The organism is Agrobacterium sp. GW821-FHT14E08, from assembly GCF_058803865.1.
Genome location: NZ_JBXAPJ010000002.1, coordinates 732,225 through 832,624, shown reverse-complemented (window position 1 = coordinate 832,624; position 100,400 = coordinate 732,225). Strand labels below are relative to the sequence as shown.

Below are 100,400 nucleotides of genomic sequence, written 5' to 3'. Positions count from 1 at the left end.
GCGGGGTGGAGCAGCCCGGTAGCTCGTCAGGCTCATAACCTGAAGGCCGCAGGTTCAAATCCTGCCCCCGCAACCAAATCATTCATAACTCCCGTAGCAATCGCTCCGGGAGTTTTTCGTTTTAAGCTCCGCGTGCTCCGTCCCGCCAACAAAGGATGAGGGTGATGGCCCAATCCCAATCGTGTTTCTGCGTCAATTCCGTCTTTCGACATTGCGATGAAACCGGATTTGGCCATGATGCGCGAGCCGCCGCCAAACTCGGAAGAAATCGTCGTGACCGCAGATCCCTTGCAGATTCTCAAGACCATTTATGGCTACGATACGTTCCGTGGACGGCAGGCGGAGATCATCCGGCATGTGATGGCCGGCAATAATGCTTTCGTCTTGATGCCGACAGGCGGCGGAAAGTCGCTGTGTTATCAAATCCCGGCGCTCGCCCGTGAGGGGATGGGGTTGATCGTATCGCCGTTGATCGCGCTGATGGTTGATCAGGTGGCGGCATTGCGCCAGGCCGGTGTGCGGGCGAAGGCCCTTAATTCCGATCTTTCCCCGGAAGAGCGCCGGGCGCTCTGGCAGGCCATGCGGGCCGGTGAGGTAGATATTCTTTATGCCGCACCGGAAACCCTTCTCAAGCCCGATGTTCTCGACGCGCTCCAATCCATTGATCTGTCGCTGATCGCGGTCGATGAGGCTCATTGCCTGTCGCAATGGGGACATGACTTCCGCCCGCCCTATCGCCAGCTCGACATGCTGATCGAGCGTTTCCCGAATACCCCACGAATGGCGCTGACGGCGACGGCCGACGAGCCTACCCGCACCGAGATTCTTGGCCATCTGGGCATCGATGAAAAGGACGCTTTCATTGCCGGGTTCGATCGCCCGAACATCCGCTATGCGATTATGGAGAAGGATAATCCCCGCGCACAGCTGAAGCGTTTTCTTGAGGGCCGTGAAGGCGAAAGCGGTATCGTTTATTGCCTCTCCAAACGCAAGGTCGATGAAACGGCGGCTTGGCTTCGGGAAGAGGGACGTGACGCGCTGCCCTATCATGCCGGCATGGACAAATCTGCCCGCGAGGCGAACCAGACCAGTTTCCAGCACGGTGAGGCGGTCATCATCGTCGCAACGGTGGCTTTCGGTATGGGCATCGACAAGCCGGATGTCCGCTTCGTGGTTCATATTGATCTGCCCGGCAGCATTGAGGCCTATTATCAGGAAACCGGGCGTGCCGGCCGTGATGGTCTGCCGTCCGAAGTGTTGATGCTTTATGGTTATGAAGATATCGCTTTGCGTAACCGATTTATCGAAGAGTCGGACGCAGCGGACCAGCGCAAATATATGGAGCGCCAGAAGCTTGATGCGCTGCTCGGCCTGGCGGAAACCGCCGGTTGCCGGCGGCAGGTACTACTGTCCTATTTCGGCGACCGATGCGAACCCTGCGGCAATTGCGACACCTGTGCGCAACCGCCTGCCCTGTTTGACGGAGCCATCGCCGCACAGAAGTTGCTCTCCTGCATTTATCGCACCGGCGAGCGTTTCGGCCAAGCCTATGTCATCCGTGTATTGCTTGGAATGGTGGATGAGCGAATTTCCAGTTTCGGACACGATCAAATCACGACTTACGGCATTGGCAAAGAGCATGACAATCGCGCCTGGCGAGCCATCCTGCGCCAGCTGGTTGCGCTGCGCCTGATTGAGGTTGATCTGTCGGGGCATGGCGGCTTGTCAATTTCTGAGGAGGGAAGGCGCTTCCTGCGCGAAAAGCCTTCCCTGATGTTGAGGATACCGTCGGCTCCCCGTTCGACGCGGCAACAGACGCCCCGCACTCCGGCTGCCACGGCCTTGCCGGAGGCTGATCGCAGTCTCTTTGAAGCACTGCGTGCAAAGCGTATGGAGATCGCCCGCGCGCAGAACGTTCCGCCCTATGTGATTTTCCACGATAAGACGCTCATTGAACTTGCAGCAGTAAAACCAGCCTCGGCAAAGGAAATGGCACAAATCCCCGGCGTTGGAGAGACCAAGCTGGAACGCTACGGTCCCGCCTTTCTGGAGGCGATCACGGAACATTCTGCCAGCGAGTGATCGCTTGAATCCGGCAAAGAACCTCAAGCAAATATGGAGGAAGCCGGAAGCCTCAGCCTGTCGTGTCCTTGAACAGGACGTTCTGATCGATGAGGTAACGGGAAAACAGGGGCAGGCTTGCTCCCCCTATGGCCCGGGCCTGGCTGCCGACCGCACCTTCGATGATCTCCGGCATTGTGACACCCTGAAGATCATGATGCTTGAGGGCAAGCCGGGTGGCGAAGACTATTCTCGCCCTGACCCAGTCGGGAAAACCGCCATCGATGATGACACTGGAAAAATCGATGATGGAGGCTGCCGCGATAACGGCTTGCGCGAGCGCCGCAGCGGTTTTGTTGATCCAGCTTTCCAGTGGCTCGCCAAAATCGACCCACTCGTCCGGCGAAAACCACAGTGGGCGCGGATCGATGCCCCGCTCACGCAGCATGTTTTCCAGAACGAAGATGGAGGCGATTTTCAGAAGCTGCACCGTATTGCCATCCTGCCCCTGCACGGGCAGGGGGCCGATGGCGCCAGCGGTGCCTGTCTTGCCGGAAAACAGCGCCGAATTCAAAACGACGCCGCCGCCGATGAAGGATCCGATGAAGATATAGAGAAAATCGGCATAGTTCTGGCCGGCTCCGAAAACCAGTTCGGCGCCGCAGGCACTGGTCGCATCGTTCTGCAGAAAAACCGGATAGCTGATGCTTCCCGCAATTTCCGAACGAATATCAACATCCCGCCACCGCTCCATTTCGATCTGCGGTGCGCCCACCTCCTGCGCCCAGTTCCACAATTCGAACGGAGCGGCGATGCCAACGCCCGCGATTTTTTGTCGCTCGGCCGGAGACAGTTTTGCCTCGAGTTCGGCGATGCCCTCCACCACGAAAGGCAATATCCATTCCGGCAGCGGATAGGGATAGGTTCTGCGAAGCTTGAGCCTGATGCGGCCGACAAAATCCATCAGCACAAGATCGACGCTGCGCCGGCCGATCTTCACGCCGAAAGAAAAGACCGCGTCGGGGTTGAGGCGCATCGGTGTTGATGGCTGTCCCACCTTGCCGCGCAGTCTTTCACCCCGAATGAGAAGCCCGTCTTTTTCAAGCGAGCGCATGATGACGGAGACGGTTTGTGCCGAGAGACCGCACAGCCTGGAGATTTCCGCTTTCGACAATCCGCCATGCCGGCGAACGAGCGACAGGACGAGCCGCTCATTATAGGCGCGCACTCCGATCTGGTTGGCGCCGCCACTCATATCCATGATTGTGGGCGGCGCAGGCAGCGCCGTCTCGACAGATTGTCTCATAATACCATCCTCCCGCCCGCCCTATCCGTCGCGACCGATACAGCAGGCTTTATGGCAATCTTGCTATCGCAACGTTAAACGACGCGGCGATATTCCTCCCTGCCGCCTATTAGAATGCCATATGGAATTAATAATTCAATCGGATTTATTTATTGACAGCCGTTTCCTTTGGTGGTTCCATCTGTGCCAACGGTCGCTGTTCTCGGAGGAGACGAGATCGTCGAGTAACCGTCACGGTGCTTAAATATCCATTGGGAGGATTAAATGAAGACCACTGTTTCCGCTCTTCTGGGCGCGCTCGCGCTTGGCGTTTCTTTCGCTTCCGTTGCGTCTGCGGCCGATACATCGGTGTGCCTCATCACCAAGACCGATACCAATCCCTTTTTCGTCAAGATGAAAGAAGGCGCGACCGCCAAGGCTAAAGAACTTGGCGTGACGCTGAAATCCTACGCCGGCAAGATCGACGGCGATTCTGAAAGCCAGGTAGCCGCCATCGAGACCTGCATTGCCGATGGCGCCAAGGGTATTCTGATTACTGCCTCCGACACGAAGGGCATCGTTCCGGCCGTTCAGAAGGCGCGTGATGCCGGTCTTCTGGTCATCGCCCTCGACACGCCGCTGGAACCCGTCGATGCCGCCGATTCCACCTTCGCCACCGACAACCTCCTGGCCGGCGAACTGATCGGCAAATGGGCTGCCGGCACCCTTGGCGACAAGGCCAAGGATGCGAAAATCGCCTTCCTCAACCTCACCCCCTCCCAGCCGACGGTGGATGTGCTGCGCAACCAGGGCTTCATGAAGGGCTTTGGCATCGACGTGAAGGACATCAACAAGATCGGCGATGAAAACGATCCGCGCATCGTTGGCCATGATGTCACCAATGGTAACGAAGAAGGCGGCCGCGCGGCGATGGAAAATCTGCTGCAGAAGGACCCGACCATCAATGTCGTCCACACCATCAACGAGCCTGCGGCAGCCGGCGCTTATGAGGCGCTGAAGGCGGTCGGCCGTGAAAAGGATGTTCTGATCGTTTCCGTCGATGGCGGTTGCCCAGGTGTCAAGAACGTGGCGGAAGGCGTGATCGGCGCGACCTCGCAGCAATATCCGCTGCTGATGGCGGCTCTCGGCGTGGAAGCCGTCAAGAAGTTTGCCGACACCGGTGAAAAGCCGAAGCCGACCGAAGGCAAGAACTTCGTCGATACCGGCGTGACGCTGGTAACCGACAAGCCGGTCAAGGGCCTCGACTCGATCGATACGAAGGAAGGTCTCAACAAGTGCTGGGGCTGATGCCTCACCGTTGAAACCCGCGGGGGCATTCGTGCCCCCGCCCTTGGACGAGAATGATTGAGGCACGATCCGGGGGATCGGACAAAGGAACAAACGAGCGCGTCACGCGTCCTGCGGGGATGGCATAGGCCGCTTCACAACACTTTGAAATCTACGCATCATTCTCTTTTGAGATAGACCCCGGTGTCAGGGCTGGTGCGATAGAGCGATCGGGAGGAAAATCCATGAGCGATCAGCCGGTGCGGGCTCAGCCGCATAATGAATTTGAAAAAGTGCTTTCGGGAAGTTCGACGCAGGTCGCCGCTTTCGATACGCACGACAAGAGCGTGCTGGAAAAACTGCAGCACTTTCTCCACTCCAGCCCGGCGGCCGTTCCGCTTATCGTTCTGGTGCTGTCGCTGATTGTTTTCGGCCTGCTTCTCGGCGGCAAGTTTTTCTCGGCCTTCACGCTGACCCTTATTCTGCAGCAGGTCGCCATCGTCGGTATTGTCGGCGCGGCGCAGTCGCTGGTCATCCTGACGGCGGGCATCGATCTGTCGGTTGGCGCGATCATGGTCCTGTCCTCCGTCATCATGGGACAGTTTACCTTCCGTTACGGTCTGCCGGCGGAACTCTCCATTCTCTGTGGCCTCGCCGTCGGCGCATTTTGCGGCTTCATCAACGGTATTCTGGTCTCGCGCATGCGCCTGCCGCCCTTCATCGTCACGCTCGGCATGTGGCAGATCGTATTGGCGACCAACTTCCTTTATTCCGCAAACGAGACGATTCGCGCCCAGGATATCGCCCAGCAGGCGCCGATCCTGCAATTTTTCGGCGCCAATATCCGTGTCGGCAGCGCGGTCTTCACCTATGGCGTCATCGCCATGGTCCTGCTCGTCGCCCTGCTCTGGTATGTGCTGAACCGCACCGCATGGGGCCGCCATCTTTATGCTGTCGGTGACGATCCGGATGCCGCAGAACTTGCCGGTGTCAACGTCAAGCGCATGCTGACGACCGTTTACACACTGTCCGGCCTCATCTGCGCCTTCGCTGGCTGGGCCCTGATCGGCCGTATCGGCTCGGTTTCGCCGACCGCCGGTCAATTCGCCAATATCGAATCCATTACCGCAGTGGTTATCGGCGGCCTGTCGCTGTTCGGTGGACGCGGCTCCATCATGGGCATGATTTTCGGCGCCCTGATCGTCGGTGTCTTTTCGCTCGGCCTCAGGCTTATCGGAACAGACCCGCAATGGACCTATCTGTTGATCGGCGTCCTCATCATCATGGCTGTCGCAATCGACCAGTGGATCAGAAAGGTAGCAGGCTGATGGCAAAAGAACCCATTCTCACAGCACGCAATCTCGTCAAGCGCTATGGTCGTGTGACCGCCCTCGATCATGCTGATTTCGATCTCTATCCGGGTGAAATCCTGGCGGTGATCGGGGATAACGGCGCTGGCAAGTCCTCTCTCATCAAGGCGATTTCCGGTGCGGTGACACCCGATGAAGGGGAAATCCGGCTGGAAGGCCAGCCGGTCCAGTTCCGCTCGCCGATCGAGGCGCGCAAGGCTGGCATCGAGACGGTTTATCAGAACCTCGCCCTGTCACCGGCGCTCTCCATAGCCGACAATATGTTTCTCGGCCGGGAAATCCGTAAACCCGGCATTCAGGGCAGCCTGTTCCGGGCGCTGGACCGCCCGGCCATGGAAAAATTCGCCCGCGAGAAACTGTCGGAACTCGGCCTGATGACGATCCAGAACATCAATCAGGCAGTGGAAACCCTCTCCGGCGGCCAGCGTCAGGGTGTGGCCGTGGCGCGTGCAGCGGCCTTCGGCTCCAAGGTCGTCATTCTTGACGAGCCAACGGCGGCGCTTGGCGTCAAGGAAAGCCGGCGTGTTCTGGAGCTTATTCTGGATGTGCGCTCGCGCGGCCTGCCGATCGTCCTCATCTCGCATAACATGCCGCATGTCTTCGAGGTCGCGGATCGCATCCATATCCACCGGCTCGGCAAGCGCCTGTGCGTCATCAATCCGAAGGACTATTCCATGTCGGATGCTGTCGCCTTCATGACGGGCGCCAAGGAAGCGCCGAAGGAAACGCTTGCCGCATGACGCTGAAGCTTGAAACGATCGCCGAAGACGTTCTTCGGCGGGCAGAAGGTAAATCCCGTTTTATTGTCGCCATTGCCGGTCCCCCTGGGGCCGGCAAATCCACGCTGGCGGATGCCCTTTGTGATACTTTGCTCGCACGGGGCGAAACGGCCGCCGTCCTGCCCATGGATGGCTTCCATATGGACAATGGCATCCTTGAAGAGCGGGGGCTGCTGCCGCGAAAAGGCGCGCCGGAAACATTCGACGTGCGCGGTTTTCTCGATATCGTCTCCGCCGTCCGCAAAGGCGGGCAGGAGGTGCTTGTTCCGGTTTTCGACCGCTCCTGTGAAATCGCCATAGCGTCTGCCCGGGCGATTGCGCCGGAAACACGCTTTATCCTCGCTGAAGGCAATTATCTGCTGCTGGACGAGGCGCCATGGACAACTCTTTCCAAAAGCTTCGACCTCACCATTTTTGTAGGGCCGTCCGTCGATGTGCTGGAGGAGAGGCTGCGGAAAAGGTGGCAGGGCTATGGTCTCGACGAGGCTGAGATCCACGCCAAACTTTTCGAAAACGATCTTCCGAACGGAAAAAGGGTGATCGAAAACGCCCGTCCCGCCGATATCCGCATCGATATCTGGGAATAGATTAACGCTTTTCTCTGTTTGGACGGCGGCACGCATGTGCCGTTAAGCCTTTGTTGACCATGTGTTGAATCTTTTTGATCCACAGGGTGGGGCTTTTGTGTGTCTATTTATTGACGCGAAAATTTCCTCATATACTATATGTGGTGTTCGAGGTTCTTCCGATTCGCAAGGATTGGGAGCTAAGACGGGAATTCGGTGCGTAACGCCATTATGGCGGAGCAAGGCCGAAACTGCCCCCGCAACTGTAAGCGGTGAGCATCGTTCCGATTTGGGTCACTGGGGTCAAAAGCTCCGGGAAGGCCGGAATAGATGTTGTGACCCGCAAGTCAGGAGACCTGCCTTGAGCGCAAACGTCCACGGGCGGGGTGTCCGGAGGAAGGTGTATGACGCAAATGATTTGCGTGCGCCCTTTTCTGCCCCCTCCAGAACTAGCTTCGGGGTGAAGTCATGCCAGTGCATTTGTTTGAGTTGCTGCGCTCGTCGGCGTAGAGAGTGATTTTACGCGGCTAAAAGCCGCGCGCGCCCACCCTAATGACAGATCCATCGCCGCCCGATTGCGATTGCAATCGGCAATGTTGAGCCGTGTCCGAAACCGGTTTCGAGAGAGGAAATTATGACCGTCACCGTTTACAGCAAGCCCGCCTGCGTCCAATGCACCGCAACCTATCGCGCCCTCGACCGCATCGGCGTCCCTTACGAGATCATCGATATCTCCGAAGATACGGATGCGCTCGATCACGTCCGCGGTCTCGGTTACATGCAGGTTCCCGTGGTCGTCGCCGGTGAGCGCCATTGGGCGGGTTTCCGGCCGGATATGATCGGCTCGATCAGCTGAGGCGGCGGGCGATGGGCCTGATCGTCTATTATTCCAGCCGCTCTGAAAACACCCATCGTTTCCTTCTGAAACTGGGACGGCGTCTGTTTCGCCTGCCGCTCGGCGCGGAGGAAGATGTTCCCCATGTGTCCGAGCCCTATGTGCTGGTCACCCCCACCTATGGGGGCGGCGGCACCAAAGGGGCCGTGCCAAAGCCGGTCATCCGGTTTTTGAACGAGCCCTCCAACCGAAATCTCATTCGCGGCGTCATCGCGGCGGGAAACACGAATTTTGGCGCAGCTTTCGCATCCGCCGGAGATATCGTCTCGCGCAAATGCGCGGTGCCGTTTCTCTATCGCTTCGAGCTTCTCGGCACGGAGGAAGATGTCGCCAACGTCAAACATGGATTGGAACGATTTTGGACACGCTGACCTCGAGCGCCATGCGCAAGGACGCCAAACAGCCGGTAGCTGCAAGCCAGAAACCGGTTGATACGGGACTGGACTACCACGCGCTGAACGCGATGCTGAACCTTTACGATGAGAACGGAAAGATCCAGCTCGACAAGGATCGGCTGGCCGCCCGGCAATATTTCCTCCAGCACGTCAACCAGAACACGGTGTTTTTCCATAACCTCAGGGAAAAGCTCGATTATCTGGTGACGGAGGGATATTACGAACAGGAGGTACTGGACCAGTATTCCTTCAATTTCGTCCGTGACCTCTATGACGAGGCCTATGCCCGGAAGTTCCGCTTCCCCACCTTTCTCGGCGCTTTCAAATATTACACCTCCTACACGCTGAAGACATTCGACGGAAAACGTTATCTGGAGCGTTACGAGGATCGCGTCTGCATGGTGGCGCTGGCCCTTGCGCGTGGCGATGAACAGCTTGCCCGCGATCTGGTCGATGAAATCATTTCAGGCCGCTTCCAGCCGGCAACGCCGACATTCCTCAACGCCGGCAAGAAGAGCCGCGGTGAACTGGTCTCGTGTTTTCTGCTGCGTGTGGAAGACAATATGGAGAGCATCGGCCGCTCCATCAATTCGGCCCTGCAGCTTTCCAAGCGCGGTGGTGGTGTGGCGCTGTCCCTGACCAATATTCGCGAATTCGGAGCGCCGATCAAACAGATCGAAAACCAGTCTTCCGGCGTCATTCCTGTCATGAAGCTATTGGAAGACAGCTTTTCCTATGCCAACCAGCTCGGCGCGCGCCAGGGTGCCGGCGCGGTCTATCTGCATGCCCACCACCCGGATATCATGCGCTTCCTCGATACCAAGCGCGAAAATGCCGACGAGAAAATCCGCATCAAGACCCTGTCGCTCGGCGTGGTGATCCCCGATATCACCTTCGAACTCGCCCGCAACAATGAGGATATGTACCTGTTCTCGCCCTATGATGTGGAGCGTGTCTATGGCGTGCCGTTGACCGAGATTTCGGTCAGCGAAAAATATCATGAAATGGTCGCCGATAGCCGCATCCGCAAGAAGAAGATCAAGGCGCGCGAATTCTTCCAGGTGATCGCCGAAATCCAGTTCGAGAGCGGTTACCCCTACATCATGTTCGAGGATACGGTGAACCGCGCCAATCCGGTCGCGGGCCGTATCAGCATGAGCAATCTCTGCTCGGAAATCCTGCAGGTCAGCGAAGCGAGCGAGTTCAACGCCGATCTGTCCTATAGCCATATGGGTAAGGATATTTCCTGCAATCTCGGCTCACTTAACATCGCCTCGGCGATGGACTCCGCCGATTTCGGCAAGACCATCGAGACATCCATCCGGGCGCTGACGGCCGTGTCGGACATGAGCCACATTTCCTCCGTTCCTTCGGTGGAAAAGGGCAATGATGCCAGCCACGCCATCGGGCTTGGCCAGATGAACCTTCACGGTTATCTGGCGCGTGAGCGCATCTTCTACGGTTCCGAAGAAGGCGTCGATTTCACCAATATCTATTTCTACACCGTCACCTACCACGCCATCCGCGCCAGCAACCGGCTGGCCGTGGAAAGGGGTCAGAGCTTCAGGGGCTTTGAGAACTCCAAATATGCCTCGGGCGACTATTTCGACAAATATACCGACCGGGAATGGTCGCCCGCGACGGAAAAGGTCCGTGAGCTGTTCGAAAAAGCCGGCATTGCCATTCCAACGCAGGAAGACTGGACAGCGTTGAAGCAGGACGTGATGGCATCGGGTCTCTATAACCAGAACCTTCAGGCTGTGCCGCCCACCGGCTCGATCTCCTATATCAACCACTCCACCTCCTCCATTCATCCGATCGTCTCGAAGATCGAAATCCGCAAAGAGGGCAAGATCGGCCGCGTTTATTATCCGGCTTCCTATCTCTCTAATGACAATCTCGAATATTATCAGGATGCCTATGAAATCGGCCCTGAAAAGATCATCGACACCTATGCGGCCGCGACCCAGCATGTCGATCAGGGCCTGTCGCTGACGCTGTTTTTCCGCGATACGGCGACGACGCGTGATATCAACCGGGCGCAGATCTACGCCTGGAAGAAGGGCATCAAGACCATCTATTACATCCGTTTGCGCCAGATGGCGCTGGAAGGCACGCAGGTTCAGGGCTGCGTTTCCTGCACGCTCTGAATTGAGGGACAAGACAATGAACATCGCCGTAAAACCCGCGTCCCGCATCCGCGCGGTCAACTGGAACCGTATCGAGGACGACAAGGATCTCGAAGTCTGGAACCGCCTGACCTCGAATTTCTGGCTGCCGGAAAAAGTGCCGCTCTCCAACGACATCCCCTCCTGGGGAACGCTGAAGCCGGAAGAACAGAAACTGACAATCCGTGTCTTCACCGGCCTGACATTGCTCGACACCATCCAGAACGGTGTCGGCGCCGTGCGCCTGATGGCGGATTCGGCAACGCCGCATGAGGAGGCGGTTCTCTCCAACATCTCCTTCATGGAGGCCGTGCACGCCCGCTCCTATTCGTCGATCTTCTCGACGCTGTGCCTCACCCCTGACGTGGACGACGCCTATCGCTGGTCGGAGGAAAACGAATTCCTGCAGCGTAAATCCGCGCTCATCATGCGGGAATATGACAGCGGCGATCCGCTGAAGAAAAAAATCGCCAGCGTGTTTCTGGAAAGTTTCCTGTTCTATTCCGGCTTTTACCTGCCGATGTTCTGGTCAAGCCGCGCCAAGCTCACCAATACGGCGGACCTGATCCGCCTCATCATCCGTGATGAGGCCGTGCATGGTTATTACATCGGCTACAAATTCCAGCGGGCGGTGGAGCGTCTCAGCGAAACGCAGAGACAGGAGATCAAGGATTTCGCCTTCGATCTCCTGCTCGAACTTTACGACAACGAGGCAAAATATACCGAAGACCTCTATGACGGCGTCGGCCTGACGGAGGACGTCAAACAGTTCCTGCATTACAACGCCAACAAGGCCCTGATGAATCTGGGTTATGAAGCGCTGTTTCCGGCCGAGGCCTGCCGGGTCAATCCTGCAATTCTCTCGGCGCTCTCGCCCAATGCCGACGAGAACCACGACTTCTTTTCCGGTTCCGGCTCGTCCTATGTCATCGGCAAGGCGGTTGCGACCGAAGACGAAGACTGGGATTTCTGAAACCGGTTTGTCGGCAGGACCCGCAAAAGCTATTGCGGGTTCACCACCTGGCTCGCAAGGCGGAAGGGGCTGGCGACAGTGGCGCCGATCGCATCGAAAACAAAGGCTCCGGCGCTGTTGATATCACCTCCGCGCCTGCTTGCCTCAAGTTGCGGCACCATGGAAGCAAGCGCCGCATAGCGGTCGTGGTTGAGCGGGTCCGACGCCTTCAGATTGGAGATGTCGACGAATTGCACGCCCTCCTTGAGGGCGGCTTCCTGCACCTGCGGATCGGTGACGTCAAGCGCGCCGATACGTGTAACGTCGGCACCAAGGATGGAAGAGGCTTGAAGCGCACGGTCGTCCTTGGAAACGAGAACGGTAAGCGGCGGGTTGAGCCGGCCGACAACCTCGATCTGCTTGCGGAAGACATCAGCATCGATATCGGGCGCAGCCAGCACCACCTGCAGCTTGGCGATGACATCGTTTCTGCCCTGGAAGCGCAATTGCCGAAGCGCCTCCATGACCAGCCAGCCGCCCATGCTGTGCCCGAACACGACGACGCTCTTCTTCGGGGTCTGCCGCGTAAGATCGATCAACATTGCAGCGAGCGCATCGCGTGAAAAGGTCGCGGACTCCTTGTCGGCCACATAGCCGGCGACCGAGGCTTGCGAGGGCCAGGAAAAGACCAGCGGTACGCCGTTCATATTGGCATCCGCAGCCATCTGCGCCGCGCGAAACAGGGCTTCCTGATAGCTGTAATTATAGCCGTGTACAAAAAGTGCGATCTGCTTGCCGGAGCGGGCTATGTCGCCAAGATCGGCATTAAAGCGCGTCTTCGTCAGCATATCGGCCCTGGTAACGACGAAATCCTTTTTCGGGTCGGGCTTGCCGCTGGCCCATTCGATTTTTCCGCTTTTATGGGTGGGCGGAATGGAAATATCGAAACTGGCGTAGTTTGGCTCCATTGCCCGCGCTGTGCCGAAGCCCTTTTTTGAGTCCGTGTTTTTCTCCCGCGTGCTCGCCACAAAGGCGGTGACGATTTTCGTGTCGTGGGTCCTGGTGTTGACGGCCTCGAGCACATCCGCCCCCGGTCGGCCTGCGCAGGAGGAGAGAAGACCGAGAGTGAGAAAGAGAGAAAAGATCAGGCGCATGAATGGGCTACCGATGATGAGGACCGGCTCATAAATAACCGGCGACTAAAAAAGTTGCTACTGAAGAATGAATTGCACTCTAGCGGCTGTCTTCGGTGCGGACGGACGTTCCCCACCTTGCTATCCGTCCATCTTCGTTTTAGGCCGTACACATGACGAACAAGGTGTCGCTTTTACGGCTGAAACTCACGGACTTCCGCAATTATGCGGCGGCTGCGCTCACGCTCGATGAACGCCATGTGGTGCTGACGGGCGACAACGGTTCAGGCAAGACCAATCTGCTGGAGGCCGTCTCCTTTCTCTCACCCGGAAGGGGTCTGCGCCGCGCCACCCTGTCTGATGTCACGAGGGTAGGGGCCGAAGCCACCGGTTTCTCGATCTTCGCCGATGTCGAGGGTATGGATGGCGAAGTCGCCATCGGTACGGGAATTGAAGGCGATGGCGAGGTAGTGTCGCGTCGCCTGAGACTGAACGGGACGTCGGTGAAATCCGTCGATGAATTGACCGACCATCTGCGGGTATTGTGGCTGACGCCCGCCATGGATGGCCTTTTTACGGGTTCATCATCTGACCGCCGGCGTTTCCTCGACCGGCTGGTGCTGTCGCTCGATCCCGCTCACGGAAGGCGGGCAAGCGATTTCGAAAAGGCCATGCGCGGCCGCAACCGCCTGCTTTCGGAAGGCCGCTTCGATCCGGTCTGGCTGGACGGTATCGAAAAGCAGATGGCGGAACTCGGCATCTCCATGGCCGTTGCGCGTTATGAAATGCTTGGCCTTTTAAAGAACCTCATCGAAGGCAGAGCCGGCGACGCGGCCTTCCCCTCGGCGGCACTTTCGCTTTCCGGTTTCATGGACGACATGCTGAACCGGCCGGCCGTCGATCTCGAAGACGAGTATGGCCTGATGTTGCGCGAGGGCCGCTATCGTGACGCCGCAGCGGGCCGCACGCTCGATGGCCCGCACCGCGTCGATCTCTTCGTGCGCCATGCGGAAAAGAACATGGAAGCCGAACGCTGCTCGACGGGGGAGCAGAAGGCGCTGTTGGTTGGTCTGGTGCTTGCACATGCGCAGCTCACAGCCAATATGACTGGCCACGCGCCGGTTCTGCTGCTGGACGAAATCGCCGCCCATCTGGACGAAGGAAGGCGCGCCGCCCTGTTTGATCTCATTCACGCGCTCGGCGGCCAGAGTTTCATGACGGGAACGGATGCGGCCATGTTCTCAGCCCTTGGCGAGCGGGCGCAATTCTTCAATGTTTCTCACGGGAGCATCATGGCATGACGGCAGAGGCAGTATGGAGTGCGACATGGACCCGCTGAGCCCTGAAGAAATCGAACGCTACAAGCGCCACATTCTTCTGCCGGAAATCGGCGGTGCCGGCCAGCAGCGGCTGAAGGCGGCGCGCGTGCTGGTGATCGGGGCCGGCGGACTTGGCGCGCCCGTCCTTCATTATCTCGCCGCCGCCGGTGTCGGCACGCTCGGCATGATCGATGACGATGTGGTTTCCCTCTCCAATCTCCAGCGGCAGGTGATCCACGATACCGGCACGATCGGGGAGTTGAAGACGGAAAGCGCCCGCAAAGCAATTGCCCGGCTCAACCCGCATGTCCGTACTCTTGTTTATGAAGAGCGCTTTTCTGAGGTCTGGGCGCATGATCATCTGGCATCCTTCGATCTCCTTATCGACGGTTCGGATAATTTCGATACGCGTTATGCCGCAGCCGATGCCGCAGAAGCTGCAAAAAGGCCGCTGGTGACGGGCGCGGTCGGTCGCTTCGATGGTTCTGTAACGGTGTTGAAACCCTATGAGGCAAATGCCGATGGCAGTCTTTTGCCGGGTTACCGCGATCTGTTTCCTGAGCCGCCGCCGCAGGGTCTTATTCCGAATTGCGCCGAAACGGGCATTGTCGGGGCGCTGACCGGGGTGATCGGCACAATCATGGCCATGGAGGCGATCAAGGTAATCACCGGTGCCGGTGAGCCGTTGATCGGCCGTCTGCTCCTCTACGACGCCCTCTCAGCCCGTTTCGAAACCGTCCGTTACAGGCGGCGGTCAACTGGAAAGAAACCATGATCGAGATCGCCAAGATCGGGGAAGAATTCAATCGCTGGCAGGAATTGCTGACGCTCATCATGTCCTCCTTCGCCTATATGGATGGCGTCATCGACCCGCCATCCTCAGCCAATCGCCTGACGCTTGAAAATCTGGCGGAGAAGGCGAGGGTGGAGATCGCTTTCGTTGCGCTTGATGGCGATGAGATTGTGGGCTGCCTGTTTTGCCGGCCGGAGCCGCCGGCCTGTCTTTATGTCGGCAAACTCTGTGTTTCCCCGAAAGTCCAGGGAAAGGGCATCGGCAGGATGCTTCTGGAACAGGCCGAAGCGCTGGCGCGCGAATTGGCGTTACCGGCGCTGCGGCTGGAAACTCGTATCGAGCTTATCGCCAATCATGCCAAATTCGCCGTCTGGGGTTTCGTGAAGACCGCCGAAAATGCCCATGCCGGTTATGACCGCACGACTTCGATCGAAATGACCAAATTTCTCGGCTGAGGTCGCCGAATTCCGCCCTGCAATCCGGTCGGGGACGGTCGAAAAAGACAGTCCATGGACGCATGACACGTCTATTGCAAAAGCCCGGACTTAAGCATTTGGGAAAGAAAGACAGAAGAGACGCGGTCAAGTCCCGTCTGTGGTTGAACTTCGGTCGATCCGACCTGCCAGACGCCTTTATCCGGACCTCTGACGAGCTGAATTTCCGTCGTAACCTTGTGGGTGAGCGGAGCCGACTTCGTGGCCTCGACCATCTGCTTCATGAGTTTTGCGGAAGGCATGCGGGTTTTATCGCCAATATCGTCTGCATTTGCGGCTGCCTTCAGCCGCTGGAATACAGGCCCGACATCCGGCAGGGAACAATTCATCTTTACCCGCGCCACAGACAGACCGGTGGGCGATTGGGAGCCGATACGCGCAGGCTCTGCCTGGCAGCGCACTCGTTCCGTGCTGGCGACCCAGAGCCGTGCGAACTGGTCGGACTGCTCGTTCGTGGTTCCCTTGGGAGCGTGCATGCCCTTGTATTTGCGCTGCCATGCGACTGGGTTGGCAACCAGATCCATGTCGGTGTAGCGCTGCCCGCTACCCGACGATCCCCATTCCTTGCTAAGGCGAACCATGCTGGCGCGATCAAAATTCAGCCAGGCGCGATAATAGAGTTCCGCGGTCTCCTCGGGTGAGGGCGGGGCAGCACGGGCCGGGCCGCTGACCATAACGAGCAGGACGGATATGAGCAGCAGAAACTTCGCCTGGATTCCCATTGAGTGCTCCCTCCATGTGACGATCAGACAGGCCTTGTCTGAGCCGGTTCAGTTCCGCCCCGGCAGCACCCGGTTCGGCGGGCGGTGACCGTCGAACAGCGTGCGGATGTTGATGATGACCTTGTCCCCCATCTCGATCCGGCCCTCGATCGTTGCCGAGCCCATGTGGGGAAGCAGCACGACCTTGCCTTCCTTGGCGAGTTTGATGAGTTTGGGGTTCACCGCAGGCTCGTTCTCGTAGACATCGAGACCGGCGCCGGCGATCTTGCCTTCACGCAGGCACTGGATCATCGCCGCTTCATCGATGATATCACCGCGCGCCGTGTTGACGATGTAGCTGGTCGGCTGCATCAGCGCCAGCCGCCGCGCCGAGATCAGGTGATAGGTCGCGGGCGTCGAGGGGCAATTGACGGAGACGATATCCACCCGCGCCAGCATCTGGTCGAGGCTGTCCCAATAGGTCGCCTCAAGCTCCGTCTCGGTGGCCGGATTGACGCGTTTGCGGTTGTGATAATGAATGGAAAGCCCGAAGGCCTTGGCGCGCCGCGCCACCGCCGTTCCGATGCGGCCCATGCCGACAATGCCGATGCGCTTGCCGGAAATGCGCCGCCCGAGCATCCAGGTCGGCGACCAGCCCAACCATTCGTCCGCACCATTGGCGAGCACGCGTGTGCCTTCGATCATGCGGCGCGGCACGGCCAGCGCCAGCGCCATGGTAATGTCGGCGGTATCTTCGGTCAGCACGTTGGGGGTGTTGGTGACTGTAATGCCCTTCCGGGCGGCAGCGTCCACATCCACATGGTCGATGCCGTTGGAAAAGCTCGCAATCAGCTTCAGCTGCGGTCCGGCCTTCTCGATCATGGCGGCTGTGATGCGGTCGGTGACGGTGGGCACCAGAACGTCGACCCGCTGCATGGCAGCCACAAGCTCGTCTTCGCTTCGCTGCGTATCATCGATGTTCAGTTCGGCATCGAAGAGTTCGCGCATTCTGGTTTCGACGACGTCAGGCAATTTGCGGGTGATATAGACTGTCGGTCTCTTCTTGTGGGTCATCGTTTGCCGCTGCCTTGTTCAGAAGTCATTAACCAGAAAGAGCGATAATTTCTTTCAATCAGGGCGTTTCTACCAGACCCACCGGCGAAGACAAACAAATCTCGCTGAAGCTTGAGGCATGTGGAAACGAGCCTCCTCGAATATCATCCGGTTTGCAGAAGGCGGGAAACGGAAATGGGCATGCGCAGTGTGGTTTCTATCGTTTGCATTGCATTGTCTTTGGGCCTCCTTGGCGCGGCGACCGAAGCCATGGCGCAGGGGGCTGCCAAGGGCGCAAGCGGCCTTCCCCTGCCGCGTTTTGTCAGCCTGAAATCCAAGCGTGTCAACATGCGTATCGGCCCCAGCACGGACTATGCCGTATCCTGGATGTATATGAAATCGGGCATGCCGGTCGAAATCATCCAGGAATATGAAAACTGGCGGCGTATCCGCGATGCCGATGGCACGGAAGGCTGGGTCAACCAGGCGCTTCTCTCCGGTGAGCGCACGGCCGTTGCCGCCCCCTGGATGCGCGGCAAGGGCAAGGATGTCTATGTGAACATGCGCCGTGACGCGCAGTCAGGCGCTGCCGTCATCGCGCGGCTGGAGCCGGGCGTCGTCTTCAGGATTGGCGAATGTAATGGTGACTGGTGCCGCGCCGAGGCCGGTCAGGCCTCGGGCTGGGTGTCGCAGGGTGAAATCTGGGGCGCTTACCCGGGCGAGGCCTTTAAATAAGGCCGTGTTTTGCGCCCAGAACCTTCAGGGATGACATGGGGCGTGGCCCGACCTGTTGAATAACGGCGGCGGCTGCCAGGCAGCCCAGCTTGCCGCAATCTTCCAGAGACCGGTCCTGCGTGTAGCCGAACAGGAAGCCGGCGGCGAAAAGATCGCCCGCACCCGTCGTATCGACGACGTCATGCACCGGATAGGCATCCACTTTCACGCGTTCCGTACCGCGCAGGATAACGGCGCCTTCTTCGCTCATCGTCACGGCCGCGATCTTGCAATCGGCTGCGATTTTCGTCAGCGCCAGCTCGAAATCCTCGGTTTCGTAGAGCGAAAGCGCTTCCTGCTTGTTGGCGAAAACAATGTCCACCGTGCCGGAGCGCATCAGGTCGAGAAATTCTTCACGGTAGCGGCCGACGCAGAAACTATCTGACAGTGTCATCGAGACTTCGCGACCGTTCTCATGTGCAATGCGGGCGCATTCGCGAATAGCGTCCTTGGCGCGCGGCGGATCCCAGAGATAACCTTCGAAATAGGTGACCTTCGTATCCGCTACGACGTCTTCTTCCACGTCTTCAGGGCCGAGATCGACGCAGGCACCGAGATAGGTGTTCATCGAACGCTCGCCGTCTTCGGTCACGAAGATCATCGAACGGGCGGTCGGCGGAAACGTGCCTTCCGGTTTCGTTTCGAAATAAACGCCCTGCGCGCGGATGTCGTGCTGGAAGATTTCTCCGAGCTGGTCTTCGGCCACCTTGCCGAAATAAGCGGCCTTGCCGCCGAAATTCGCCACGCCCGCTGCCGTGTTGCCCGCACTTCCGCCGGAGGCTTCAAGCGCTGGTCCCATCAGCGAATACAGCAACTCGGCCCGTTCAGCATCGATGAGGTTCATCGCGCCCTTGGTAATGGCATTGTCATTCAGAAACTGATCATCGCAGCGGGAAATGATGTCGACAATGGCATTGCCGACAGTCAGTACGTCGAATTTCGTCATAGGCCTATCCGGTTGGCGGTGGGTATTTCCAAATGGTCTTAAACATTTCTGGCTTCAAGAAAAGCCCATGGGGGAAATATGCCGTTCTCCACGAGAGAAGGCGACGCGTCATTTGCCTGTAATATGGTTAAGCTATCACTCCGGTCAGAGCAAAAGGTGTGTGAATGCGTACCTGAATGGCAGACATGAGGTCTTCTGGCTCCACCGTTATCTCCGCCACGGATGTACTGGCGGCATATAACGGATATGACAAAAGGCGGGGGAAACCCCGCTTTTTCTTTTGGTCCATTGCTTAGGGACTAGAAAATCATACGAGGTAGCGGAGAGGCGCTTTAAGCAAAAAGCGCCCTACAATTTATGCTTCGATAGCATGAAGGTTCTGCCGCATTGCATGAAAACAAGGCGGCGTAGCGTTTTCGCGATTTCATTCCCGAGAAAAACGCTCTAAAGCGGAGTATCTCCCGCAAAGCCGCGAAAGCTTTCCCTCCATGTCTGCCGTTGCCGCGAACGTCGCTCCCATTTTCATTCTCATCCTGATCGGCTGGCTGACCGTCAAGGCCGGTCTGTTCAGGGCTGATGCCGGCGAGATTCTCAGCGATTTCGTGTTCAAGATTGCCGTGCCGACTTTGATCTTCCGCACGCTCGCGGAAGCGAATTTTCACGGCGCATCGCCTTTTCGCCTATGGCTCACATATTTTGCGGGTGTCGCCGTAACCTGGACGGTCGGCCATATCGTCACGCGTTATGTCTTCAAGCAGGATGTCCGCATCGCCGTCATAGCCGGCATCTCCTCGGCCTTTGCCAATAATATCTTCATCGGCCTGCCGCTCGTCGGGCGCTCCGTGGGGGATGAGGGGCTGGTCGCTCTGTCCATTCTGCTGGCCATTCACCTGCCGGTCATGATGATCGCCGGCACGATCCTGATGGAGAACGCCACACACAAGGCGGTTGGCGGCGAAAAGCGCAGCACCGCTGCGGTCTTCAAGCAGGTGGGCCGAAACCTCGTCACCAATCCGCTGGTGATCGGCCTTTTCATCGGGCTTTCAACCAATGTTTCCGGTGTGACGCTGACGCCAATCCTCAAGACCGTGGTTGATCAGATCGCCTCCATGGCAGGACCGGCGGCACTCATTTCGCTCGGCATGGCGCTGACGAAATACACCATTCGCGGCAATCTCGGGATCGCCGTTACCATGACGGTTTTCAAGCTGCTGCTTCTGCCCGCCTGTGTGTGGGCCATGGGCCATGGGCTCGGTCTAAGCCGGGAATGGACGGCCGCACTGGTGCTCACCTCTTCCGTGCCGACGGGGGTGAATGCATGGCTGATCGCCAACCGCTTTGGTATCGGCCACAGCGTTGCGGCCTCTACCATCAGCATTTCCACGGCGACCGGCGTTCTTTCCGTGTCGCTGTGGGCATGGCTGTTGAGCTGATTATTCCGCCGAACTGATTATTTCTGCGCGCTCAGGATCTTGAAGCGTGCGTTGCGGCATACCTCGCCGCTGGTGCGGAACTCTGCCGCGAGCACCGGCTCATAGGGCATGCCGCGATTGGCAACCATCAGCAGCTTTCCACCGCTGCGAAGCGCGCCCGCCGCAGCCTTGATGAAGGCCTGACCAAGGGCGGGTTCCGCCGCCTGTCCCGCCGCGTGGAAAGGCGGGTTCATGATGATCAGGTCGTATTTTTCCTTCGGCGGTTCGTTTGCCAGATCCTGCCAGAAGAAGCGTGCCGTCAGCCGCGGATTATTCTCGAGAAGATTGGTCTTGGCGAATTCGAGCGCGTTCCAGTCGGCTTCGAAAAGATCGATGCGGGCCGTGCGCGGCGATTTTTCTGCCAGCATGACCGAGAGATAACCCCAGCCTGCACCGAAGTCGGCAGCATTGCCGTCAAAGTCGGTCGGCAGGCGCGATGCGAGAAGCTCCGAACCATCATCCACCCGGTCATGTGAGAACATGCCGGGCAGGGCGGTGAAACGGCCCGCTACCGTGGCGGCATGCTGGGCAAGCTTTGACACGGCGGATGACACATCGTCCGGCCGTCTGAACCAGACGGCGACGCCGTGATATTTCGGCGTCGATTCCGCTTCGATGCCAAGCTTTGCAAGCGTCTTGCGCAGCGTCAGAATACCGTCTTCCTTCGATCCGGCAGCGACGATAAGGCCGCCGGCCTTCACGCGCGAAAGCGCTTCGGCGACGCGGTTTTCGTTCTCACCGCGATGTTTGCCGCACAGCAAAAGCGCTGCATCGTAGTCCTCGCCCGAAACATCCGGGGTGACCTCTGCGCCCTGAGCCTGCAAGGCCCGATAGAGCGGCCTCAGATGCTGGACCGCGACGATCTCCGCATCAAAACCCTCCAGCCGTGGGCCGGCTTCTGCTCCCAGAAACAGAACGCGTTCGCCCTCTTTCGGCATGTCGAGCATTTCTGCGGCAAAGGGATGGAAAAGGGTTTTAACGGCGTCACGGCTCATTGGAGCGTCCTTAAGATCGAGCATTTCCAGTAAAATTGCGTCGCGGTTTTACGCCCGGAAAATGCGTAAAAACAAATAAGTAGAGCGCTTTCGCGTTTCGGAGAAAGGCGGAAACGCTCTAATAGAAAAAAGGCGCGGGCAAAACCCGCGCCTCGAGAGAATCTGGCGGCGCGGCCTTATTCGGCAGCGGCTTCGCCGTCTTCCTTCTTCTTGTCGGCGGCGATTTCCTGGCCGGTTGCCTGGTCGACAACCTTCATGGACAGGCGAACCTTGCCACGCTCGTCGAAGCCCATCAGCTTCACCCAGACCTTGTCGCCTTCCTTGACGACATCGGAGGTCTTGGCGACACGCTCGGAAGCGAGCTGCGAGATATGAACGAGGCCGTCGCGGGCGCCGAAGAAGTTGACGAAAGCGCCGAAGTCAGCGGTCTTGACGACCGTGCCTTCGTAGATCTGGCCGACTTCCGGTTCTGCAACGATCGAGTGGATCCACTTGCGGGCCGCTTCGATTTCCTTGCCGGAAGAGGAAGCGATCTTGACGGTGCCGTCATCCTCGATGTTGATCTTGGCGCCGGTCTTTTCGACGATTTCGCGAATGACCTTGCCGCCCGAACCGATGACTTCACGGATCTTGTCGACCGGAATGTTCATCACTTCGATGCGCGGTGCGAATTCGCCGAGCTGGCCACGGCTCTCGGTGATGGCGTTGGCCATTTCGCCGAGGATGTGCTTGCGGCCACCCTGTGCCTGCTCGAGAGCAATCTTCATGATCTCTTCGGTGATGCCGGCGATCTTGATGTCCATCTGCAGCGAGGTGATGCCGTCGGCAGTACCGGCGACCTTGAAGTCCATGTCGCCGAGGTGATCTTCGTCACCGAGGATATCGGAGAGAACCGCAAAGCGCTCGCCTTCAAGGATAAGGCCCATGGCGATACCGGCAACCGGCTTTGCCAGCGGAACGCCGGCGTCCATCAGAGCAAGCGAGGTGCCGCAAACCGTTGCCATCGACGAGGAGCCGTTGGACTCGGTGATTTCGGAAACGACGCGCAGCGTGTAGGGGAACTGTTCCGCAGTCGGCAGCATCGGGCGGATAGCGCGCCATGCGAGCTTGCCGTGACCGATTTCGCGACGACCCGGGGAACCCATGCGGCCTGTTTCACCGACCGAGTAGGGCGGGAAGTTGTAATGCAGCAGGAAGCGTTCCTTGTACATGCCGGTGAGGCTGTCGACATACTGCTCATCTTCGCCGGTGCCGAGGGTCGCAACAACGATCGCCTGGGTTTCGCCGCGGGTAAAGAGTGCCGAACCGTGGGTGCGCGGCAGAAGGCCGACTTCCGAGATGATCGGACGAACGGTCGACAGGTCGCGGCCGTCGATGCGGCTCTTGGTGTCGAGAACGTTCCAGCGAACGATCTTGGCCTGAAGGTGCTTGAAGACGGCGCCGATTTCTTCCGGGCTGTACTTTGCTTCGCCTTCTTCCGGCAGGAAGTGCGCCTTTACCTTTGCCTTGACCGCGTCGACGGCGGCGTAGCGGGCAGCCTTCTCGGTGATCTTGTAGGCATCGCGCAGTTCGGCTTCGGCGAGCGCCAGCATTTCGTTTTCGAGCGCGGAGAAGTCTTCCGGTTCGAATTCGCGGGGTTCCTTGGCGGCAACTTCGGCGAGCTTGATGATCGCGTCGATGACCGGCTGGAAGCCCTTGTGGCCGAACATGACGGCGCCGAGCATGATGTCTTCGTTGAGTTCCTTGGCTTCCGATTCAACCATCAGAACAGCGTCGGAGGTACCGGCGACAACCAGATCGAGCGTGGATTCTTCCATCTCGTCGAGATGCGGGTTCAGAACATATTCGCCGTTGATGTAGCCAACGCGCGCGCCGCCGATCGGACCCATGAACGGGATACCGGAAAGGGTCAGCGCAGCCGAAGTGGCGACCATCGACAGAATGTCCGGGTTGTTTTCCAGATCGTGCTGGATGACGGTGACGACAACCTGCGTGTCGTTCTTGTAGCCCTCAGGGAAAAGCGGGCGGATCGGGCGGTCGATCAGGCGCGAAACCAGCGTTTCGTTTTCGCTCGGACGGCCTTCGCGCTTGAAATAACCACCGGGGATCTTGCCGGCTGCGTAGGTCTTTTCCTGATAGTTGACGGTCAGCGGAAAGAAGTCCTGGCCGGGCTTCGGAGACTTTGCGGAAACCACGGTCGCGAGAACCATCGTCTCGCCGTAGGTTGCGATGACGGCGCCGTCAGCCTGACGGGCAACCTTGCCGGTCTCGAGCTTCAGCGGGCGGCCTGCCCATTCGATTTCCACGGAGTGTTGATTGAACATATCTTGTCCTTGTTTGTACTTGCCCGCCTTGTGGGGGCAAAGAACGACGCAATCACGGGCAAGACAGCCGGAGGCTTTCAACGTGCAAGCATCCGGCAATCCTGCCCCATGACAGGTCTGCGGTTGAAAAGGTCGCTCCGGCCCATCCGGGGCTGCCTTATCGTCCGGGGGCCATAGCTGTGGCAAACGCCCGGAAATTACGATGACCTTGAAAAGGTCAGATATAAAAACCGGCGGGTATCTTTGCGAAACCCGCCGGATAAGGTTTTAGCGGCGAATGCCGAGAGCACCGATCAGCTTGCTGTAACGGGCTTCGTCCTTCTTCTTCAGATAGTCGAGAAGCGAACGACGGCTCGAAACCAGCGTCAGAAGGCCACGACGGGAGTGGTTGTCCTTCTTGTGGTCCTTGAAGTGACCGGTGAGGTTGTTGATCCGCTCGGTCAGGATAGCGACCTGAACTTCCGGAGAACCGGTGTCGCCTTCCTTCGTTGCATATTCCTTGATGAGGGCGGCTTTGCGCTCTGCAGTAATCGACATCGGACGATCCTTTCTATTTTAAGGAAAATGGGACGCCTGGAGCCGGGATGTCGTCCAGCTCAGGCCATTCGGCAGCAAAGGCAAAGCCCAAGCTGGCGCTGCCTATAAACTATTCCGGGTACAATTGAAAGAGGCGATTGACTGCGCCTCCCAGAGCGTTTCCCGCAAAAGTGTGAAGCGGATTTCCGTCCGGAAACGCGTAAAACAAATAGATAGAGCCCGTTTCAGCCGAAAACCCGCTTCGGCCGGAACTCGCCTTCACCGATCTCGCCGATGGCGACCAGTTTGCCATGTGCGGTCGCATAGGCTTCCGGGTGATTGGCCGGCGCATCACGTCCGCGCAGCAGAATGGGGTTGCCCATCTTCAGCCGGTGGGCCTGATCGTCATTGATGATGAGGCGGGGAAGGGCGGAAAGCGCCTCGGCCGTGTCGATCAGGAAGGCATCCAGCGCTTCCAGTCGCTCGTCGCGATCCTCCACGGCTTCAAGCGCCTTCAGGGTTTCGAGAGGCACCATCATGTCTTCGCCGAAGGGGGCGACCATGGTGCGACGCAATTGCGAAATATGGCCGTAGCAACCGAGATCATGGCCCATGTCGCGCGCCAGCGCCCGCACATAGGTGCCTTTGCCGCATTCCACTTCGAAATGCGCGGTATTGGCGTCCGGGCAGGCAAGCAGCGTCAGACGGTGGATTTCCACCTCGCGCGCCGGAATTTCCACCGTCTCGCCGTCACGCGCCAGATCATAGGCGCGCTCGCCGGCGATCTTGATGGCGGAGAATTGCGGCGGTGTCTGCTGGATCACGCCGGTATAATTGGGCAGAAGATCGCGGATCGCCTGTTCATCCGGGCGTTGATCGGAAGAGTTGACCACCTCGCCTTCAAGATCGTCGGTCGAGCGCTGCTCGCCCCAGGTGACGGTAAACTCGTAGATTTTCCGGCCGTCCATCACGTAAGGCACGGTCTTGGTCGCATCGCCAAGCGCGATCGGCAGCATGCCGGATGCCAGCGGATCGAGCGTGCCGGCATGCCCCGCCTTCTGGGCGTTGAACAGCCATTTGATCTTGGAAACGGCCTCGGTGGAGCCGAAATCCAGCGGCTTGTCGAGAATGAGCCAGCCGGAAATCGGGCGGCCCTTGGGTTTGCGGTTCTGCTGTTTGCGTGGTTTGGACATGCTTCAGTTCTGTTCGTCGTCTTTTTCGTTTGAAGGTCCAAGATCGCGCTGCACCTCCGGTGACCGCAGGAGTGCGTCGATCTTCTGGTAATTGTCGAAACTCGTATCGTCGCGGAAACGCAGTTCCGGCATGTATTTCATCTGCCGAAGCTGCGGACCAAGGCGGCCGCGCATGAACTTGGCATGACGATTGAGTGCATCGATGATGCCGGTGTGATCGGCAACGCCAAGCGGCGTTACGTAGGCCGTCGCGATCTTCAAATCGGGCGACATACGCACTTCCGAGATCGAAATGACGGTCTTTTCAATAAGATCGTCGCGAACTTCGCCGCGTTGCAGGATTTGCGTCACGGCCGCGCGAACCTGTTCGCCGACGCGCAGCATACGCTGCGAGGGAGCCGATGATGTTGCTTTTGCCATTTCTTTTGCCCCTGCACATCTCCCCCCGATCTTTTTCGGTCGAGGAGGGTGTGTGCAAATCTAGCGCATAGGTCCGAAAATCGAAATCGATTTCGATGCGAACGATGCGCAGTTTCAAAGTGTTAGAGCGTCCTGACTGCGTCTGAGACGACCAGTGGCGCTCTGGTGTTACGGCGACCTTGCACGCTTCGAGTGATTGAGGGCGCTATAAACAATCGAGCGCCGGCTTGCCGGCGCCCAATTGCGATTTTTATGTATGTTTCAACCGGACGCTTAGAGCGTTCTGGTGATGTGCTCGACGCGGAAGCACTCGATGATATCGCCTGCGCGGATATCTTCGTAGTTCTCGAACGCCATACCGCATTCCTGACCGACCGGCACTTCTGCCACTTCGTCCTTGAAGCGCTTGAGCGTCTTGAGCTTGCCTTCGTGAATGACGACGTTGTCGCGAATGAGACGGACGCCTGCACCACGTTCCACCTTGCCTTCGGTGACGCGGCAACCCGCGACCTTGCCGACCTTGGTGATGTTGAACACTTCGAGGATTTCCGCGTTGCCGAGGAAGGTCTCGCGACGCTCCGGCGACAGCAGGCCCGACATCGCTGCCTTCACGTCATCCACCAGATCGTAGATGATGTTGTAGTAGCGGATCTCGATGCCGGCGCGTTCGGAAGCCGTACGTGCCTGTGCGTTGGCGCGAACGTTGAAGCCGATGATCGCGGCGTTGGATGCTTCGGCAAGCGAGATATCCGATTCCGTGATGGCGCCAGCGCCCGAGTGAACGATACGAGCGCGGACTTCGTCGGTGCCGAGCTTGTCGAGCGAAGCGATAATGGCTTCGACCGAACCCTGCACGTCTGCCTTGATGACCAGCGGGAATTCCTTCATTCCCGAAGTCTGCAGCTGGCTCATCATCTGTTCCAGCGAACCGCGCTGGCCCGTCTGACGTGCGACAGCCTTGTCGCGTGCCAGACGCTGGCGGTATTCGGAAATCTCGCGGGCACGGCTTTCGTTTTCGACAACCGCGAAACGGTCACCGGCAGACGGCGTACCGGAAAGACCGAGAACCTCGACAGGCATGGCCGGACCGGCTTCCTTGACGTGTTCACCCTTGTCGTTGACGAGGGCGCGAACGCGGCCCCACTGGTCGCCAGCCACGATGATCTGGCCAGGCTTCAGCGTACCCTTCTGCACGAGAACGGTGGCAACGGCACCACGGCCGCGGTCGAGTTCCGCTTCGATGACGGTACCTTCTGCGGTACGGTTCGGATCCGCCTTAAGGTCGAGAATTTCAGCCTGCAGCAGGATCGCTTCAAGCAGTTTGTCGAGACCGAGCTGTTTCTTGGCGGAGACTTCCACGTCAAGCACTTCACCGCCCATGGATTCCACGAACACTTCGTGCTGCAGAAGCTGCTGGCGAACCTTTTCAGGGTTTGCTTCGTGCTTGTCGATCTTGTTGATCGCCACGATGATCGGCACGTTGGCCGCCTTGGCGTGATTGATCGATTCAATCGTCTGCGGCATCACGCTGTCGTCAGCGGCAACCACCAGAATGGCAATATCCGTCGCCTGCGCGCCACGGGCGCGCATTGCCGTAAAGGCGGCGTGGCCGGGGGTGTCGATGAAGGTGATCTTCTGGCCGTTCTTTTCGACCTGATAGGCACCGATATGCTGGGTGATGCCACCGGCTTCGCCAGCAACAACATTTGCCTGACGGATGGCGTCGAGCAGCGAGGTCTTGCCGTGGTCGACGTGACCCATGATGGTGACCACCGGCGGACGGGAAACCATCTCACCTGCGTCGTCAGCCTGGTTGAAGATACCTTCTTCGACGTCGGACTCGGACACGCGCTTGACGGTGTGGCCGAACTCGACGGCGATCAGTTCCGCCAGATCGGCGTCGATCACGTCGCCCGGCTTCATCATCTGACCTTCCTTCATCAGGAACTTGATGACGTCGACGGCGCGCTCGGACATGCGCTGCGACAGTTCCTGAATGGTGATGGTTTCCGGCAGGATCACTTCACGCATGACCTTTTCGCGGGTTTCCTGCATCTGGCTGCGGCGGAATTTCTCCTGACGGCGGCGCATGGATGCCATGGAACGGCCACGCGGCGTGCCGTCTTCATCCAGATTGGACGAGGTGACGGTGAGTTTGCCACGACGGCGTTCTTCTTCCGTCTTCAGGCGGGCAGCGGGCTTGGCCGGAACCGGAGCCGCAACCTTGCCGCGGGCCGGAAGGCTGCTGCCGCGACGCGCACCACGATCGTCCTCGTCGTCACCACCGGTACGCCGCCCGCGCGGAGCGACGGTTTCAGGCGTGCCAGGAGCGGAACGGGGAGCGGCGGCGGCAGGCTGAGGACGGGCATCGGCGCGTGGCGCCGGTGCTGCGGCCTGTGCCGGCTTTTCATCGGCCGGTTCGGATTTTGCTTCAGCGGCCGGCTGGCTTGCCGCCACCTTTGCGGCTGCAGCTTCCTCGATGGCGCGGCGTGCTGCTTCTTCCTTTTCGGCGGCGATGCGCTGTTCTTCCTCGACCTTGCGGCGTGCTTCATCTTCAGCGCGCTGCTTGGCTTCCACGACATCGCGGGCCTGCGCTTCCATCAGCGCGCGTCGGCGGGCTTCCATCTCGCCTGCGGACAGGTCGTGCAGAACGTTGCCACGCGGGCGGTCAGGCTGACGCTGCTGAGGTGCTGACGAGCCGGGACGCTGCTGCGACTGGGACGAGCCCGGACGCTGCTGCTGGCCGCCTGGCTGGTGAATACGTGGCTGGGGAGCCTGCGGACGCGGTGCCGAAGGCGCCGGAGCTGCTGCTACCGGCTTCGGTGCTGCCACGACAGGCTGAACCGGCTTCTCGTCTTCAGGACGTAAGGGGCGGCGCTTGCGTGTTTCCACGACAACCGCGTTTGTGCGACCTCGACCCATATCCTGCCGCACGGTGCCCTGATTCATCCCGCCCGGCTTGAGGGTGAGAGTCTTCTTGGCCGGCGCGTTAAGTGTCTTGTCGTCGTTGTTGTCGGTCATTCGTTCCCGTTCCTTCGGACGAGAACCGGATGACGTCCATCAGGTCTCGTCGTTCAATTGCTGCATCGGAACGCGGCGACCGTTCATGTCGGTTAACCGCGTCATTGTTCTGTCCGGGCAGCGTCGCGTTCCGCCTGAGATCGACCGCCAAGGCGGTACTGCTCAAGCATCGTTGCGCGCTTCACTACACCCTCACCCGCCTGCCCCGCAAGCGCGCAAGCATGGATAAAAGCATTCTGGCCCATCAACTCGTCCATTTCGGCACTACTGAAGAGCCGGAAGGACGGAATTTCATTGCCGGCATCGCTGCCGAACGCCCAGGCCCTGCGGGCCTGGTCCAGTTTTCTCACGCCGTCCGCCGCAGCATCGGTCGCGTGGAACACGGCAATCGCGTTCCCGGACCGGACGGCGGCATCGACCTTCGTCGCGCCGCTGATGAACTGGCCCGCCTTGCGCGCCATGTTCATCATACCGGCAAGCTGCTGCGCCATCAGCCGGTCGAGGAGGATAAGTAGCTCCGGTCCGGCCTTGACGTCGCGTTTGAGTGCCCGTGCGAAGAGCTTCTTCGCGATGGCTTTCTCGATCAGGGCGCGCTCGGGTGTCACCCAGCAGCCGCGCCCCGGCAATTGGCGTTTCAGATCCGGCACGACGCTGCCATCCGGCCCTGCGACGAAGCGGATCAACTCATCGGGTGATCCGCTTTGCCGTGTCACAATGCACATACGTCCATTGACGTTGCCTGCAAGCCGCCCGTCCTCATCGGTTTCGGGCAGCTCGTCCGGCTCATGCGCCTGCGATGTCATTCCTGCTCGGCGGTATCCGCCTCCTCGGCAGCTTCAGCATCGGCTTCCTCTTCGGAAGCGAGATCTTCGGCCGTGATCCAGCCAGCCAGAAGACGGGCCTGCACCACCATGTTCTCGGCCTCGACGCGCGAGACATCGAGCTTGGAGAAGATGCCTTCGAACTTCTTGGTCTCGCCGTCCTTGCGTTCGCTCCAGCCGACCAGATCGTCCGCGGCACAGCCGGCAAAGTCTTCAATCGTCTTGATGCCGTCTTCACCGAGCGCAACCATCATCTGCGAGGTCAGGCCGTCGATCTGGCGCAGCTCGTCGGCAACGCCGAGTTCCTTGCGCTTGGCGTCCATTTCGGCTTCCAGGCGTTCCAGATATTCACGGGCACGGGTCTGGATTTCGTCTGCGGTGTCCTCATCGAAACCGTCGATGGAGGAAATTTCGCCGAGATCGACATAGGCGAGTTCTTCGACCTGCGCGAAGCCTTCGGAGGCCAGAACCTGACCAACCATCTCGTCAACGTCGAGGGCGTCCATGAAGAGGGCCGTGCGCTCGTTGAATTCCTTCTGGCGGCGCTCGGATTCTTCCTGCTCGGTCATGATGTCGATATCCCAGCCGGTCAGCTGTGATGCCAGACGTACGTTCTGGCCGCGGCGGCCGATGGCGAGCGAAAGCTGCTCGTCCGGAACCACCACTTCGATGCGCTCGGATTCTTCATCGAGAACGACCTTGGCCACTTCAGCGGGTTGCAGGGCGTTGACGATGAAGGAAGCCGGCTCCTGGCTCCACGGAATGATATCGATCTTTTCGCCCTGCAATTCGCCGACGACGGCCTGAACGCGCGAACCGCGCATACCGACGCAGGCGCCGACTGGATCGATCGAGCTATCGTTCGAGATGACGGCGATCTTGGCGCGCGAACCGGGGTCACGGGCAACCGACTTGATCTGGATGATGCCGTCGTAGATCTCAGGAACTTCCATGGTGAACAGCTTCACCATGAACTGCGGATGGGTACGCGACAGGAAAATCTGCGGGCCGCGCTGCTCGCGGCGAACGTCGTAGACGTAAGCGCGTACACGGTCGCCGTAACGCATGTTTTCACGCGGGATCATCTCGTCACGACGGATGATACCTTCGCCACGGCCGAGATCGACGATGACATTGCCGTATTCGACGCGCTTGACGGTGCCGTTGACGATTTCGCCGATGCGATCCTTGAACTCGTCATACTGACGGTCGCGTTCGGCTTCGCGAACCTTCTGAACGATCACCTGCTTGGCGGACTGTGCGGCGATGCGGCCGAAATCCATCGGCGGCAGCGGATCGGCGATGAAGTCGCCGAGCTTGGCGTCCGGGTTGCGGTCGCGGGCAAGTGCGAGCGGAATCTGGGTCGAATAATCTTCGGCCGCCTCGACAACTTCCAGAAGACGCTGCAGGCGGATTTCGCCGGTCTTGGAGTTGATGTCGGCGCGAATGTTGGTTTCCGAACCATAGCGCGAGCGGGCGGCTTTCTGGATAGCGTCGGCCATTGCGGCAAGCACGATTTCGCGGTCGATGACCTTTTCGCGCGCCACAGCATCGGCGATCTGCAGAAGCTCAAGCCGGTTAGCACTCACTGCCATTTTTCTGTCTCCGTAAGTCGCATAATTGCGTTGGTCGCCCGTTTTCGGGCTTTACGTTGGAATTAGTCTTCGTCTGCTTCGTTTTCGTCGTTCTGGTTTGCGGCGGCGGCCTTAGCCGCCTTGTCTGCCCGCAGCGCATCACGAATAAGGTCATCCGTCAGAATGAGCTTCGCATCGGAAAGCGCGCTGAACGGAATGATGACTGTCGGCTCCTCGCCATAGGCGATCTGGTCGCGTTCCAGCTTGAAGCCGTCCGCATTGACCTCGACGATCTTGCCGCGAAACCGCTTGCGGTTCTCGACCAGAATGGAGGTTTCGACCTTCACCAGATGACCCTGCCAGCGGGTGAAATCCGATTTGCGAACCATCGGCCGGTCGATGCCGGGCGAGGAAACTTCGAGATGATACGCTTTATCGACGGGATCTTCCACATCAAGAACCGGTGAAATCGCCATGGAGATGGCTTCGCAGTCCTGAACGGTCATGGTGCCGTCTTCGCGCTCGGCCATCACTTGCAGCGTCATGCCGTTCTGGTTGGAGAGCCGCACGCGCACCAGAAGATATCCCATGCCCGTCAAAACGGGCTCGATGATCTCGGCGATACGCTGGTCGATGCCCGTTTCGGTTATCAGTCGCGGTTCATATGCGGTGTCTGCCATCTGGCCTTCCGGTCTTTGATTTTCACCGGGCGCTGAAGCCCGTGGTTTCCGGTTCGCCTAACGAAAAAGAGCGGAGCCTTGCGGCCCCACTCTTCATCAAGCGATCAAGAATTTCAGTGGTCATATAGACCCATCGGGGCAGGATTGCAAGGTTTTCGCAGGCAGCCCCGCCTCAGGAATGCCCGCGGCCATATTTTCACCCTTACCGTGTCGGAAAGGCTGGCATGATTGTCGGCACTGTCTATAGTTGCCGTTTGATAAATCGCAGTTGCATTAAGTGGACTGATCGTGCCTGACCGTAAATCGCCACTCGCGCCTTTAAGGCATTTGACTTACAGACGAATCTGGATCGCCAGCCTTGCCTCGAATTTCGGTGGACTGATCCAGGCGGTGGGCGCCGCTTGGATGATGACGTCGCTGTCGAGTTCCGAAAACATGATCGCTCTGGTGCAGGCATCCACCTCGCTCCCGATCATGATGTTCTCGCTGATTTCAGGCGCGCTGGCCGATAGTTTTGATCGTCGCCGCATCATGATTTCCGCCCAGCTGCTCATGCTGACGGCTTCGATCCTTCTTACGGTTTTTGCATGGTCCGGGTGGCTCACGCCCTGGCTTCTGCTCTTCTTCACCTTCATGATCGGCTGCGGTACCGCGCTCAACAATCCTTCATGGCAGGCTTCCGTTGGCGAAATGGTGCCGCGAGAGGATTTGCCCGCCGCCGTGACGCTGAACAGCGTCGGCTTTAACATCACCCGCAGCGTCGGCCCGGCCATCGGCGGTATCATCGTTGCGGCCGCAGGCGCCGCCGCTGCATTTTTCGTGAATGCGCTCAGTTATTTCACCCTGATCTACGCGCTGTTTCGCTGGCAGCCGCCAAAATATGCCTCCACATTGCCGCGCGAACAGCTTCTCGCCGCCATTTCGGCTGGCATGCGTTACGTGGCCATGTCGCCCAACATCGGCAAGGTGCTGGTACGCGGCTTTCTCTTCGGTCTTTCCGCCAGCGCCATCCTCGCTTTGATGCCGATCGTCGCCCGCGATCTGGTCGAAGGCGGCCCGTTGACCTACGGCGTCATGCTGGGCGCATTCGGTGTTGGCGCCATCGGCGGTGCGCTCATCAGCGCCCGGCTGAGGGAAGTCATGTCCAGCGAATGGATCGTGCGCGTCGCCTTTTTAGGCTTCGCCTTCAGCTCCGGCGTGACGGCAATCAGTACGAGCGCCATCATCACGTCCCTTGTCCTGACGGTTGCCGGTGCCTGCTGGGTTCTGGCGCTTTCGCTGTTCAACACCATCGTCCAGCTCTCCACCCCGCGCTGGGTGGTGGGACGTGCGCTCTCACTTTACCAGACGCTGACCTTTGGCGGCATTGCGGTGGGCAGCTGGCTGTGGGGTGAACTCGCGGAAGATTACGGTATTTCCTACTCGCTTCTCTGTTCCTGCGCGCTGATGCTGCTTGGCGTGGTCGTCGGCTTCAAGCTCGCCATGCCCGCCTTTGCCTCGCTCAATCTCGATCCGCTCAACCGCTTCGTGGAGCCGCCGCTGAGGCTGGATATCAAGCCGCGCAGCGGACCCATCGCCATTCTGATCGACTATGAAATCCACGACGAGGATCTCGGCGAGTTCCTGCCGCTGATGGCCGAGCGCCGCCGTATCCGCATCCGGGATGGTGCCCGCAACTGGAACCTGATGCGCGATCTGGAAAACCCCGATATCTGGACCGAAAGCTACCATGTGCCGACCTGGGTGGAATATGTCCGCCATAACCATCGCCGCACCCAGGCGGATGCGGAGGCCTGGGACAGGCTGCTTGAGCTTCATCGCGGCAAGACACGGCCACGTGTGCACCGGATGATCGAGCGGCAGACCATTCCGCCGACCGACGATATCTTCCACAAGCCCCATACCGACCAGCATTGAGAGGCTGGGAGAGGCAGGAAAGGGCCAGGTAAAAAGGCTATTGGCTCCTTGCCATAACCCTCGACGTCATCCTCGGGCTCGTCCCGAGGATCCAACCACGTATCGTTAAATCAATCGGTTGCAGATGCTCGGGACAAGCCCGAGCATGACGACGGAGAGGTTTTCCGACGTCGCCGGTAACGTGCTATTTCAGCTTAGCCTTCAGGCTTGCATCTGGAAAACACGTCGGTGAAAGCCCGTTCTTGGCCTGCCAGTCGCCGAGCGAACGGCGCGTCTTGAAGCCGGCCAAACCGTCAGCCTTGCCGACGTCGTAACCCTTGGCAACCAGTGCCTTCTGCATGGCCAGAACATCCGAGCGCAGCATCGATCCGACATTGCCCCATTCACCCTTGAACGGGCCTGCCCCATGGGTGATGCGGTCGGCGAGATTGCCGATGAACAGCGCATAGAGGTCGGAATTATTATATTCCTTGATGACGTAGAAATTTGGCGTCACCACGAATTCCGGCCCGTGCCGTCCGGCCGGCACCAGCATCATGCCATCGGCGGATAGGTCGTTGGCCGGAAAGGCTTTTCCGGAAATGCGGGTAATGCCCATCTTCGCCCAGTCGGCCACCGGCCGGGCAAGATCAGGTCCTTCCTGCGCGCAGGAGACATTGGCGGGGATCGAGACTTCGAAACCCCAGTCGCGATTGCGCTGCCAGCCGCGTTGGGAAAGATAGTTCGCTATGGATGCCAGCGCATCCGGCACGGAATTCCAGATATCGCGATGGCCGTCGCCATCGAAATCCACGGCATATTTGAGATAGCTCGACGGCATGAATTGCGGCTGGCCGAGCGCGCCGGCCCAGGAACCCATCATGCGCGAGGCTGCGATATCGCCGTTTTCGACGATCTTCAGCGCATCGATCAGCTCGGTGCGGAACATCTCCTTGCGGGTCGACATATAGGCTTTCGTGGCCAGAACATCGACCACGGAATGCGGCAGTTTCGCCCGGCCAAAACCGGATTCGCGTCCCCAGATCGCAACGATGATATCGCCGGGCACGCCGTATTTCGCCTCGATCCTGCGCAGCGTCGCGGCGTGGGTGGCGGCAAGCGAGCGGCCGGTGCCGGCCAATCCCTGCAGCCGTTTTTCGGAGAAATAGGCGCCCGGCGAGGAGAATTCCGCCTGACTCTGGCTCTGTTCCTTCGGGGGCTTCTGGCCGGGAATGACGAGATCAGGCAGGTTCCAGCTGATGGAAAGACCGCTGAGCGTGGCCTCAAGCGTTTTCTGCGATATGCCGGCTTTACGGGCTTCCGGCCAGATTTCCTTTTTCAGCCAGACGTTAAATTCGGCGTCGTAGCGGGCTGCGGCTGCACCTGTCGGTACCGACTGCGCAAAAGCCGTCGTCGCTGAAAAAACGGAAAGAAGTGCAGCCAGTGCCTTCGTGGCAAAATGGTTTCGCATTCGGTCTCCTCTTTGAATGACGGGGAGGGAGGCTTCAGATCGTCGTGCGGGCCCTGAGTGCCGCCGTTAACGTGCCCTCGTCGAGATAATCGAGCTCACCGCCCACTGGCACGCCATGCGCAAGCCGGGTGATCTTGATACCGAGATCGGAGAGGCGGTCGGTAATGTAATGGGCGGTCGCCTGTCCTTCCACCGTCGCATTGACGGCGATGATGAGCTCGCGGATGCCGCCGACGCTGACGCGGTCGATCAGGCCCTTGATGTTCAAATCCTCCGGACCGACGCCGTCGAGCGGCGACAGCGTGCCGCCCAGCACGTGATAGGCGGTGTTCATCGCGCCCGCCCGCTCCAGCGCCCAGAGATCCGACACGTCTTCCACCACGATGATGACCGACTGGTCGCGCCGCTCGTCGGTACAGACAGTGCAGGGGTCGATTGTATCGACATTGCCGCAACAGGAGCAGATCTTCACCTTGTCATAGGCCTCGCCCATCGCATGGCCGAGAGGCCCAAGAAGCTGTTCCTTTTTCTTGATGAGATGCAACGCCGCCCGCCGCGCCGAGCGGGGGCCAAGCCCCGGCACTTTTGCCAGAAGCTGGATCAGTTTTTCGATTTCGGGACCGGTGACTCGTTTTGCCATGAGCGTTTTCTACTGCATAAATCGGGAAACGGGAATCATGAAGCGCAAAGGGCAGTCCATGAAAATACGGGCGGTGTGCCGGGGCGAGGCAAAAAGCCTGCCGGGAAAGACGATGAAGACGGGTATCTTCAAGCATCCCGTCCACGGCCCGGTCATGGTTGACGCGGAAGGCATCGTCAGCGACGCCGTCTGCAATCGCAAACATCATGGCGGGCCGGATCAGGCGATTTACGTCATGGGGTCAGTCGATCTCGATTTCTGGTCGCACTCTCTGCGCTTTGTCGTCGAAGCCGGGTTTTTCGGCGAAAACCTTGTTCTTGATGGCGTCGACAGCGCAAAACTCCATGTCGGCGACAGGTTCTTGGCCCACGAAGTCGTGCTGGAGGTAACCGCCGCCCGCATTCCCTGCGCCACTTTGTCGGCCCGCATCGGCGATCCCGATTTCGCACCGCGTTTCCGGCAGGCGGGCCAGCCGGGTTTTTATTGCCGGGTGCTGAAAGGCGGAATGCTTGCCGCCGGGGAGGATATCGCCTTCGAACCCTATCAGGGAACGAAACTGCCTATACCGACCATTCTCCAGCGCTTCCGTCCCATGCAGCTCACCATGGCTGAACGCGCGGCCTATCTCGAAACGCCGCTTGCAAGCCGGTTCCGCGCGATGCTGGAAGCCTAAAACCTGTCTTGACGCGAGGACGGCGTGCGTCACGCCATCCTCTTCGGTCGGATTATATCAGAACGGGAACTTCATGCCGGGCGGCAGCGGCAGACCCGCGGTCAGGCCGGCCATCTTTTCCTGCGCTTGTGCTTCGCCCTTTTCCTTGGCGTCCTTGTGGGCAGCCACGATCAGGTCTTCGAGGATTTCCACCTCGTCTTCCTTGAACAGCGAAGGATCGATTTTCAGGCCGCGCATTTCGCCCTTGCCATTGAGAATGACGGTCACCAGGCCGCCGCCAGCCCTGCCTTCGACTTCAAGGGCGGCGATTTCTTCCTGCACCTTCTCCATCTTGGACTGCATTTCCTTGACCTTGCCCATCATGCCCATGATGTCACGCATGTGCCAAACTCCTGTTCTTTTTGTTTAAAACTCGATGTCGTCGCCGGGAAGGATGTCGCCTTCGCTCGATTCGGCAACCGATGGCGGCGCGATCTCTTCCGCCTCATCCTGTGCGGCGGCGCGGATGCGCACGTCAGTAATTTTTGCGCCGGGAAACTGCGCCAGAATGGCGGCAACGTCAGGATCCTGACGCGCATCGACGAGGCGGGCATCCCGGGCATTGCTTTCGGCTTCAACAAGGGTCGGCTCGCCCTGTTCCTTGCTGAGGCTGACGATCCAGTGGATACCGGTCCATTCCTTGAGCTTCACGCCAAGTTCACCCGGCAGAGAGCCCGGCGCGCCTTCGCCGAGGCGCATATCAAGCCGGCCGGGCTCCAGCCGCACCAGACGCACGAAGCCGCGCACCTTGGCCCGCATGACGGGATCGCGGTTCTTCTGGCAGAGATCGGCAATATCCTGCACCGAAGTGACGGGAACCTTCGGCTCCGGCCGCTCTTCGGTTTTCGGTGCCGCGACCTGCATCTCCTGCGGGCGGCTGTCTGGAACCGCGCGCAGCACGGCGGAGGTTTGCGGTGTCGTCTGGCGCTGGGCGGGAAGATCGAGAGGTCTTCCCGCAGCCACCGCCTGTCCTGACGAATAGGCGCGCGCACCGCCGCCATTGCCGCCGCCCGAAGGTCCGCCATTGGCGTAACCGCCATCACCGTTCGAAAGCTCCAGCAGGCGCCGGGCGGCGTCTTCCGGAGCCGGCAGATTGGCGGCGTGCGAAAGCCGGATCAGCACCATTTCGGCCGCACCCGCCGGGCGCGAGGCATTTTCCGTTTCCGGAATGCCTTTCAGCAGCATCTGCCAGATGCGCGAGAGTGCGGTTACCGCAATCGTCTCGGCAAATTCCGCGCCGCGCACGCGCTCGATCTCGGAAAGCGAGGGGTCTTCCGCCGCGTCCGGCACATATTTCATGCGGGTGACGAGATGGGTGAAATCGGCAAGGTCGTTGAGCACAACGACAGGGTTTGCACCCGCCTCATATTGCCCGTTGAATTCCGAAAGGGCGGCCGCGACATCGCCTTTGACGACATGCTGAAAGAGATCGACGATACGTGCACGGTCGGCAAGGCCGAGCATGCCGCGCACCGCTTCCGCCTCCACGCGCCCGCCGCCGTGGGCAATCGCCTGATCGAGCAGGGAAAGACCGTCACGCGCAGAACCTTCGGCAGCGCGGGCAATCATCGACAGCGCCTGCGGATCGGCTTCGAAACCTTCCTTGCCGGCAATGGCGGTGAACAGGCCGACCAGATCGGCGGCGCTGATGCGGCGCAGGTCAAAGCGCTGGCAGCGCGACAGAACGGTGATCGGAACCTTGCGGATTTCGGTAGTTGCAAAGATGAATTTCACATGTTCCGGCGGCTCTTCAAGGGTCTTCAGAAGACCGTTGAAAGCCTGCGTCGAGAGCATGTGCACTTCGTCGATGATATAGACCTTGTAGCGCGCCGAAACCGGGCGGTAACGTACCTGTTCGATGATCTCGCGAATATCGTCGATGCCGGTATGGGAGGCGGCGTCCATCTCGATCACGTCGACATGCCGGCCTTCCATGATCGCCTGGCAATGTTCACCGGGAATGCGCAGGTCGATGGTCGGCTTGTCGATGGTGTCGGTCTTGTAATTCAGCGCACGGGCGAGAATGCGGGCCGTGGTCGTCTTGCCCACGCCGCGAACGCCGGTCAGCATATAGGCCTGCGCGATACGCCCGGTCTCAAACGCGTTGGTCAGCGTGCGGACCATCGGCTCCTGGCCGACCATCAGATCGGAAAAATCCTTGGGGCGATATTTGCGCGCCAGTACCCGGTAGCCGGTCCCGACCTGGGATTCGCTTGATGTGGTGGGTACGGTGTCGCTCATTGCCTCGCCAGTTTGTTTTGCCAGTTGTCTTGGGGCGCTGAACTGGCCCGGCGAAAGCTGAGCACGTCTTTTAAAAAGGGTGGGAGGCTGGCACGGCGACCCGTGCCGGGCTCGTTAGGGCTGCTTCCTTCCGGACCTGACCCGGTTGGCGAGTGGCTCGTCCACCACCAACCTCCCGGGGCCACATATCGGCAATATCGAAAGCAAATGCAAGCCAAGCCTTCAAAAAACTGCTATCACAATGAAAACAAACATGGAGGACACCTTGGAGACATTCCGGCTGGACGACAGACTGGCGCGCGACAGCGTGCTTGTGACGCGTTTGGGACTATGCGAACTGCGTTTGCAAAACGACAACCGCTGGCCCTGGCTGGTGCTGGTGCCGCAGCGAGACGGCGTCAGTGAACTATTCGATCTCACCCCGCTTGATCAGGCCGTGCTGACATTCGAGACCAATCTCGTCGCGTCTGCCTTGAAAGAAATCACCGGAGCCACCAAGATTAATGTCGGTGCTTTGGGCAATATCGTCCGGCAGCTTCATGTCCATATAATCGCTCGCAATGAAGGCGACACCTGCTGGCCGGGTCCCATCTGGGGCCACGGAACGCCTGTGCCCTATGCCGTGGGCGAAAAGGAAAGTTTGATGAAAAAAATCTCCGGCGCGCTCTGATGATTTCCATGAAAATTTTTGAAACCACTGCCCCCCATCCCGAAGCAAGCCTGCTGACAGCCTTTTCCAAGAACGCCCTCGACCGTTTTGCCGAAAAACGGTCGGAAGAGTGCGTTGCCGATGCGCTGAAGGTCGATGGCACCCATATTTTCGCTTTCTCGGGCAACCGGCTTGTCCTGAAGCATGACGAACAGGTCATCGACCCCCTGTTTTCCGCCTATGAGCTGGCTGAACTGCAGCCGGATTTCGACAACGCTGTCCTGCTCGGATATCGCGAAACCGGCGAGCCGAGAATTGCGGTGCCGGTTGCCGTTGCCGAGGATCAGCTCGCGAGCCACTACAAGCTCGCCGACGCCCGCACGCTTTATCGCGACCATCTTCTCGATGAGGAATTGCTGAGCGAGGTTGCCCAAGCCGTCAGCCTTACCCACTGGAACGCCGACAATCGGTTTTGTGGAAAGTGCGGCGGCACCATGGAACTGCGCATCGGTGGCTACAAGCGTATCTGTGCCGCCTGCAACCACACGATTTTTCCCCGCACCGATCCCGTCGTCATCATGATGACGATCGATATAGAGCGTGATCTTTGCCTGCTTGGCCGCGGTGCGCATTTTGCGCCGGGCATGTATTCGTGCCTTGCCGGTTTTGTGGAGCCGGGCGAAACCATCGAGCAGGCCGTCCGTCGCGAAACGCATGAAGAATCCGGTGTCGAAATCGGCCGCGTGCGTTATCACGCGTCGCAGCCTTGGCCGATGCCGCATACGCTGATGATCGGCTGTTATGCCGAGGCACTGTCTTTCGATATTGCCCGCGATGAGATCGAACTGGAGGATTGCCGCTGGTTCACACGGGCGGAAGTCGCCAAGATGCTGGAGACGGCGACGGGCGAGGGCTTTTCCGCGCCTCCGGGCGGCGCCATCGCGCACCGTCTGATGCGCGACTGGGTGGAATGGACGAAATAATCGCGTTCGGCAGGCTCAACCCTGGTTGAGCTTGCCGCGCATCGCATGGCCCTTGTAGACGCCGAGAATGCGGACTTTTTCGGAGAAGAAGCGCAACTCGTCCAGCGCATGACGCACCGGCTCGTCATCGGGATGGCCTTCAATATCGGCATAAAACTGCGTCGCCACGAATTTGCCGCCGAGTTGGTAGCTTTCCAGCTTCGTCATGTTGATGCCGTTTGTCGCAAAGCCACCCATGGCCTTGTAGAGCGCAGCCGGAATATTGCGGACATTGAAGACGAAAGTCGTGACGATGATTTCGTCAGGGGATTGACGCTTGGCCCAATTCTCATCGCGGGAAAGCACGACGAAACGGGTGACGTTGTTTTCCGAATCCTCGACATTTTCAGCCAGAATATCGAGGCCGTAAAGATCGGCGGCAAGACGGGGCGCCAAGGCTGCCATGCTGCGGTCGCCCTTTTCGGAAACCTGCTTGGCAGCGCCCGCTGTATCGCCGGCAATAACCGGCTTCCAGCCGTTGGAGCGGATGATCTTGCGGCACTGGCCAAGCGCGTGGATGTGGCTGTGGACGGTGCGGATCTCGTCTTTTTTCACGCCCGGCATCACCATCAACTGGAAGCGGATCGGCATGAAATATTCACCGATGATGTGAAGGCGCGATTCCGGCAGCAGGTGATGAATATCCGCAACGCGGCCGGCCAGCGTGTTCTCGATCGGGATCATGCCAAGATCGGCTTCGCCGTTTTCAATGGCGTTGAAGGCGTCCTCGAAGGTCGGGCACGGCAAAGGCTCCATGTCCGGGAACATGTCGCGGCAGGCCATGTCGGAATTCGCGCCGAATTCGCCCTGAAAGGCAATGCGTTTTGTGCTCAAGGTCATGGGACTGTCCGTTAGAGGGGTCTGCTTGCAAGAATGGTACGGGCTTTTTCCAGATCGTGCGGCGTATCGACGCCAAGCGGCACGGAGCGGACGATTTCAGCATCGATGCGCATGCCGGCTTCCAGTGCGCGCAGCTGTTCCAGCCGCTCGCGTTTCTCCAGCGGCGATGGCGGAAGGCTCACGAATGTCTCGAGTGCCGCGCGGCGATAGGTGTAAAGCCCGATATGGTGATAAAGCGGCCCGTCACCGTAAGGCGCGGTCGCACGGGTAAAATAAAGCGCGCGCAATCGCGTCTCGGAAAGCGGGCTGCCGACGACTTTCACGACGTTCGGATTGGTTTTTTCTTCCTCGTCGGTGATTTCGACCGTCAGCGTCGCAATGTCGACGGCAGGATTTTCCAGCGGGCGCAGCGAAGCGCGGATTGTTTCCGCCTCAATCGTCGGAAGGTCGCCCTGAACATTGATGACATATTCGGCCTTGCCATAAGGGTCGGCCTTCTGCAAAGCCTCGAAAATGCGGTCAGAACCGGACTGGTGGTCGTCGCGCGTCATCATCACATCGAAACCGGCATTTTTCACGGCCGAAAAAACCTGTTCGTCATCCACCGCGACGACGATTCGCTCGGCCCCTGCTTCACGTGCCCTCAGCGCAACCTGCACGATCATCGGCTTGCCGCCAATGTCCGCGAGCGGCTTGCCGGGCAGGCGTGTGGATGCCATCCGCGCCGGTATGAGGACGACAGCTTTCTCGAAATCCCGATTCTTCATCCGACACCCTTCAAATCCCGCCCGAAAAGTGTCAAAACGTCACGGTGTGGGGAGCATTATTCAAGTTGCGCAGGCTGTGCAAAAGCCATAGCTTTCGAGCAATTTCAAGATGCCCGTTATATATAGAGCGGATGCGAGGGAGCGCGTTTAGATGAATTCTTATGTAAATATGGGCGTTGGGGCGCTTTTGGGCACGGTTTTCGTCCTGATGTCGGTGTCAATTGCGTCTGAGGGCATTTTCCATGCGCCCGCGCCCGAAAAGGAAGGTTACGCCATTGCTGCGGCAGAGGGTGGCGGCGAAGCAGGTGGCGGAGAAACCGCTGCCGCGGCGACGCCGATCGCACAATTGCTTGCGAACGCCGATGCCGCCAAGGGCGAGACGGTCTTCAAGAAGTGTACGAGCTGTCATACCGGAGAGAGTGGTGGTGCAAACAAGGTCGGCCCCAATCTCTTCGATATCGTCAACCGGCCGATCGCCAGCCATGAAGGTTTCAGCTACTCCGCAGGGATGAAGGACTTCTCCAAGGGCGGTTCCGTGCATTGGGATTACGATCATCTCAGCTTCTTCCTCGAAGCTCCCAAGAAACACGTTCCCGGCACGGCCATGGGCTTTGCGGGTGTGAAGAAGGAAACGGAACGCGCCGATCTCATCGCTTATCTGCGGACGCTGTCGGCAAACCCGGCGCCACTGCCGGATCCGGCTGCCGCTCCCGCGCCGACGAACTGACGAATTCATGTTTCATGAAAAAGCCCGGCAGCGATGCCGGGCTTTTTTGCTTCTGGCGTGCATCCGGCGTTTGAAAGGTCAGAAACCTTTGCCGCCACGCAATTCGGAAATGACGGTCCCGACCATGATCTTGATATCCAGCCAGACCGAAAAATTCTCGACGTAATAAAGATCGGAAACGATCCGGGCGCGCGCCTTGTCGCTGCGGTCGGTCGGGCCACGTAATCCCCGCATCTGGGCAAGACCGGTAATGCCTGGCCGCACCCGGTGCCGCATATGGTAGTGGGGAACAAGGTCCTCATAAAGACGGCCAGCCGCCAGCATGCCGATGGCATGGCAGCGTGGGCCGACCAAAGACATGTCGCCTTTCAGCACGTTGATAAGCTGCGGCAGCTCATCAATATTTGTACGGCGGAGAACGGCGCCGATACGTGTTATCCGTGGATCGTTCTTCACCGTTTGTGCCACGCCGGTGGCGTCGCCCAGTTCGGTTCTCATCGAGCGAAATTTATAGACGCGGATTTTGCGGCCGTTCATGCCCCAGCGAACCTGCGAGAACAGGACCGGCCCCTTGCTGTCGAATTTGACCAGAACCGCAACGGTCAGCAGGACCGGGGCGAGTGCAACAAGGGCGATGGACGCCCCTGCAATGTCGATTGTTCTTTTGAGTGCGAACTGTCCGCGCTGGAACGCCGAGATATTACTTTCCAAAACGGAAGGTTGCGTTTCCGAAGCTTCAAAAGTGGCTGCCGTGGAATAGGGAGCGCCGTAAAAAACGGCATGCGATGAGCCTTTAGTACCCAGCATAATATAGAGCCCTGAAAAGTTATTCTGAAACAAGAAAATTAATTTATATGAACGATTAATAATTCATTTACCGTAAAAAGTCATCCGAAATGTAACCGTCTTTGCGCAAATGGCAATCTACGGTTAATGCGTCTGCACGCATATGTTGCGAGCCGAGCGCCATCGCCGCCCGTGGCTGCGGATCGGGCGTCATCAAGCCTTTGGAAAGGGTGAATGGCCAGCCGGCAGTGAGATCGCCAATACCGCTCGCCGTCCCGGGAAATCGGTCTGCCGGTGACCTGAAAAGTGGTCAGTTCCCCATCAATATATCAAGCAGGGTCGTCTGCTTCGGCCCGGATGTGGCGGGCGCCTGACCGCCGATATCGGCTGGCGGCACGGGTCCGTTTCCGGCTGAGTAGCCGGGTTCCATGTCGCGTGAGGGAATGTTTGTCGGCGGCATGGGCGCACCCGGCTGACCGGCGTTTGGCGAAACGGGTGCCTCGGGATAGGCGCGGCTATTTGTGGAGCCTCCGCCAAGCGCATTGGAAATGATGTCGCCGATGGAGGAGGGTGCATTTTCAGGTGCCGGCTGCTGCATTTCCTCAAGGGATGGTACATTGCCAGCGCCAAGCCCGAAGAGGGGCGACGGCGAGAGCCCGGAATGGGCGGCGGTCATGAAATCCTTCCAGGCCTTTGCCGGCAGCCCGCCGCCGGTGACCTTTTTCATCGACGTGCCATCGTCATTGCCGAACCAGACGCCCGTGGTCAGGTTGCTTGTGTAACCGACAAAAAGTGCGTCGCGGAAAGACTGTGTCGTGCCGGATTTTCCGGCCGCCTGCCAGCCTTGCAGGCGCGCGGCCTTTCCGGTGCCTTCGGTGATGACGCGCGACAACATGCCATTCATGGTCGCGGCAATTTCTTCACTCAGCACGCGCGGCGGATTGTCGTATTTGTTTTCATAGAGCACCTTGCCGTCTGCATCGGTGATGCGCTTGACGATATGGGGTGTCGCCTTGTAGCCGCCGTTCATAAAGGGGGCGTAGGAGGCGGTCAGCTCCATCAGCGATACTTCCGAAGTGCCGAGCGCGATGGAAGCATTGTTCTGCAGCTCGGATTCGATACCCATGCGATGCGCCACCTGGGTCACACGATCCGGACCCACTTCCATCACCAGCTGCGCGGCAATGGTGTTCAGCGAATTGGCGAGCGCCGTGGCAAGCGTGACTTCGCCACGATATTTCTTCTCGTAGTTTTCCGGTGTCCAGTTTCCGATGCGGACCGGGCCGTCATTACGAATGGTGTAAGGCGTAAGCCCCGATTCGAGCGCGGCGACGTAAACGAAAGGCTTGAATGCCGAGCCGGGTTGCCGTTTCGCCTTGGCGGCGCGGTTGAACTGGCTTTCGGCATAATCCGCCCCGCCCACCACGGCCCGGATCGCGCCCGTACCATCGATGGAAACGAGAGCCGCCTGCGAGGCGCCCTGCTTCTTGCCGTCTCCCTGCAGAACATGGCTCAGCGCTTTTTCCGCATCGCGTTCAAGATTGGGGTCGATGGTCGTGTCGACGACGATGTCCTGCTTGACGTCGCCAATCAGGCCGCGAACTTCCTCCAGCACCATATCGGCGGCATAATGCTCGGCGCCGGACCAGAAACGTTTGGCCTTGGTCGGCGGCTGCGACATGGCGGTCTTGATCTCGTCATCGGTGATGAAGCCGACATCGCGCATGGATTGCAGCACGACCTGCGCCCGCTGTTCAGCCGCCTGCGGGTCGCGCGCCGGTGAAAGGCGCGAGGGCGCTTTGAGAAGCCCGGCAAGTGTTGCGGCTTCACCAAGATTAACGTCGCGTGCGGATTTGTTGAAGTAGCGCCGGGAGGCGGCTTCAACGCCATAGGCGTTGGACCCGAAATAGACGCGATTGAGATACATCGCGAGGATCTGGTCCTTGGTGTATTTATGCTCCAGCCAGAAGGACAACAGCACTTCCTGAACCTTGCGCTCAAGCGTCCGGTCCGGCGAAAGGAAGAGGTTTTTCGCCAGCTGCTGCGTCAGCGTCGAGCCGCCCTGCACGGTCCGCCCCGTCAGCACATTGGTGACGATGGCGCGCCCAAGACCAAGGGGATCAACCCCGAAATGCGAATAAAACCGCCGGTCCTCGATCGCCATCACCGCTTGCGGAATGTACGGCGACATGTCTTCGAGCGCGAGGGCCTCGCCACCCGTGGTGCCGCGATTGGCAAGCACGCTGCCGTTCACTGACACGATCTTCACATTTGGCGGGCGTTCGGGAATGGACCAGCTGCTGGCGCTCGGCATGCGCGCGCCATAATAAAAGACCAGACCGGCAATGCCGATCCCACCCCAGATGCCAAGCACGATGCACCAGTAAATCAGGGAACGGATCATGCCCGTCGTGCCACGGCCGGAGCTGCGGCTGCGCTTTTCCCTTTTTTGCGATTTGGCGCGACCGCTGGCCGGCTTTGATTTCTTGGCAGGCTGTTTCGCTGTTCCGCTGATACGCTCGCTGGCATCGAGGCGCAGGTCATCGCCGGACTCGTGGAAATCCCCGAAGGAAGGTTCTACCCGTTCGCGTGATTTGCCCTTGCCTGCCATTCAGCCGAAGTCGCTCCTTATTCGCGAAACCGCGCGCATCCCACCATGGATTTGAGGCTTCTATGCCTGCGCGATCCTTAATCCACGATGAAGAGTTTAAATGCGGCAATTTAAGGCGGGGTTAAGTCCTGAAAGGATCAAATCGGCGTCATTGGCAGACGTCGACCCATTCCGCCCGCGTCAGTCGCGCCATCATGTCGGGTGAAATCCGCACCGCCGCATTGGTGGCGCCGGCTGCCGGAACCACCTCGGTGTAGTTTTTGAGAGAGATGTCGCAAAACACCGGAAGCGGCGAGGGCAGCCCGAAAGGGCAGACGCCACCAACGGGATGGCTGGTTACCGCAACCACCTCTTCAGGTCCGAGCATGCGCGGTTTGGCACCGAAATGATCGCGGAATTTGCGGTTGTCCAGCCGTTTCGTGCCGGCGGCGACGACGAGAAGAATGGTGTCACCCGCCTTCAGGCAGATCGTTTTGGCGATCTGGTCTGGATCGACGCCGTGTGCTTCGGCAGCCAGCGCAACCGTCGCCGAACTCGCTTCGGTTTCGATTACGGCCACTTCAGGTGACTTCTCGGTGAAAAAGGCTCTGACGGATTCGATGGTCATGCGTATTTATTAGGCGGTAAGTGGAGAGGCTTCAAGATGCCGTCAGATAGCTATGCATTTTGCGCAATGCTGCGCTGCAATGAATCGTCTGTTTTTTGAGCGGGTATCCTGTAAATTCAAATCATCGAAGCGACGCACTCCTCCTCCCAGCGTCGCCCGATTGGACTGACAATACTCCTCCTCCCAATTGTCAGTCAGTTTCAAGAACCCGGCGCACCTCCTCCCGCGCCGGGTTTTTGCTGTTTAAGGGCTTGTTTCCCGCGCCTTTCATTTTCCGTTGGTTCACAAAGCTCGCCCCGGTTTTCAAAGAAACTTGACTTTTCGCCCCTGCCAACCTAGGTGTTCGCCCATCGATATTTGTTTGACGACCAGAGCTTCGGCACCTTTTTGAGGTGCGCACGACGATCTTTCCTTCAAATTCGACCTAAGACCGCACTGCGTGCAGTGCAAATACAATTTGCCAACGGAAGGAAATCGTTATGGCGACTGGTACAGTAAAGTGGTTCAACGCAACCAAGGGCTACGGCTTCATTCAGCCTGACGACGGTTCGCAGGACGTCTTCGTTCACATCTCCGCAGTTGAGCGCGCTGGTCTGACCGCCCTCAACGACGGTCAGAAGCTCTCCTACGAGCTGATGCAGGATCGTCGCTCGGGCAAGATGTCCGCAGGCAACCTCGTTGCTGCCTGATTAAGCGCTCTGGCCCTGAGGGGCCATTGACATCAAATGAAAGGCCGGATTTTTCCGGCCTTTTTCTTTTGCGGAGACCACCTGCAACCGACCGGTCTTGAAAAAGGCAGGTCGCATACCAATATAGGGTTCAACGGTGTTCCGGACAGGAACCGTCAGGCTGGCATGTCTAAAAGTGCCGCTGTTGTCGCGTTAACCAAAGATTAACCGAAACAGCTGATCCTGATGGTGAAAGCAGCGTCGACACGATCGACGCGCTCAGGAACATCAGACCGTTTGAACGCTTTGACCACGGATGTACTGGCACTGACGAAAAAACGGATGGAAAGGTCGGGCTTGCCCGGCCTTTTTGTTTTTGGCGTCCAAAAACAAAATGAGGAGGCGTCGGATAGCCGGCGCCCCCTCTCTATTTGATTACTTCGCTGCGAGCGCGTCGAGAATGCGCACCCAAGAGCGGATGCCCTTGTGGAAAGACTGCAGGTCGTATTTTTCATTCGGCGAATGAATGCGGTCATCGGTGAGGCCAAAACCGACGAGCAGCGAATCCATGCCCAGCATCTTCTGGAAATCGCCGACGATCGGGATCGAGCCCCCCATGCCGATCACGACGGCGGGTTTGGGCCACTCTTCCGAAAGCGCATTCTTGGCCTTCGTCAGGACGGGTGAATCATAGGAAAGCTGGATGGCCGGCGATGCGCCGTGCTCATGAAACTCTACCGAGCAATCCGCCGGGATTTTCGAGCGTACATAGGCCCGGAAGCTCTCACGGATGGCTGCCGGGTTCTGTTCTCCAACAAGGCGGAAGGAAACCTTGGCGGAGGCCTTGGCGGCGATCACGGTCTTGAAGCCGTCGCCGGTATAGCCGCCGATAATGCCGTTTACCTCCGCCGTCGGACGCGCCCAGGTCTGCTCCAGCACGGAGCGACCCTTTTCGCCGGAAGGTACTGAAAGGCCGACCTCACCGAGGAAGGCCTCTGCACTGCGGCCCAGCGTTTCCCAGGAGGCCTTGATATTGGCAGGGGTTTCCTCCACGCCATCGTAGAAGCCGGCAAGTGTCACCCGGCCGGTCTCGTCATGCAGGCCGGCGAGAATATCGGTCAGGATGTGGATGGGATTTGCGGCAGCGCCACCGAAAAGGCCGGAATGCAGATCGCGGTCGGCTGCGGTGATGACGATCTCCTCGCCGACCAGGCCACGAAGGGCAGCGGCAATGGCGGGCGTATCGCGGTCCCACATGCCGGTATCGCATACCAGCGCGTAGTCGGCCTTCAACTCATCGGCATTGGCTTCAAGAAATGGCTTCAGGGACGGTGAGCCGGATTCTTCCTCGCCTTCGAAAAGAATGGTGACGCGCACCGGCAGGCCGCCATTGACCGCCTTATAGGCGCGGCAGGCTTCCACAAATGTCATGAGCTGGCCCTTGTCGTCAGCCGTCCCGCGCCCGGTGATCACCTGCAGGCCAGCGCCGATATCCTTCACGGCAGGCTCGAACGGATCATTTTCCCAGAGATTGAGCGGATCGACCGGCTGCACATCGTAATGGCCGTAGAAAAGCACATGTGGTGCGTCTTTCGTGGCTGCGTCGTGATGCGCCACCACCATCGGATGGCCGGCCGTATCGCGAACGGAGGCTTCAAAACCCAATGAGGAAAGGCTTCTCACCAGCCATTCCGCCGCCTTGCGGCATTCCGCCTTGTAAGCAGGGTCCGTGGAAATCGACGGAATGCGTACGAGTTCGAACAGCCGCTCGAGGCTGGAGGTAAGGTTGTCGTCGGCCGTGGAAAGAATGGGGGAAACGTCTGTCATCGCTGATCCTGTCATGTCTGTCGTGACCCGGCGATAAGACGAAACATCCGGGCATCGCGCATCGCGGGAAACAAGGGGCAGGCGTGCCGTGAATCGGCAAACGCGCAGCCGCCGGAACGATAGAGCAGTTCGAGAAAACTGCGAAGCGGTTTTCCGCCCGGAACCCGGCTATCTCGGCGACGGAAGGCTCGGCAGCAGGGAGGCGAATTTGGGGCGCTATTTCGCTTTCTTGGCGCTGTCGATCGCCCGGCGCATATATTCCAGCAGAAGCTGTTTTTCAAAACGCCTGAAATCCTTGAGCAGTGCGTCCTCTGTCGCCTCGGAGGCAGCGATGGCGTTCGCCTCCAGATCCCGGCCGCGCTGCGTCAATTCGATGATCTGGGCACGGCGGTCGCTTGGATGGGATTTGCGCAGGATCAGCCCGTCACGCTCCATGCGCGCAAGCGTATTGGCGAGTGTTGCCTGTTCGATGTCGATTCTATCCAGCAATTGCCGCTGCGTCAGGCCTTCCTCATGCCAAAGCTCGATGAGAATCGGGAATTGCCCGGGAGAGAAACCCAATGCGGCAGCTCGCTTCTGGAGCGCCATGGTGAATTCCCTTGCCATTCTCGCAGCGAGATAGATCGCCGATTCGTCCCGGGAAAAACCCATTCATCTGTCCGTAAACTTTGTAGCCAGCGCATTCCGCGCGATTTCGATAGTGCGGTATATATCGCATGATATGTTTAGGCCAGTCCGAAACACGGCACAAAATAAAACCGCCATGGCCGGGAGGGGTCGGCCATGGCGGTCATATTGGAGGACAAAGGCCCGGAGAGGGGGAAAGGCCTTTGTCCGGTCTGATGCGGCGGGGGACGAGCCTACAATCAGACTACGGCGTGATCAGGCGCCGTCCCCTAAGAAATGTGTCTGCAAATGCGGCTTTTCAAGGGAAAATCCATTACAAATCGGTAACGTTCGGGTGAATTTCACGGGCTTTTCCAGGCGCTTCGCTTCATACGCTTTGCGGTGCGTTATGCGAAGTTTCTATGGACGTCAAAACAGCCCCGCGTTATCCATATCGCCATGAAAAAAGGCGATCATCTCTTCCTCGTTGACGGTTCCGGTTTTATTTTCCGGGCGTTCCATGCCATTCCGCCGCTGAACCGCAAGTCGGACGGGCTGCCGGTCAACGCCGTTTCCGGCTTCTGCAACATGTTGTGGAAGCTCCTGAAGGATGCGCGCAATACCGATGTCGGTGTCACCCCCACACATTTCGCGGTCATATTCGATTATTCGTCGAAGACATTCCGCAATGAGCTTTATGATCTCTACAAGGCCAACCGCAGCGCGCCACCGGAAGACCTTGTTCCGCAATTCGGCCTGATCCGCGAAGCGACGCGCGCCTTCAACCTTCCCTGCATCGAGACGGAAGGCTTCGAGGCGGACGACATCATCGCCACCTATGCCCGCCAGGCCGAGGCGATCGGCGCCGATGTCACCATCATCTCGTCCGACAAGGATCTGATGCAGCTCGTCACGGCCAATGTGCACATGTACGACGCCATGAAGGACAAGCAGATCGGCATTCCCGATGTCATCGAAAAATGGGGCGTAGGTCCCGAAAAGATGATCGACCTTCAGGCGATGACCGGCGATTCCACCGATAATGTCCCCGGCATTCCCGGCATCGGCCCGAAGACGGCGGCGCAATTGCTGGAAGAATACGGCGATCTCGATACTCTTCTGGCGCGTGCGGATGAAATCAAGCAGCAGAAACGTCGGGAAAATATCATCGCCAATGCCGAGCTTGCCCGCCTTTCCAGACAGCTTGTGGCGCTCAGGACCGATGTGCCGCTGGAACAGTCTCTTGAGGCCTTGGTGCTCGAACCGCAGAACGGCCCGAAACTCATTGCCTTCCTGAAGGCGATGGAGTTCACGACGCTGACGCGCCGGGTTGCCGAAGCGACCGAAACCGATGCCTCGGCCATCGACCCCGCCAATGTGCCGGTGCAATGGGGTGCCGATGCGCATGGTCCCGATCTCGATGCGCCTGCCCCTGCCGTCTCTGCCGGTGAAGCGGTCGCTGATGCGAAAAATGCGCCGGCTTCCTCGGTAGCGACAGCAAGAAAGGCGACCGGGGAGGGCAGTGCGCCCGCCGATCTCGCCACGGCACGGCAAACGGTGTTCGCTGCCGCCAGGATCGACACGACCGCCTACACGACGATCAGGGATCTGGCGGCGCTGGACCGCTGGGTTGCGGCGGCCCGCGAAACCGGTGTCGTCGCCTTCGATACGGAAACGACCTCGCTCGACCCCATGCAGGCCGAACTCGTCGGATTTTCGCTGGCGATTGCCGATAATGGCAAGGATGCCTCGGGCGCGGATATCCGTGCTGCCTATGTTCCCTTGACACACAAGACCGGCTCCGGCGGCGATCTTTTCAGCGATGGCATCAAGCTCGCCGAAGGGCAGGTGCCCTTTAAGGAGGCGATGGAGCGTCTGAAGAGCCTGCTTGAGGACCCGGCCGTTCTGAAAATCGCTCAGAACCTCAAATATGATTACCTGCTGATGAAACGCCATGGCGTCGTCATGCAGAGTTTCGACGACACAATGCTGATTTCCTATGTTCTGGAGGCCGGCAAGGGCACACATGGCATGGATTCGCTGTCCGAACGCTGGCTCGGTCACAAGCCGATCGCCTACAAGGACGTGACGGGGTCGGGCAGGTCGAGCGTCACCTTCGATTTCGTCGATATCGACAAGGCGACGGCCTACGCGGCGGAAGATGCGGATGTCACATTGCGCCTCTGGATGGCGCTGAAGCCCCGGCTTGCCGCCGAGCGCCTGACCAAGGTCTATGAGCGGCTGGAGCGCCCTCTCGTGCCGGTTCTGGCGCATATGGAGGAGCGTGGCATCACCGTGGACCGGCAAATCCTGTCGCGTCTCTCCGGCGAACTGGCCCAGAAGGCGGCTGCCTTCGAAGAGGAAGTTTATCAGCTGGCGGGCGAGCGTTTCAATATCGGATCGCCCAAGCAGCTTGGTGATATCCTGTTCGGCCGGATGGGCCTGCCGGGCGGCTCGAAAACCAAGACCGGCCAGTGGTCGACATCGGCGCAGGTGCTGGAAGATCTGGCCGCGGAAGGTGCCGAACTGCCGCGCAAGATCGTCGACTGGCGTCAGCTGACCAAGCTGAAATCGACCTATACGGATGCGCTGCCCGGCTATATTCATCCAGAGACGAAGCGGGTGCATACGTCTTACGCGCTTGCCTCCACCACGACGGGGCGTCTGTCGTCTTCGGAGCCCAACCTCCAGAACATCCCGGTGCGCACCGCCGAAGGCCGCAAGATCCGCACGGCCTTCATCTCCACGCCCGGTCACAAGCTGCTGTCGGCCGATTACAGTCAGATCGAATTGCGCGTGCTTGCCCACGTTGCGGATATTCCGCAGCTTCGCAACGCGTTTGAAAACGGCATCGACATTCATGCGATGACCGCATCGGAAATGTTCGGTGTGCCGGTGGAAGGTATGCCGTCGGAAGTGCGCCGCCGCGCCAAGGCCATCAACTTCGGCATCATCTACGGTATTTCCGCTTTCGGGCTGGCCAATCAGCTCAGCATCGCCCGCTCTGAAGCGGGCGAATATATCAAGAAATATTTCGAGCGGTTCCCCGGCATTCGCGACTACATGGAAGCGACCAAGGCTTTCGCCCGCGAAAACGGCTATGTCGAAACGATTTTCGGCCGCCGCGCCCATTATCCGGAGATCCGCTCCTCCAACCCTTCCGTAAAAGCCTTCAACGAGCGTGCGGCCATCAACGCGCCGATCCAGGGTTCCGCGGCCGATATCATCCGCCGTGCGATGGTCCGTATCGAGCCGGCGCTTGAGGCGGAAAAACTTTCCGCCCGGATGCTGCTGCAGGTGCATGACGAACTCATCTTCGAAGTTGAGGAAGCGGAAATCGAAAAGACCCTGCCTGTCGTCGTCTCCGTAATGGAAAATGCGGCGATGCCGGCGATATCCATGAAGGTGCCGTTGCAGGTGGATGCCCGCGCGGCCAACAACTGGGATGAGGCGCACTGAAAGGTCGCAGGACCTGCGAAATCCACCGGTCGATGTCATTGATCTGTTGCGTATCGGGACTAGGGGAAACGTCTCAAAAGGAGTTTCCCCATGCACGCCCCGCTCGTCTCGAAAGATCTCGAGTATATTTCCGCTGCCAACCACGATCAGCCGCCGCGCCATCTCGGCAGCCGCTTTAACGCCGAGCGCGAATTCCTGCCCGAGCCGGGTAACACGGTCGTCTGCCACCTCGTTGAAGGCTCGCAAACCGAGAGCGCGATCATCACGACACGCCAGCGTTTTCTGGACATGCCCGAGGCATCGCTGCTTGCCTTCACGCCGGTTTCCAGCCTGCATATGACGGTGTTTCAGGGCATCATCGAGTTCCGGCGCATGGCTCCCTATTGGCCCGAGGAGATGCCGCTCGATACGCCGATCGACACGATGACCGAATATTATCGTGACCGTCTTTCGGCCTTTCCGGTTCTGCCGGGCTTCAACATGCAGGTGACGGGTCTTAAACCGACAGGACTGGTGATGAAGGGGGCGACCGCTGAAGACGACCGGATCGTCGCTCTGTGGCGCGATGCATTTGCCGAAGCCTTCGGTTACCGCCATTCTGATCACGAAAGCTATGAGTTTCATATCACGCTGTCTTACATCACGCGCTGGTTTGCGCCGGAAAGCCTGCCCCGGTGGCAGGCAATGCTGGACGAAGAGCTGGAAAAACTGCGCGCTGCAGCCCCTGTCATCGAGATGCGGCCGCCTGCTTTCTGTGAATTCATGGACATGAACCACTTCAAGGAACTCATCGTTTTTGATAGAAGTGAGGCCTGATTTGCGTGCACCTCCAGCCTGCTCGTCGTCCCTGTTCCGCTGAATCGGAAAAAATGCGCGTCAGGGCTGGTCAAAGCCCGTTAGGGCATGTATAAGCGCGCCAAATTTCCGATATCGAGACACCCGACATTCGGCCTTTGGTTCTGGCCGGTTCCGTTGTTTCGCCGCTAAAGTGGAGTAACAAAAATGGCTGTACCAAAAAGAAAAACAAGCCCGTCCAAGCGCGGTATGCGCCGCTCGGCTGACGGTCTCAAGTCTGCAACCTATGTTGAAGACAAGAACTCCGGCGAACTGCGCCGTCCGCACCATATCGATCTGAAGACCGGTATGTATCGCGGCCGCCAGGTTCTGACGCCGAAGGAAAGCGCATAAGCTTTTCCGACATCGTAATTACAAAAAACCGGCCCTCGTGGCCGGTTTTTTGTTTTCAGGACCGTTTGGCTGTCTTTTCCACTCACTTGGAAAATTCGGCCACTCCTCCTACACTCTGCTCGGGAGAGCAGTTTGGTGCGCGTTAGGGGGAGTTTCGGTGAAATATCGCTGGATTTTGTTGATGCTTCTCAGCCTCGGTCTCGGCTACGGCGCCGTGACGAAGGGTGGCGGCATCATCGCGGAAAGCTATTTCGGCGAAGTATCCGATCAGGGCCGCACCACCCTCAGGCTGGCCGTCTCTGCCCTCGGTGGGCTTTTGAGCCGTTACGAACCGCTGCCGGCTCTGATCGCCGATCACGACGACATTGAAGAACTGGTCGCGCATCCGAAGGATGAGGCGCTGCGTCAGCGCGCCAATGTCTATCTCAAATCCATCAACACCCTCTTGGAATCCTCCGATATCTACATCATTACGCTGGATGGAGAGACGATCGCCGCCAGCAATTACGATGGACCCACGAGCTTCGTCGGCGAGAATTTCAGCTACCGGCCCTATTTCCAGGATGCCGCCAGGGGCTTCAAGTCGCGTTTCTTCGCGCTTGGCACCACCTCTCACAAACGTGGCTATTATTTCTCCGCCCCCATCCTCTTCAACGAGGAGATCAAGGGCGTCATCGTCTTCAAGGTCGATATTGAAGGCATAGAGGCATCCTTCGGCGATGGCGAGAACCGCATCCTCGTATCGGATCCGGAAGGCATCATCTTCATGACGGGAACGCCGCAATGGCTTTATTCCGGCCTGATGCCGCTGACACCCGAAAGGCTTGCACGCACGGAGGCATCCCGCCGTTACGCGAACGCCACCCTGAAGGAACTGCCGCTGAAAAATGGCAGTTTCGGCTCCCATCAATTGATGACGATCACCCAGGATGACGGTGAGAGGGAATATCTCGTCCTGTCGCAGCCGATGCCGGATGCGGGCTGGACCGTCAGCGTGCTGATGGATACGGGCTCACTCAGAACGCAGGTCAAGACGGCAATGATCGCCATCATTCTCTGCCTGTGTCTTGCCGCTGCCGTTATCGCGGCCATGCTGCAAAGACGCCGGCGTCTGCGTGAACGTCTGACCCACCAGGCGGAAGCGCAGGCGGAACTGGAACGCCGGGTGGAGGAACGCACTGCCGATCTGGCGCGCGTGAACCAGGAGATCGAACACGAAATCGCCGAACGTCGCCAGACGGAAAAACAGCTGCGCAGGATGCAGAACGATCTGGTGCAGGCGGGCAAGCTTGCGGCACTCGGGCAGATGTCGGCGGCCCTGTCGCATGAGTTCAATCAGCCGCTTGCCGCCGCCAAGAATTATGCCGAAAACGCCTCGCTTCTGGTGGAGCGGGGGCGGCTGGAAGAGGTGACGGAGAACCTCAGGCGTATTTCAGGCCTCATCGACCGCATGGCGTCCATCAGCAAGCACCTCAGGAATTTCGCCCGCAAGCCCAACGAAAAAATGGCTGCGGTCAGTCTGGATACCGTGCTTCGTGACACGCTCGAAATCGTCGGCGCGCGGCTGAAAGCCGCCGATGCGGTTCTGGATGTCGATCTCGGTTCGGTGCCGCTTGCGGTGAAAGCCGGGCCGGTGCGGCTTCAGCAGGTGCTGGTCAACATCATCTCCAATGCCGCCGATGCGGTGGAAGGGCGCGAAGACCGCCGCATCGCTCTGAAGGCCGTGCTGAACGGTCAGACGGTGTCGATTTTCATCCGCGACCGTGGCCCCGGCGTACCTCCGGCAATTTCGGAGCGCATCTTCGATCCCTTCTTCACCACAAAAGGCGTGGGGCGTGGCCTTGGTCTCGGCCTTTCCATCACCTATAACATCATCAAGGATTTTGGCGGCCAGCTGCGTGTCAGAAACCATGAAGACGGCGGGGCGGAATTCGAGATCGAACTGCCGGCAGCCGCCTATCGTATGGAGGCGGCGGCGGAATGACCATGTCGCGCGTTCTGTTGATCGATGACGAGGAGGAACTGCGCTTCTCCACCGCGCAGGCGCTGGAGCTTTCCGGTTTTGCCGTCACCATGCTGGCGAGTGCGGAACATGCGCTCGAACTCATCGGCTATAGCTTCGATGGCGTCGTGGTCAGCGATATCAGGATGCCCGGCATGGATGGCATGACGCTGTTGCAGAAGGTAAGGGAGCTTGACCCGGAAATACCTGTCATCCTGATGACGGGTCATGGCGATGTGCAGCTGGCTGTCAACGCCATGCGCAACGGTGCCTATGACTTCATCGAAAAGCCCTTCACACCGCAATATCTCGCCGGCATCATCAAAAGGGCCAATGACCGGCGGGCGCTGGTGCTGGAAAACCGCCGCCTGAAGGCGGTGGCGGGCAAGCATGACGATCTAGAGACGCGTCTGCCCGGCCGAACCCAGATCATGGTCGATCTGCGTTACCGCATCCGCGCCATCGGTGCGACGGATGCCGATACGCTCATCGTCGGCGATACCGGCGCGGGCAAGGAGGTGGTGGCACGGGCGCTTCACGATATCAGCGCCAGAGCCAACCGGCCCTTCGTGGCGATCAATTGCGCCGCCCTGCCGCAAACGCTGATCGAAAGCGAGCTGTTCGGCCACGAGGCGGGCGCCTTTCCGGGTGCGCTGCGCCCACGCTACGGCAAGTTCGAGCATGCCCGTGGCGGCACCATCCTGCTGGACGAAATCGGCTCCATGCCATTTGAATTGCAGGGCCGGTTCCTGCGCGTGTTGCAGGAAAGGGTTATTACCCGCCTTGGCTCCAATGAGACAGTGGAACTCGATGTCCGCTTCATCGCCACCAGCAAGGTGGATCTGGAGCAGGAGGTTGCGGCCGGCCGGTTCCGCGCAGATCTTCTCTACCGCCTGAATGTGGCGACGCTTCTTGTCCCCTCCCTGTCGCAGCGTAGTGCCGACATTCCCTTGCTTTTCCTGCATCTGGTGCGGGAGGCCGCTGCCCGTTACGGGCGGGAAGACATGGAGGTTCCTCAGCAACTGCTCTCCGCGATCTCCCTCCGTGAATGGCCGGGCAATGTGCGCGAATTGCGCAATGCGGCGGACCGCTTCGTGCTCGGTCTGGAAAGCGATGTTGCCGAACCATCGTTGCCGTTCCCGGACGATGGCAGGGCAGCACTTGCCGCGAAGGTCGCCGCTTATGAAAAGAGCCTGATTGCGCGCGCGATAGCCGTCCATGGCGGAAATCTGAAATCCGTTTATGAGGCGCTCGGTATCTCGCGCAAAACGCTTTACGAAAAAATGCAGAAATACGAACTGCACCGGCATATGACAGAGGTGTAATGGGTGGATTTCCACCCATGGACGAGGCCTCATGGGTGGAAATCCACCCATTGCCATCAGTGATAGCGATAAAACCGCACCTCATTTGCAAGACCGCCATTGCTGAACGCTGATCCCGGATCGCAAATAGCTCACCCCGGCCGCCATAGAGGAGTATGCGCGGCTGAAGTGGCGAACATTTTCATCCGGGAGGAATCGATGAAAATACTGAAGACAGTTACCGGCCTTGCTGCCGCCGCTGCCGTTTCCCTTTTTGCGCTGTCCGCATCCGCTCAGAACTATCCAGAGCGCAACATCACCATGGTCGTGCCTTTTGCCGCCGGTGGCCCGACGGATACGGTTGCGCGTCTTGTCGCTGAATCCATGTCCAAGGATCTCGGTCAGCAGATCATCGTTGAAAATGTCGGCGGTGCGGGTGGCACACTGGGTGCAGGCCGCGTGGCGGCAGCCGATCCGGACGGCTACACCGTTCTCCTGCATCATATCGGCATGGCGACGAGCGCCACGCTCTATCGCAAGCTCGCCTATGACACGCTGAACGCGTTCGAATATGTCGGCCTGGTCACGGAAGTTCCGATGACCATCCTGTCGCGCAAGAACCTCGAGACCAAGGATCTCAAGGGTCTGATTGATTATGCCAAGGCGAACAAGGACAAGGTGACCGTCGCCAATGCCGGTATCGGCGCCGCTTCGCATCTGTGCGGCATGCTGTTCATGAGCGCCATTGAGACACCGCTCGTCACCGTTCCCTACAAGGGCACAGGCCCGGCCATGACCGACCTGCTCGGCGGCCAGGTTGACATCATGTGCGACCAGACCACCAACACCACCAAGCAGATCCAGGGTGGAACCGTGAAAGCCTATGCCGTGACCTCGGCCAAGCGGCTTGATGTGCTGCCCGATGTACCCACAGTCGCCGAAGCGGGCTTGCCGAAGCTTGAGGTTGGCATCTGGCACGGCATCTACACGCCCAAGGGCACGCCTGCTGAAATCAACGAAAAACTCTCCAAGTCGCTGCAGATCGCGCTGAAGGACAAGAATGTCGCGGCTCGTTTTGCCGAACTCGGCACCACGCCTTCGCCGGAAAGCGATGCGACGCCCGCCGCCCTGAAAACCAAGCTTGAAAGCGAAATCGCTCGCTGGAAGCCGGTGATCGAGTCCGCCGGCCAATATGCCGACTGATGGTCAAAGCAATCGCCGGCGGCACCACGCCGCCGGCTTTTTGCCATCGATTTAAAGCGCGATCGGTGTGTCACCGGCCGCAATGGAGGGGCATCTTTCATGAAGTCGTTATTTAATGACCCTGCCGAGGCAGTCTGCGGGGCAATTTTCATGGGACTTGGCGTCTTTTTCGCCTTGCAGTCTTATGGGCTGGAGATCGGAACCGCCTTTCGCATGGGGCCGGGCTATTTCCCGCTCGTTCTGGCAATCATCCTGATCCTGCTCGGTGGCGTCATATTTCTGCGGTCGGCCCGCCCGGCCGGGGAAGGTATCGGAGCGATCGCCTGGCGAGGCATATTTTTCATCCTGCCCGCGCCAATATTCTTCGGTTTCACTGTCCGGGGCCTTGGCTTTGTGCCGGCGCTTTTTTTCAGCGCCCTTATCGCGGCCTTCGCCTCCCACAAGATGAGCCCACTCATGGCGGTCATTCTTTCCGCAGCCATCACGGTCTTTTCCGTTGCTGTTTTCAATTACGGTCTCGGCCTGCCGTTCCAGCGCTTCGGCCCCTGGCTTAAATTTTGAGGTGCTGCGATGGATTTGCTCGATAATCTTGCTCTCGGTTTCGTCACCGCCTCGTCGCTGGCAAACCTGTTCTTCTGCCTGATCGGCGTGCTGCTCGGCACCCTGATCGGCGTGCTGCCCGGCATCGGCGCGACGGCGACTATCGCCATGCTGCTGCCGATCACCTTCCAGCTCGAACCCGTCTCATCGCTGATCATGCTCGCCGGCATTTATTATGGCGCGCAATATGGCGGCTCCACCACGGCCATCCTGATCAATATGCCCGGCGAATCGTCCTCCGCCGTCACTGCCATCGATGGTTACCAGATGGCGCGCAAGGGCAAGGCGGGCGCCGCTCTCGCCATTGCTGCCATCGGTTCGTTCTTTGCCGGCACGGTGTCCACCTTTCTCGTGGCAATCTTCGCTCCGCCTCTGACGGCGATTGCGCTGGAGTTCGGTGCGGCGGAATATTTCTCACTGATGGTCGTCGGCCTCGTTTCGTCGATCGCACTTGCCCATGGCTCCATCGTCAAGGCGCTGGCCATGGTGGTGCTCGGCCTGCTGCTTGGCCTGGTCGGCACCGATATCTATAGCGGCACGCCCCGCTTCACCCTCGGCATCCGTGAATATGCCGATGGCCTGAATTTCGTTGCGGTCGCTGTTGGCGTCTTCGGCATCGCCGAAATCCTGCGCAACCTCGAAAATGAGCGCACCCGGTCGGTGCTGATCGCCAAGGTCAGCAGCCTGATGCCGTCGAAGGAGGATTTCAAGCGTATGATCGGCCCGGTGCTGCGCGGCACGGCCATCGGTTCCGCACTCGGCATCCTGCCGGGCGGCGGCGCAATCCTCGCTGCCTTTGCATCCTACACCGTGGAAAAACGCGTCTCCAAGAACCCGGAGGAATTCGGGCACGGCGCGGTTGCCGGCGTGGCCGGTCCGGAATCCGCCAACAATGCTGGCGCCCAGACCTCCTTCATTCCGTTGCTCACCCTTGGCATCCCAGCCAACCCGGTTATGGCGCTGATGATCGGTGCCATGATCATTCAGGGCATCGTGCCGGGCCCCAACGTCGCGACCGAGCAGCCAGCGCTGTTCTGGGGCATCATCGCGTCCATGTGGATCGGTAATCTGATGCTCGTCATCCTGAACCTGCCCTTGATCGGGCTGTGGGTGAAGCTGTTGACGGTGCCCTATTACGTGCTGTTCCCGATTATCATGGCTTTCTGCGCCATCGGGGTTTACAGCGTCAATTCCAACGTCTTCGATCTCTATGCCGTCGCCTTTTTCGGTTTCATCGGTTACGTGCTGGTGAAATTGCGCTGCGAGCCGGCACCTCTGCTTCTGGGTTTCGTGCTTGGCCCGCTGCTGGAAGAGAACCTGCGCCGCGCCATGATCCTGTCGCGTGGCGATCCGATGACCTTCGTCACGCGTCCGATCAGCGCCACCCTGCTTTTTATTGCGCTTGCGGTGTTGATCGTCGTCTTCCTGCCAAGCGTGAAGAAAAAGCGCGAAGAAGTCTTCGTCGAAGAGGACTGAGCAAAATCAGGAAAAATTCAGACGCCGGTGATGGAAACGTCGCCGGCGTTTTTCGTTGAGTCGATCAATATGACGAATCCGGTTCACGAAAGCGGCGTATGGTTGACTCGAAGCCCGTAAGGCACAAGGAAGGGCGGGAAAGAGAGGTCGATATGACGTCGGAAACCGAAAAACGGATCATCGCGCTTGAGGAAACGATCGCGCATCAGGCCAAGGCCGTGGAGGAACTGTCCGATCAGCTGGCGGAGCAGTGGAAGGTGGTGGAACAGACCCGCGCCAAGCTCGACCGCTTGACGGAGAGGTTTCTGAGTCTGGAGGAGCAATCGCTGGACGCGCCTGCAATCACCCGTCCGCCGCATTACTGACAGGGAAGACCCAATGAAAAAAGACATATCCGCACTTGCCGGCGATATCGTGGATTTCTGGAGGAAGGCGGGACCTGAAAAATGGTTCGACAAGGATGCCGCCTTCGACAACCACTTCCACGACCGTTTCAGCGACGCCCATTTCGCCGCCGCGAGGCGCGAACTGGATGACTGGCTGGGGGAGCCGGAAAGCAGTCTGGCGCTGATGCTTCTGCTGGATCAGTTTCCGCGCAACTGCTTTCGCGGCACCGCGCATATGTATGCGACCGATCCGCTGGCGCGACTATTCGCCGACGAGGCGATCCGCCGGGGCCACGATCAGGCGCTGGGCGAGGATTTGCGCGTCTTTTTTTATCTGCCCTTTTCTCATGCGGAAGACCTCAAGGATCAGGAGCGTGCCTGCACTCTCAACCAGCCGCTTGGCGGGCTTTATCTGCACCATGCTGAAGAGCATCGCGATATCGTCGAGCGCTTTGGCCGTTTTCCGCACCGCAATGAAATATTGCTGCGGGAAACGACGCCGGAGGAACGGCAATATCTGCAGGAAGGCGGTTTTTCCGGCTGATCTTAACAAAAACGCCGCCTGTCCCGAAAGACGGCGGCGTTTGTCATGATGCGCAACGACGATAATCAGCCGTCGAAAAATTCCTTCATCCGGGCAAAGAAGCCGGTCGATTCCGGATTGTTCTCCTTGGAGGAGAGTTGCTCGAATTCCTGCAACAGCTCGCGCTGACGCTTGCTGAGCTTCTGCGGCGTCTCGATCTGGATCTGGATATAGAGATCGCCCGTCTGCGCCGAACGCAGCACGGGCATGCCCTTGCCCTTCAGACGGAACTGCTTGCCCGGCTGGGTGCCTTCCGGAACCGTGACGCGCGACTTGGTACCGTCGAGCGTCGTGACATCGAAAGTGCCGCCAAGTGCCGCCGTGGTCATGGAAATCGGCACGGTGCAATAAAGATCGGCGCCATCGCGCTGGAAGAACTCATGCGGCCGGACTGACAGGAAGATGTAAAGATCGCCCGCCGGGCCACCGCGCATGCCGGCCTCACCTTCGCCCTGCAGGCGAATGCGGGTGCCATCCTCGATGCCCGAGGGAATGTTGACCGAGAGCGAACGCTCTTCCGTCACACGGCCCTGGCCGTGGCACTTGCCGCAGGGGTCGGAAATCGTCTGTCCACGACCATGGCAGGTCGGGCAGGTGCGCTCCACCGAGAAGAAACCCTGTGCGGCGCGCACGCGGCCGGAGCCCTGACAGGTGGCGCAGGTCTTGGGCTGCGTGCCGGGTTTGGCGCCAGAGCCGGAACAGACGTCGCAGGTGATCGAGGTCGGAACCCTGATCTGCGCCGTCTTGCCGGCGAAGGCTTCTTCCAGCGTGATTTCCATGTTGTAGCGAAGATCGGCGCCGCGCTCACGCCCGCCGGAAGAGCGGCGTGCGCGTCCACCACCCATCATCTCGCCGAAGATGTCCTCGAATATATCGGAGAAGCCGCCATTGGCGAAACCGCCGCCGCCCATGCCACCGCCGCCCATGCCGCCATTTTCAAATGCGGCGTGGCCGAAACGGTCATAGGCCGCACGCTTCTGCGGGTCCTTCAGCGTTTCGTATGCTTCGTTGATTTCCTTGAATTTCTGCTCGGATTCGGCGTTATCCGGGTTCTTGTCCGGATGATATTTCATCGCGAGTTTGCGGAAGGCGCTTTTCAGCTCTTTTTCGTCCGCGGTCTTGCTGACGCCAAGTGTTTCGTAAAAGTCTGCTTTCGCCATTAAGATAACAAGCCCCGCAAATGGATTTCCGGCTGCACGTCGGCAGCCGGATGTCTTGCATATGGTGTGAGGAGTAGGGAAGCCACGCGATTATGCGGACTTCTTGTCGTCCTTGATTTCTTCATAGTCGGCATCGACGACGTCGTCCTTGCCGCCTTCAGAAGCGTCGCCGGCCTCGGCCTGCTGCGCTTCGTAGATGGCCTGACCGAGCTTCATGGAGACTTCCATGAGGGTCTGGGTCTTCGCCTGAATGTCGTCGGCATCCGGCTCGGAAGCTTCAACCGCCGTCTTCAGGCTGGCAATGGCGTCTTCGATGGCCTTGCGGTCCGTCTCGGAAACCTTGTCACCATATTCCTTCACCGACTTCTCGGTGGAGTGAATGAGGCTTTCGGCCTGGTTCTTGGCCTCGACACCCGCACGACGCTTCTTGTCGGCTTCGGCATTGGCTTCAGCGTCCTTGACCATCTTTTCGATGTCGGCGTCGGAAAGACCACCGGAGGCCTGGATGCGGATCTGCTGTTCCTTGCCCGTCCCCTTGTCCTTGGCGGATACCTGCACGATGCCGTTGGCGTCGATATCGAAGGTCACTTCGATCTGCGGAACGCCGCGCGGCGACGGCGGCAGGCCGACGAGGTCGAACTGGCCGAGCAGCTTGTTGTCCTGCGCCATTTCGCGCTCGCCCTGCGAAACGCGGATGGTCACGGCCGACTGGTTGTCTTCGGCGGTCGAGAAGGTCTGGCTCTTCTTGGTCGGGATCGTCGTGTTGCGATCGATCAGACGGGTGAAGACGCCACCGAGCGTTTCGATGCCGAGCGACAGCGGGGTCACGTCGAGCAGCAGAACGTCCTTGACGTCGCCCTGCAGAACGCCGGCCTGAATGGCGGCGCCCATGGCGACCACTTCATCCGGGTTCACGCCCTTGTGCGGCTCCTTGCCGAACAGCTGCTTGACGACTTCCTGCACCTTCGGCATGCGGCTCATGCCACCGACGAGAACGACTTCATCGATCTCGGAAGCGGAAACGCCGGCATCCTTGAGTGCTGCCTTGCACGGTGCGACGGTGCGCTGCACCAGATCGTCCACCAGGCTTTCGAACTTGGCGCGGGTCAGCTTCAGCGTCAGGTGCTTCGGACCGGAAGCATCGGCCGTGATGAACGGCAGGTTGATTTCGGTCTGCTGCGAGGACGAAAGTTCGATCTTTGCCTTTTCCGCAGCTTCCTTGAGGCGCTGCAGAGCGAGCTTGTCGTTCTTCAGGTCGATGCCCTGATCCTTCTTGAACTCGCCGGCCAGATATTCGACCAGACGCATGTCGAAGTCTTCACCACCAAGGAAGGTATCGCCGTTGGTGGACTTCACTTCGAAAACGCCGTCGCCGATTTCCAGAACGGAAATATCGAAGGTACCGCCGCCAAGGTCGTAAACGGCGATGGTCTTGCCGTCCTTCTTGTCGAGGCCATAGGCAAGCGCTGCCGCGGTCGGCTCGTTGATGATGCGCAGAACATCAAGGCCGGCAATGCGGCCAGCATCCTTGGTTGCCTGGCGCTGGGCGTCGTTGAAGTAGGCCGGAACGGTGATGACGGCCTTCTCGACCTTTTCGCCGAGATAGGATTCAGCTGTTTCCTTCATCTTCTGAAGGATCATCGCGGAAATCTGCGACGGGGAATAATTCTTGTCCTGCGCCTTCACCCAGGCGTCGCCATTGTCGCCCTTGACGATTTCGAAGGGGACGAGGGCCTTGTCCTTTTCAACGGTCGGGTCTTCATAACGACGGCCGATGAGGCGCTTGACCGCAAACAGGGTGTTGGTCGGGTTGGTGACCGCCTGGCGCTTGGCCGGCTGGCCGACAAGGCGTTCGCCATCGTCGGAAAATGCCACCATGGACGGCGTGGTGCGCGCGCCTTCCGCGTTTTCAATTACTTTCGTGTCCTTGCCGTCCATCACTGCGACGCAGGAATTGGTCGTGCCAAGGTCGATACCGATTACTTTTGCCATGCTCTTCTCTCCTTGAAGCGAGCCGTCGGAACCCCGTGAGGCATTCCATTGACAACTCCTTGACTTGGATTTGCAGTATTCGCTGCAGTTATGCGGCGTATATAAGGAGCGATTTTTCCTGCTGCAAGGCGCAAGAGAGGGGGAAGCGCAGCAAAAAAGCGCAAGAAACCCCTGTCTGTGCAGAAGCATAGCCATCAAGGCTTGCGGAAGCGGGAAAACGCGACTTGGACATTATGCTGTCCCGCCATCAGATGCGATGGCGGCGGTGGAGAACGAGCTCCGATTCCGAAGCGGTTTTGACCGCTTTCGCGATTATGGGGCTTATGGTGGGCCGGAAGGGTCTCACGCCTCGCGAGGCACTCTCTCTTTAATCATGCTGCAAATGGCGTCGATAACCGTCTGGTCAAGTGCGCGCGGCATGTCGTGTCCCATTCCCTTGATCGGCAGATAAATCGCGTCTGGAATCGAAAGCGCCGTATCATAACCGCAGGCCGGCGGGATCAAGGGATCATCCGTTCCATGAATGATGAGCGTCGGCACCGTGATCGTCGCCAGACGTGAGCGCCGGTCCCCAGCCACGGCCATGCCGGCGATCTGCCGTGCCACGCCACCGGGATCATGGTCGCGATGCACCTCTTCCAGCAAAAGGGCGCGATGGGCGTCTTCGTTGAACGGATAACCCATGCCGGCAATCCGGCACGCGAAAGCAAGACGTACAGCCAGAAACCCTTCCTGATCGATGGTGGGATCAGGGGCGGGGCGCATCATCATCGCCATGACATCGGGTGCCGCCCGCGGCAGGGCGGGATTACCGGTGCTCGACATGATCGAAGTCAGGGAAAGGACACGGTCAGCGTGATCGCTAGCAAGAATTTGTGCGATCATGCCGCCCATGGAGCGGCCGACGACATGAGCCCTCGCGATGCCGAGCGCATCGAGAAGGCCGACGGTGTCCTTCGCCATATCGCTGAGCGAATAGGGGACGTCCGGCCGGCGTCCCGCCATCAATTCAGCCGCAAGGGTGCCGAAATCCGGTGTGGGAGAGGCGCTGAAATGGGTGGAATATCCGGTATCCCTATTGTCGAAGCGGATTACGCGATACCCTCTCGCGGCCAGGTCCTGGCAGAAAGGCTTCGTCCAGCGGATCATCTGTGTTCCCAGTCCGGAAATCAGTAGGATCGCCTCATTCGCGGCATCGCCAAAACTGTCCCAGGCGAGTTCGATGCCATTGGATTTTGCAATGTTCACGGCTGCCCTCCATCGGCAATCTTTGGAACGACTTTCGTGACGGTGGCGGAAGACAGGGAGCGCGTCACGAATACGCAGGATCGGTCAGGCCGAATGCGAGACGCAGGGCGTAAGTCCTGATATCTGCGGGCCATGAGGCGAGCCGTTCTTCCAGCGCGGGGCGATCATCCGCAAAAAGGGCGCGTGTCGCCTCTTCGTAACCGGGCAGATTTCCCGCGATCGCCTGCATGAATAGATACGCGGCCTCCTGCGCCGCTCGCCTTTGCTGATGCGGATCCATTGCCTTCCGGGCCTCTTCCACCAGACGCCGTAGAGTGGCAGAAGCGCCGCCGGGCTGGCCCGCCAGCCATTCCCATTGCCGTGGCAGCAACGTCACTTCGCGGGCGACAACTCCGAGTTTCGGCCGGCCGCGGCTTTTCTGATCCCGATCTTCCTCCGAAAGCGTCGCGTCGGAAGTGTCGGCCCTCGGGCGATACCGGCCCGCCAATGTCTTGAGAGGCTGAGACAGTCGTTCAACGATGTCCGTATCGGTACCGCGCAGATCGAGATCGACGACACGGCCCGTCGCATCATCGAACACAAGCACGGCGTCGTCGGTCTCGCCTGATCGGCCAATTGCAATGGCCACTTCGGCCAAAGGGCCGGTGAACAGCAATTTATTGCCGGAAAATGCGGTGCAAGTTTTGCTCGAAGAATTGGACATGTCGCGCTCGCCGAAATGGATGTGCGCTTAATACCCGGGTAAAATACGATTCGTCAATTATATCCGGGTAAAATTAATGCCGTTCGAAAAAGCTCGTCCAGCGAAGGTGGAATTGGAATTTGCCATGGTCAGGGATTGGCACGCCGCAGCGCGAGAAACCTGCGCTGACGATTGCCCGTGAACTCTTCGAGGCCGTTCCAGATTATGGCAATGTCCTGACAACGATCCGCGATACCAACACGTCCCGCGTCGATGCAGCTGATAGGGGCGCAAAAAAGAACGCAGCCAGCCATGGTGGGCGTCGCGCAGCTGCTCGGTGATTTTTGATGACGCGCGGTGAAATGGCGGACAGGGTGGGATTCGAACCCACGGTACGCTTTCACGCACACACGCGTTCCAGGCGTGCGCCTTAAACCACTCGGCCACCTGTCCTTTTTCAAATCTGCATGTTTTGAAGAATGCAAATCACTGGAACGGCGCGATATATACCGATGAATTCGCAGGGATCAACACGAATCTGACAGTTTTTTGAAATGTCGGCAATTTCCTGCGTTCCGATGCGATTGCAAAGCGGTTTTCCCGCCTTTATCGATGCATTATAGATTTCAAAACATGGCTGCCCGACCGGCGGCTCGTAAGCGAGGTGTCCCCCATGAAAGCTTTTTTGCGGTTTTTGAGCTTTCTTTTCCTCGTGGCGGCGGTTTTTCTGGGTGTGCTCGATTCGGTCCGCTCGGTTTCCACATCCTCGGTCAACATCACCGGCATCCTGTCCGTCTGGAACTATCTTCTTCCTGCCTCGCGCACCATGGTGGAAGCGGCCATGGCTCACTATATTCACCCTGAAGCGTGGCGCTTCGTTGAAAATGCCCTGTCGACGGTGCCGGCATTTGCCGTTTCCCTGGCGCTTTCCCTGCTTTGCTGGATGGCGGGTTACAGGAAACACAAGGCGATGAGGCGTTTGTCGGCCTGACTTTTGTCTGTTGAATTGGGCGCGCCCGCAGATGTGAACCATGAGAAGCGGCGGAACTGGCCGCATGGAGGACCGAATGTTCCTGTTCGATACGCTTTCAAAAAAGACGACGATGCCGACCGAAGAAACCGCTTTGCCCGGACGCGAAGAGGCGCTTGCGGTGCCGGAAAACCATTTCGTCAATGGCCGGCCTTTGAAAGGGCCTTATCCCGATGGTCTTGAAACCATCTATCTCGGCATGGGCTGCTTCTGGGGTGCGGAACGGCTATTCTGGAAAACGCCGGGCGTGTGGGTGACGGCGGTGGGTTATGCTGGCGGCTTTACCCGCAACCCGACCTATCAGGAGACGACGACCGGCCAGACGGGCCACGCCGAAGTGGTCAAGGTTGTTTACGATCCGGCTGTCATCTCGCTCTCGGGCCTGCTCAAGATATTCTTCGAGGAGCATGATCCCACTCAGGGAATGCGGCAGGGCAACGATGTCGGCACGACCTATCGTTCCGCCATTTACGCGACGACGGAAGGCCAGTTGCAGCAGGCGCAGAAGGCGCGTGACGCTTTTCAGGACGCCCTGGAGGCGGCGGGCCATGGCGGCGCCATCACCACCGAGATCGGGCCGCTTGAAACATTTTATTACGCGGAAGACTATCATCAGCAATATCTTGCCAAGAACCCGGGTGGCTACTGCGGCCTCAGGGGAACAGGCGTAAGCTGCAATATCGACTAGATTTTTTGCAGCTTTGGCCGGTGGAAAGACTAAAAAAGCGCCAGATTAAAGTTTTTCCACCGGGTCAAAAAAACCGGATGAATTTTTCATTGAGCCATGCAAGGATATGGGCCAAGCACAGCCGGGGAAACGGCTGGCGGTTCCGCAGACATTCCCGGTCAACGGGTTTGCGGGAGGACCCTTATAATATCAATTGCAACAACAGGGCTGCACAATGAAAAAATCCCTTCTGACACTTTTTGCGCTTGCCGCAATGTCGGCTTCTGCGCTCGCGGCGGATATCAAGCCCGCGCTGGTCTATGGCACGGGCGGCAAGTTCGACAAGTCGTTCAACGAAGCCGCTGCGGCCGGCGCTGAAAAGTTCAAGGCAGAAACGGGCATCGAGTTCCGCGATTTTGAGCCGACCAGCGACACGCAGGGCGAACAGGCCATCCGCAACTTCGCCAGCAAGGGCTTCAACCCGGTCGTCGCCGTGTCCTTCGCCTGGACCTCGGCCATGGAAAAGGTCGCGGCCGAATTCCCCGATACCAAGTTCGTCATCGTCGATTCCGTCGTCGAACTGCCGAATGTCCGCTCCGTCGTCTACAAGGAGCATGAAGGCTCTTATCTCGTCGGTCTTCTGGCGGGCATGGCCTCCAAGACCGGCAAGGTCGGCTTCATCGGCGGCATGGATATTCCGCTGATCCGTAAGTTCGCCTGTGGTTATGCGCAGGGCGCCAAGGCTGCCAACGACAAGATCGAAGTCTTCCAGAACATGACCGGCACCACGGGTGCTGCCTGGAACGATCCGGTGCGCGGCGGCGAACTCACCAAGAACCAGATCGACCAGGGTGCGGACGTGATTTACGCGGCAGCCGGCGCGACCGGTATCGGCGTGCTGCAGACCGCCGCCGACAACAAGAAGTTCTCGATCGGCGTCGATTCCAACCAGAACCACCTGCATCCGGGTTCGGTTTTGACCTCCATGGTCAAGCGCGTCGATCTGGCCGTCTACAATGCCTATAAGGATGCCAAGGACGACAAGTTCACCCCCGGCATCGTTGCGCTCGGCGTCAAGGAAGATGGCGTCGCCTACGCTCTCGACGACAACAACAAGGCCCTGATCACGCCGGAAATGACCGCCGCCGTGGACAAGGCGAAGGCCGACATCATCTCCGGCGCCGTCAAGGTTCATGACTATATGGCGGATAATTCCTGCCCGAAATGATATGATATGTAACGGGGGCGCATGATGTTTTTCATCTTGCGCCCTTTTCATATCCAGCCTTCGGAAAGGTTTCGGTTTGAGTATGGACCCTGCAATCGAACTGGTGGGCATCGACAAGAAATTCGGTGCCGTTCACGCCAACAAGAATATCAATCTGACCGTCGCCAAGGGCACGATCCACGGCATCATCGGGGAAAACGGCGCCGGGAAATCGACCCTGATGTCGATCCTCTACGGATTTTACCAGGCGGATGCCGGCGAAATCCGGGTCAATGGTGCGCCGATCGTGATCCGCGACAGCCAGGCCGCGATCAATGCCGGCATTGGCATGGTGCATCAGCATTTCATGCTGGTGGAAAATTTCACCGTGCTGGAAAACGTCATGCTCGGCGCGGAAGGCGGCGCATCGCTCGCCAAGGGCCGGGCGGCGGCCCGCAAGGAGTTGCAGCGCCTCGAGGACGATTACGGTCTGGAAGTCGATCCGGATGCGGTCATCGAAGAATTGCCGGTCGGTCTGCAGCAGCGTGTCGAAATCCTCAAAGCCATGTATCGTGGCGCCGAAATCCTGATCCTCGATGAGCCGACCGGCGTTCTGACGCCGGCTGAGGCCGATCACCTTTTCAAGATTCTCGGCGTCCTGCGCGAGCAGGGCAAGACCGTCATCCTCATCACCCACAAGCTGCGCGAGATCATGGCGATCACGGATTCCGTCTCCGTCATGCGCCGCGGTGAAATGGTTGCGACCCGCAAGACCTCCGAAACCAGCGTCGAGGAACTGGCCGAACTGATGGTTGGCCGCCGCGTGCTGCTCAGGGTGGAAAAGGGCGAGACGACACCGGGCGATGTTCTGCTCTCCATCCGTAATCTCACTGTCAAGGACAGTCGCGGCGTCACCATGGTGGATGATGTCTCGCTCGATGTTCGCGCCGGTGAAATCGTCGGCATTGCCGGCGTGGCGGGCAATGGCCAGTCTGAACTGCTCGAGGCCATCGCCGGCATCCGCAAGCCCTATTCGGGCGAGATATGGGTGGATGGCCAGAAGGTGGATCGCCCCGATCCGGCCATTCTGCGCAGGCTCGGCCTCGCGCATATCCCGGAAGACCGCCACCATATGGGGCTGGTGCTGAAGTTCGAAGAATATGAAAACTCCATCCTCGGTTATCACCATGATGAGAGATACGGCAAAGGACCGTTCCTCAACCCCGAGGCCATCCGCAGGGATGCGGTCGAAAAGATCGAGAAATACGATATCCGCCCGCCGAACCCGCAGCTGAAGACCGCCAATTTTTCCGGCGGCAACCAGCAGAAGATCGTCGTTGCCCGCGAAATCGAACGTGACCCCAAGATGCTGATCATCGGCCAGCCGACCCGCGGCGTGGATATCGGCGCCATCGAATTCATCCATCGCCGCATCATTGAAATGCGCGATGCCGGTAAGGCGATTTTGCTGGTTTCGGTCGAACTCGATGAAATCCGTTCCCTTTCGGACCGGATCATGGTCATGTTCGCCGGGCGTGTCGTTGGAGAGAAAACGGCGGAAGCCGAAGAACAGACGCTGGGCCTGATGATGGCCGGCATCGCCGCATGAGGCATGAATGAGTACCGCTTCCGTACCCCTACCAAACTGGATCAGCTACGGCCTTTTGCCGTTGCTGAACGTCGTCACCGCCTTTCTGATTTCCGGCCTCGTTGTCTGGTCTATCGGTGAAAACCCGCTGGCAGCACTTCGTCTGCTCATTGAAGGCGCGCTCGGCCGTGGTGATGCCATCGGCTTCACGCTGTTTTACACGACGAGCTTCATCTTCACGGGCCTTTCCGTCGCAGTCGCCTTTCATGCCGGCCTATTCAACATCGGCTCGGAAGGTCAGGCCTATATTGGCGGGCTGGGTGCCGCGCTGGTGGCGCTGGTGCTTGATCGCTACGTGCCATGGTATGTGACGATGCCTTTCGCCGTCATCGGTGCGGCACTTTTCGGCGCGGCCTGGGCCTTCATTCCGGCCTGGCTGCAGGCCAAGCGCGGCAGCCACGTCGTTATCACCACCATCATGTTCAACTTCATCGCGGCTGCGCTGATGGTCTATCTGCTGGTGAATGTGCTGATCGTGCCCGGCAAGATGGCGCCGGAAACGCGCACCTTTCTGCCGGGTGGGCAATTGCCGAAGCTGGACTGGCTGATGGCGCTGTTCGGCCTCAAGCTTGGGCCGGCGCCGTTCAACGTCTCCTTCATCATCGCGCTGGTCATGTGTTTCCTCGTCTGGGTACTGATCTGGCGCACCAAGCTCGGTTATGAGATGCGCACGCTCGGCATCAGCCCGTCGGCCGCTATCTATGCCGGCATTCCCTATGCACGCACCGTCATCATCGCCATGCTCATTTCCGGCGGCCTGGCGGGCATGATGGCGCTGAACCCGGTCATGGGGGCTTCCGCCCGTCTGCAGGTGGAATTCGTCGGCGGTGCAGGCTTCGTCGGCATCGCCGTGTCGCTGATGGGACGAAGCCATCCGCTCGGCATCATCTTCTCGGCATTGCTGTTCGGCATTCTCTATCAGGGCGGCGCTGACCTTTCCTTCGAGATGCCGAACATTACCCGCGAGATGATCGTGGTGATCCAGGGTCTGGTGATCCTGTTTGCCGGTGCGCTGGAATATATGTACCGGCCGGCGGTCGTCCGCATCTATCAGCGTTTGGCAAAGGGGTGAGCTGATATGGATTTTTTCGATATGCTGGTCAGCATCCTCGGCTCGACCGTCCGACTCACCATACCGCTTCTCTTCACCGCACTTGCCGGGCTTTTTTCCGAACGCGCCGGCGTGTTCGATATTGGGCTTGAAGGCAAGATGCTGGCGGCGGCCTTTGCCTCCGCCTGTGTCGCCTATCTCACGGCAGATCCATGGGCGGGTCTGCTGGCGGGCATCACCGTCTCCATCCTCTTTTCGTTGATCCATGGTTTCGCCGTCATCACCAATCGCGGCAACCAGATTGTGTCGGGCGTGGCGCTCAACTTCATCGCCGCCGGTCTGACGGTCGTTCTGGGGCAAGCCTGGTTCGGGCAGGGCGGCCGCACGCCGCAATTGCCGTCCGAAGGCCGCTTTGCGCCAATCATCCTGCCGGGTGCGGATGCGATGCGCGAAGTGCCTTTCATCGGCCCGCTTTATGCCAATGTCATTTCCGGCAACAATATCCTCACCTATCTCGCCTTTCTGGCGGTGCCGCTGTCCTGGTGGGTGCTTTACCGTACCCGTTTCGGCCTGCGTCTGCGCGCCGTGGGAGAAAACCCGGGCGCGGTGGATACGGCAGGCATTTCGGTGACATGGATGCGCTTTCGCGCCGTCATCGTCGCCGGTTTCCTCTGCGGTTTCTCAGGCGCCTATCTCGCCGTTGCGCAATCGGCGGCCTTCATCGCCAACATGTCGGCCGGCAAGGGCTATATCGCGCTTGCAGCGCTGATCTTCGCCAAATGGAAGCCGGTGCCGGTCATGTTCGCCTGCCTGCTCTTCGGTTTTCTGGATGCCTTCGCCAACTTCATGCAGGGCAAATCCGTGCCCGGTATCGGCGAGGTGCCGGTGCAGATATTCCAGGCCATGCCCTATATTCTGACCTGCATCCTGCTTGCCGGTTTCATCGGCGTCGCCAAGCCCCCCAAGGCCGGTGGCGTTGCCTATGCGAAGGAGCGTTAAATCCATGTCCTCCAACCCGACATCTCATGCGTTGTTCGAGGCAGCGGTTGAGGCCATGGCCTTTGCCCATGCGCCCTATTCGAAATTTCCGGTCGGCGCGGCCATCCGCGCCGACGATGGAAAAATCTACAAGGGCGCCAATATCGAAAACATCTCCTTCCCGCAGGGCTGGTGCGCGGAGCCTTCCGCCATCAGCGCCATGATCATGGGCGGAGCAAAGAAGATCAGCGAAATTGCCGTCATCGCCGAAAAGCTTGCTCTTTGCCCACCTTGCGGTGGCTGCCGGCAGAAGATTGCCGAATTCGCGACGCCGGAGACGAAAATCTATCTCTGTGACGAAACCGGCGTCCAGAAGGTCATGACCATGGAAGAGCTCTTGCCTGCCAGCTTCAAGACCGAGTTACCCTGATGACGGACACCCTGATCGATATTCTGGTGGAGCGCCTGAACGGCCTGATGCCGCGTGTCGCCATCGTCCTCGGCTCGGGCCTCGGTTCGCTGGTTGAAGAAGTCAGCGATCCGGTCCGGGTACCCTATGCCGAGCTTCCCGGTTTTCCCGCAAGCGGCGTTTCCGGCCATGCGGGCGAGCTGGTGGCCGGTTATCTCGGCGGCGAGCCTGTCATGATGCTTTCCGGCCGGGTGCATTTTTATGAAAAGGGCGATCCGGCGGCCATGCGGGTCGTCATCGAAGCGCTGGCCGGTCTCGGCGTGCAGTCGCTCATCCTCACCAATTCGGCAGGTTCGGTCAGGCAAGATATGCCGCCCGGCTCGGTCATGCAGATTACCGATCACATCAACTATTCCGGCATGAACCCGCTGATCGGCGAGGAAAGCGATCGCCGCTTCGTCGGCATGACCACCGCTTATGATCCTGATCTGATGATTGCCATGCGCAACGCCGCCATCCGTGCGACGGTGCCTTTGTTCGGCGGTGTCTATATGTGGTTTTCCGGCCCGAGCTTCGAAACGCCGGCGGAAATCCGCATGGCGCGGCTGCTGGGGGCGGATGCTGTTGGCATGTCCACCGTGCCGGAAGTCATCCTTGCGCGCTTTTTCGGGATGCGCGTCGCCGCCGCATCGGTTATTACCAATTACGGTGCCGGCATGACCGGCGCGGAACTGAGCCATGAAGAAACCAAGGATATGGCTCCCGTGGGCGGCAAGAGGCTTGCCGCTGTCTTGAAGGAAATGATCGCAGGAGGAGCGTGACCATGGAACTCCAGCGTCCGCGCGAAGCGGCTGCCCTCACCCTGTCCTTGCTGGACCTGACCAATCTCAAGGAAGACTGCACGCCCGAGCAGATCGCCGCTCTGTGCCAGCGGGCGCATACGGAATACGGCAATACGGCCGCGATCTGCATCTGGCCGCGTTTCGTGGCGCAGGCCCGTGCTGCTTTCGGAAAAGACCATGCTATCCGCATCGCCACGGTCGTCAATTTTCCTTCGGGCGATCTCGACATCGCGACCGTGGTTGCGGAAACCGAGGCGGCAATCCGCGACGGCGCTGACGAAATCGATCTCGTCATTCCCTATCGCAAATTCATAGCAGGCGATGAAACGGCGGTTTCCGGCATGGTGGCCGCCGTGCGCAAGGCCTGCGTTGCACCCGTGATGCTCAAGGTCATTCTTGAAACCGGCGAGTTGAAGGACAAGGCGCTGATCCGTCGCGCATCCGAACTCGCCATTGCCGAAGGGGCCGATTTCATCAAGACCTCAACCGGCAAGGTCGCGATCAACGCCACGCTGGAGGCAGCCGACATCATGTTGCAGGCGATCCGCGACAGCCGGCAGAAGGTGGGTTTCAAGCCCGCCGGCGGTATCGGCACGGTGGAGGACGCCACGCTTTACCTCAGGTTGGCGGAAACCATCATGGCGCCCAACTGGGCCATGCCGTCCACCTTCCGGTTTGGCGCCTCGGGTGTTCTCGATGATGTGTTGAACGTGCTGGCCGGCGGTGAGCCCGCCAAGGCCGCCAGCGGGTATTGAGCTTGATCCCGCAGGAAATCATCCGCCGCAAACGCGATGGCCTGTCACTTGAGCCTCGTGAGATTGCCGCTTTCATAGAGGCGCTTTCGAAAGATGGCATCTCGGAAGGCCAGGCGGCTGCCTTTGCCATGGCGGTGTTCTTTCGCGGCATGAGCCGGGATGAGATGGTGGCGCTGACGCTCGCGATGCGCGACAGCGGCGATATCCTCTCATGGAGCGATCTCGGCAGGCCGGTGGCGGACAAGCACTCCACCGGCGGTGTTGGCGATAATGTCTCCCTGATGCTCGCCCCCATCGTTGCCGCCTGTGGTCTCGCCGTGCCGATGATTTCCGGCAGGGGCCTTGGCCATACCGGCGGCACACTGGACAAGCTGGAAGCGATTCCCGGTTACAATGTCATGCCGGACGAGGCGTTGTTTCGCCGGACGGTAAAGACGGTCGGCTGCGCCATCATCGGCCAGACGGGCGATCTCGCCCCCGCCGATAAACGCCTTTATGCCATTCGCGATGTGACCGCCACGGTCGATTCCATACCGTTGATCACCGCTTCCATCCTGTCGAAAAAGCTTGCAGCCGGGCTGCAAACGCTGGTTCTGGATGTGAAGGTCGGCAGCGGTGCTTTCATGCAGAGCGTCGAGGATGCCCGCAATCTGGCCCGCGCGCTGGTCGATGTGGCGAATGGCGCAGGCCTGCCGACAACGGCGCTGATAACCGACATGAACCAGCCGCTTGGCGATGCCGCCGGCAACGCGGTCGAAATCATCAATTGTCTGGATTTTCTGGCCGGTCGCAAGGCCGGCACCCGTCTTGAAAAGGTGGTCCTGTCGTTTGCGGCGGAAATGCTGGTGCAGGCGAAAAAGGCGGCCACGCTGGAGGAAGGAGAGGCGCTGGCGTCAGCTGCGCTCTCCTCCGGTCGGGCGCTGGAAATCTTTGCACGGATGGCTTCGGCACTGGGCGGTCCATTGGACTTCGTTGAGCACCCGTCCCGCTATCTGCCGTCTGCTCCGGTCATTCTTCCGGTTCTGGCGGAGCGTAGCGGCTTGCTCGCCTCCTGCGCCACGCGTGATCTTGGCATGGTTGTCGTCGAGCTCGGTGGCGGCAGAAAAAAGCCATCGGACACGATCGATCCTTCCGTCGGTATTTCGGATATCCTGCCGCTCGGTGCGAAAGTGGAAAAGGGCGAGCCGATCGCCATTGTCCACGCCGCTTCCAGCGACGACGCAGAACGTGCGGTGAAAAGGGTAGCGGCCTGCTACGGAATTGCCGACAGCTTGCCAGAGATCGATGCGCCCATTCTCGAGCGGGTCACCTGACCAGCCGCATCTCGCCGCCCGATACCTTGAAAGACGATAGTTGTTTGAGGAAGCTCATGCCGATCAGCATGTTACCGAGCGCATTGTCCTTCAGCACCATGGCGTCGACATTCTGCACCCGGATAGCGCCGATCTCCACCCGGTCGAGCTTCACATAGGCTGCCATGGTCTGGCCATTGGCCGTTGAAATCGCGTATTTAAAATCGAGGCTGTTGACGCCGTAACCGAGCCGGCGCGCAATCGTCTCGTTGATGGCGACCATGGAAGCGCCGGTATCGACAAGTCCGTCGAAGGATTTGCCGTTGATGCGGAAGGTGGCGTTGAAGTGGCCGCGGGCATCCGCTTTCAGATTGACACCGCCAAGGGAGACGGACTCCGGTTTGGCTGCTTCGGGTCTGGCTTCCGCTTTCTCAATGCTTGCTTCCGGGCGCGGCTGAAATTTTTCCACCAGCGCCGGAATTTGCGTGGCACCGACCGAAAGGCCAACAAGCAGAAAAATCGCGCGCGTCAGCAAGCCTTTGCTCCTCCAGGGGCAGGTTATTCTTGCCCAGAATAGACGGAAAACATGCTGAAACCTTAAAAGAAAAAGCCATTCGCCGCTGGTGGAGGCGGCGAATGGCTCAAACGGTTAAGCAATGATGAACGGGTTTATTTGGTGCCGTACATGCGGTCGCCGGCATCGCCGAGACCGGGAACGATATAACCCTTCTCGTTCAGATGGCTGTCGATCGCGGCGGTGTAGATATGCACATCGGGATGCGCTTCGCGGAAGTTCTTGATACCCTCAGGTGCCGCCAGCAGACACAGGAAGCGGATATTCTTCGCACCGCGTTCCTTCAGCTTTTCCACCGCGGCGATGGAGGAATTGCCGGTTGCCAGCATCGGATCGACAACGATGATCAGGCGCGCATCGAGACTTTCTGGAGCCTTGAAGTAATATTCGACAGCTTCCAGCGTGTCATGATCGCGATAAACGCCGATATGGGACACACGCGCCGAAGGCACGAGTTCAAGCATGCCTTCCAGCAGGCCGTTGCCGGCGCGCAGGATGGAGGCGAAAACCAGCTTCTTGCCTTCGAGCACGGGGGCCTCGATGGTTTCGAGCGGCGTATCGATGGTTTCCATCGTCATTTCAAGGTCGCGCGTCACTTCATAGCAGAGCAGCGTTGAAATTTCCCTGAGCAGGCGGCGGAAGCCGGCCGTGGAAGTTTCCTTCTTGCGCATGATGGTAAGTTTGTGCCGCACCAGCGGATGTTCGATGACTGTGACGCCGTCCATGAAACTGGCCTTCCTTTTTATCTTATGCCCTGTAATTCACCGAAAGTGCGTTTTTCGCAAGCCTTCTTCGCGGTTTTACCCCCGCGAACCGCAGCGTCAGGCGCCATCGAGTTTCGCAAGCAGTCGCGCGCGTGTTTCCTCGTCCACGAAGGCGCATTCCAGTGCGGTCCGTGTCATACGGTTGATCTCGGCATCGCTGAAGCCGAACTCATCCGCAGCCAGCGCATATTCCCGCGCAAGCGAGGTAAAGAAGAATGGCGGGTCGTCGGAACTGATGCACACACGCACTCCGGCATCGCTGAGAGCTTTCAGCGGGTGGCTGGCAAAATCAGGATAGACGTTGAGCGCGATATTCGAGCCGGGGCAGACTTCCAGAACCGTTCCCACCTCGGCCAGCCGGGCGACAAGACCGGCATCTTCGATGGCGCGCACGCCATGGCCAATACGCGCAGGCTTGACGAGGTCGAGCGCGTCGGCAACGCTTTCCGGGCCGCAAACCTCACCGGCATGGATGGTCAGCCCGAGGCCCGCATCGCGGGCAATGTCGAAGGCGCGGGCATAGTCTGCAACCCGCCCCATGCGCTCTTCGCCGGCCATGTTGAATCCGGTCACCAGCGGGTGCCGGGCGCGGGCCGCATATTCGGCCGCCGCGATCACCCGGTCAGGACCGAAATGCCGCTCGCCGGTGACGATGATGCGGGTTTCGATGCCGGTTTTTTCCTTTGCGACGCGGATGCCTTCGGCAATGCCGGCCAGATAGGCGTCGGCGCCGAGCCCGATGCGGTCGCCATGATCGGGCGAAATGATCAGCTCGCTATAGATGGTATTGGCTTCGGCAAGTTCGGTCAGATAGGTTTCAGTCAGGACGGCATAATCCTCATCCGTCTTGAACACCTGCGCCACCGCGTCATAACAACGGATGAATTCGGCGAAATCCGACCAGACATATTGGCCGTCCCGGAGAAAACCGCTGGTGTCGATGCCGTATTTCTCCGCCTGTTTCGCAACGAGGGCGGGCGGGGCCGCACCTTCGAGGTGGCAGTGAATTTCCGCTTTCAGCAAATGCGATGTCAAATGAAGCTCCTGCCGTGAGAACCGGCCTCGATGCCAAGATGGTGGGCGATGCTTTCGCCGATATCGGCGTAGCTTGAACGGATGCCGACGTCACGCGAGCGGATGCCCGGTCCAAATGCCATGATCGGGACCCTTTCACGTGTATGGTCCGTGCCCCGCCATGTGGGGTCGCAACCGTGGTCGGCGGTGAGAAGGGCGATATCTCCCGGTTTCATCTTGCGATGGATTTCGGGAATACGGGCGTCGAAAGCCTCAAGGGCGGCGGCATAACCGGCAACGTCACGACGATGGCCGTAAAGCATGTCGAAATCGACGAAATTGGTGAAGACAAGATCGCCATTTTCGGCTTCATCGATGGCCTGTAGCGTTGCATCCATCAGGGCGCTGTTGCCATTTGCCTTGATGACGCGCGAAACACCCTGATGGGCATAGATATCACCGATCTTGCCGATGGCATGCACCTTGCGCTCCGCCTCCACCAGCCGGTCAAGCAGGGTCGGCTCGGGCGGCAGAACGGAGAAGTCGCGGCGGTTGCCGGTGCGTTCGAAGGTGGCGGCGGTCTCGCCGATGAAGGGGCGCGCAATGACACGGCCGATATTGAGCGGATCGAGCAGCTTGCGCACCGTCTCACAAAGCGCGATGAGCCGCTCCAGACCGAAATGCGTTTCGTGCGCGGCGATCTGGAAAACGGAATCGGATGAGGTGTAGCAGATCGGTTTGCCGCTTCTGATATGGTCTTCGCCGAGCTCGGCGATGATCTCGGTGCCGGAAGCATGGCAATTGCCGAGAATGCCTGGAATATTTGCCTCCTTGCAGATCGCTTCCACCAGTTCCGGCGAAAACGCATCGCCTTCCGTCGGGAAATATCCCCAGTCGAAGGTTACGGGCGTCCCGGCGATCTCCCAGTGGCCGGACGGGGTATCCTTGCCTTTTGAGATTTCGCTGGCGGAACCGTGCAGGCCGAAAATGCGCTCCGGCGGTTCCATGCCTGCGGGAATGTCGCCGCTTGCCTGCCGCGCAATCTCCAGCAGGCCGAGCGAACACATATTCGGCAGTTTCAACGGACCGGAGCGAAGCCCCGCTTTGTCGGCAGCGCCCGCCGCACAGAATTCCGCGATATGGCCGAGCGTGTTTGCGCCAAGATCGCCATAGCGCTCCGCGTCGGGTGCGCCGCCGACGCCAAAGGAATCCAGAACGAGAAGAAATGCTCTTGCCATAACTCACCGAAACAAAATGCGCCGACGGGCAATGTCAGGCCGAACTGTCGTTATAGATCAGCAAAACGTGAAGAAGAAAGTGATTTTATGAACCATCCGGTAAAACCGGCTGCTCAATCCTTGTCCCGTTTCGATTTCGGCGCGTTGAGATTGCGCAGGACATACCAGCCGGCCGCAACCACCATGGCCGCCAGAATATACCACGTTATGGCATAGGACAGGTGGTTGTTGGGGAAGGTCAGCATGGTTTTGCCGCCGATCGGCAGGCCGCCCGGATTTGGCGTCGCATCGGCATCAATGTAAAACGGCGCCACGTTGGAAAGGCCGGATGCCTGCGATATTTGCGGGATGTTACGGGAGTACCAGCGCCCATTTGCTGGATCGTTGGTTCGAAGGAAAAGCCCGCCGGTTTCCGGAGCGCGCATCAACCCGACGATCTCGACATTTCCGGCGGGTTCGCCTTCACGCCTGGAGGATGGGTCCCGTTTGTCGGAAGGCACGAAGCCGCGATTGACGATAACGCTTGAACCGTCTTCGCGTCTGAGCGGCGTCATCACCCAGTAGCCGGGGCCGAGATCGCTAACCGTATAGACCTGAACTTGCCTGTCGTTGAGGAAGGTGCCGGATAGTTTCACGCGGCGATATTCATAGCCTGCGGGATCGGCAAGGGCCGGCCACTCGGCGGCGGCAGGGGCCTCGACAGGGGCCGCATGGGCGCGAGCCTCGATGCGTTGGATAAGATCGAGCTTCCAGGAAAGACGTTTGACCTGCCATGTTCCGAGCGCAAGCAGAGAGCCCGTCAGGACGATGGTTAAAAACAGGACGACGATTGCCGCGGGGCGGATACGGCGCTTCTGCGGGGCGGTTGTCGATGGATCGGTCATGATTTCACAGTCCTTGCAAGGCCATGCGGCTTGCCGCGGCAGCGCTTTCGGCCGCAGGCATCCGGTCTTCCAGCAAATAACCCCATAAATCGCACCACGATTCATGGGGTTATGTGTTGGTGCGTTAGCCGGCCCGCCGGAAACCCGGCAGGCCGTTGATTTATGCTGCTCAGGGCAGGTTCTTCACATCTTCGATATGCAGCGGCATCATGTTCTTGTTCATGTTGTACATGACCCAGAGCGAGCCGGAGAGCGTGATCAGGAGCACCACGACGGTGAAGATCAGCGCCATGAAGGTCCAGCCGCCTTCGGACTTGGTGTCCATGTGCAGGAAGTAGATCATGTGCACGAAGATCTGGATGACGCCGAGACCCATGATCGCGATGACCAGCAGGGTCTTGTTTTCAAGAACGTCGCCCATGACAAGCCAGAAGGGGATCGCTGTCAGGATAACCGACAGGACGAAGCCGATCATGTAGCTCTTGAAGGTGCCGTGGCTCGCGCCATCATGGTGATGGTCGTCGCCATGCGCGTCGTGGTGTGCGTGTGCTTCGGAACTCATCAAAGAACTCCCATGAGATAAACGAAGGAGAAGACGCCGATCCAGATGACGTCAAGGAAGTGCCAGAACATCGACAGGCACATCAGGCGACGCTTGTTTGCCGCGATCAGGCCGTGCTTGGCGACCTGGAACATCAGCGTGACGAGCCAGATGATGCCGAAGGTGACGTGCAGGCCGTGCGTACCGACCAGCGCGAAGAAGGCCGACAGGAACGCCGAACGCTGCGGACCCGCGCCTTCCGCGATCAGGTGATGGAACTCGTAGAGTTCGACGGCGAGGAAGGCGAGGCCGAACAGGCCGGTGACGCCAAGCCATACCAGTGTCGACTTCACCTTCTTCTTTTCCATTTCCAGCATGGCAAAGCCATAGGTGATGGAGGAGAAGAGCAGGAAGCCGGTATTGATCGCCACCAGCTTGAGATCGAACAGGTCGGCGCCCGAAGGGCCGGCCGCATAGTTGCGGCCGACAACGGCATAGGTGGCAAACAGGGTCGCGAAGATGAGGCAGTCGCTCATCAGGTAGAGCCAGAAGCCCAGCGAGGTGCCGTTCTCCGGGTGGTGGTCTTCCTTCAGGTAGAAGACCGGTGGTTCAGCGCCGTCGACGCTTTGTGCAGGTGCATGAGCCATATTCGTTACGCCTGTTCAGCAAGCAGCTTCGTACGTTCCGCCTCGACTGTCGAAACATCGGAAGCCGGAATGTAGTAATCGCGGTTGTAGTTGAAGGTATGGGCGATCGAGACCGCGATGATGGCGAGCATGGACAGAGCCGCCAGCCACCAGATGTGCCACACCAACGCAAAGCCGAGCACCACGCTGATGGCGCTGATGATCACGCCCGCACCGGTGTTCTTCGGCATATGGATCGGGATGTAACCTTCAAGCGGACGGACATAACCGCGCTTCTTCATATCCGCCCAGGCGTCGACGTCATGGACGACCGGCGTGAAGGCGAAGTTGTAGGCCGGCGGCGGCGACGAGGTCGACCATTCCAGCGTACGCCCGTGATAGGGATCGCCGGTAACGTCACGCAGCTGATCGCGCTTGAGGAAGCTGACGATGAGCTGGATGACGAAGGAGGCGATGCCGAGCGCGATCAGGAAGGCGCCGAAGGCCGCAATCACGAACCAGATTTGCAGCGAATTGTCCTCGAACTGGCTGATACGGCGGGTCACGCCCATCAGGCCGAGAATGTAGAGCGGCATGAAGGCGAAATAGAAGCCGATGAACCAGAACCAGAAGGACAGCTTGCCCCAGAAAGGATCGAGGCGGTAACCGAAGGCCTTCGGGAACCAGTAGACGATACCCGCGAGCACACCGAACACAACGCCGCCGATGATGGTGTTGTGGAAGTGGGCGATGAGGAACAGCGAGTTGTGCAGCACGAAGTCCGCCGGCGGAACGGCAAGAAGAACGCCGGTCATGCCGCCGATGACGAAGGTAATCATGAAGCCGATCGTCCACAGCATCGGGACATCGAACTTGATGCGGCCCTTATACATGGTGAAGAGCCAGTTGAAAATCTTGGCACCCGTCGGGATCGAGATGATCATCGTGGTGATGCCGAAGAAAGCGTTCACGCTTGCGCCGGAACCCATGGTGAAGAAGTGGTGCAGCCACACGACATAAGCGAGGATGGTGATGACGCCCGTGGCGTAGACCATCGAGGCATAACCGAAAAGGCGCTTGTTGGAGAAGGTCGAGACGATTTCCGAGAAGACGCCGAAAGCCGGCAACACCAGAATGTAGACTTCGGGATGGCCCCAGATCCAGATGAGGTTGACATACATCATCGGATTGCCGCCGAGATCGTTGGTGAAGAAATTCGTGCCAACGTAGCGGTCGAGGGTGAGAAGCGCGAGCGTGCCGGTCAGGATCGGGAACGAGGCCACGATCAGGATGTTCGAACACAGCGACGTCCAGACGAAGATCGGCAGGCGCATCATGGTCATGCCCGGCGCGCGCATCTTGATGATCGTCACGATCAGGTTGATGCCTGAGAGTGTCGTTCCCACACCGGCGATCTGCAAACCCCAGATGTAATAATCCACCCCGACCCCCGGACTGCCATCGATGCCGGAAAGCGGCGGATAGGCGAGCCAGCCGGTCTGCGCATATTCACCCACGAACAGCGAGATCATGGTGATGACGGCGCCGGCCGTGGTCATCCAGAAGGAGAAGTTGTTGAGGAAGGGGAACGAAACGTCGCGTGCGCCGATCTGCAGTGGCACGACGAAGTTCATCAGACCCGTGATCATCGGCATGGCCATGAAGAAGATCATGATGACGCCGTGGGCCGTGAAGATCTGGTCGTAATGGTGCGGCGGAAGGTAACCTTCCGATCCGCCGGAGGCGATAGCCTGCTGGACGCGCATCATGATGGCATCGGCGAAACCGCGCAACAGCATGACCAGCGCCAGGATGATGTACATGATACCGATCTTCTTGTGATCGATGCTCGTGAACCATTCATTCCAGAGATAGCCCCAGAGGCGGAAATAGGTGAGGGCGCCGACGACGGCGATACCGCCCAGAGCCACGGCCGCGAAGGTCGCGACGAGAATGGGCTCGTGAAGCGGGATGGACTCCCATGTCAGCTTCCCGAACAGGAACGACGTTTGATCGGAATTGACGATCATTTTTAGCCTCTTGCGATTCTAAGACATAAGATCGGCGCAGCCATTGGCCGCGCCGCATAATGCCGGGACGTATCCGTCAGCCAGCGACTTGTTTCGTTTCCGGCAGCGCCGCAGGCTCGAAAGTCTGACCTTCGATCGCAGCCGGAGTGGATTGGGGACCGCTGGCGACGCCATAGGGCGCAAGCGGCGTGCAGACAACGGAGTTCAGCGCCTTGGCGATGTCGATGCCTTCCTTGCCGCCGCCGCCCTTGGCGTCGATATGCATCATGTCGCGCATGCAGAGCTTGTTGGGCTCGACACAGCGGTTGAGGATGGCGCTGTAGAGTTCCGGATCGACGGAGGCGAAATACTGAACCGGCTCACGCTCCGACGGCTTGGCGAATTCGAGATATTCCTGACGGCCGAAGCCCTTGCCGCCTTCCTTCGCCTTCGCCACCCACTGGTCGAAGCCCTGCTGGCTCAGGCCATGGAACTTGAAGCGCATGTGGGAGAAGCCGGGGCCGGAGAAGTTGGCCGAGAAGCCGTCATAGACGCCTTCCTTGTTGATGACGGCGTGCAGCTTGGTCTGCATGCCGCCCATGGCGTAGATCTGGCCGGCAAGTGCGGGAACGAAGAAGGAGTTCATCGCGGTCGTGCCGGTGATCTTGAAGTTGATCGGAACATCGACCGGAGCGGCGAATTCATTGACACTGCCAATGCCCAGTTCGGGATAGAAGAACAGCCACTTCCAGTCCATGGCCACCACTTCGACCGTGATCGGCTTGGTCTCGGCGGTGACCTGGCGGTTCTCGTCGATACGCTCCAGCGGACGATAGGGGTCGAGGCGGTGGGTGGAAATCCAGGTGACCGTGCCGAGCATCAGGATGATGGCGACCGGGGCCGACCAGATCACCATTTCAAGGCGCGTCGAGTGATGCCACTCGGGATCGTAATCCTCCGCCTTTGCCGATTCGCGGTACTTCCATGCGAAGAACAGCGTCAGGACGATGACCGGAACGATGATAAGCAGCATCAGAACCGTGGACGTGATGATGAGGTCGCGCTGCTGGATGGCGATGTCACCCGAAGGATTCATCACCACGAGGTTGCAGCCGCTGAGCAGCAACAGTGCCGGGATTGCCAGAAGGGCGGACGGGAGTTTTTTGATCATGCGCACGTTCTTTGGACTCGTACAGTTTGGATTATGCCGCGATTAATTGCCGAACATCATTTTTGAAATGAGGTATATTGTCGCGGTGCAGCGAAACCTTCGCGATGCACCATGTGCGGGCAGAGCTGCGTTTGAAGACGGAGCGGGTGCATTATCGCATAGCGAGCTTCCCGGGCAAGCCTTTCTTGCCAAACTTCAATTGACGTTACGGAGGGTGCGTGTGACAATCCGTCGCATCGTAACGCAACGGAAGAGGAGCCGGCGCGTTACAGGAAATGGTTCGTCCATGACGCAGGAGGAATATTATGAGTTATAGCAATGCTGCTCCATCTTTTGGGCAGGCACCGGAAGCAAACGGTCATGGAACCGATCCGGTCAAGGTCGATCCGGATCGCATCACAATTGCGGTCATTCTTGCGAGAATGACTGAGTTTTTTGACTTCTTTATCTATGCCATTGCCTCCGCGCTCGTTTTTCCGCACGTTTTCTTCTCCTTCGTCGACCCGCTGACGGCTACCCTTTATTCCTTTGCAGTCTTCTCTCTGGCCTTTATCGCAAGGCCGATCGGCTCGCTGATCTTCCTCCAGATCGACCGAAAGTTCGGCCGCGCCGTCAAGCTGATGGCCGCGCTGTTCACGCTCTGTGGTTCGACGATGGCGATCAGCTTTCTTCCCTCCTATGCGGAAGCCGGCGTGCTCGCCCCCTGTCTTCTGGCGGTGTTCCGCATCGGTCAGGGTCTCGGCCTTGGCGGCGCATGGGATGGTCTCGTCTCGTTGCTCGCCATGAATGCTCCGCCGAAGCAACGCGGCTGGTACGCCATGATGCCGCAGATCGGCGCGGCGATGGGCTTCGGTCTCGCCAGCGCGTTCTTCATCGTTTTCGTCACACAGCTTTCCAATGCGGAATTCCTCGCCTGGGGCTGGCGTTTCCCCTTCTTCGTGGCGCTGGCGCTCAATGTTCTCGCGCTCTTTGCCCGCCTGCGCATGATCGTGACGCCGGAATTCCAGGCCATGCTTGAACAGCACGAGCTGGAGCCGCGCCCCATGTTCAAGATGTTGCGCTCGCAGTTTCCGGTCGTGGTCACAGGCGCATTCGTGCCACTGGCAAGCTTTGCGCTCTTCCATCTGGTCACAGTGTTCCCGCTGAGCTGGGTTTCCCTCAACACCACCCAGCGTGTTTCGGACTTCCTGTTCGTGCAATTTGTCAGCGCCATCATCGCCGGTGGCATGATCGTGGTTTCAGGTATTCTGGCCGACAGGATTGGCCGGCGGAAGCTTCTGGCTGTCGCAGCAGTGCTGATCGGTCTGTTCAGCCTTGTTGCACCCGTTCTTCTGAGTTCAGGTGATATCGGCCGCTATCTCTTCGTGTTGATCGGCTTTTCGCTGCTTGGTCTGTCCTTCGGTCAGGCGGGCGGTGCTCTCGCTTCCCGCTTCAGCCGCGAATACCGTTATACCGGCGCATCCCTCACCTCAGATATTTCCTGGCTGATCGGTGCCGGTTTCGCCCCGCTTGTCGCACTTGGATTTTCGTCCAAATTCGGACTGTTTGCGGTCGGAATTTACCTGATGTCCGGTGCGGTCTGTACCCTGGTCGCGCTTTGGTTCAGCCGCACGCTGGACATGCCATCGGAGTGAACAGGGCAATTTAACAACCTCTGCAGCCATTGCGCCGCGGAATCCTGTCGGATTTCGCGGCGTTTTTGTTTTTTTATTGCGCCGGATCGATTTTAATCTTGACTCGGTCCTTCATGAAATATTATGTAAGCAATACTGACATAATTCAGTGTGTCTCATTGCCGGAAATGCCGGCCTTCAGGGAACGCGATGCGAACGACGACGATCATTATTTGCGAAAAAGCGGCCATCGCCGCCAAGCCGTTTGACGGCCGCAAAACGACCGTTCGCGCCATTAAACGCCGATAAGCAGAAGAATGAGGAGCAGCCAGGTCGCCTGCGGCTCCGCCCGCAGAGTGCCGGCTGACGCGCCGGGTTTCGGGAAAGAGGGCGATGCCGCGCGAAATGCGCAACGAGAGGAGAGTGCCTTGAGTGTGACGGAGCAAAAATTCGGCCTTTACGATGCGGCTTTTGAAAAAAGCAGCTGTGGCGTCGGTTTCATCACCCGCAAGGACGGCGTGCAGACGCATGATGTGCTGAAGCGCGGCCATGAGGCGCTCTGTGCCGTGCCGCATCGCGGCGGCATGTCGGCGGAAGGTGTCGGCGATGGTGCTGGCGTGTCGCTGGATTTGTCGCTCTCCTTCTTTCGGGAATTGACCGGTGAGGCCGGCTTGCAGGCCGGTCGCTTCGGCGTCGGCAATTTTTTCCTGCCGCAGAATCCCGCTTTCCACGGTGAGGCGGTCGGTATCATCGCAAACGCCCTCAAGGAGCAGGGGTTTTCGGTCCTGCTTGCCCGCGATGTACCGGTGAATGACGCGGCGATCCGCCCTGCCGCGATCCCTTACCAGTTGCCGATCCGGCAATGGGTCTTTTCGGCTCCTGCCGAATGCGCAACCCTCGCCGAATTCGACTGGCGCATCCACAAGGCGCTGCTGGCCATCGAGGCGCTGGCCTATACCGTGCCGGAACTCTCTGGCTTTTATCCGCTGTCGCTCAGCGCCCGCACGCAGGTTCTGAAAGGGCGTCTGAACTCGCATGAGGTCATGCCCTATTTCTGTGACCTTACCGATCCGCGCCATGAAGTGCATACGATGTATTTCCACACGCGGTTTTCCACCAATACCGATCCGCACCCCTCCATGGCACAGCCCTTCCGCCTGATGGCGCATAATGGCGAACTCAATACCGACAAGAAGAACCGGCTGTCGGAAGCGGCCGTGGCGCTGGCGAAGAATGCCAGCATCATCCGGCCGAAGGGCCAGTCGGATAGCTGCCGTCTGGATCAGACCCTGCAGGCACGGGTAATGGAAGACGGTCTCGACCTCGTCACCGCCGTGGTCTCGATGATGCCGCCAGCCTGGGAAAATGACGATACCCTGTCACCGGCCGTGAAGGCGATGCTGGAATATTTCTCGCTTTATGAGGAAAAGAATGACGGCCCGGCCGCGCTGATTTTCGGCGATGGCACCATCATCGGTGCGCGGCTCGATCGCCTCGGCCTGCGCCCGCTGCGCACCGTCGAGACGGAGGACTATCTCTGCGTCATGTCTGAGGCCGGGCAGATCGCGTTTCCGGCGGAAAGCGTCATTCGTCGCGGCCGCATCGAGGCGGGCGGGATGCTTTATTACGATCACGCCGAGCGTCGTGCTTTTTCCACGGTAGAGGCGCTGGAGCTTCTGGCCTCGCAGCGGGACTATTCCTTGCTGCTATCTGAAGCGCGCGTGATGCTTGGTGATCTGCCGGAGGTGCCCGCCGACAAGCAGGGCTCGCCGCTGCGTTACAACGGCGATCTGGAACGCCACCAGCGTTATGTTGCCTATTCGCATAATCAGGAAAGCTTCAAGTTCCTGATGGACCCGATGCTGGCCTCAGGCGCGGAAAAGATTTCGGCGATGGGTTACGGCAATGCCATCAATGCGCTTTCCGATCAGGAAGGCGGCGTCGCGAAGTATTTTTCACAGCGTTTCGCGCAGGTCACCAATCCGCCGCTCGACAGTATTCGTGAGGCCGATGGCATGACGTTGCGTGTCGCCCTCGGTGCGAAGCCGAACAGCGGCGCGAAGAAGGCCCGCCAGATCGTCGTGCGCTCTCCGATCCTGACCCATCTCGATATGCTGCGTATTCGCGAACAGTCGGAGACGCCTCTTCGCCGTTTCGAAATGCTCTATTCGCCGGTCTTCGATGTTGCGGAGGCCAATGAAACGGCCCTGCGGCAGGCAATTGATGACCTCTGTGATGAGGTTGTGGCTTTCGCGGCAGAGGAAGGCGGCATCGCCGTCATCACCGACCGGCATGTCTCGGCAGGCCGCGCCGCTCTGCCGATGATCATGGTCGTTTCCGCCATCAATCAGCGGCTGATTGAGGAAGGTCTGCGGCTGCGCATTTCCCTGATCGTGGAAAGTGGCCAGTTTTCTTCCTCGCATCACATTGCAGCCGGCCTCGGCTTCGGCGCTTCTGCCGTCTATCCGCTTGGCGTGCAGTTCCGCGCCGAGGAGAAATTCGGTGCCGATGCCGACAAGGCCTTCAAGCGTTTTGCCAAGGCGGCGGAAAAGTCGCTGATGAAGACCATGGGCAAGGTCGGCCTGTGCACGGCGGAAAGCTATATCGGCGGCGAGTTCTTCGAGCCAAACTTCCTTGATACCAATGATGCGGTGCTGAAGCGCTATTTCCCGAATGTGAAGACCCCGGTTGGTGGCGTCAACTTCGCCGTCATCGCGCAGGCCGTGGCGGACTGGCACCGCAAGGCGCTGTCCGTGAAGGGCGAAAACGACATTCCGCTGCTCGGTCTCTTCAAGGAGCGTGCGGAAGGTGCCGGCCATTCCTATGGCACGACGGCGGTACGCGGTTTCGTGGATATGACGGAGGAAAAGATCGGTTTCGACAAGGGAACCGAAAACGAGGAGGCGCTGCGCCTGCTGCCGCTCAACCGGCTCGAAGATGCGTTCGGTCTCAACGATGCCGCCTATTATCACAACAGCTTCGACCGGCTGACCCCTGACGCCATCGACAAATTCGAGGTAACGCCCGGTTACCGCGCCTTCGCCCGCATGATGGCGGAGGAAAGGGCGCGCCGCCCCGCCGCCCTGCGCGACGTTCTGGAATTGCCGGCTGATGTGACCTTCGCCGGTTCCGCGGAAGAATTCCGTCGGGAAATGGGCCGTTTTTCCCGGCAGGGCAATAACAGCTTCATGGTGCGCGGATTGCGCTGCGAAGAGGCGGGAGACGGCGCATTCCGGCTGCAGCTGACCGGCCCGCACGGTCATGAGCTTGCCCGGCTTGCCGCACTCGGCCAGTCGCTGCTTGACCGTTTCGGTACGGATATTCCCGGCCACTGGCTGGAAGGCGGCGCGCTCATGGTTCAGGCAAAGGGTGAAGCATCCTCCTATCTCTCGCTTATCCGCACCGCGCCGGAAAGCATTCCGCTCGATGCCGTTCAGAAGGCGAGCGAGATCACCAGGACCCTCGCATCGGGCGCCATGAGCCATGGCGCGCTGGTTGCCGCCGCCCATGAGGCGGTGGCGCATGGCACCAACATGGTCGGCGGCATGTCGAATTCGGGTGAGGGCGGCGAGCATATTTCCCGTTATGGCACCATCCGCGCCTCGCGCATCAAGCAGTTCGCCTCCGGCCGCTTCGGCGTCTGGGCCGGTTATCTTGCCGATCCGATGCTGGAGGAAATCGAGATCAAGATCGGCCAGGGCGCAAAGCCGGGTGAGGGCGGGCAGTTGCCGTCTCCGAAGGTGACGGTGGAAATCGCGGCGGCACGCGGAGGCACGCCGGGTGTCGAACTCGTCTCGCCGCCGCCGCATCACGATACCTATTCGATCGAGGATCTGGCCCAGCTCATCCATGACGCCAAGGCAGCGCGCGTGCGGGTCATCGTCAAGCTGGTCTCGTCGGAAGGCATCGGCACGATTGCGGTCGGCGTCGCCAAGGCGGGGGCGGATGTCATCAATGTCGCCGGCAATACCGGCGGCACGGGTGCGGCGGCCGTTACCAGCCTCAAATATACCGGCCGTGCGGCGGAAATCGGTATCGCAGAAGTACATCAGGCGCTGTGCGCCACCGGCCTGCGCGCCAAGGTGCTGCTGCGTTGCTCCGGCGCGCACCAGACGGCGAGCGACGTGGTGAAGTCAGCACTCCTCGGCGGCGACAGCTTCGAATTCGGCACGACGGCGCTGATGATGCTGAAATGCGTCATGGCCAAGAACTGCAACATCAAGTGCCCGGCCGGTCTCACCACCAATCAGGAGGCCTTCAACGGTGATCCGCGCGCGCTGGCGCAATATCTCATGAACATTGCCCATGAAACGCGCGAGATTTTGGCCGGGCTCGGGGTTGCCTCGCTGCGGGAGGCACGCGGCCGTTCCGACCTTCTTCACCTCCTCGATCATCCGGCAAGCGTCGGCCAGCTTGACCTCCGGGCAATGCTTGCCGTGGTCGAAGAGGTGAAGATCGACAGCCCCGTCTATATGGAAAAGGACTTTGCACTGGACGATGCCTTCATCGAACTCGTGCGCTCGGCCCTGGTCGACAGCAGGCGCGAGAACATCGAGCTTGGCGGCAATCGTTTCCTCAACAATTGCAACAAGAGCGTCGGCGGTCAGCTCGCCGTCGATATCGAGCGTATGCTGAACCATGAGCTTTCCGATGAAGAGGCGGATGCGCTGCCGGCCGTGAAGCGGGACAGCCGCGGCCGCCGGTTCCTGGAGGCGGGTTCGGTGCGCATCGATACGTCCGGTTCCGCCGGGCAGTCCTTCGGCGCTTTCTGCAATGACGGCATGGTCATGGTCCATACCGGCACCTGCAATGACGGCGTCGGCAAAAGCGCCTGTGGCGGCACCATCGTCGTGCGCTCCCCCGGCGGCGGCTCGGAAGAGACGGGCGGCAATGTGCTGGTCGGCAATTTCGCGCTGTTCGGCGCCACCGGCGGCCGCACCTTCGTGGAAGGGCAGGCGGGTGACCGTTTCGCAGTGCGTAATTCCGGAGCCACCGCCGTGGTCGAAGGCGTGGGTGATTTCGCCTGCGAATACATGACCAACGGCGCGGTGCTGAACCTCGGCAGTTTCGGCAAGGGTTTCGGCAACGGCATGAGCGGCGGCTTTGTTTATCAATATGATCCCTATGGCGATCTGCCGAAGAAGGTCAGCCATGATTCCATCCTGCTCGGCGCGATCACCGGTGAGGATGAGCAGGCAGCGATCCACAATCAGGCAGTCCACCAGCTTCTGACCTTGCATGTCGCGGAGACCGGCTCGGCCAAGGCGACATGGCTGTTGGAAAACTGGGAAAGTGAACAGCATAATTTCGTCTACGGCATGCCGCGTGCCCTGCTCCTTTATCAGGACAGCGACGAAATTCTCAAAGCCAAGCCCCGTAAGGAGCTGCTCGAAGAACTGGCATCCGCGCTTGCCGCCCACCAGCTGCGCAAGTTCAAGCTCGCCTATCGCGACCGCAAGGCCGTCCTGAACGGAACGGTGCCCGGTTATGGCGAGACGGATACGGAAGACATGTATGCGCTGCTCAACAATTATACCGTGTTGAGCATGGCGCAGGCCATCGCTTTGCAGCGGCTGCCGCTGGCCTCGGGCCCTTCCGATCCCGCCATCGAAAAAGCCGTGCGCAATCTCATCCTCACGGAAGATTATGCGCTGATGCAACGGCTGCTGAAATATGCCCGCGAGGCGCTTTCAGACCATAGCGATGAACAGCTTGCGGTGATGATCGCCGCCAAGCGGCTTGACGACTACAAGCAGGCGCTGGCGCGCCGGAACATCTGGTCGGTGGACAGCCCCGGCACCTACGGCTGGATCATTCAGCAGAACCGGAAAAACATCGAGAAGATCGGCCGACTGCCGGGCTTTGAGGAGCTTTTCGCAGCCCGCGCCATTCCCGACCTTGCCACCGCATCCAGCCACAGGGCAGCATGATGAAGATACCTTACATTCCGCAGGACGCGCCCTTCAGCGGTGATCAGCGCGCATGGCTTTCCGGTTTTCTGGCGGGGCTCCATTCCCGCGCCGCCATCGGTCTGGAGGCATCGGTTGCCGCCGCTGCTCCCAGGGCGGCCACCAGCGTGCTGAATATTCTTTTCGGCACCCAGACTGGCAATGCCGAGGCGCTGGCGATGGATATTGCCGCCGCCGCCCGCGCGCAGGGCATGCAGCCGGTGGTGACGGCACTTGATGATGTCTCGATGGACGGTCTCGGCGCCATGAAGCGGGTCATCGTCGTCACCTCGACCTATGGCGAAGGTGAAATGCCCGACAACGCCCAGCTTTTCTGGGAAGCGCTCGCCGCTGACAGTGCGCCGCGTCTGGACGAGATGAATTTTGCCGTCCTCGCGCTCGGCGATACCGGTTATGACGGCTTCTGCCAGGCGGGCAAGCTCATCGATACGCGGTTCGAACAACTCGGCGGCAAGCGCATGAAGACGCGTATCGACTGCGATATCGACTTCGAGGACGCCGCCGCTGCATGGATCGGTGAGGCCCTGCCGCTTGCGCTCGCCGTCGATGGCGGCAATCCGGCCTCAACCACCCTTCCTGTCGCCGAGTCGGCGGCAAGAGCAAAACAGGGCTGGAACCGCAAGAACCCCTATTCGGCCCGGGTGAACGTTAATCGCCTTCTTTCTGGCCCCGCCTCGTCCAAGGAAATTCGTCACTATGAATTCGATCTCGGCGAAAGCGGTCTGGACTATGAGGCGGGGGATGCTCTGGGCGTCGTTCCCCTCAACGACCCGAAACTGGTCGAAGCGCTGATCGATCGGTTCGACGTAACAGCGGATGGCGAAGTCGCCGGCCTCGACCGGCCGATTGGCGATGCGCTTCTGAATATGTTCGAGATTTCGACGCCCTCGCGTGAGCTGGTTGCCGAAATCGGCAAGCGCGCAGGACATGACGAACTCAGCCACATTCTCGCAAACGGAGACAGGGAGCAGCTGGCCGCCTTTCTCTGGAGCAAGGATATTCTCGACCTCGTCAATCTCGGCGGAAAGCCGCTATTTGATGTTGCCGAATTCGTGACTTTCCTGAAGCCGTTGCAGCATCGCGCCTATTCCATCTCCTCCAGCCCCCTCGTCGCGGAAAACAGCGTGCATCTGACCATCGCCAGCGTGCGTTATCGCGCTGACGGCCGGGAGCGCGGCGGCGTGTGCTCCACCTATCTCGCCGACCGGGTGGAGGCGGGCCAGAATAGTGGAATTTTCGTCTCGCCGAATAAGGCGTTTCGTGTGCCGCAGGATAATGACGCGCCTATGATCATGGTGGGACCAGGCACGGGTATCGCGCCTTTCCGGGCATTTTTGCAGGAACGGCAGGCGAGGGGCGCAAAGGGCAAAAACTGGCTGTTTTTCGGCGATCAGCACCGGCAATCGGATTTCATCTATGAAGATGAACTTGGCGATATGAGCCGCGATGGCGTGCTGACCCGTCTCGATCTCGCTTTTTCACGCGATCAGGCGGAAAAGATCTACGTCCAGACCCGCATGCAACAGAACGGCAAGGCGCTCTATCAATGGCTTGAAGAGGGTGGCTATTTCTACGTTTGCGGTGACGCAACCCGCATGGCGAAGGATGTCGACGACGCCTTGCACCGGATCGTTATTGACGAGGCCGGCATCTCGGCGGAAGCGGCAAGTGACTATGTAAACCGGCTGAAGCGCGAAAAGCGCTATCTGCGTGATGTCTATTAAAGGCAGGCGATGATGTGGGAATCACCTCCCCGCTCCAGATGCCTCAGCAATTGGAGCAGGTGGTCTCCGCGTCGCGCTGCTTGAAGAAGTAATCGCGCCCGATCGTGATCGACTTTACACCGGAGGAGGAGATGTCGGTCATGAACATCAGCAATTCATGCGGGATGGAAAGCTCGACGTGGATGAGGAAGCTGTTCTCTATCAGCAGGCGAGTTGGAACCGTTACAGTCGATCCAACGGCATAAGGCCTCTGATCTTTCTCATTCCAGGACCAGGCGATTTTCGCCTGTTTCTGCTTGTCGATCGTGATACCGCTGATTTTCAGCTGCAGACCTTTGGTGCTGTAAGGCGCAAAGACAGCTGCCGCGACGTTCTGCATGTTCTTGAGATAGGTCTTGTCGACGGAGCCCGTTTTCGAGATCAGATCGTTGATTGTGGCGGCGGCGCTGCTTGACCGCTTAAAGGTATTGTAGCCGAGCGTGAGCTCGAAGGACGTCACATACAGCGCGAGCAATATCGGGAAAAGGATAGCAAATTCCACAGCACCCACGCCGCGGCGATCTTTTGCGAAGCGTGTAATGAGCGCGATGAAACGCAGTTTGCCGTTCGTGACGGCAGACGCCAACCCTGCCATTATGAGCCCCCGCTTGTGGTGTATTTCTCGTTCATGAAAGCATCGGTCGCGACAATGAGGAAATGCGAGGGCATCGATCCGTCAGCCGGGCGTATTTTGGTAAGATATGGCCGGATGATGTCTGCGATAACGCGCCAGCGATAATAGACGCGCAGCATGTTGATCGTTTCCGGACCGCCCGGCTTGAAGCCAAATTGCGAGGTGTCCAGATCGTAATATTGGCCGTAGGGCTTCAGGGGTATCGTGGTTGGAATATCCTTGAAGGCGGTAAAGGAGCGAAGGTCGATATAGAGCTTCTGTTCCTGTTTGATCTCATCTGCCGAGCAGGTGATCATCACTGAAACTTCATTGCAGAAACTCTTGCGAAAATCCTCTTTCGAAATTGAACTGCTGATCTGCCCGGTACGCAAACGCCGCGCCATGTTCTCCGTGGCATTAACGACAACCTGTTCCGCCATCATGGCGATGAAGGTCTCGATGATCGCAAAGACAACGAGGAAATAGGGAATCGCGAGGATCGCGAATTCGATGGCCGCTGTCCCGTCGCGCGAGACGCCGAATTTTTCCAGCAATGGCTTCAGTCTGGCCAGTCGCATATGGTTGTTTCGATCTCTAGAATATGCGCCAGGCGCAACCGTTGAATTTGTTGCGGACCATAACCAGCCGGTATTTACATTCAGTTACCTCGATATTTTATACTTTATTGATTCACAAAAGTGGCACAGTCTATAAATGCAAAAGGCCCGGCATATTGCCGGGCCTTTATTGAACATAGAAAAATGGCAGCTTATTCAGCGTCCGCTTTCGACAGAACCTCAAGGGTGGGCGTCGAGGTGATGTTGTAGCCGCAATCCACGTAATGGCATTCGCCGGTAACCCCGCGCGACATGCCTGACAGCAGGTAAAGCGCCGATCCGCCGATATCATCAATATCTGCCGTCCGCCGTAGCGGCGCATTTTTCTGGTTCCAGGCGTAGATCGCACGCGCATCGGAAATGCCGGCACCCGCCAGCGTGCGGACCGGGCCGGCCGAGATGGCGTTGACGCGAATGTCACGCGGGCCGTAATCGGCGGCTAGATAGCGAACGGACGCCTCAAGTGCCGCCTTGGCGACGCCCATAACATTGTAGTTCGGGATAACGCGCTGCGAACCGTTATAGGTCAGCGTCAGCATGGATCCGCCATTCGTCATCAGTTCTGCGGCGCGTTTGGCGATTTCCGTGAACGAGAAACAGGAGATGACCATGGTGCGGCTGAAATTCTCACGGGTCGTATCCGCGTAAAGACCTTTCAGCTCGTTCTTGTCGGAAAAGCCGATGGCGTGCACGACGAAATCGAGCGAGCCCCATTTTTCGCGGATCGTCGCAAACAGGGCGTCGACCGAGGCGATATCTTCGACATCGCAAGGCACGATGAAGTCGGAGCCGAGCTCGGCGGCCAGCGGCTTCACACGCTTGCCAAGCGCCTCGCCCTGATAGGTGAAGGCCAGTTCCGCGCCCTGTGCCGCAAGCGCCTTGGAAATGCCCCAGGCGATGGAGTGATTGTTTGCGACGCCCATGATGAGGCCGCGTTTACCCTGCATGATGCCGTTCATGGGCAATTATCCGTTATGACGCTGGAAGACGAGCGTGGCGTTGGTGCCGCCGAAGCCGAAGGAATTGGAAAGGATGGTGTCGATCTTGGCGTTATCGATGCGGCTGCGAACGATCGGAACGCCCGCAAATTCCGGATCGAGTTCGGAAATATGCGCGCTTTCGCCGATGAAGCGTTCCTGCATCATCAACAGGCCGTAGATCGATTCCTGAACGCCGGCAGCACCCAGCGAGTGGCCGGTGAGCGACTTGGTCGACTGGATATGCGGGATTTTGTCACCAAAGACTTCCCGGATCGCGCCGATTTCCTTGCTGTCGCCAACCGGCGTCGAGGTGCCGTGGGTATTGATGTAGTCGATATCGCCCTTGACGGTGGAAAGGGCCTGACGCATGCAGCGGATCGCGCCCTCACCGGAAGGAGCCACCATGTCGTAACCATCCGAGGTGGCGCCGTAACCGACGATCTCGGCGTAAATCTTCGCACCGCGCGCCTTGGCATGTTCCAGTTCTTCAAGAACCAGCACGCCTGCGCCACCGGCGATAACAAAGCCGTCACGATTGACGTCATAGGCGCGCGAGGCGACGCCGGGCGTTTCGTTATATTTGGACGACATGGCGCCCATGGCGTCGAAGAGGTTGGACATCGACCAGTCGAGATCCTCATGCCCGCCCGCGAACATCACGTCCTGCTTGCCCCATTGGATCATTTCGGCGGCGTTGCCGATGCAATGCGCCGAAGTCGAGCAGGCGGACGAGATGGAATAGTTGACGCCGTGGATCTTGAACCAGGTGGCAAGCGTCGCCGAGGCGGTCGAGGACATGGCCTTCGGCACGGCGAAGGGGCCAATGCGCTTCGGGCTGTTGTTCTTGAGCGTGATATCGGCGGCTTCGACGATGGTGCGGGTGGAAGGACCACCGGAGCCCATGATGATGCCGGTGCGCTCATTGCCGCTGATGTCGCTCTCTTCCAGACCGGAATCGGCGATCGCCTGCTTCATCGCGACATGGTTCCAGGCGCCGCCCTGCGACAGGAAGCGCATGGCGCGGCGATCGACCAGTTCCGTCGGGTCGAGAGACGGCTTGCCCCAGACCTGGCATTTGAAACCGTGTTCGGCAAAATCCGGCGAAAATGAAATGCCGGATTTGGCATTGCGCAGCGATGCGGTGACTTCAGCGGCATCACCGCCGATGGAAGAAACAATACCGAGGCCGGTGACAACAACTCGTCTCATGAAAGGGACCTTTTCTTAAGATTTCGGCTGGACGACCGAAGCCGCCCGGCTTTTGCCAGGACATATTCCGTCTGCTTCAGGCGGTCTTTTCCTTCGATAGCCCTACACGAAGGTCAGTCGCCTGATAAATGGTTTCTCCATCCGCCTTCAGCCATCCGTCTGCGGTTCCAAGCACAAGACGACCGCGCATCACGCGCTTGAAGTCGATGCCATATTGCAGGAGCTTCGTGTTCGGGCGGACCATGCCCTTGAACTTTACCTCGCCGGTCGACAGCGCCATGCCGCGGCCTTCTTCACCCAGCCAGCCGAGGAAGAAGCCGGTCAGCTGCCACATGCCGTCAAGGCCAAGGCAGCCCGGCATGATCGGGTTGCCCTGGAAGTGGCAGGGGAAATACCAGTCGTCGGGGCTCACATCATATTCGGCACGGATGAAACCCTTGTCGAAAGCGCCGCCGGTTTCGGAGATTTCGGTGATGCGGTGAACCATGAGCATGGGGGGCAATGGAAGCTGGGCATTTCCCGGGCCGAACAATTCGCCGCGACCGCAGGAAAGGATCTCCTCATAATTGTAACTTGATTGCCTCGTTGCCATACCGCTTTCACTTCCCCAATTACTGGTGTTGATTGACTTCACTAGAGCAAGTTAGGTTCAAAATGAAGCGCTGCAAGGGCAGAGGCCGCTCAGCCCCCATATCTTTGTCTTCGAACCTTCTTTGCAGAAGTCATTACCTCAATATGCCGTCCGCATACAGGAACCATCCGGCAGGAACCAGAGGAAATTTGCAGGAATGGCCGGTTTGCGGCCATTTGCGACACACGACGGCGCTGAAACTATTGAAAGCATTCGCTGCAAAAGATATATGCTAATGCAATTGGCAAGTTTCACCCCTGTGCTTGGAATGGGATTGCATGGCATTTGACGCCACATTGGATATCGGAACGAGGCTGCGGCGCTCGGGGCTGCGGCCTACGCGCCAGCGCGTGGCGTTGGGCGATCTTCTTTTCGCAAAGGGCGACCGGCACCTGACGGTCGAGGAATTGCATGACGAGGCGGTCACCGCCGGCGTGCCGGTTTCTCTTGCCACAGTCTATAATACGCTGCATCAGTTCACCGAAGCCGGCCTGATCCGCGTTCTGGCTGTCGAGGGTGCGCGTACCTATTTCGATACGAACGTGTCCGACCACCATCATTTCTTTGTTGAGGGCGAGAACGAGGTTCTCGATATCCCCGTCAACAATCTCCAGATCGGCAATCTGCCTGAAGCGCCCGAAGGCATGGAAATTGCCCATGTGGACGTGGTCATCCGCCTTCGCCGCAAGCGCAGCTGAAGCTTTGGCCGGAAAAATTCATTAGAAATGGCGCCTTCCGGGCGCCATTTTTGTTTCAGGCCTTTGCCGCCTCATTTCAATATATCTTCCGGCCGTCTGCCGGGTTTGGCCTTGTAGGGCGGAAAGGTCCATCCGAAAATCAATGCGCCGGAGCGGACGCCGAACGCCGTCAGCACGCCGATGCCTGACGCGACATAAAGCGGCGCGCCGAGGAAATAGGCGCCGGTGAAGATGGAAGAGCCCAAAAGGGCACAGGTGATATAGACT

The 100,400-nt window shown here is 59.1% G+C and carries 88 protein-coding genes, 1 tRNA gene, 1 other RNA gene and 1 riboswitch (1 of these 91 only partly in view); of the genes, 44 read left to right on the top strand and 46 right to left on the bottom strand.

The window, feature by feature from the left end:
* Positions 1–273 precede the first annotated feature (273 nt).
* Entirely contained in the window at positions 274–2,082 is a 1,809-nt protein-coding gene (recQ, locus tag AC1ROR_RS12760) for a DNA helicase RecQ (protein WP_498589603.1), read from the top strand.
* 52 nt (positions 2,083–2,134) lie between these two features.
* On the opposite strand, the gene AC1ROR_RS12755 is transcribed toward recQ, so the two are convergent.
* Complete coding sequence (locus AC1ROR_RS12755) at positions 2,135–3,367, bottom strand: ROK family transcriptional regulator (protein WP_498589583.1); 1,233 nt, start codon at positions 3,365–3,367, stop codon at positions 2,135–2,137.
* Positions 3,368–3,631: 264 nt separating this feature from the next.
* Here AC1ROR_RS12755 and AC1ROR_RS12750 point away from each other — a divergent pair, with 264 nt between their 5' ends.
* From AC1ROR_RS12750 to nrdF, 8 genes are all read left to right on the top strand, one after another.
* Positions 3,632–4,654 carry a sugar ABC transporter substrate-binding protein gene (locus AC1ROR_RS12750; RefSeq protein WP_082183342.1) on the top strand — a complete coding sequence of 341 codons (1,023 nt, stop codon included), beginning with the start codon at positions 3,632–3,634 and terminating at the stop codon, positions 4,652–4,654.
* Between the two features lie 224 nt (positions 4,655–4,878).
* Positions 4,879–5,961: an ABC transporter permease gene (locus tag AC1ROR_RS12745; protein WP_003524280.1), complete on the top strand. Its 1,083-nt coding sequence runs from the start codon at positions 4,879–4,881 to the stop codon at positions 5,959–5,961.
* Complete coding sequence (locus AC1ROR_RS12740) at positions 5,961–6,743, top strand: ATP-binding cassette domain-containing protein (RefSeq protein WP_003524281.1); 783 nt, start codon at positions 5,961–5,963, stop codon at positions 6,741–6,743. Before AC1ROR_RS12745 ends, AC1ROR_RS12740 begins: the two co-directional genes overlap by 1 nt.
* Positions 6,740–7,369 (top strand): nucleoside triphosphate hydrolase, encoded by a 630-nt coding sequence (locus AC1ROR_RS12735; RefSeq protein WP_498589582.1) that lies wholly within the window; start codon positions 6,740–6,742, stop codon positions 7,367–7,369. Before AC1ROR_RS12740 ends, AC1ROR_RS12735 begins: the two co-directional genes overlap by 4 nt.
* 133 nt (positions 7,370–7,502) lie before the next feature.
* Positions 7,503–7,726, top strand: a riboswitch (cobalamin riboswitch).
* 256 nt (positions 7,727–7,982) lie between these two features.
* A complete protein-coding gene (nrdH, locus tag AC1ROR_RS12730) occupies positions 7,983–8,204 on the top strand; it encodes a glutaredoxin-like protein NrdH (RefSeq protein ID WP_010970634.1) in 222 nt (73 codons plus the stop codon).
* An 11-nt stretch (positions 8,205–8,215) separates the two neighbouring features.
* The gene (gene nrdI, locus AC1ROR_RS12725) at positions 8,216–8,614 is read left to right on the top strand and encodes a class Ib ribonucleoside-diphosphate reductase assembly flavoprotein NrdI (protein WP_035219745.1); all 399 of its coding nucleotides are present in this window, start codon (positions 8,216–8,218) and stop codon (positions 8,612–8,614) included.
* Between the two features lie 11 nt (positions 8,615–8,625).
* Entirely contained in the window at positions 8,626–10,788 is a 2,163-nt protein-coding gene (gene nrdE / locus AC1ROR_RS12720; protein ID WP_498589602.1) for a class 1b ribonucleoside-diphosphate reductase subunit alpha, read from the top strand.
* 16 nt (positions 10,789–10,804) lie between these two features.
* Complete coding sequence (gene nrdF / locus AC1ROR_RS12715) at positions 10,805–11,779, top strand: class 1b ribonucleoside-diphosphate reductase subunit beta (RefSeq protein ID WP_142174669.1); 975 nt, start codon at positions 10,805–10,807, stop codon at positions 11,777–11,779.
* 29 nt (positions 11,780–11,808) lie between these two features.
* On the opposite strand, the gene AC1ROR_RS12710 is transcribed toward nrdF, so the two are convergent.
* The gene (locus AC1ROR_RS12710) at positions 11,809–12,912 is read right to left on the bottom strand and encodes an alpha/beta hydrolase (RefSeq protein WP_498589581.1); all 1,104 of its coding nucleotides are present in this window, start codon (positions 12,910–12,912) and stop codon (positions 11,809–11,811) included.
* A gap of 152 nt (positions 12,913–13,064) precedes the next feature.
* Between AC1ROR_RS12710 and recF the strand changes: the two genes are divergently transcribed.
* Genes recF through AC1ROR_RS12695 form a run of 3 tightly spaced genes read left to right on the top strand, consistent with a single transcriptional unit; the run spans position 13,065 to position 15,458 of the window.
* On the top strand, positions 13,065–14,192 hold the full coding sequence (gene recF, locus AC1ROR_RS12705) for a DNA replication/repair protein RecF (protein WP_498589580.1): 1,128 nt from the start codon (positions 13,065–13,067) through the stop codon (positions 14,190–14,192).
* A 25-nt stretch (positions 14,193–14,217) separates the two neighbouring features.
* On the top strand, positions 14,218–14,985 hold the full coding sequence (locus AC1ROR_RS12700; protein ID WP_080832940.1) for a molybdopterin-synthase adenylyltransferase MoeB: 768 nt from the start codon (positions 14,218–14,220) through the stop codon (positions 14,983–14,985).
* A complete protein-coding gene (locus tag AC1ROR_RS12695) occupies positions 14,982–15,458 on the top strand; it encodes a GNAT family N-acetyltransferase (protein ID WP_080832942.1) in 477 nt (158 codons plus the stop codon). The genes AC1ROR_RS12700 and AC1ROR_RS12695 overlap by 4 nt, the downstream gene beginning before the upstream one ends.
* A gap of 71 nt (positions 15,459–15,529) precedes the next feature.
* On the opposite strand, the gene AC1ROR_RS12690 is transcribed toward AC1ROR_RS12695, so the two are convergent.
* Entirely contained in the window at positions 15,530–16,219 is a 690-nt protein-coding gene (locus AC1ROR_RS12690; RefSeq protein WP_080832945.1) for a hypothetical protein, read from the bottom strand.
* A 48-nt stretch (positions 16,220–16,267) separates the two neighbouring features.
* On the bottom strand, positions 16,268–17,272 hold the full coding sequence (locus tag AC1ROR_RS12685; protein WP_035219725.1) for a 2-hydroxyacid dehydrogenase: 1,005 nt from the start codon (positions 17,270–17,272) through the stop codon (positions 16,268–16,270).
* Between the two features lie 180 nt (positions 17,273–17,452).
* Here AC1ROR_RS12685 and AC1ROR_RS12680 point away from each other — a divergent pair, with 180 nt between their 5' ends.
* The gene (locus AC1ROR_RS12680) at positions 17,453–17,986 is read left to right on the top strand and encodes an SH3 domain-containing protein (RefSeq protein ID WP_035219880.1); all 534 of its coding nucleotides are present in this window, start codon (positions 17,453–17,455) and stop codon (positions 17,984–17,986) included.
* On the opposite strand, the gene AC1ROR_RS12675 is transcribed toward AC1ROR_RS12680, so the two are convergent.
* The gene (locus AC1ROR_RS12675) at positions 17,979–18,971 is read right to left on the bottom strand and encodes an adenosine kinase (RefSeq protein ID WP_035219723.1); all 993 of its coding nucleotides are present in this window, start codon (positions 18,969–18,971) and stop codon (positions 17,979–17,981) included. The genes AC1ROR_RS12680 and AC1ROR_RS12675 overlap by 8 nt on opposite strands.
* Before the next feature lie 488 nt (positions 18,972–19,459).
* Between AC1ROR_RS12675 and AC1ROR_RS12670 the strand changes: the two genes are divergently transcribed.
* On the top strand, positions 19,460–20,404 hold the full coding sequence (locus AC1ROR_RS12670; protein ID WP_498589579.1) for an AEC family transporter: 945 nt from the start codon (positions 19,460–19,462) through the stop codon (positions 20,402–20,404).
* Between the two features lie 17 nt (positions 20,405–20,421).
* Here AC1ROR_RS12670 and AC1ROR_RS12665 read toward each other — a convergent pair whose 3' ends face one another.
* The 9 genes from AC1ROR_RS12665 to rimP form a co-directional block, all read right to left on the bottom strand.
* Positions 20,422–21,438, bottom strand: a complete 1,017-nt coding sequence (locus AC1ROR_RS12665; protein WP_498589578.1) for a class I SAM-dependent methyltransferase — start codon at positions 21,436–21,438, stop codon at positions 20,422–20,424.
* Between the two features lie 176 nt (positions 21,439–21,614).
* Entirely contained in the window at positions 21,615–23,762 is a 2,148-nt protein-coding gene (gene pnp / locus AC1ROR_RS12660) for a polyribonucleotide nucleotidyltransferase (RefSeq protein ID WP_035219718.1), read from the bottom strand.
* 267 nt (positions 23,763–24,029) lie between these two features.
* Positions 24,030–24,299, bottom strand: a complete 270-nt coding sequence (rpsO, locus tag AC1ROR_RS12655) for a 30S ribosomal protein S15 (protein WP_003492949.1) — start codon at positions 24,297–24,299, stop codon at positions 24,030–24,032.
* Positions 24,300–24,523: 224 nt separating this feature from the next.
* Positions 24,524–25,471, bottom strand: a complete 948-nt coding sequence (gene truB / locus AC1ROR_RS12650; protein ID WP_498589577.1) for a tRNA pseudouridine(55) synthase TruB — start codon at positions 25,469–25,471, stop codon at positions 24,524–24,526.
* A gap of 3 nt (positions 25,472–25,474) precedes the next feature.
* Entirely contained in the window at positions 25,475–25,891 is a 417-nt protein-coding gene (gene rbfA, locus AC1ROR_RS12645) for a 30S ribosome-binding factor RbfA (protein ID WP_035219713.1), read from the bottom strand.
* A gap of 273 nt (positions 25,892–26,164) precedes the next feature.
* Entirely contained in the window at positions 26,165–28,912 is a 2,748-nt protein-coding gene (gene infB / locus AC1ROR_RS12640) for a translation initiation factor IF-2 (protein ID WP_498589576.1), read from the bottom strand.
* Positions 28,913–29,013: 101 nt separating this feature from the next.
* Positions 29,014–29,715, bottom strand: coding sequence for an RNA-binding protein (locus tag AC1ROR_RS12635; protein ID WP_498589575.1), 702 nt, complete (start codon positions 29,713–29,715; stop codon positions 29,014–29,016).
* Entirely contained in the window at positions 29,712–31,328 is a 1,617-nt protein-coding gene (gene nusA, locus AC1ROR_RS12630) for a transcription termination factor NusA (RefSeq protein ID WP_498589574.1), read from the bottom strand. The genes AC1ROR_RS12635 and nusA overlap by 4 nt, the downstream gene beginning before the upstream one ends.
* Before the next feature lie 62 nt (positions 31,329–31,390).
* A complete protein-coding gene (rimP, locus tag AC1ROR_RS12625) occupies positions 31,391–31,987 on the bottom strand; it encodes a ribosome maturation factor RimP (RefSeq protein WP_498589573.1) in 597 nt (198 codons plus the stop codon).
* A 288-nt stretch (positions 31,988–32,275) separates the two neighbouring features.
* Between rimP and AC1ROR_RS12620 the strand changes: the two genes are divergently transcribed.
* Positions 32,276–33,904, top strand: a complete 1,629-nt coding sequence (locus tag AC1ROR_RS12620; RefSeq protein ID WP_498589572.1) for an MFS transporter — start codon at positions 32,276–32,278, stop codon at positions 33,902–33,904.
* 184 nt (positions 33,905–34,088) lie between these two features.
* Here the strand turns inward: AC1ROR_RS12620 and AC1ROR_RS12615 are convergent, their stop codons facing one another.
* Together AC1ROR_RS12615 and recR are read right to left on the bottom strand one after the other, a co-directional pair.
* Complete coding sequence (locus AC1ROR_RS12615) at positions 34,089–35,354, bottom strand: lytic murein transglycosylase (RefSeq protein WP_498589571.1); 1,266 nt, start codon at positions 35,352–35,354, stop codon at positions 34,089–34,091.
* Between the two features lie 34 nt (positions 35,355–35,388).
* The gene (gene recR / locus AC1ROR_RS12610) at positions 35,389–35,994 is read right to left on the bottom strand and encodes a recombination mediator RecR (protein WP_035219695.1); all 606 of its coding nucleotides are present in this window, start codon (positions 35,992–35,994) and stop codon (positions 35,389–35,391) included.
* Between the two features lie 37 nt (positions 35,995–36,031).
* Between recR and AC1ROR_RS12605 the strand changes: the two genes are divergently transcribed.
* Complete coding sequence (locus AC1ROR_RS12605; RefSeq protein ID WP_498589570.1) at positions 36,032–36,667, top strand: MOSC domain-containing protein; 636 nt, start codon at positions 36,032–36,034, stop codon at positions 36,665–36,667.
* 57 nt (positions 36,668–36,724) lie between these two features.
* Here AC1ROR_RS12605 and AC1ROR_RS12600 read toward each other — a convergent pair whose 3' ends face one another.
* From AC1ROR_RS12600 to ffs, 3 genes are all read right to left on the bottom strand, one after another.
* Positions 36,725–37,048, bottom strand: coding sequence for a YbaB/EbfC family nucleoid-associated protein (locus tag AC1ROR_RS12600; RefSeq protein ID WP_003507179.1), 324 nt, complete (start codon positions 37,046–37,048; stop codon positions 36,725–36,727).
* A 24-nt stretch (positions 37,049–37,072) separates the two neighbouring features.
* Positions 37,073–38,947, bottom strand: a complete 1,875-nt coding sequence (locus tag AC1ROR_RS12595) for a DNA polymerase III subunit gamma/tau (protein ID WP_498589569.1) — start codon at positions 38,945–38,947, stop codon at positions 37,073–37,075.
* A gap of 79 nt (positions 38,948–39,026) precedes the next feature.
* Positions 39,027–39,123: signal recognition particle sRNA small type (gene ffs / locus AC1ROR_RS12590), an RNA gene on the bottom strand.
* Positions 39,124–39,188: 65 nt separating this feature from the next.
* On the opposite strand from ffs, the gene AC1ROR_RS12585 reads away from it, so the two are divergent.
* Complete coding sequence (locus AC1ROR_RS12585) at positions 39,189–39,617, top strand: HIT domain-containing protein (protein WP_035219691.1); 429 nt, start codon at positions 39,189–39,191, stop codon at positions 39,615–39,617.
* Complete coding sequence (gene nudC, locus AC1ROR_RS12580; protein WP_080722940.1) at positions 39,617–40,579, top strand: NAD(+) diphosphatase; 963 nt, start codon at positions 39,617–39,619, stop codon at positions 40,577–40,579. The genes AC1ROR_RS12585 and nudC overlap by 1 nt, the downstream gene beginning before the upstream one ends.
* A gap of 15 nt (positions 40,580–40,594) precedes the next feature.
* Here nudC and AC1ROR_RS12575 read toward each other — a convergent pair whose 3' ends face one another.
* Both AC1ROR_RS12575 and AC1ROR_RS12570 read right to left on the bottom strand, forming a co-directional pair.
* Positions 40,595–41,458 carry a prephenate dehydratase gene (locus tag AC1ROR_RS12575; protein WP_035219689.1) on the bottom strand — a complete coding sequence of 288 codons (864 nt, stop codon included), beginning with the start codon at positions 41,456–41,458 and terminating at the stop codon, positions 40,595–40,597.
* A gap of 11 nt (positions 41,459–41,469) precedes the next feature.
* Positions 41,470–42,225 (bottom strand): 3-deoxy-manno-octulosonate cytidylyltransferase, encoded by a 756-nt coding sequence (locus AC1ROR_RS12570; protein ID WP_003492983.1) that lies wholly within the window; start codon positions 42,223–42,225, stop codon positions 41,470–41,472.
* A gap of 151 nt (positions 42,226–42,376) precedes the next feature.
* Here AC1ROR_RS12570 and AC1ROR_RS12565 point away from each other — a divergent pair, with 151 nt between their 5' ends.
* The gene (locus AC1ROR_RS12565; RefSeq protein WP_035219687.1) at positions 42,377–42,952 is read left to right on the top strand and encodes a c-type cytochrome; all 576 of its coding nucleotides are present in this window, start codon (positions 42,377–42,379) and stop codon (positions 42,950–42,952) included.
* Between the two features lie 78 nt (positions 42,953–43,030).
* Here AC1ROR_RS12565 and AC1ROR_RS12560 read toward each other — a convergent pair whose 3' ends face one another.
* The 3 genes from AC1ROR_RS12560 to AC1ROR_RS12550 form a co-directional block, all read right to left on the bottom strand.
* Positions 43,031–43,759, bottom strand: a complete 729-nt coding sequence (locus tag AC1ROR_RS12560; RefSeq protein WP_003492987.1) for a sugar transferase — start codon at positions 43,757–43,759, stop codon at positions 43,031–43,033.
* 289 nt (positions 43,760–44,048) lie between these two features.
* Complete coding sequence (locus AC1ROR_RS12555) at positions 44,049–46,349, bottom strand: transglycosylase domain-containing protein (protein WP_498589567.1); 2,301 nt, start codon at positions 46,347–46,349, stop codon at positions 44,049–44,051.
* A 148-nt stretch (positions 46,350–46,497) separates the two neighbouring features.
* A complete protein-coding gene (locus tag AC1ROR_RS12550) occupies positions 46,498–46,956 on the bottom strand; it encodes a YbaK/EbsC family protein (protein ID WP_035219682.1) in 459 nt (152 codons plus the stop codon).
* Positions 46,957–47,435: 479 nt separating this feature from the next.
* Between AC1ROR_RS12550 and AC1ROR_RS12545 the strand changes: the two genes are divergently transcribed.
* The gene (locus tag AC1ROR_RS12545; protein ID WP_003492998.1) at positions 47,436–47,645 is read left to right on the top strand and encodes a cold-shock protein; all 210 of its coding nucleotides are present in this window, start codon (positions 47,436–47,438) and stop codon (positions 47,643–47,645) included.
* Positions 47,646–48,059: 414 nt separating this feature from the next.
* On the opposite strand, the gene AC1ROR_RS12540 is transcribed toward AC1ROR_RS12545, so the two are convergent.
* A complete protein-coding gene (locus AC1ROR_RS12540) occupies positions 48,060–49,451 on the bottom strand; it encodes a dipeptidase (protein WP_498589566.1) in 1,392 nt (463 codons plus the stop codon).
* Between the two features lie 216 nt (positions 49,452–49,667).
* Positions 49,668–50,102, bottom strand: coding sequence for a MarR family winged helix-turn-helix transcriptional regulator (locus AC1ROR_RS12535; RefSeq protein ID WP_498589565.1), 435 nt, complete (start codon positions 50,100–50,102; stop codon positions 49,668–49,670).
* 414 nt (positions 50,103–50,516) lie between these two features.
* On the opposite strand from AC1ROR_RS12535, the gene polA reads away from it, so the two are divergent.
* The 10 genes from polA to AC1ROR_RS12485 all read left to right on the top strand — a co-directional run bounded on the left by polA (position 50,517) and on the right by AC1ROR_RS12485 (position 62,219).
* Positions 50,517–53,516, top strand: coding sequence for a DNA polymerase I (gene polA, locus AC1ROR_RS12530; protein ID WP_498589564.1), 3,000 nt, complete (start codon positions 50,517–50,519; stop codon positions 53,514–53,516).
* A 90-nt stretch (positions 53,517–53,606) separates the two neighbouring features.
* A complete protein-coding gene (locus tag AC1ROR_RS12525; protein WP_498589563.1) occupies positions 53,607–54,332 on the top strand; it encodes a DUF1868 domain-containing protein in 726 nt (241 codons plus the stop codon).
* Between the two features lie 186 nt (positions 54,333–54,518).
* On the top strand, positions 54,519–54,704 hold the full coding sequence (gene rpmF / locus AC1ROR_RS12520; RefSeq protein WP_003507205.1) for a 50S ribosomal protein L32: 186 nt from the start codon (positions 54,519–54,521) through the stop codon (positions 54,702–54,704).
* 181 nt (positions 54,705–54,885) lie between these two features.
* Positions 54,886–56,688 carry a sensor histidine kinase gene (locus tag AC1ROR_RS12515; protein ID WP_498589562.1) on the top strand — a complete coding sequence of 601 codons (1,803 nt, stop codon included), beginning with the start codon at positions 54,886–54,888 and terminating at the stop codon, positions 56,686–56,688.
* The gene (locus AC1ROR_RS12510; RefSeq protein WP_035219661.1) at positions 56,685–58,031 is read left to right on the top strand and encodes a sigma-54-dependent transcriptional regulator; all 1,347 of its coding nucleotides are present in this window, start codon (positions 56,685–56,687) and stop codon (positions 58,029–58,031) included. Before AC1ROR_RS12515 ends, AC1ROR_RS12510 begins: the two co-directional genes overlap by 4 nt.
* 198 nt (positions 58,032–58,229) lie before the next feature.
* Positions 58,230–59,213 carry a tripartite tricarboxylate transporter substrate-binding protein gene (locus tag AC1ROR_RS12505; protein ID WP_035219658.1) on the top strand — a complete coding sequence of 328 codons (984 nt, stop codon included), beginning with the start codon at positions 58,230–58,232 and terminating at the stop codon, positions 59,211–59,213.
* A 99-nt stretch (positions 59,214–59,312) separates the two neighbouring features.
* On the top strand, positions 59,313–59,774 hold the full coding sequence (locus AC1ROR_RS12500) for a tripartite tricarboxylate transporter TctB family protein (RefSeq protein ID WP_035240376.1): 462 nt from the start codon (positions 59,313–59,315) through the stop codon (positions 59,772–59,774).
* A 9-nt stretch (positions 59,775–59,783) separates the two neighbouring features.
* Positions 59,784–61,289: a tripartite tricarboxylate transporter permease gene (locus AC1ROR_RS12495; RefSeq protein WP_035219655.1), complete on the top strand. Its 1,506-nt coding sequence runs from the start codon at positions 59,784–59,786 to the stop codon at positions 61,287–61,289.
* 152 nt (positions 61,290–61,441) lie between these two features.
* Positions 61,442–61,654, top strand: coding sequence for a SlyX family protein (locus AC1ROR_RS12490; protein WP_035219653.1), 213 nt, complete (start codon positions 61,442–61,444; stop codon positions 61,652–61,654).
* A 13-nt stretch (positions 61,655–61,667) separates the two neighbouring features.
* Positions 61,668–62,219 (top strand): DUF924 family protein, encoded by a 552-nt coding sequence (locus tag AC1ROR_RS12485; RefSeq protein ID WP_498589560.1) that lies wholly within the window; start codon positions 61,668–61,670, stop codon positions 62,217–62,219.
* 65 nt (positions 62,220–62,284) lie between these two features.
* On the opposite strand, the gene dnaJ is transcribed toward AC1ROR_RS12485, so the two are convergent.
* The 5 genes from dnaJ to AC1ROR_RS12460 all read right to left on the bottom strand — a co-directional run bounded on the left by dnaJ (position 62,285) and on the right by AC1ROR_RS12460 (position 67,793).
* Positions 62,285–63,418, bottom strand: coding sequence for a molecular chaperone DnaJ (gene dnaJ / locus AC1ROR_RS12480; RefSeq protein ID WP_035219642.1), 1,134 nt, complete (start codon positions 63,416–63,418; stop codon positions 62,285–62,287).
* A 90-nt stretch (positions 63,419–63,508) separates the two neighbouring features.
* Positions 63,509–65,410 carry a molecular chaperone DnaK gene (gene dnaK, locus AC1ROR_RS12475; RefSeq protein ID WP_035219639.1) on the bottom strand — a complete coding sequence of 634 codons (1,902 nt, stop codon included), beginning with the start codon at positions 65,408–65,410 and terminating at the stop codon, positions 63,509–63,511.
* A gap of 342 nt (positions 65,411–65,752) precedes the next feature.
* A complete protein-coding gene (locus AC1ROR_RS12470) occupies positions 65,753–66,658 on the bottom strand; it encodes an alpha/beta fold hydrolase (RefSeq protein ID WP_498589559.1) in 906 nt (301 codons plus the stop codon).
* A 64-nt stretch (positions 66,659–66,722) separates the two neighbouring features.
* A complete protein-coding gene (locus AC1ROR_RS12465) occupies positions 66,723–67,361 on the bottom strand; it encodes a DUF2239 family protein (RefSeq protein ID WP_142174691.1) in 639 nt (212 codons plus the stop codon).
* Between the two features lie 342 nt (positions 67,362–67,703).
* Positions 67,704–67,793 (bottom strand) — tRNA-Ser (locus tag AC1ROR_RS12460).
* Between the two features lie 220 nt (positions 67,794–68,013).
* Between AC1ROR_RS12460 and AC1ROR_RS12455 the strand changes: the two genes are divergently transcribed.
* The 10 genes from AC1ROR_RS12455 to deoA all read left to right on the top strand — a co-directional run bounded on the left by AC1ROR_RS12455 (position 68,014) and on the right by deoA (position 77,240).
* Positions 68,014–68,331, top strand: a complete 318-nt coding sequence (locus tag AC1ROR_RS12455) for a hypothetical protein (RefSeq protein ID WP_035219627.1) — start codon at positions 68,014–68,016, stop codon at positions 68,329–68,331.
* Between the two features lie 76 nt (positions 68,332–68,407).
* Complete coding sequence (gene msrA, locus AC1ROR_RS12450) at positions 68,408–69,058, top strand: peptide-methionine (S)-S-oxide reductase MsrA (RefSeq protein ID WP_498589558.1); 651 nt, start codon at positions 68,408–68,410, stop codon at positions 69,056–69,058.
* 214 nt (positions 69,059–69,272) lie between these two features.
* Positions 69,273–70,265 carry a BMP family lipoprotein gene (locus tag AC1ROR_RS12445; RefSeq protein WP_004439166.1) on the top strand — a complete coding sequence of 331 codons (993 nt, stop codon included), beginning with the start codon at positions 69,273–69,275 and terminating at the stop codon, positions 70,263–70,265.
* Positions 70,266–70,347: 82 nt separating this feature from the next.
* Entirely contained in the window at positions 70,348–71,853 is a 1,506-nt protein-coding gene (locus AC1ROR_RS12440) for an ABC transporter ATP-binding protein (RefSeq protein WP_080722937.1), read from the top strand.
* 7 nt (positions 71,854–71,860) lie between these two features.
* Positions 71,861–72,964: an ABC transporter permease gene (locus AC1ROR_RS12435; protein ID WP_498589557.1), complete on the top strand. Its 1,104-nt coding sequence runs from the start codon at positions 71,861–71,863 to the stop codon at positions 72,962–72,964.
* Positions 72,965–72,970: 6 nt separating this feature from the next.
* On the top strand, positions 72,971–73,942 hold the full coding sequence (locus AC1ROR_RS12430) for an ABC transporter permease (protein WP_003493080.1): 972 nt from the start codon (positions 72,971–72,973) through the stop codon (positions 73,940–73,942).
* 4 nt (positions 73,943–73,946) lie between these two features.
* Positions 73,947–74,351: a cytidine deaminase gene (locus AC1ROR_RS12425; RefSeq protein WP_080833002.1), complete on the top strand. Its 405-nt coding sequence runs from the start codon at positions 73,947–73,949 to the stop codon at positions 74,349–74,351.
* Positions 74,351–75,151 (top strand): purine-nucleoside phosphorylase, encoded by an 801-nt coding sequence (locus AC1ROR_RS12420; RefSeq protein WP_498589556.1) that lies wholly within the window; start codon positions 74,351–74,353, stop codon positions 75,149–75,151. The genes AC1ROR_RS12425 and AC1ROR_RS12420 overlap by 1 nt, the downstream gene beginning before the upstream one ends.
* Before the next feature lie 2 nt (positions 75,152–75,153).
* The gene (gene deoC, locus AC1ROR_RS12415) at positions 75,154–75,927 is read left to right on the top strand and encodes a deoxyribose-phosphate aldolase (protein WP_498589555.1); all 774 of its coding nucleotides are present in this window, start codon (positions 75,154–75,156) and stop codon (positions 75,925–75,927) included.
* On the top strand, positions 75,924–77,240 hold the full coding sequence (gene deoA, locus AC1ROR_RS12410; protein WP_498589554.1) for a thymidine phosphorylase: 1,317 nt from the start codon (positions 75,924–75,926) through the stop codon (positions 77,238–77,240). The genes deoC and deoA overlap by 4 nt, the downstream gene beginning before the upstream one ends.
* Here deoA and AC1ROR_RS12405 read toward each other — a convergent pair.
* From AC1ROR_RS12405 to cyoA, 9 genes are all read right to left on the bottom strand, one after another.
* Positions 77,233–77,754, bottom strand: coding sequence for a TIGR02281 family clan AA aspartic protease (locus AC1ROR_RS12405; protein ID WP_498589553.1), 522 nt, complete (start codon positions 77,752–77,754; stop codon positions 77,233–77,235). The two genes, deoA and AC1ROR_RS12405, sit on opposite strands and share 8 nt — an antisense overlap.
* Before the next feature lie 134 nt (positions 77,755–77,888).
* Positions 77,889–78,518 (bottom strand): uracil phosphoribosyltransferase, encoded by a 630-nt coding sequence (upp, locus tag AC1ROR_RS12400; RefSeq protein ID WP_003524359.1) that lies wholly within the window; start codon positions 78,516–78,518, stop codon positions 77,889–77,891.
* A gap of 96 nt (positions 78,519–78,614) precedes the next feature.
* Entirely contained in the window at positions 78,615–79,592 is a 978-nt protein-coding gene (locus tag AC1ROR_RS12395) for an adenosine deaminase (protein WP_498589552.1), read from the bottom strand.
* Positions 79,589–80,809, bottom strand: coding sequence for a phosphopentomutase (locus tag AC1ROR_RS12390; RefSeq protein WP_498589551.1), 1,221 nt, complete (start codon positions 80,807–80,809; stop codon positions 79,589–79,591). The genes AC1ROR_RS12395 and AC1ROR_RS12390 overlap by 4 nt, the downstream gene beginning before the upstream one ends.
* Before the next feature lie 113 nt (positions 80,810–80,922).
* Positions 80,923–81,693 (bottom strand): SURF1 family protein, encoded by a 771-nt coding sequence (locus AC1ROR_RS12385; RefSeq protein WP_498589550.1) that lies wholly within the window; start codon positions 81,691–81,693, stop codon positions 80,923–80,925.
* A gap of 169 nt (positions 81,694–81,862) precedes the next feature.
* Positions 81,863–82,255 (bottom strand): cytochrome o ubiquinol oxidase subunit IV, encoded by a 393-nt coding sequence (cyoD, locus tag AC1ROR_RS12380; protein ID WP_035219607.1) that lies wholly within the window; start codon positions 82,253–82,255, stop codon positions 81,863–81,865.
* A complete protein-coding gene (gene cyoC, locus AC1ROR_RS12375; protein WP_498589549.1) occupies positions 82,255–82,881 on the bottom strand; it encodes a cytochrome o ubiquinol oxidase subunit III in 627 nt (208 codons plus the stop codon). Before cyoC ends, cyoD begins: the two co-directional genes overlap by 1 nt.
* 5 nt (positions 82,882–82,886) lie before the next feature.
* Positions 82,887–84,890 carry a cytochrome o ubiquinol oxidase subunit I gene (gene cyoB, locus AC1ROR_RS12370; RefSeq protein ID WP_035219602.1) on the bottom strand — a complete coding sequence of 668 codons (2,004 nt, stop codon included), beginning with the start codon at positions 84,888–84,890 and terminating at the stop codon, positions 82,887–82,889.
* Between the two features lie 76 nt (positions 84,891–84,966).
* Positions 84,967–86,040 (bottom strand): ubiquinol oxidase subunit II, encoded by a 1,074-nt coding sequence (gene cyoA, locus AC1ROR_RS12365; protein WP_035219601.1) that lies wholly within the window; start codon positions 86,038–86,040, stop codon positions 84,967–84,969.
* Positions 86,041–86,345: 305 nt separating this feature from the next.
* On the opposite strand from cyoA, the gene AC1ROR_RS12360 reads away from it, so the two are divergent.
* The 3 genes from AC1ROR_RS12360 (at position 86,346) to AC1ROR_RS12350 (ending at position 95,346) form a co-directional block, all read left to right on the top strand.
* Complete coding sequence (locus AC1ROR_RS12360; protein WP_035219599.1) at positions 86,346–87,674, top strand: MFS transporter; 1,329 nt, start codon at positions 86,346–86,348, stop codon at positions 87,672–87,674.
* 407 nt (positions 87,675–88,081) lie between these two features.
* On the top strand, positions 88,082–93,583 hold the full coding sequence (locus AC1ROR_RS12355) for a glutamate synthase-related protein (RefSeq protein WP_498589548.1): 5,502 nt from the start codon (positions 88,082–88,084) through the stop codon (positions 93,581–93,583).
* A complete protein-coding gene (locus tag AC1ROR_RS12350; protein ID WP_498589547.1) occupies positions 93,580–95,346 on the top strand; it encodes a sulfite reductase subunit alpha in 1,767 nt (588 codons plus the stop codon). The genes AC1ROR_RS12355 and AC1ROR_RS12350 overlap by 4 nt, the downstream gene beginning before the upstream one ends.
* A 43-nt stretch (positions 95,347–95,389) precedes the next feature.
* Here the strand turns inward: AC1ROR_RS12350 and AC1ROR_RS12345 are convergent, their stop codons facing one another.
* From AC1ROR_RS12345 to fabA, 5 genes are all read right to left on the bottom strand, one after another.
* Positions 95,390–95,983 (bottom strand): TadE/TadG family type IV pilus assembly protein, encoded by a 594-nt coding sequence (locus tag AC1ROR_RS12345; protein ID WP_374705106.1) that lies wholly within the window; start codon positions 95,981–95,983, stop codon positions 95,390–95,392.
* On the bottom strand, positions 95,980–96,576 hold the full coding sequence (locus AC1ROR_RS12340) for a TadE/TadG family type IV pilus assembly protein (protein WP_035219591.1): 597 nt from the start codon (positions 96,574–96,576) through the stop codon (positions 95,980–95,982). Before AC1ROR_RS12340 ends, AC1ROR_RS12345 begins: the two co-directional genes overlap by 4 nt.
* Before the next feature lie 191 nt (positions 96,577–96,767).
* Entirely contained in the window at positions 96,768–97,574 is an 807-nt protein-coding gene (fabI, locus tag AC1ROR_RS12335) for an enoyl-ACP reductase FabI (protein ID WP_035219587.1), read from the bottom strand.
* Positions 97,575–97,580: 6 nt separating this feature from the next.
* Positions 97,581–98,804 (bottom strand): beta-ketoacyl-ACP synthase I, encoded by a 1,224-nt coding sequence (fabB, locus tag AC1ROR_RS12330; RefSeq protein ID WP_035219585.1) that lies wholly within the window; start codon positions 98,802–98,804, stop codon positions 97,581–97,583.
* Positions 98,805–98,880: 76 nt separating this feature from the next.
* Positions 98,881–99,396, bottom strand: coding sequence for a 3-hydroxyacyl-[acyl-carrier-protein] dehydratase FabA (gene fabA, locus AC1ROR_RS12325; RefSeq protein WP_035219583.1), 516 nt, complete (start codon positions 99,394–99,396; stop codon positions 98,881–98,883).
* A 317-nt stretch (positions 99,397–99,713) separates the two neighbouring features.
* Here fabA and irrA point away from each other — a divergent pair, with 317 nt between their 5' ends.
* On the top strand, positions 99,714–100,133 hold the full coding sequence (gene irrA, locus AC1ROR_RS12320) for an iron response transcriptional regulator IrrA (protein WP_035219582.1): 420 nt from the start codon (positions 99,714–99,716) through the stop codon (positions 100,131–100,133).
* Positions 100,134–100,204: 71 nt separating this feature from the next.
* Here the strand turns inward: irrA and AC1ROR_RS12315 are convergent, their stop codons facing one another.
* Positions 100,205–100,400, bottom strand: partial view of a trimeric intracellular cation channel family protein gene (locus AC1ROR_RS12315; protein WP_035219581.1) — the final stretch only. 443 nt of this gene lie beyond the right edge of the window; the window shows 196 of its 639 coding nt (coding positions 444–639); the start codon falls outside the window, past its right edge; the stop codon is at positions 100,205–100,207.

Bases quoted from the DNA above. Each gene is read 5' to 3' on its own strand.
- AC1ROR_RS12755 (WP_498589583.1), bottom strand. From the start codon at position 3,367: ATGAGACAATCTGTCGAGACGGCGCTGCCTGCGCCGCCCACAATCATG.
- AC1ROR_RS12750 (WP_082183342.1), top strand. From the start codon at position 3,632: ATGAAGACCACTGTTTCCGCTCTTCTGGGCGCGCTCGCGCTTGGCGTT.
- AC1ROR_RS12745 (WP_003524280.1), top strand. From the start codon at position 4,879: ATGAGCGATCAGCCGGTGCGGGCTCAGCCGCATAATGAATTTGAAAAA.
- AC1ROR_RS12740 (WP_003524281.1), top strand. From the start codon at position 5,961: ATGGCAAAAGAACCCATTCTCACAGCACGCAATCTCGTCAAGCGCTAT.
- AC1ROR_RS12735 (WP_498589582.1), top strand. From the start codon at position 6,740: ATGACGCTGAAGCTTGAAACGATCGCCGAAGACGTTCTTCGGCGGGCA.
- nrdH (WP_010970634.1), top strand. From the start codon at position 7,983: ATGACCGTCACCGTTTACAGCAAGCCCGCCTGCGTCCAATGCACCGCA.
- nrdI (WP_035219745.1), top strand. From the start codon at position 8,216: ATGGGCCTGATCGTCTATTATTCCAGCCGCTCTGAAAACACCCATCGT.
- nrdE (WP_498589602.1), top strand. From the start codon at position 8,626: ATGCGCAAGGACGCCAAACAGCCGGTAGCTGCAAGCCAGAAACCGGTT.
- nrdF (WP_142174669.1), top strand. From the start codon at position 10,805: ATGAACATCGCCGTAAAACCCGCGTCCCGCATCCGCGCGGTCAACTGG.
- AC1ROR_RS12710 (WP_498589581.1), bottom strand. From the start codon at position 12,912: ATGCGCCTGATCTTTTCTCTCTTTCTCACTCTCGGTCTTCTCTCCTCC.
- recF (WP_498589580.1), top strand. From the start codon at position 13,065: ATGACGAACAAGGTGTCGCTTTTACGGCTGAAACTCACGGACTTCCGC.
- AC1ROR_RS12700 (WP_080832940.1), top strand. From the start codon at position 14,218: ATGGACCCGCTGAGCCCTGAAGAAATCGAACGCTACAAGCGCCACATT.
- AC1ROR_RS12695 (WP_080832942.1), top strand. From the start codon at position 14,982: ATGATCGAGATCGCCAAGATCGGGGAAGAATTCAATCGCTGGCAGGAA.
- AC1ROR_RS12690 (WP_080832945.1), bottom strand. From the start codon at position 16,219: ATGGGAATCCAGGCGAAGTTTCTGCTGCTCATATCCGTCCTGCTCGTT.
- AC1ROR_RS12685 (WP_035219725.1), bottom strand. From the start codon at position 17,272: ATGACCCACAAGAAGAGACCGACAGTCTATATCACCCGCAAATTGCCT.
- AC1ROR_RS12680 (WP_035219880.1), top strand. From the start codon at position 17,453: ATGCGCAGTGTGGTTTCTATCGTTTGCATTGCATTGTCTTTGGGCCTC.
- AC1ROR_RS12675 (WP_035219723.1), bottom strand. From the start codon at position 18,971: ATGACGAAATTCGACGTACTGACTGTCGGCAATGCCATTGTCGACATC.
- AC1ROR_RS12670 (WP_498589579.1), top strand. From the start codon at position 19,460: ATGTCTGCCGTTGCCGCGAACGTCGCTCCCATTTTCATTCTCATCCTG.
- AC1ROR_RS12665 (WP_498589578.1), bottom strand. From the start codon at position 21,438: ATGAGCCGTGACGCCGTTAAAACCCTTTTCCATCCCTTTGCCGCAGAA.
- pnp (WP_035219718.1), bottom strand. From the start codon at position 23,762: ATGTTCAATCAACACTCCGTGGAAATCGAATGGGCAGGCCGCCCGCTG.
- rpsO (WP_003492949.1), bottom strand. From the start codon at position 24,299: ATGTCGATTACTGCAGAGCGCAAAGCCGCCCTCATCAAGGAATATGCA.
- truB (WP_498589577.1), bottom strand. From the start codon at position 25,471: ATGTCCAAACCACGCAAACAGCAGAACCGCAAACCCAAGGGCCGCCCG.
- rbfA (WP_035219713.1), bottom strand. From the start codon at position 25,891: ATGGCAAAAGCAACATCATCGGCTCCCTCGCAGCGTATGCTGCGCGTC.
- infB (WP_498589576.1), bottom strand. From the start codon at position 28,912: ATGACCGACAACAACGACGACAAGACACTTAACGCGCCGGCCAAGAAG.
- AC1ROR_RS12635 (WP_498589575.1), bottom strand. From the start codon at position 29,715: ATGACATCGCAGGCGCATGAGCCGGACGAGCTGCCCGAAACCGATGAG.
- nusA (WP_498589574.1), bottom strand. From the start codon at position 31,328: ATGGCAGTGAGTGCTAACCGGCTTGAGCTTCTGCAGATCGCCGATGCT.
- rimP (WP_498589573.1), bottom strand. From the start codon at position 31,987: ATGGCAGACACCGCATATGAACCGCGACTGATAACCGAAACGGGCATC.
- AC1ROR_RS12615 (WP_498589571.1), bottom strand. From the start codon at position 35,354: ATGCGAAACCATTTTGCCACGAAGGCACTGGCTGCACTTCTTTCCGTT.
- recR (WP_035219695.1), bottom strand. From the start codon at position 35,994: ATGGCAAAACGAGTCACCGGTCCCGAAATCGAAAAACTGATCCAGCTT.
- AC1ROR_RS12605 (WP_498589570.1), top strand. From the start codon at position 36,032: ATGAAGCGCAAAGGGCAGTCCATGAAAATACGGGCGGTGTGCCGGGGC.
- AC1ROR_RS12600 (WP_003507179.1), bottom strand. From the start codon at position 37,048: ATGCGTGACATCATGGGCATGATGGGCAAGGTCAAGGAAATGCAGTCC.
- AC1ROR_RS12595 (WP_498589569.1), bottom strand. From the start codon at position 38,947: ATGAGCGACACCGTACCCACCACATCAAGCGAATCCCAGGTCGGGACC.
- AC1ROR_RS12585 (WP_035219691.1), top strand. From the start codon at position 39,189: ATGAAAACAAACATGGAGGACACCTTGGAGACATTCCGGCTGGACGAC.
- nudC (WP_080722940.1), top strand. From the start codon at position 39,617: ATGATTTCCATGAAAATTTTTGAAACCACTGCCCCCCATCCCGAAGCA.
- AC1ROR_RS12575 (WP_035219689.1), bottom strand. From the start codon at position 41,458: ATGACCTTGAGCACAAAACGCATTGCCTTTCAGGGCGAATTCGGCGCG.
- AC1ROR_RS12570 (WP_003492983.1), bottom strand. From the start codon at position 42,225: ATGAAGAATCGGGATTTCGAGAAAGCTGTCGTCCTCATACCGGCGCGG.
- AC1ROR_RS12565 (WP_035219687.1), top strand. From the start codon at position 42,377: ATGAATTCTTATGTAAATATGGGCGTTGGGGCGCTTTTGGGCACGGTT.
- AC1ROR_RS12560 (WP_003492987.1), bottom strand. From the start codon at position 43,759: ATGCTGGGTACTAAAGGCTCATCGCATGCCGTTTTTTACGGCGCTCCC.
- AC1ROR_RS12555 (WP_498589567.1), bottom strand. From the start codon at position 46,349: ATGGCAGGCAAGGGCAAATCACGCGAACGGGTAGAACCTTCCTTCGGG.
- AC1ROR_RS12550 (WP_035219682.1), bottom strand. From the start codon at position 46,956: ATGACCATCGAATCCGTCAGAGCCTTTTTCACCGAGAAGTCACCTGAA.
- AC1ROR_RS12545 (WP_003492998.1), top strand. From the start codon at position 47,436: ATGGCGACTGGTACAGTAAAGTGGTTCAACGCAACCAAGGGCTACGGC.
- AC1ROR_RS12540 (WP_498589566.1), bottom strand. From the start codon at position 49,451: ATGACAGACGTTTCCCCCATTCTTTCCACGGCCGACGACAACCTTACC.
- AC1ROR_RS12535 (WP_498589565.1), bottom strand. From the start codon at position 50,102: ATGGGTTTTTCCCGGGACGAATCGGCGATCTATCTCGCTGCGAGAATG.
- polA (WP_498589564.1), top strand. From the start codon at position 50,517: ATGAAAAAAGGCGATCATCTCTTCCTCGTTGACGGTTCCGGTTTTATT.
- AC1ROR_RS12525 (WP_498589563.1), top strand. From the start codon at position 53,607: ATGCACGCCCCGCTCGTCTCGAAAGATCTCGAGTATATTTCCGCTGCC.
- rpmF (WP_003507205.1), top strand. From the start codon at position 54,519: ATGGCTGTACCAAAAAGAAAAACAAGCCCGTCCAAGCGCGGTATGCGC.
- AC1ROR_RS12515 (WP_498589562.1), top strand. From the start codon at position 54,886: ATGCTTCTCAGCCTCGGTCTCGGCTACGGCGCCGTGACGAAGGGTGGC.
- AC1ROR_RS12510 (WP_035219661.1), top strand. From the start codon at position 56,685: ATGACCATGTCGCGCGTTCTGTTGATCGATGACGAGGAGGAACTGCGC.
- AC1ROR_RS12505 (WP_035219658.1), top strand. From the start codon at position 58,230: ATGAAAATACTGAAGACAGTTACCGGCCTTGCTGCCGCCGCTGCCGTT.
- AC1ROR_RS12500 (WP_035240376.1), top strand. From the start codon at position 59,313: ATGAAGTCGTTATTTAATGACCCTGCCGAGGCAGTCTGCGGGGCAATT.
- AC1ROR_RS12495 (WP_035219655.1), top strand. From the start codon at position 59,784: ATGGATTTGCTCGATAATCTTGCTCTCGGTTTCGTCACCGCCTCGTCG.
- AC1ROR_RS12490 (WP_035219653.1), top strand. From the start codon at position 61,442: ATGACGTCGGAAACCGAAAAACGGATCATCGCGCTTGAGGAAACGATC.
- AC1ROR_RS12485 (WP_498589560.1), top strand. From the start codon at position 61,668: ATGAAAAAAGACATATCCGCACTTGCCGGCGATATCGTGGATTTCTGG.
- dnaJ (WP_035219642.1), bottom strand. From the start codon at position 63,418: ATGGCGAAAGCAGACTTTTACGAAACACTTGGCGTCAGCAAGACCGCG.
- dnaK (WP_035219639.1), bottom strand. From the start codon at position 65,410: ATGGCAAAAGTAATCGGTATCGACCTTGGCACGACCAATTCCTGCGTC.
- AC1ROR_RS12465 (WP_142174691.1), bottom strand. From the start codon at position 67,361: ATGTCCAATTCTTCGAGCAAAACTTGCACCGCATTTTCCGGCAATAAA.
- AC1ROR_RS12455 (WP_035219627.1), top strand. From the start codon at position 68,014: ATGAAAGCTTTTTTGCGGTTTTTGAGCTTTCTTTTCCTCGTGGCGGCG.
- msrA (WP_498589558.1), top strand. From the start codon at position 68,408: ATGTTCCTGTTCGATACGCTTTCAAAAAAGACGACGATGCCGACCGAA.
- AC1ROR_RS12445 (WP_004439166.1), top strand. From the start codon at position 69,273: ATGAAAAAATCCCTTCTGACACTTTTTGCGCTTGCCGCAATGTCGGCT.
- AC1ROR_RS12440 (WP_080722937.1), top strand. From the start codon at position 70,348: ATGGACCCTGCAATCGAACTGGTGGGCATCGACAAGAAATTCGGTGCC.
- AC1ROR_RS12435 (WP_498589557.1), top strand. From the start codon at position 71,861: ATGAGTACCGCTTCCGTACCCCTACCAAACTGGATCAGCTACGGCCTT.
- AC1ROR_RS12430 (WP_003493080.1), top strand. From the start codon at position 72,971: ATGGATTTTTTCGATATGCTGGTCAGCATCCTCGGCTCGACCGTCCGA.
- AC1ROR_RS12425 (WP_080833002.1), top strand. From the start codon at position 73,947: ATGTCCTCCAACCCGACATCTCATGCGTTGTTCGAGGCAGCGGTTGAG.
- AC1ROR_RS12420 (WP_498589556.1), top strand. From the start codon at position 74,351: ATGACGGACACCCTGATCGATATTCTGGTGGAGCGCCTGAACGGCCTG.
- deoC (WP_498589555.1), top strand. From the start codon at position 75,154: ATGGAACTCCAGCGTCCGCGCGAAGCGGCTGCCCTCACCCTGTCCTTG.
- upp (WP_003524359.1), bottom strand. From the start codon at position 78,518: ATGGACGGCGTCACAGTCATCGAACATCCGCTGGTGCGGCACAAACTT.
- AC1ROR_RS12390 (WP_498589551.1), bottom strand. From the start codon at position 80,809: ATGGCAAGAGCATTTCTTCTCGTTCTGGATTCCTTTGGCGTCGGCGGC.
- AC1ROR_RS12385 (WP_498589550.1), bottom strand. From the start codon at position 81,693: ATGACCGATCCATCGACAACCGCCCCGCAGAAGCGCCGTATCCGCCCC.
- cyoD (WP_035219607.1), bottom strand. From the start codon at position 82,255: ATGAGTTCCGAAGCACACGCACACCACGACGCGCATGGCGACGACCAT.
- cyoC (WP_498589549.1), bottom strand. From the start codon at position 82,881: ATGGCTCATGCACCTGCACAAAGCGTCGACGGCGCTGAACCACCGGTC.
- cyoB (WP_035219602.1), bottom strand. From the start codon at position 84,890: ATGATCGTCAATTCCGATCAAACGTCGTTCCTGTTCGGGAAGCTGACA.
- cyoA (WP_035219601.1), bottom strand. From the start codon at position 86,040: ATGATCAAAAAACTCCCGTCCGCCCTTCTGGCAATCCCGGCACTGTTG.
- AC1ROR_RS12360 (WP_035219599.1), top strand. From the start codon at position 86,346: ATGAGTTATAGCAATGCTGCTCCATCTTTTGGGCAGGCACCGGAAGCA.
- AC1ROR_RS12350 (WP_498589547.1), top strand. From the start codon at position 93,580: ATGATGAAGATACCTTACATTCCGCAGGACGCGCCCTTCAGCGGTGAT.
- AC1ROR_RS12340 (WP_035219591.1), bottom strand. From the start codon at position 96,576: ATGCGACTGGCCAGACTGAAGCCATTGCTGGAAAAATTCGGCGTCTCG.
- fabI (WP_035219587.1), bottom strand. From the start codon at position 97,574: ATGAACGGCATCATGCAGGGTAAACGCGGCCTCATCATGGGCGTCGCA.
- fabB (WP_035219585.1), bottom strand. From the start codon at position 98,804: ATGAGACGAGTTGTTGTCACCGGCCTCGGTATTGTTTCTTCCATCGGC.
- fabA (WP_035219583.1), bottom strand. From the start codon at position 99,396: ATGGCAACGAGGCAATCAAGTTACAATTATGAGGAGATCCTTTCCTGC.
- irrA (WP_035219582.1), top strand. From the start codon at position 99,714: ATGGCATTTGACGCCACATTGGATATCGGAACGAGGCTGCGGCGCTCG.